Source organism: Pedobacter kyungheensis (assembly GCF_000812965.1).
GTDB lineage: Bacteria > Bacteroidota > Bacteroidia > Sphingobacteriales > Sphingobacteriaceae > Pedobacter > Pedobacter kyungheensis.
In genome coordinates, this window is record NZ_JSYN01000005.1 from 115,343 (window position 1) to 230,685 (window position 115,343).

Annotated in this window: 107 protein-coding genes, 2 tRNA genes and 1 riboswitch (2 of these 110 running past the window's edge); of the genes, 61 read left to right on the forward strand and 48 right to left on the reverse strand. The window is 40.0% G+C overall.

The annotated features are described in order from the left end of the window. The 5 genes from OC25_RS06025 to OC25_RS06040 all read right to left on the reverse strand — a co-directional run. Nucleotides 1-2,455, reverse strand: partial view of an FG-GAP-like repeat-containing protein gene (locus OC25_RS06025; RefSeq protein ID WP_039472887.1) — the start only. Its footprint begins 3,860 nt before the window's first position; only the first 2,455 of its 6,315 coding nucleotides appear in the window; it begins with the start codon at nt 2,453-2,455; its stop codon lies off the left edge, out of view. Nucleotides 2,456-2,515: 60 nt separating this feature from the next. After that, nucleotides 2,516-3,409 (reverse strand): site-specific integrase, encoded by an 894-nt coding sequence (locus OC25_RS06030; RefSeq protein ID WP_342418092.1) that lies wholly within the window; start codon nt 3,407-3,409, stop codon nt 2,516-2,518. Continuing rightward, the gene (locus tag OC25_RS28325; RefSeq protein ID WP_245221909.1) at nt 3,316-3,666 is read right to left on the reverse strand and encodes a hypothetical protein; all 351 of its coding nucleotides are present in this window, start codon (nt 3,664-3,666) and stop codon (nt 3,316-3,318) included. Before OC25_RS28325 ends, OC25_RS06030 begins: the two co-directional genes overlap by 94 nt. 321 nt (nt 3,667-3,987) lie before the next feature. Next, nucleotides 3,988-4,059: transfer RNA gene (locus OC25_RS06035), tRNA-Glu, on the reverse strand. A 71-nt stretch (nt 4,060-4,130) separates the two neighbouring features. Further along, nucleotides 4,131-4,206 (reverse strand) — tRNA-Met (locus OC25_RS06040). 114 nt (nt 4,207-4,320) lie between these two features. On the opposite strand from OC25_RS06040, the gene era reads away from it, so the two are divergent. From era to OC25_RS06060, 4 genes are all read left to right on the forward strand, one after another. Continuing rightward, nucleotides 4,321-5,217 (forward strand): GTPase Era, encoded by an 897-nt coding sequence (era, locus tag OC25_RS06045; RefSeq protein WP_039472891.1) that lies wholly within the window; start codon nt 4,321-4,323, stop codon nt 5,215-5,217. A gap of 15 nt (nt 5,218-5,232) precedes the next feature. Continuing rightward, a complete protein-coding gene (locus OC25_RS06050) occupies nt 5,233-5,739 on the forward strand; it encodes a TlpA family protein disulfide reductase (protein WP_039472894.1) in 507 nt (168 codons plus the stop codon). 153 nt (nt 5,740-5,892) lie between these two features. Next, a complete protein-coding gene (gene der / locus OC25_RS06055) occupies nt 5,893-7,194 on the forward strand; it encodes a ribosome biogenesis GTPase Der (RefSeq protein ID WP_039472897.1) in 1,302 nt (433 codons plus the stop codon). 254 nt (nt 7,195-7,448) lie between these two features. Then, on the forward strand, nt 7,449-7,958 hold the full coding sequence (locus OC25_RS06060) for a GNAT family N-acetyltransferase (protein ID WP_039472900.1): 510 nt from the start codon (nt 7,449-7,451) through the stop codon (nt 7,956-7,958). A 1-nt stretch (nt 7,959) separates the two neighbouring features. On the opposite strand, the gene OC25_RS06065 is transcribed toward OC25_RS06060, so the two are convergent. The 4 genes from OC25_RS06065 to OC25_RS06080 all read right to left on the reverse strand — a co-directional run bounded on the left by OC25_RS06065 (nt 7,960) and on the right by OC25_RS06080 (nt 12,109). Further along, nucleotides 7,960-8,466: a GNAT family N-acetyltransferase gene (locus OC25_RS06065; protein ID WP_039472903.1), complete on the reverse strand. Its 507-nt coding sequence runs from the start codon at nt 8,464-8,466 to the stop codon at nt 7,960-7,962. 73 nt (nt 8,467-8,539) lie between these two features. Continuing rightward, nucleotides 8,540-9,136, reverse strand: a complete 597-nt coding sequence (locus OC25_RS06070; RefSeq protein WP_039472907.1) for a short chain dehydrogenase — start codon at nt 9,134-9,136, stop codon at nt 8,540-8,542. A 78-nt stretch (nt 9,137-9,214) separates the two neighbouring features. Then, nucleotides 9,215-10,348 (reverse strand): histidine decarboxylase, encoded by a 1,134-nt coding sequence (locus OC25_RS06075; protein WP_039472909.1) that lies wholly within the window; start codon nt 10,346-10,348, stop codon nt 9,215-9,217. Nucleotides 10,349-10,501: 153 nt separating this feature from the next. Continuing rightward, nucleotides 10,502-12,109, reverse strand: a complete 1,608-nt coding sequence (locus OC25_RS06080; protein ID WP_039472911.1) for a S41 family peptidase — start codon at nt 12,107-12,109, stop codon at nt 10,502-10,504. A 190-nt stretch (nt 12,110-12,299) separates the two neighbouring features. Here OC25_RS06080 and murQ point away from each other — a divergent pair, with 190 nt between their 5' ends. The 8 genes from murQ (at nt 12,300) to OC25_RS06125 (ending at nt 21,990) form a co-directional block, all read left to right on the forward strand. After that, nucleotides 12,300-13,109 carry an N-acetylmuramic acid 6-phosphate etherase gene (gene murQ, locus OC25_RS06085; RefSeq protein WP_039472914.1) on the forward strand — a complete coding sequence of 270 codons (810 nt, stop codon included), beginning with the start codon at nt 12,300-12,302 and terminating at the stop codon, nt 13,107-13,109. A gap of 19 nt (nt 13,110-13,128) precedes the next feature. Then, nucleotides 13,129-13,695: a hypothetical protein gene (locus OC25_RS06090; RefSeq protein ID WP_039472916.1), complete on the forward strand. Its 567-nt coding sequence runs from the start codon at nt 13,129-13,131 to the stop codon at nt 13,693-13,695. A 37-nt stretch (nt 13,696-13,732) separates the two neighbouring features. Next, entirely contained in the window at nt 13,733-14,488 is a 756-nt protein-coding gene (locus OC25_RS06095) for a Bax inhibitor-1/YccA family protein (protein ID WP_039472920.1), read from the forward strand. Nucleotides 14,489-14,603: 115 nt separating this feature from the next. Next, nucleotides 14,604-14,708, forward strand: a riboswitch (SAM riboswitch). Between the two features lie 178 nt (nt 14,709-14,886). Then, on the forward strand, nt 14,887-18,588 hold the full coding sequence (metH, locus tag OC25_RS06105; RefSeq protein WP_039472924.1) for a methionine synthase: 3,702 nt from the start codon (nt 14,887-14,889) through the stop codon (nt 18,586-18,588). Nucleotides 18,589-18,728: 140 nt separating this feature from the next. Then, on the forward strand, nt 18,729-19,682 hold the full coding sequence (metF, locus tag OC25_RS06110) for a methylenetetrahydrofolate reductase [NAD(P)H] (RefSeq protein ID WP_039472927.1): 954 nt from the start codon (nt 18,729-18,731) through the stop codon (nt 19,680-19,682). 76 nt (nt 19,683-19,758) lie between these two features. Next, entirely contained in the window at nt 19,759-21,150 is a 1,392-nt protein-coding gene (locus tag OC25_RS06115; protein ID WP_039472930.1) for a pyridoxal phosphate-dependent decarboxylase family protein, read from the forward strand. Nucleotides 21,151-21,196: 46 nt separating this feature from the next. After that, complete coding sequence (locus OC25_RS06120) at nt 21,197-21,499, forward strand: hypothetical protein (RefSeq protein WP_039472933.1); 303 nt, start codon at nt 21,197-21,199, stop codon at nt 21,497-21,499. 77 nt (nt 21,500-21,576) lie between these two features. Further along, nucleotides 21,577-21,990, forward strand: a complete 414-nt coding sequence (locus OC25_RS06125) for a tail fiber domain-containing protein (RefSeq protein WP_039472936.1) — start codon at nt 21,577-21,579, stop codon at nt 21,988-21,990. A 194-nt stretch (nt 21,991-22,184) separates the two neighbouring features. Here the strand turns inward: OC25_RS06125 and OC25_RS06130 are convergent, their stop codons facing one another. From OC25_RS06130 to thrA, 5 genes are all read right to left on the reverse strand, one after another. Next, on the reverse strand, nt 22,185-22,727 hold the full coding sequence (locus OC25_RS06130) for an REP-associated tyrosine transposase (protein ID WP_039472939.1): 543 nt from the start codon (nt 22,725-22,727) through the stop codon (nt 22,185-22,187). Between the two features lie 198 nt (nt 22,728-22,925). Continuing rightward, the gene (thrC, locus tag OC25_RS06135; RefSeq protein WP_039472941.1) at nt 22,926-24,233 is read right to left on the reverse strand and encodes a threonine synthase; all 1,308 of its coding nucleotides are present in this window, start codon (nt 24,231-24,233) and stop codon (nt 22,926-22,928) included. Between the two features lie 90 nt (nt 24,234-24,323). Further along, a complete protein-coding gene (locus OC25_RS06140; RefSeq protein ID WP_039472944.1) occupies nt 24,324-25,259 on the reverse strand; it encodes a homoserine kinase in 936 nt (311 codons plus the stop codon). 22 nt (nt 25,260-25,281) lie between these two features. After that, entirely contained in the window at nt 25,282-25,734 is a 453-nt protein-coding gene (locus OC25_RS06145; RefSeq protein ID WP_039472948.1) for a DinB family protein, read from the reverse strand. 4 nt (nt 25,735-25,738) lie between these two features. Beyond that, nucleotides 25,739-28,192 carry a bifunctional aspartate kinase/homoserine dehydrogenase I gene (gene thrA, locus OC25_RS06150; protein WP_039472951.1) on the reverse strand — a complete coding sequence of 818 codons (2,454 nt, stop codon included), beginning with the start codon at nt 28,190-28,192 and terminating at the stop codon, nt 25,739-25,741. Between the two features lie 724 nt (nt 28,193-28,916). On the opposite strand from thrA, the gene pckA reads away from it, so the two are divergent. From pckA to OC25_RS06295, 28 genes are all read left to right on the forward strand, one after another. Continuing rightward, nucleotides 28,917-30,512 carry a phosphoenolpyruvate carboxykinase (ATP) gene (gene pckA, locus OC25_RS06155; protein WP_052265999.1) on the forward strand — a complete coding sequence of 532 codons (1,596 nt, stop codon included), beginning with the start codon at nt 28,917-28,919 and terminating at the stop codon, nt 30,510-30,512. A 299-nt stretch (nt 30,513-30,811) separates the two neighbouring features. After that, entirely contained in the window at nt 30,812-31,642 is an 831-nt protein-coding gene (locus tag OC25_RS06160) for a MotA/TolQ/ExbB proton channel family protein (RefSeq protein WP_039472953.1), read from the forward strand. Between the two features lie 77 nt (nt 31,643-31,719). Beyond that, on the forward strand, nt 31,720-32,334 hold the full coding sequence (locus tag OC25_RS06165; RefSeq protein ID WP_039472955.1) for a biopolymer transporter ExbD: 615 nt from the start codon (nt 31,720-31,722) through the stop codon (nt 32,332-32,334). Between the two features lie 3 nt (nt 32,335-32,337). Continuing rightward, nucleotides 32,338-32,844, forward strand: coding sequence for an ExbD/TolR family protein (locus OC25_RS06170; RefSeq protein ID WP_039472958.1), 507 nt, complete (start codon nt 32,338-32,340; stop codon nt 32,842-32,844). Between the two features lie 18 nt (nt 32,845-32,862). Next, nucleotides 32,863-33,684 (forward strand): energy transducer TonB, encoded by an 822-nt coding sequence (locus OC25_RS06175; RefSeq protein WP_039472960.1) that lies wholly within the window; start codon nt 32,863-32,865, stop codon nt 33,682-33,684. Nucleotides 33,685-33,925: 241 nt separating this feature from the next. After that, the gene (locus OC25_RS06185; RefSeq protein ID WP_039472965.1) at nt 33,926-34,834 is read left to right on the forward strand and encodes a PstS family phosphate ABC transporter substrate-binding protein; all 909 of its coding nucleotides are present in this window, start codon (nt 33,926-33,928) and stop codon (nt 34,832-34,834) included. 147 nt (nt 34,835-34,981) lie between these two features. Next, nucleotides 34,982-36,703 (forward strand): tetratricopeptide repeat protein, encoded by a 1,722-nt coding sequence (locus tag OC25_RS06190; protein ID WP_039472967.1) that lies wholly within the window; start codon nt 34,982-34,984, stop codon nt 36,701-36,703. Between the two features lie 81 nt (nt 36,704-36,784). Further along, nucleotides 36,785-37,156, forward strand: coding sequence for an NADH-quinone oxidoreductase subunit A (locus tag OC25_RS06195; RefSeq protein ID WP_039472969.1), 372 nt, complete (start codon nt 36,785-36,787; stop codon nt 37,154-37,156). A 217-nt stretch (nt 37,157-37,373) separates the two neighbouring features. Further along, complete coding sequence (locus tag OC25_RS06200; RefSeq protein ID WP_039472971.1) at nt 37,374-37,916, forward strand: NADH-quinone oxidoreductase subunit B; 543 nt, start codon at nt 37,374-37,376, stop codon at nt 37,914-37,916. Further along, entirely contained in the window at nt 37,916-38,416 is a 501-nt protein-coding gene (locus tag OC25_RS06205; protein ID WP_039472972.1) for an NADH-quinone oxidoreductase subunit C, read from the forward strand. Before OC25_RS06200 ends, OC25_RS06205 begins: the two co-directional genes overlap by 1 nt. A 4-nt stretch (nt 38,417-38,420) precedes the next feature. Next, nucleotides 38,421-39,635 carry an NADH-quinone oxidoreductase subunit D gene (locus tag OC25_RS06210; RefSeq protein ID WP_039472974.1) on the forward strand — a complete coding sequence of 405 codons (1,215 nt, stop codon included), beginning with the start codon at nt 38,421-38,423 and terminating at the stop codon, nt 39,633-39,635. Then, complete coding sequence (locus OC25_RS06215; RefSeq protein ID WP_039472976.1) at nt 39,628-40,143, forward strand: NADH-quinone oxidoreductase subunit NuoE family protein; 516 nt, start codon at nt 39,628-39,630, stop codon at nt 40,141-40,143. Before OC25_RS06210 ends, OC25_RS06215 begins: the two co-directional genes overlap by 8 nt. Before the next feature lie 73 nt (nt 40,144-40,216). Then, complete coding sequence (gene nuoF, locus OC25_RS06220) at nt 40,217-41,584, forward strand: NADH-quinone oxidoreductase subunit NuoF (RefSeq protein WP_039472979.1); 1,368 nt, start codon at nt 40,217-40,219, stop codon at nt 41,582-41,584. Nucleotides 41,585-41,687: 103 nt separating this feature from the next. Beyond that, nucleotides 41,688-42,227: an ORF6N domain-containing protein gene (locus OC25_RS06225; protein WP_039472981.1), complete on the forward strand. Its 540-nt coding sequence runs from the start codon at nt 41,688-41,690 to the stop codon at nt 42,225-42,227. Nucleotides 42,228-42,295: 68 nt separating this feature from the next. Beyond that, a complete protein-coding gene (locus tag OC25_RS06230) occupies nt 42,296-43,306 on the forward strand; it encodes an NADH-quinone oxidoreductase subunit G (RefSeq protein WP_039472983.1) in 1,011 nt (336 codons plus the stop codon). Continuing rightward, nucleotides 43,306-44,343 carry an NADH-quinone oxidoreductase subunit NuoH gene (nuoH, locus tag OC25_RS06235; protein WP_039472985.1) on the forward strand — a complete coding sequence of 346 codons (1,038 nt, stop codon included), beginning with the start codon at nt 43,306-43,308 and terminating at the stop codon, nt 44,341-44,343. The genes OC25_RS06230 and nuoH overlap by 1 nt, the downstream gene beginning before the upstream one ends. Before the next feature lie 2 nt (nt 44,344-44,345). Beyond that, nucleotides 44,346-44,849, forward strand: coding sequence for a NuoI/complex I 23 kDa subunit family protein (locus OC25_RS06240; protein ID WP_039472989.1), 504 nt, complete (start codon nt 44,346-44,348; stop codon nt 44,847-44,849). 136 nt (nt 44,850-44,985) lie between these two features. Next, entirely contained in the window at nt 44,986-45,489 is a 504-nt protein-coding gene (locus OC25_RS06245; RefSeq protein WP_039472991.1) for an NADH-quinone oxidoreductase subunit J family protein, read from the forward strand. Continuing rightward, entirely contained in the window at nt 45,489-45,818 is a 330-nt protein-coding gene (gene nuoK, locus OC25_RS06250) for an NADH-quinone oxidoreductase subunit NuoK (RefSeq protein ID WP_039472993.1), read from the forward strand. Before OC25_RS06245 ends, nuoK begins: the two co-directional genes overlap by 1 nt. A gap of 13 nt (nt 45,819-45,831) precedes the next feature. Beyond that, nucleotides 45,832-47,736: an NADH-quinone oxidoreductase subunit L gene (gene nuoL, locus OC25_RS06255; RefSeq protein WP_039472996.1), complete on the forward strand. Its 1,905-nt coding sequence runs from the start codon at nt 45,832-45,834 to the stop codon at nt 47,734-47,736. Nucleotides 47,737-47,756: 20 nt separating this feature from the next. Then, nucleotides 47,757-49,220 carry a complex I subunit 4 family protein gene (locus OC25_RS06260; protein ID WP_039472999.1) on the forward strand — a complete coding sequence of 488 codons (1,464 nt, stop codon included), beginning with the start codon at nt 47,757-47,759 and terminating at the stop codon, nt 49,218-49,220. Nucleotides 49,221-49,223: 3 nt separating this feature from the next. After that, the gene (locus OC25_RS06265; RefSeq protein ID WP_039473001.1) at nt 49,224-50,597 is read left to right on the forward strand and encodes an NADH-quinone oxidoreductase subunit N; all 1,374 of its coding nucleotides are present in this window, start codon (nt 49,224-49,226) and stop codon (nt 50,595-50,597) included. Nucleotides 50,598-50,644: 47 nt separating this feature from the next. After that, on the forward strand, nt 50,645-51,304 hold the full coding sequence (locus OC25_RS06270; protein ID WP_039473005.1) for a DedA family protein: 660 nt from the start codon (nt 50,645-50,647) through the stop codon (nt 51,302-51,304). A 2-nt stretch (nt 51,305-51,306) separates the two neighbouring features. Next, complete coding sequence (locus OC25_RS06275; protein WP_039473008.1) at nt 51,307-51,858, forward strand: inorganic diphosphatase; 552 nt, start codon at nt 51,307-51,309, stop codon at nt 51,856-51,858. 116 nt (nt 51,859-51,974) lie between these two features. Continuing rightward, the gene (locus OC25_RS06280) at nt 51,975-53,285 is read left to right on the forward strand and encodes a hemolysin family protein (protein ID WP_039473344.1); all 1,311 of its coding nucleotides are present in this window, start codon (nt 51,975-51,977) and stop codon (nt 53,283-53,285) included. An 8-nt stretch (nt 53,286-53,293) separates the two neighbouring features. Continuing rightward, complete coding sequence (locus OC25_RS06285) at nt 53,294-53,998, forward strand: 16S rRNA (uracil(1498)-N(3))-methyltransferase (protein ID WP_039473010.1); 705 nt, start codon at nt 53,294-53,296, stop codon at nt 53,996-53,998. A gap of 118 nt (nt 53,999-54,116) precedes the next feature. Then, a complete protein-coding gene (locus OC25_RS06290; RefSeq protein WP_156131410.1) occupies nt 54,117-54,701 on the forward strand; it encodes a DUF4159 domain-containing protein in 585 nt (194 codons plus the stop codon). Between the two features lie 3 nt (nt 54,702-54,704). Then, nucleotides 54,705-55,205 carry an acyl-CoA carboxylase biotin carboxyl carrier protein subunit gene (locus tag OC25_RS06295; protein WP_039473012.1) on the forward strand — a complete coding sequence of 167 codons (501 nt, stop codon included), beginning with the start codon at nt 54,705-54,707 and terminating at the stop codon, nt 55,203-55,205. Nucleotides 55,206-55,285: 80 nt separating this feature from the next. Here OC25_RS06295 and OC25_RS06300 read toward each other — a convergent pair whose 3' ends face one another. Beyond that, nucleotides 55,286-56,971, reverse strand: a complete 1,686-nt coding sequence (locus tag OC25_RS06300; RefSeq protein WP_039473014.1) for an SUMF1/EgtB/PvdO family nonheme iron enzyme — start codon at nt 56,969-56,971, stop codon at nt 55,286-55,288. Nucleotides 56,972-57,581: 610 nt separating this feature from the next. Between OC25_RS06300 and porV the strand changes: the two genes are divergently transcribed. Next, the gene (gene porV, locus OC25_RS06305) at nt 57,582-58,772 is read left to right on the forward strand and encodes a type IX secretion system outer membrane channel protein PorV (protein WP_039473016.1); all 1,191 of its coding nucleotides are present in this window, start codon (nt 57,582-57,584) and stop codon (nt 58,770-58,772) included. Between the two features lie 48 nt (nt 58,773-58,820). Beyond that, nucleotides 58,821-59,300, forward strand: a complete 480-nt coding sequence (ispF, locus tag OC25_RS06310; protein ID WP_039473019.1) for a 2-C-methyl-D-erythritol 2,4-cyclodiphosphate synthase — start codon at nt 58,821-58,823, stop codon at nt 59,298-59,300. 59 nt (nt 59,301-59,359) lie between these two features. Here the strand turns inward: ispF and OC25_RS06315 are convergent, their stop codons facing one another. The 12 genes from OC25_RS06315 to OC25_RS06365 all read right to left on the reverse strand — a co-directional run bounded on the left by OC25_RS06315 (nt 59,360) and on the right by OC25_RS06365 (nt 72,176). Continuing rightward, entirely contained in the window at nt 59,360-59,830 is a 471-nt protein-coding gene (locus OC25_RS06315) for a hypothetical protein (RefSeq protein ID WP_039473020.1), read from the reverse strand. A gap of 65 nt (nt 59,831-59,895) precedes the next feature. Continuing rightward, entirely contained in the window at nt 59,896-63,303 is a 3,408-nt protein-coding gene (locus OC25_RS06320; RefSeq protein WP_039473022.1) for a trifunctional glycoside hydrolase family 18/polysaccharide deacetylase/glycosyltransferase family 2 protein, read from the reverse strand. Nucleotides 63,304-63,554: 251 nt separating this feature from the next. After that, nucleotides 63,555-64,424: a pirin family protein gene (locus OC25_RS06325; protein WP_039473024.1), complete on the reverse strand. Its 870-nt coding sequence runs from the start codon at nt 64,422-64,424 to the stop codon at nt 63,555-63,557. A 66-nt stretch (nt 64,425-64,490) separates the two neighbouring features. Further along, complete coding sequence (locus OC25_RS06330) at nt 64,491-65,021, reverse strand: YceI family protein (RefSeq protein ID WP_039473026.1); 531 nt, start codon at nt 65,019-65,021, stop codon at nt 64,491-64,493. Between the two features lie 200 nt (nt 65,022-65,221). Further along, entirely contained in the window at nt 65,222-65,809 is a 588-nt protein-coding gene (locus tag OC25_RS06335; RefSeq protein WP_039473028.1) for a Crp/Fnr family transcriptional regulator, read from the reverse strand. Nucleotides 65,810-65,821: 12 nt separating this feature from the next. Continuing rightward, nucleotides 65,822-65,980, reverse strand: coding sequence for a FeoB-associated Cys-rich membrane protein (locus tag OC25_RS27290; RefSeq protein ID WP_082018525.1), 159 nt, complete (start codon nt 65,978-65,980; stop codon nt 65,822-65,824). A gap of 458 nt (nt 65,981-66,438) precedes the next feature. Next, nucleotides 66,439-67,626, reverse strand: a complete 1,188-nt coding sequence (locus tag OC25_RS06340; RefSeq protein ID WP_039473031.1) for an ATP-grasp domain-containing protein — start codon at nt 67,624-67,626, stop codon at nt 66,439-66,441. A gap of 15 nt (nt 67,627-67,641) precedes the next feature. Further along, nucleotides 67,642-68,328, reverse strand: coding sequence for a hypothetical protein (locus OC25_RS06345; protein ID WP_039473033.1), 687 nt, complete (start codon nt 68,326-68,328; stop codon nt 67,642-67,644). A 7-nt stretch (nt 68,329-68,335) separates the two neighbouring features. Continuing rightward, nucleotides 68,336-69,163 (reverse strand): type 1 glutamine amidotransferase, encoded by an 828-nt coding sequence (locus OC25_RS06350; protein WP_039473036.1) that lies wholly within the window; start codon nt 69,161-69,163, stop codon nt 68,336-68,338. A 7-nt stretch (nt 69,164-69,170) separates the two neighbouring features. Beyond that, nucleotides 69,171-70,271, reverse strand: coding sequence for a carboxylate-amine ligase (locus tag OC25_RS06355; RefSeq protein WP_039473039.1), 1,101 nt, complete (start codon nt 70,269-70,271; stop codon nt 69,171-69,173). A gap of 28 nt (nt 70,272-70,299) precedes the next feature. Next, nucleotides 70,300-71,367, reverse strand: a complete 1,068-nt coding sequence (locus OC25_RS06360) for an ATP-grasp domain-containing protein (RefSeq protein WP_039473041.1) — start codon at nt 71,365-71,367, stop codon at nt 70,300-70,302. A gap of 101 nt (nt 71,368-71,468) precedes the next feature. Continuing rightward, on the reverse strand, nt 71,469-72,176 hold the full coding sequence (locus tag OC25_RS06365) for an esterase family protein (protein WP_039473044.1): 708 nt from the start codon (nt 72,174-72,176) through the stop codon (nt 71,469-71,471). Nucleotides 72,177-72,348: 172 nt separating this feature from the next. Here OC25_RS06365 and OC25_RS06370 point away from each other — a divergent pair, with 172 nt between their 5' ends. Next, nucleotides 72,349-73,161 (forward strand): alpha/beta hydrolase, encoded by an 813-nt coding sequence (locus tag OC25_RS06370; protein WP_039473047.1) that lies wholly within the window; start codon nt 72,349-72,351, stop codon nt 73,159-73,161. A 15-nt stretch (nt 73,162-73,176) separates the two neighbouring features. Here the strand turns inward: OC25_RS06370 and OC25_RS06375 are convergent, their stop codons facing one another. The 5 genes from OC25_RS06375 to OC25_RS06395 form a co-directional block, all read right to left on the reverse strand. Then, nucleotides 73,177-74,148: a D-2-hydroxyacid dehydrogenase family protein gene (locus OC25_RS06375; RefSeq protein WP_039473051.1), complete on the reverse strand. Its 972-nt coding sequence runs from the start codon at nt 74,146-74,148 to the stop codon at nt 73,177-73,179. After that, a complete protein-coding gene (locus OC25_RS06380; protein WP_039473053.1) occupies nt 74,145-74,585 on the reverse strand; it encodes a DUF1801 domain-containing protein in 441 nt (146 codons plus the stop codon). Before OC25_RS06380 ends, OC25_RS06375 begins: the two co-directional genes overlap by 4 nt. Before the next feature lie 76 nt (nt 74,586-74,661). Further along, nucleotides 74,662-75,573 (reverse strand): hypothetical protein, encoded by a 912-nt coding sequence (locus OC25_RS06385; protein ID WP_156131405.1) that lies wholly within the window; start codon nt 75,571-75,573, stop codon nt 74,662-74,664. After that, nucleotides 75,573-77,009 carry an MBOAT family O-acyltransferase gene (locus OC25_RS06390; protein WP_039473057.1) on the reverse strand — a complete coding sequence of 479 codons (1,437 nt, stop codon included), beginning with the start codon at nt 77,007-77,009 and terminating at the stop codon, nt 75,573-75,575. The genes OC25_RS06385 and OC25_RS06390 overlap by 1 nt, the downstream gene beginning before the upstream one ends. Before the next feature lie 137 nt (nt 77,010-77,146). After that, nucleotides 77,147-77,821: a TIGR02117 family protein gene (locus OC25_RS06395; protein WP_039473059.1), complete on the reverse strand. Its 675-nt coding sequence runs from the start codon at nt 77,819-77,821 to the stop codon at nt 77,147-77,149. A gap of 146 nt (nt 77,822-77,967) precedes the next feature. Between OC25_RS06395 and OC25_RS06400 the strand changes: the two genes are divergently transcribed. The 7 genes from OC25_RS06400 to OC25_RS06430 all read left to right on the forward strand — a co-directional run bounded on the left by OC25_RS06400 (nt 77,968) and on the right by OC25_RS06430 (nt 85,524). Beyond that, entirely contained in the window at nt 77,968-78,417 is a 450-nt protein-coding gene (locus OC25_RS06400) for a VOC family protein (RefSeq protein WP_039473064.1), read from the forward strand. A gap of 151 nt (nt 78,418-78,568) precedes the next feature. Further along, nucleotides 78,569-80,374: a translational GTPase TypA gene (typA, locus tag OC25_RS06405; RefSeq protein ID WP_039473067.1), complete on the forward strand. Its 1,806-nt coding sequence runs from the start codon at nt 78,569-78,571 to the stop codon at nt 80,372-80,374. Between the two features lie 253 nt (nt 80,375-80,627). Further along, on the forward strand, nt 80,628-81,554 hold the full coding sequence (locus tag OC25_RS06410; RefSeq protein WP_039473070.1) for a lysophospholipid acyltransferase family protein: 927 nt from the start codon (nt 80,628-80,630) through the stop codon (nt 81,552-81,554). Between the two features lie 65 nt (nt 81,555-81,619). Beyond that, nucleotides 81,620-82,525 carry a lysophospholipid acyltransferase family protein gene (locus OC25_RS06415; RefSeq protein WP_280740758.1) on the forward strand — a complete coding sequence of 302 codons (906 nt, stop codon included), beginning with the start codon at nt 81,620-81,622 and terminating at the stop codon, nt 82,523-82,525. A gap of 57 nt (nt 82,526-82,582) precedes the next feature. Next, nucleotides 82,583-83,773 carry a serine hydrolase domain-containing protein gene (locus OC25_RS06420; RefSeq protein WP_082018526.1) on the forward strand — a complete coding sequence of 397 codons (1,191 nt, stop codon included), beginning with the start codon at nt 82,583-82,585 and terminating at the stop codon, nt 83,771-83,773. Between the two features lie 106 nt (nt 83,774-83,879). Then, nucleotides 83,880-84,923 (forward strand): hypothetical protein, encoded by a 1,044-nt coding sequence (locus OC25_RS06425; protein WP_039473075.1) that lies wholly within the window; start codon nt 83,880-83,882, stop codon nt 84,921-84,923. A gap of 31 nt (nt 84,924-84,954) precedes the next feature. Continuing rightward, on the forward strand, nt 84,955-85,524 hold the full coding sequence (locus OC25_RS06430; protein ID WP_052266001.1) for a thioredoxin family protein: 570 nt from the start codon (nt 84,955-84,957) through the stop codon (nt 85,522-85,524). 61 nt (nt 85,525-85,585) lie between these two features. Here the strand turns inward: OC25_RS06430 and OC25_RS06435 are convergent, their stop codons facing one another. The 3 genes from OC25_RS06435 to OC25_RS06445 form a co-directional block, all read right to left on the reverse strand. Then, a complete protein-coding gene (locus OC25_RS06435) occupies nt 85,586-86,146 on the reverse strand; it encodes a type 1 glutamine amidotransferase domain-containing protein (RefSeq protein WP_039473077.1) in 561 nt (186 codons plus the stop codon). Between the two features lie 236 nt (nt 86,147-86,382). After that, entirely contained in the window at nt 86,383-87,129 is a 747-nt protein-coding gene (locus tag OC25_RS06440; RefSeq protein ID WP_039473080.1) for a glycosyltransferase family 2 protein, read from the reverse strand. Nucleotides 87,130-87,335: 206 nt separating this feature from the next. Beyond that, nucleotides 87,336-88,616 carry a glycosyltransferase family 4 protein gene (locus OC25_RS06445; protein ID WP_082018527.1) on the reverse strand — a complete coding sequence of 427 codons (1,281 nt, stop codon included), beginning with the start codon at nt 88,614-88,616 and terminating at the stop codon, nt 87,336-87,338. Between the two features lie 128 nt (nt 88,617-88,744). On the opposite strand from OC25_RS06445, the gene OC25_RS06450 reads away from it, so the two are divergent. From OC25_RS06450 to OC25_RS06460, 3 genes are all read left to right on the forward strand, one after another. Further along, entirely contained in the window at nt 88,745-91,930 is a 3,186-nt protein-coding gene (locus OC25_RS06450; protein ID WP_039473083.1) for a S41 family peptidase, read from the forward strand. 187 nt (nt 91,931-92,117) lie between these two features. Beyond that, nucleotides 92,118-92,867 carry a class I SAM-dependent methyltransferase gene (locus OC25_RS06455; RefSeq protein ID WP_039473087.1) on the forward strand — a complete coding sequence of 250 codons (750 nt, stop codon included), beginning with the start codon at nt 92,118-92,120 and terminating at the stop codon, nt 92,865-92,867. A 6-nt stretch (nt 92,868-92,873) separates the two neighbouring features. After that, the gene (locus tag OC25_RS06460; RefSeq protein ID WP_039473090.1) at nt 92,874-94,397 is read left to right on the forward strand and encodes a rhomboid family intramembrane serine protease; all 1,524 of its coding nucleotides are present in this window, start codon (nt 92,874-92,876) and stop codon (nt 94,395-94,397) included. Here the strand turns inward: OC25_RS06460 and OC25_RS06465 are convergent. Continuing rightward, nucleotides 94,394-95,845, reverse strand: a complete 1,452-nt coding sequence (locus OC25_RS06465; protein ID WP_039473092.1) for an alpha-L-fucosidase — start codon at nt 95,843-95,845, stop codon at nt 94,394-94,396. The two genes, OC25_RS06460 and OC25_RS06465, sit on opposite strands and share 4 nt — an antisense overlap. Before the next feature lie 144 nt (nt 95,846-95,989). Between OC25_RS06465 and OC25_RS06470 the strand changes: the two genes are divergently transcribed. Together OC25_RS06470 and OC25_RS06475 are read left to right on the forward strand one after the other, a co-directional pair. Continuing rightward, the gene (locus OC25_RS06470) at nt 95,990-96,685 is read left to right on the forward strand and encodes a hypothetical protein (protein WP_245221911.1); all 696 of its coding nucleotides are present in this window, start codon (nt 95,990-95,992) and stop codon (nt 96,683-96,685) included. 57 nt (nt 96,686-96,742) lie between these two features. After that, a complete protein-coding gene (locus tag OC25_RS06475) occupies nt 96,743-97,150 on the forward strand; it encodes a hypothetical protein (RefSeq protein WP_039473097.1) in 408 nt (135 codons plus the stop codon). A gap of 43 nt (nt 97,151-97,193) precedes the next feature. Here the strand turns inward: OC25_RS06475 and OC25_RS06480 are convergent, their stop codons facing one another. The 7 genes from OC25_RS06480 to fumC form a co-directional block, all read right to left on the reverse strand. Further along, on the reverse strand, nt 97,194-97,964 hold the full coding sequence (locus OC25_RS06480; RefSeq protein ID WP_039473099.1) for a ThuA domain-containing protein: 771 nt from the start codon (nt 97,962-97,964) through the stop codon (nt 97,194-97,196). Nucleotides 97,965-98,006: 42 nt separating this feature from the next. Beyond that, a complete protein-coding gene (locus tag OC25_RS06485) occupies nt 98,007-98,441 on the reverse strand; it encodes a low molecular weight protein-tyrosine-phosphatase (RefSeq protein ID WP_039473102.1) in 435 nt (144 codons plus the stop codon). Between the two features lie 2 nt (nt 98,442-98,443). After that, nucleotides 98,444-98,890, reverse strand: a complete 447-nt coding sequence (locus tag OC25_RS06490) for a hypothetical protein (protein ID WP_039473106.1) — start codon at nt 98,888-98,890, stop codon at nt 98,444-98,446. Between the two features lie 110 nt (nt 98,891-99,000). Continuing rightward, complete coding sequence (locus OC25_RS06495) at nt 99,001-99,807, reverse strand: S1/P1 nuclease (RefSeq protein WP_039473110.1); 807 nt, start codon at nt 99,805-99,807, stop codon at nt 99,001-99,003. Nucleotide 99,808: 1 nt separating this feature from the next. Next, a complete protein-coding gene (locus OC25_RS06500) occupies nt 99,809-100,324 on the reverse strand; it encodes a hypothetical protein (RefSeq protein ID WP_039473113.1) in 516 nt (171 codons plus the stop codon). A gap of 8 nt (nt 100,325-100,332) precedes the next feature. After that, entirely contained in the window at nt 100,333-100,680 is a 348-nt protein-coding gene (locus OC25_RS06505) for a hypothetical protein (RefSeq protein WP_156131406.1), read from the reverse strand. 86 nt (nt 100,681-100,766) lie between these two features. Continuing rightward, entirely contained in the window at nt 100,767-102,164 is a 1,398-nt protein-coding gene (fumC, locus tag OC25_RS06510; protein ID WP_039473119.1) for a class II fumarate hydratase, read from the reverse strand. Nucleotides 102,165-102,408: 244 nt separating this feature from the next. Between fumC and rsgA the strand changes: the two genes are divergently transcribed. Continuing rightward, a complete protein-coding gene (gene rsgA / locus OC25_RS06515) occupies nt 102,409-103,329 on the forward strand; it encodes a ribosome small subunit-dependent GTPase A (RefSeq protein WP_039473122.1) in 921 nt (306 codons plus the stop codon). A 102-nt stretch (nt 103,330-103,431) separates the two neighbouring features. Further along, entirely contained in the window at nt 103,432-104,385 is a 954-nt protein-coding gene (locus tag OC25_RS06520) for a Smr/MutS family protein (protein WP_039473125.1), read from the forward strand. Between the two features lie 149 nt (nt 104,386-104,534). Here the strand turns inward: OC25_RS06520 and OC25_RS06525 are convergent, their stop codons facing one another. The 3 genes from OC25_RS06525 to OC25_RS06535 form a co-directional block, all read right to left on the reverse strand. Then, a complete protein-coding gene (locus OC25_RS06525; RefSeq protein ID WP_039473128.1) occupies nt 104,535-105,227 on the reverse strand; it encodes a pirin family protein in 693 nt (230 codons plus the stop codon). 2 nt (nt 105,228-105,229) lie between these two features. After that, entirely contained in the window at nt 105,230-105,733 is a 504-nt protein-coding gene (locus tag OC25_RS06530) for a hypothetical protein (RefSeq protein WP_039473131.1), read from the reverse strand. Nucleotides 105,734-105,807: 74 nt separating this feature from the next. Next, a complete protein-coding gene (locus OC25_RS06535; RefSeq protein WP_039473134.1) occupies nt 105,808-106,539 on the reverse strand; it encodes a dioxygenase family protein in 732 nt (243 codons plus the stop codon). Between the two features lie 172 nt (nt 106,540-106,711). Between OC25_RS06535 and OC25_RS06540 the strand changes: the two genes are divergently transcribed. The 3 genes from OC25_RS06540 to secA all read left to right on the forward strand — a co-directional run bounded on the left by OC25_RS06540 (nt 106,712) and on the right by secA (nt 110,761). After that, nucleotides 106,712-106,915, forward strand: a complete 204-nt coding sequence (locus OC25_RS06540; protein WP_039473137.1) for a hypothetical protein — start codon at nt 106,712-106,714, stop codon at nt 106,913-106,915. Between the two features lie 108 nt (nt 106,916-107,023). Then, nucleotides 107,024-107,323 carry a hypothetical protein gene (locus OC25_RS06545; RefSeq protein ID WP_039473139.1) on the forward strand — a complete coding sequence of 100 codons (300 nt, stop codon included), beginning with the start codon at nt 107,024-107,026 and terminating at the stop codon, nt 107,321-107,323. A 135-nt stretch (nt 107,324-107,458) separates the two neighbouring features. Then, nucleotides 107,459-110,761 (forward strand): preprotein translocase subunit SecA, encoded by a 3,303-nt coding sequence (secA, locus tag OC25_RS06550; protein ID WP_039473142.1) that lies wholly within the window; start codon nt 107,459-107,461, stop codon nt 110,759-110,761. 68 nt (nt 110,762-110,829) lie between these two features. Here secA and OC25_RS06555 read toward each other — a convergent pair whose 3' ends face one another. Further along, nucleotides 110,830-111,642 carry a DUF4249 domain-containing protein gene (locus OC25_RS06555; RefSeq protein WP_039473146.1) on the reverse strand — a complete coding sequence of 271 codons (813 nt, stop codon included), beginning with the start codon at nt 111,640-111,642 and terminating at the stop codon, nt 110,830-110,832. Further along, nucleotides 111,633-114,410, reverse strand: a complete 2,778-nt coding sequence (locus OC25_RS06560; protein ID WP_039473149.1) for a TonB-dependent receptor — start codon at nt 114,408-114,410, stop codon at nt 111,633-111,635. Before OC25_RS06560 ends, OC25_RS06555 begins: the two co-directional genes overlap by 10 nt. Before the next feature lie 223 nt (nt 114,411-114,633). Here OC25_RS06560 and OC25_RS26765 point away from each other — a divergent pair, with 223 nt between their 5' ends. Further along, nucleotides 114,634-115,343, forward strand: partial view of a sensor histidine kinase gene (locus OC25_RS26765; protein ID WP_052266002.1) — the 5' portion only. 388 nt of this gene lie beyond the right edge of the window; only the first 710 of its 1,098 coding nucleotides appear in the window; its start codon is at nt 114,634-114,636; its stop codon lies beyond the right edge, outside the window.

The window sequence follows — 115,343 nt, forward strand, 5'->3', positions numbered from 1 at the left end:
ATGATTTAAAGAACAAACTAACCCGGTCATCGAATTTTGTCTCACCCGTTATGCCCTTGTTTCTATAAACGGCCAATTCGTTACGGTCAGTTAAGCCTTTGATTAAGATAATAATATCCAAAAACCCGTCACCATCAAAATCACAGAGTTTAAAATCGCTTGGTTTAGCGGAGATTGGCAGATCAATTTTTTCGGCAAAGGAATTGTCGGATATTCTATTCTCGCCAGGTAAGGATTGTATAAAGGGACTTTTGCTGTAGGCAGTGAGAGAATTTGTGGTTACAGAAAGGGGCTTAAAGGTGGAAACTTTAGGTACTTCTACCTCTATGGTAGTGGAAGTGCAACTGATTACTTTTCCTCTGATATCACCAAACATGACAATGTTCCCATTGATTAGATTACTAAAGTTGCTGCCAGTAATGGTGATCCTGCCTCCACTTGTGGTAAAGCGCGGGCTGAAATCGGTAATTTTAGGTGGATTATAATAGGTAAAGCCAGCCAAGGTATGCGTTCCATTTTTCGTTGTTACGCTTACCGGTCCGCTTTCTGCTGCGCCTACAATTGCTGATATCAATGACCTGTTGTTTACGGTGAAGGATTTAACAGGGGTGTTGCCTATGCTGACAGTCGTCGTTCCCGAAAAACCAGAACCTTTAATGACCACGAGCTCACCATTTGTTCCGCTTGAAGGGGTGAATGATTCAATCGTGGGTAACATCAAAAAATTTGGCAGCGCCGATGACCCGCCTAAGGTGGAAACAGAGAGGTCTCCTGATTCTCCATCAGCTACTACCGCATCGATTCTGGTAGAAGAGAGCACGACATAAGATAATGCAGGGGTTCCTCCAAAAGTTACTGAGGTAACATTAATAAAGTCATCGCCGATAATTGTAATCTTTTGACCCTTAACAGCACTTTTGGGCGAGAATGAGGCGATTGTCGGCGGGGGCAGGTAATTAAAACCGGGTAGTGAGGAAAATCCTTTAGGGCCACCTACATACACCTCTCCAGATTTACCTCCTCCTAGCAATGCCGAAATGGTTGTAGGGGATACCACTGTGAATGCAATAGCATTTAATCCCCCGAAGGTGACTTTGGTCGCGCCAGTAAAATTTACCCCTGTTATCGTCACTGTAGAGAGCAATCCAGCATCTTTGGGCGTAAAATCTGTCACCTGTACTCCTTGTGGAAGCGTTATTTCTTTGGATATGGAAACAGTTTGTAAACCATTTCTGGCCATCAGGGTAATTTTGTTCTTTAAGTTGCTGTTGTCTCTTTGAAAAGATGCGTCGTATGTTTTGGCGATACTCACATCATTGACCAGCCATTCAAAGCTATAGTCGGACTTTGAATAATTCTTTAGTTTTACTGTGTTTGTTGAGAGTGTGCTTATATCTATGCTGAAAATTGGGTTAAGAATAGGTGTGCCACCTCCATTTGTCGTGTATTCGAGAAAACCGTAGCCGCCTCCAACCCAAAAGGTGTTTGAATCCCAGAATTGGGCATCATAATGGGTATAATTTAGATAGCTAAAATTGTTGTCTCTGGGAAGTGGCTCCCAGTTTTTGCCACTATTTGTAGTTTTGTAAATGGTATAATTTGTTCCTAGACCATATCCCAGATTGTCGTCAAAGAATTTTAGTCTTTCAAAGAGCTGAGGATCATTTTCAGGATTGTTCTTTAAGCTCCAGGTAGTCCCTCCGTCTGCGCTATAGTAAATGAAACCATCTGCGTTCTGAAAGTTCAGCCAGATTTTTGAGGTGGATAAGTGGCTTACGCTTCGAATTATTGCGGATGAAAAACTTTCTGGAAGGTTGGTTTTTGCAAAGGAGACTCCGCTGTTTGTTGATCTTATGATTTCCCCATGACCGGTAACTGCAACAAAAGTACCAAATGCTTCGATCTGTTTATAGCCGGCATCTGTTGATCTATAGATTTCAGTCCAGGTTTGGCCTTTATTGGTCGTTTTAATTACTCGATCATCATCTGCAGCGTAACCGATGCTTCCGTTGTCTGGAAAAACCATGTCAGCTATGTGTGAAAATTTCGTATCGCTGCTTTGTTGGTGAAAGACAAGTTTAAATGTTTCTCCACCGTCCGCTGAGGTAAGAATTGCAGGTACCAGCCCATAGTCCCCGTATACAATCAGATTGTTTTTATCGAAGGCCTTAACTCCTGAGATTCCAAAACCAAAGGTCAGGTTTGCAGAAAAGCCATTGTAGTTGACATTGGATGGTGTAATAAGTTTCTTCTGGAATGAAAGTCCTCCATCTGTGGTATAGCCAAGCCCATCTTTGAAGGCAATATAGCCTTCTGTTTTCGAATAGAAACAGATTTTGCGGACTTCATTGTCCTCATTGCTATCTTTGTAAGCCTGTTTTAGCTGGCTAAACGCCTGGTTAAATACAAAAAATAGAAGAAAAGAAACTAAAAGCGTTTTGATTAGAAATTTCACGGAGCATAATTTTCGCTAAAGTAACATTTTTCAGCATAGTTATCACAGTGGCCGATAAAACTAGAAGTCATTTTGTAGCTTTTCATCAAGCATGCCCATATCCCTTGAAATCTTACTATTGAGTATCTTAGCGTAATGCATCGTAGTCTTGATATCTTTATGCCCTAGCATCTTCGAGACACTTTCAATCGGGACGTCGTTTCCTAATGTGACGGTTGTTGCAAAGGTATGCCTGGCTATATGGAAGGTCAGTTGCTTTTGAACGCTACACAAGTCCGCTATTTCCTTTAAATACCCATTCATGTTTTGGTTACTTAATACGGGAAAAGCCAATCCTGAATGTTCGCAGGTTGGATGATCAGTGTATTTATCATAGAGAGCTTGCGCTGGTTTTACAAGTGGCACATGAGAAGAAGTTAATGTTTTCTCCCGTTTGGTAAAGATCCAGAGTTTCCCATCATCGCCCTTTCGAATTTCAGCGCGTTTTAATTTCCTTACATCAGCATAGGAGAGTCCTGTGTAGCAACAGAAGACAAATATATCCCTTACCTGATCTAGTCTTTGTATAATAAACTCCTTATAGCGAATAGACCTTAGCTCTTCCTTCGTTAAGAAATCCCGCTCTTTTGGTCTTGCAGAGTTTTTATAAGCAGCGAAAGGATTATCAGAAATCCATTTGTGAGCGAGACATAGGTTGATTATCTTTCGAAGATGCTTCATGTATTTTGCTACAGAGATATCGCTACATTTCACTGTCTTTCTCAGGAAGAAATCATAGTTTGTTACAAATGCATAGTTGATTTTGGTTGCCTCTATATCTGACTTCTTATATTGAGATCTGATGAAGCTGGCAAGATGTTTTAAAGAGGTGACATAACCTTTGAGCGTATTTTCCTTAAAGCCATTACCAAGTAGAGCTTTGATTTTATCGTTATGTTCCTGGAGTATTTCCAGAAGGTAGTATTTTTTTTGCCCTTGTTCTGGTATTTATTCATCATTGATTCGCAGGTAATTTCCTTGTCGAGATTTTTAAGCTCGGTATGGATGACCTCCACTTTTCGCTCAATAGAATTTAAATAAGTGTTAAGATTTCGGGCGGATTCCGAATTGCCTTTTGCCCGGTTTACACTAGATTCCCAGTATTTAGGATCGACCATTCTGCCAGCGGAAGCTTCTTTTGGCGTGCCTCCATGGGTTACGGTGATCCTCATGTAGATCGGTACTTCTCCTTCCGAATAGTTCTTAGGGCGTTTCAAGAAGAAGTGAAGAGAATAATTTTAACTCATAACAGCTCATTTTTAGTGTATAAAACTAAGGATGCTATGCCCTGTATGTCAAGATGTTTAAATTTTGAACTGGCTGTAAATTAGCGAGTTATGGCGTTTTCAGTGAGTCGATATTTTGTAGAGCCGACTCACTGAATAACTCACTTGAGATATGGCAAAAAATAGGTTTTTTAGCCATTCTGTAAAACTAAAAACCCCACAAACAACGCGTTTGCAGGGTTTTATACGATTTGTCATCGTCATTCGTAGCCCGTAGGGGAATCGAACCCCTGTTTCCAGAATGAAAATCTGGCGTCCTCACCCCTAGACGAACGGGCCATTTTTTCAGTTTTTTAATTTCCAATTTTCAGTAGGCAATTAAATTGCCAGCTGAGAACTACCAACTGAATTGGTAGCGGGGACACGACTCGAACGTGCGACCTTCGGGTTATGAGCCCGACGAGCTACCAACTGCTCCACCCCGCACTCTATACAACTCGTTTTTTCTCTTGAATTAAATCCTTAACCCTGTTTCCGAATTGGAATGCAAAGATATAATTCGTTTCTTTGTACTGCAAATTTTTTTTAAAAAATATTTCAATGGCGCATAAAGCAGGTTTTGTTAGTATAGTAGGTAAGCCCAATGTGGGTAAATCTACCTTGATGAATGTGCTTGTAGGCGAGCGACTTAGTATTATTACCCCTAAGGCTCAAACCACAAGGCACCGCATTTTAGGTATTGTAAATGAAGCAGAATATCAGATTGTTTTTTCTGATACTCCAGGGATAATTAAGCCAAAATACAGTTTACAGGAGAGTATGATGAGCTTCGTTAATGGCTCATTAACCGATGCTGATGTGCTTTTATTTGTAACTGATATTAATGAATCGCATGATGAAGACGATGTTTTGGATAAAATTTTAAATAAAGATATTCCAACAATTGTCTTAATTAATAAGATAGACCAGGCTACACAAGAGCAGGTGGATGAGAAAATTGCTTACTGGAACGAAAAATTAAAGCCAGTTGCCATTTATGCCATTTCTGCTTTGCATAAACACAATGTGGATGGTTTGCTTGACCGCGTTTTGGAAATGTTGCCCGAGCATCCGCCATATTACGATAAGGAAGATTTAACCGACCGTTCTGAGCGTTTCTTTGTTTCAGAAATCGTACGCGAGAAGATCTTTTTAAACTATCAGAAAGAAATTCCTTACAGTACTGAGGTGATTGTGAAGAGTTTTAAAGAAGAACCCCTTAAAAACGGAAAGGGTTTAATGGTACGCATCAGTGCCGAAGTTGTGGTAGAGCGCGATTCGCAGAAGAATATCCTGATTGGTACTGGTGGCAGTATGTTAAAGAAAGTTGGTACTGAAGCCAGGCTCGAAATCGAAAAGTTTTTAGATGCTAAAGTATTTCTCGAGTTGTTTGTGAAAGTTATTCCCGATTGGAGAAGTAAAAAGAACTACCTGAAAAGTTTCGGATACGATAATTAATTTCGATTTTTAAGGATGAAGAAAAGCATAACGATCTTATTGCTGTTTGTAACGGCGGTAGTTGCCGCTCAGGAATCGAACAATGGTAAAAAATTGTGGGCCAAATCAATCCTGAACGAAAAAGCGCCCGAGCTGGTAGTAGAAAAATGGATTTCGAAACAGCCCGATACCAAAGGGAAATTTGTGTTGATTGATTTTTGGGCGACCTGGTGTGGTCCATGCAGGGCGTACATTCCTTCGTTAAACGATATTCAGAAAAAGTATGCTGATAAAGTAGTAATTATCGGGGTTTCTGATGAGCCTGCTGAAAAAGTTGAAGCTTTTAATAATCCGAAAATTAATTATTCAGAAGCAATTGATACCAAAGGTACAGTAAAAAATCAGCTGGAGGTTAAGGGGATTCCCCATGCCATTCTGATCGATCCTAAAGGGATTGTGCGTTGGGAGGGTTTTCCATTGTTGAAGGATAACGAACTTACTGAAGAAGTGCTGAAAGGACTTTTAGAAAAGTATAAAAATTAATATCACTGAGGTTACGAAAATTAACCGTACCTTTGCAGCCCGAAATAAATCGGTTAGTAGTTGATAGTCAATGGCTGATAGCCAAATAGTTTAAGCAGCGGCCTAAACACCACGACCATTAACTATAAGCCATTAACTATCAAAAGAACACCCATGAGTAATATTATAGCCATCGTAGGCAGGCCAAACGTAGGCAAGAGCACCCTTTTTAACCGGTTAACCGAAAGCCGTAAAGCCATTGTTGATGATATGAGCGGAGTAACCCGCGACAGGCATTACGGAGTGGGCGAGTGGACTGACAAACAGTTTACCGTAATTGATACAGGTGGTTATGTAGCCAATTCGGAAGATGTTTACGAAGCGGCCATCCGCGAGCAGGTATTAATCGCCATCGAAGAAGCAAGTGTATTAATTTTCATGGTGGATGTAACTACCGGCATTACCGATTTAGACGATGATATTGCGCAGGTGTTGCGCAGAAGCGATAAACCGGTTTTTGTTGCGGCCAATAAAGTAGATAACACCGCGCTATACAACGAAATTCATACTTTTTATGGCTTTGGTTTAGGTGAAGTTTATCCACTGTCATCAATGACAGGTTCCGGAACCGGAGAGTTGCTGGATGAAATCATTAAAAAATTCGACGATACTCCGGAGGAAGAAAGCCTGTTGCCTAAAATTACCATTGCTGGTCGCCCGAATGTGGGTAAATCTTCTTTGGTTAATGCCTTAATCGGTAAAGAAAGAAATATTGTTACTGCTAATGCGGGTACCACGCGCGATTCCATTAAAATCCATTACAATCAGTTCGGGCATGAGTTTATGCTGATTGATACTGCCGGGTTGCGTAAAAAGACCAAGGTGAAAGAAAATCTTGAGTTTTATTCTGTAATGCGTACCATAAAAGCTTTGGAAGAAGCCGATGTGGTCGTATTGATGATTGATGCGCAGGAAGGTCTCGAGAGTCAGGATATCAATATTTTCCACCTGGCCGAAAAGAATAAAAAGGGTATTGTAATTCTGGTTAATAAATGGGATTTGATTGAAAAGAATACCAAAACCATGAAAGCTTTCGAAGATGAGATTAAAGAGCGCATCCGTCCGTTTACTGACGTGCCTATTATTTTTACTTCGGTATTGAATAAACAACGTATTTTTAAAGCTGTTGAGGCTGCTTTAGAAGTGTATACCAACAGGGGCAAAAAGATTCCTACTTCTAAGTTAAACGATGTTATGCTGCCTTTGATCGAGAATTACCCGCCACCGGCATTAAAAGGGAAGCACATCAAAATCAAATACATTACACAGATTAACGGAACATCGCCAATGTTTGCTTTCTTCTGTAATTTGCCACAATACATTAAAGATCCTTATAAACGTTTTATCGAAAATAAACTGAGAGAGAACTTCGATTTTTCGGGTGCGCCTATCCAGATTTTCTTCAGACAGAAGTAATTTAAGGTTAAAGGCGTAAGGTCTAAACATCAAAACCATAATATTTAAAACAGGGCTACATTCCATAGTGAATTAGCCCTTTTTTTATTTTTGCTGTAGTGCATAATGCTGGACCGTGGTTATTTGCACCATATAAGTCATGTCAGAACATTTAAGCTTTTACGAATTTAGATGTCTTATATGGTTTAAAGATTTGGGGTGTTTTAAATCTGTGTTCATCATTTTTATCTGTGGTAAAAAACTACCTTTGTTGTATGCAAATCGAAGTACTCAATAGCCAATCAACTGATATCGACATCATTTTCGGTTTTTACGATCTGGCCATTGCACACCAGAAGAAAGTTTTTAACAAGCATTGGCAGGGTTTTAGCCGCGAGCTTGTACAAACTGAAATTGCCGAAAATCGTCAGTATAAAATTTTGGTTAACGGCGAAGTAGCTTGTGTTTTTGCCGTAACCTTTAATGATGCGCTGATTTGGGGCGACCGCGATCATGACTCGATTTATATTCACCGGATTGTAACCCATCCCGATTTCAGGGGCTATGCTTTTGTAAAAGAAATTATTAAATGGGCCCGGCAATATTGTCTGGATAATGATTTAAAATATATCCGGATGGATACCTGGGCCGATAACGAAAAGCTTTTGGATTATTACACCAGCTGTGGTTTCGAATATGTAGGCGTGGTAACCATGCAAGAGACCGATGGCTTGCCTAAACATTACGAGGGAATTAGTCTAAGTTTATTTGAAATTGTGGTGTAAGTTATTTCAATTCAATTTTCCAGCTTAACATGTCATCCACTTCGCCAATATGGATAAAACCGTTTTTTTCTAAGATAGAGTAAGAAGCTACATTGTCTTTGGTAGTAGCTGCAAAAACCGATCGTACTTTGGGCTGTTCTTTGGCCCATTGCAATATCCGGCCAACAGCTTCTGTCATAAAGCCCCGGCCTCTGAATTCTTCGTAAGTGCCGTATCCAATTTCAATTTCTCCATTTGGATCGGGCTCACCAACAAAACAAATATCGCCCACCATGCGGTTGTCAGGTTTAGAAACAATAGTCCAGAGGGTGTGGTAGAGGTAATCTTTGTCTTTATCGAAAACATTGGGTAAAATGGTTTGCTCTAAGGCTTCCTGCAGTTCGGGTGCAATGTTTTTTTTGGTGGGTAAGAGGTGAAATTCTTTTTCTAAAGAATGATCGTCTTTAATGTATTTTAATAGTTGGTTGTGTGTTAAGGGCTTTAAAATGAGGCGTGGCGTTTCTATCATGTTTGAGCGGGATAATCGGGCCTAATATAATGTTTTGGCTATTAAAACCTGGCTTTTTGAGAACAAGCTTATGTTAATAAACTTTAATCACTTGACCTGTAACAATACCAAGCACACTTTTTTCAAAGGCTTTTACAACTTTATCCATCGTTACCGGTATTTCACCTGGAAAAGAATCGAAATAGGCCGGCGAATCTTCAACCACATTTGGACTAACTGCATTAATGCGTACACCGTTTTCGAGCTCGGGTGCTGCTGCAATTACAAATGAGTTTAAGCCACCATTTACAGCACTTAGTGCCGAGCCGGCTGCTACAGGATGATCGGCCAGGATGCCAGATGTTAGCGTAAAAGAGCCTCCTTTATTAATGTAGTGCTGCCCGATGAGTACGAGATTAACCTGGCCCAGTAATTTATCGAGCAGACCTTTTTTAAACGTTTCGCCTGTCATTTCTTTAACGGGCGCAAAAGGGCCTTTACCACTGGTGCTAATCAAGGCATCAAAAGGGCCTATTTTTTCGAACATGGCTTTAATCGATGCTTCACTCGTAATATCAACCTGTACATCGCCTTTGGTGTTGCCTACACGTATTACTTTGTGCTTTTGGGCAAAAGCATCACTAACTTTTTTGCCCAGGGTTCCGGTTGCTCCTACAACAATAATATTCATCTATTCCTGATATTTAAGTTTAACTTATTGAGTATGGTTGTTAAACATAAAGATCAAACAAATGTTTTTGAAAAACAATTAGTGTTGCAACACCATTTCTGCTTTTAAATCGGCTATAAAAAGATCAATATGTGTTTGATTAACATTGGGCATGCAAATGATGTGTGAATGGCCGTTTTCGGCGGCCAGCTGCCATTTCTTGCAGATAGCGACTGATGGAGCGGGGAAGTTAACGGTAATGGCATTGGTGTTGCGCCAGGCAGCTATTCCCATTTCTTTAAGTTTTAATTCGGCATAAGCGGCGGTTTCCAGGCTGTGCAGCGCACGTGCTTTTAAACCTGCTATTCCAAGTCGTTTAATGGTGTGCCACAAAAACAGTGGGCTATGTCCGTTCCTTGAGCCTGTAATCGTAGTATCTACACTGCCAATATAGGCTACCGAACGCGCAATCCTGTCGCGGTTTGATTTTTTAGCAATCACTACGCCACAAGGCATTGGCGAACCGAAAAATTTATGGCCGCTAATGGCAATGCTATCTGCGCCATCTTCAAAATCAAATGCAGGGCGGGGCTCAATTAAAGCACTGTAAGTGCCTGAAAGTGCCGCGTCGGCATGAATGTAGTAATGCTGAATGGCTAGCTTTTTTAAAATCGCTTTAATTTTGGCAACATCATCCCGGGCCTCGGTCATGGTGGTGCCGATGTTGGCCATAATGATAACCGGCATGTGGCGGTTCATTCTGATCGTGTACTCCAAATCATCGTAATCAATTTCGCCATTTTCCTGCGTGCGGATAACAATATTTGACATGTTGAGCAAATGCAGGTTTTTCTGAACACTGTAATGGGTAGCTTCAGAGTAATAGACCATTCCTTTGGGATGAAGCTCGCGGGCCAGGTACAAGCCATATAAATTTCCTTCCGAGCCGCCATTGGTTACGTAGCCCCACCAGTTATCTTCAGGTGCCCGGAAAAGATTGGCAAAGAAAGCTACTACTTCCTTTTCCAGTTCGCGCGAACCCACGCCATAAGTAGAAGTAACAAATGGATCGCCGAGGTTATTCATCGGGTATTTCAAAAAGTCAGTTAGCTCCTGATAATCGAAATCTTTAGCAACCGGATAGCCGAGGAACAAATCGGTTTGGTTCTTTACTTTTTCTAATAAATCGCTTAATGTATGTTGGTCTGTTGCTGATAAATTGCCTGATGTCATAACTGATTAGATATGTGGGCAAAATTATATAAATAGAAATATAATATCGCTATTTTGATTTAAATAAGAATATTATATTGTATTTGTTGTGTGATTTAAAATTATAGCTCTTTTTGGATTGATCGGAGAGGTTTGCTAAAAAATAAAATATGGCTATTGCAGGTTGGCTAGTGCCTGCCTTACCGCATTGTCGGTTTGGTTAGCGGCTTTATAGTAACCTACATCTCCCAAATAATAACGGCAAAGCAATGCTTTCAGGTCGTTTTGGATTATAGTTTTAGCATTATATAGTTGAAAACGATCAATCGGCACATTTTTACGCTGTATAAAACCGATAAAATCTTTAAAATCGTTATCGGTAATGGTAAAAATATTAATATTCTGTTCTACAAAGCTGGCGCTGTATCTGTTGGTTAAAACATTAAACACATAATCAGATAGTACTTTTTTACTCACCAGGTTGCTGTAAAATTTATTGTATCCGGTAGTGTCCAGTCGTACAAAAACATCAGGCTGTATGCCACCTGCCGGCTTAAATCTTTTAGTGGGTTGGGGATTTACACCCTCTGTTTTTTCAATCGAATCCTGAAAAGAAGTCCGGTCGCCGGTTAATTCGCCGTCCATCATGCGCTCATCCAGCTCATGCTTATAGGCATCGTAACCTTTTTTATACGATTTTTGAATACTCCGGCCCGAAGGTGTATAATAGCGGGCAATGGTAAGGTTTAGTGCAGAACCATCCCCAAAGGCAAATTGTTCTTGTACAAGGCCTTTGCCAAATGAGCGGCGACCAACAATGATACCTCTGCCTAAATCCTGAATGGCGCCTGCAACGATTTCACTTGCCGATGCGGTGTTTTCATTAATTAATACGGCAAGCTTGCCATTTTGAAAGGCTCCGGTTCCGGTAGAGAAATAATCGGTACGTGGCTCGTGCTTGCCCTGTGTATAAACAATTAACTTATTTTCTGGTAAAAACTGATCAGCTAAACCTGTTGCTGCGGTAAAATAGCCGCCACCATTATCGCGCAGATCAAGAATCAGTTTTTTCATGCCTTTCGCTTTCAGGTTGTTAGCGGCTGCTGCAAAATCGTTATCGGTATTGGCACCAAATTTACTAATGCGTACGTAACCGGTTTCGGTGTTAATCATGTAAGCTGCATCGATACTACTGATGTTTACCTTACCGCGGGTAACCATAATACGGTTGCTTTGCGTAAGGCCCGGATGTAATAAAACCACGCTTACGCCAGTTCCGGCTTTACCTTTAAAACGTCCGGTAAGCTGATCTTTGGGTAAATTCCGGCCACTAACTACTGCGGTATCGATACTCAGGATTTTATCGCCTAATTTTATGCCTGCCTGTGCAGCAGGACCATCCTTAACAACACCTGTAACCATCATGGTATCATTAAGCATGTAATACTCTATCCCAACACCTTCAAAATTTCCCTCCAGGTTATCGCTCATATCCTGCGCATCGGTTGGTGGCAGGTAAACGCTATGCGGATCGAGCTGGTGTAACACACTGTCGATAGGTAAATTTTGAAGCGAATCGGTATTGATATCATCAACGTAGTTTCCGTTAATGATGTGGAGGATTTCGTTGAGTTTCTCGTCGCTGTTATTGGCCAGCTGTGGGCTTTTCTTTACGCCAAAGCCCTGGTCTTTAATGAATTTTATGCCCAAAAACATACCGGCTATTAAGATTACAGAATAGCTTATAGCGATCAGTATATTATTGCGGGTATTTTTTTTCATCAGCGTTACTGCAAATTTATGAAAATTAGCGGGTTGATATATTTTTTAACTGCATTTTCTTGTCTTTTGTTTATAATTTTTAACATAAATTAACCTGAAGAATGTGCGGATTGAATTTTGTGCGGCATATTTTTGAATTTTTAAGGATGTATTTAGAAAGAATTTACCGAATTTTATCAAAATTAAATTTATGAACAGAGTTACCGAGCAGGAATCTAACTATAGCCACATCGATAAGATGTCGGTGTTAGAAGTTTTGCAGGGCATTAATAACGAAGATAAAACTGTGGCTTTTGCCGTAGAAAAATCTTTGCCTCAGATCGAAAAATTAACTTCGGCCGTTGCCGAAAGAATGAAAAAAGGTGGTCGTCTTTTTTATATCGGAGCAGGAACAAGCGGTCGACTTGGAGTGGTAGATGCTTCAGAATGCCCGCCTACTTATGGTGTGCCTTTTGATTGGGTTGTTGGGATTATTGCCGGTGGCGATACAGCGATCAGAAGAGCGGTAGAATTTGCCGAGGATGATGCCGAACAAGCCTGGAAAGATTTACAGGAATTCAATATCAACGAAAAAGACTGTCTGGTTGGCTTGGCCGCATCAGGCACTACCCCGTACGTTATTGGCGGCCTAAATACAGCCCGTAAACATGGCGTTTTAACCGGTTGCATTGTTTGCAATACTGGCGGACCAATTGCAGCAGAATCAGATTTTCCTGTTGAAGTTGTAGTAGGTCCGGAGTTTATTACCGGCTCTACGCGCATGAAATCGGGTACAGCACAAAAACTGGTTTTGAACATGTTGAGCACTACCGTTATGGTGCAACTTGGACGTGTGGTGGGTAATAAAATGGTAGACATGCAATTAACCAATCACAAGCTGGTTGATCGTGGAACACAAATGGTGGCAGATGAGTTACGTATTGGTTACGAAGAAGCTGCCGAGCTGCTAAACCGTTATGGAAGCGTGCGTAAAGCCGTAGAAGCGGGGCAACATTTATAAAGGATGAAGATAAGAGAATATGCACGAGATTGAACCTTATTACCAGTGGAGAGATGATTATATCTCGGCAGAAGACGAACGCTCGCCTTTTTACAATACCGAATACTCAGAGCTTTACTTCGATAAACAGATTTATAACTTTTTGCTACACCCCCAGTGGGATGATTTTGGTTCGGGCACGCTCTATCTGAAAATACTTTATGCCGATTACGACCGTAGTTACGCCATTATCGAATTAATTGGCGAGTGGAACGATGCCATTAACAACGATATCATGTTGCTTAAACGCGATGTAGTTGAGCTGATGATGGACGAAGGCATCAATAAGTTTATCCTTATTGGAGAAAATGTGCTGAATTTCCATGCTTCTGATGACAGTTATTACGAAGAATGGTTTCAGGAGGTAGAAGATGGCTGGATTGTGGGTGTAAACTTTCAGGAACACGTAATTGCCGAGTTTCGCGATAACAACATCGATTATTACATTAACTTTGGTGGCGATTTCGATAATCTGCCATGGCGTACCTTAAAGCCGTTACAGTTCTTTAAAAAAGTTGAAGAACTCTTGACAAAAAGATTAAACTAAATGTTTATTTTTATAATTTATCACACAAAAAATTAAAATGGAACAACAAAATTATCAATATCAGGACAACAGTGTTTTCGTTCAGGAAAAATCTGCATCTAAACGTTTCTTCGGGAGTGTGTTTTTATGGATGTTTGTGGCACTTGCTGTCTCAACAGTAGCAGCTTACTTTATCGCAAGTACACCTGCTGTTTTAGATTATCTTTTATCGTATAACCCGCAAACAGGAAAAGGAGGCTTTACTGCTTTAGGTTACATTGCAATATTTGCTCCACTTGGATTAGTTTTTCTGCTAGGCTCAAGAATGCAAACAATGTCTTACGGCGCGTTGGTTGCTGTTTTTTTACTGTATTCGGTTCTAACAGGAGTAATGTTAAGCTTTGTTCTTTTATTATATGCAACTACTTCCATTGTTATTTGTTTCGCAGCTGCAACAGCAATATTTTTAGTAATGGCTATAATGGGTTATACTACAGATGCAGATTTGAGTAAGTTTGGTCCGATATTATTTGCCGGAGTAATGGGCTTAGTTATTATAAGTGTTATCAATTTCTTTTTAGGAAGTTCTACGCTGAGCTATATTTTGGGTATAGTTGGAGTTGCAATTTTTACTGCATTAACCGCTTATAAGGTTCAGGAGCTAAAAAGAATAGGCCAAGGCTTAGATGAATATGGAAATGAAATTGCGCTTGCAGATAGCAAAAAATTAGCAATTATCGGTGCACTGTCATTATACATTACATTCATCAATTTATTTATGTCACTATTACGCGTTTTTGGTAACAGAAGATAACCGATAATACCGAACAATATTCTTAAGGCTGTGCAGTTTTGCATGGCCTTTGTAATTTTATTTGGCTGCGAAGCGATAATTTTTGGAAATGATGCCGCTTTGTTGCATTTTTGTATGCTTATTAAGAAAGACGGAGGGATTAGACCCAACGAAGTCTTAGCAACCTGTGCCACACAAGGTGCTAAATTCTATCTCGATTTTATTCGGGGAAAGATAAGTTTAGGATTACGATTCTCGTACCAACTTTTTAGATAAGCTTTTTGAGTATTACGAATAAAGTATCTGGTATCAAGACATAACTGTTTTATTACCTTGCTTGATTTTTGTAGCATTATCATTTATTAGGAGTAATCTTGATACTCGATTCCCGCTACTTGATACTTACTATCACAACAACAATGAGCATAAGAGAAGAATTAGAAAAACGTATTTTGGTGATTGATGGTGCTATGGGTACCATGATTCAGCGATATACTTTAACCGAAGAAGATTTTAGAGGGGAGCGCTTTAAAGATCATCCCTGTGATGTAAAAGGCAATAACGATTTGCTTAACATTACGCGCCCCGATATTATCAAAACCATACACCTCGAATACCTGGCTGCCGGTGCCGATATTATCGAAACCAATACCTTTAGTACGCAACGTATTTCGATGGCCGATTACCAGATGGAAGACCTGTCTTACGAAATGAGTTTCGAAGGAGCAAGGGTAGCCAAAGAAGCGGCAAATGAGTTTATGGCGGCTAATCCCGATCGCAAGTGCTTTGTTGCCGGTGCCATTGGCCCAACCAACCGTACCCTTTCGATGTCGCCGAATGTAAACGACCCGGGTTTTAGGGCGGTTTATTTCGATGAACTGGAAACAGCTTATTACGAGCAGGTACGCGGACTTGTTGATGGTGGTTCGGATGTTTTACTGATTGAAACCATTTTCGATACTTTAAATGCCAAAGTGGCCATTGTTGCCATTAAAAAATATGAAGAAGTAATTGGTCGTAAGCTCGAGATTATGATTTCGGGTACTATTACCGATGCTTCAGGAAGAACACTATCTGGCCAAACTGCTGAGGCTTTCTTAAATTCAGTAATGCACGCCAAACCTTTGAGTATTGGTTTTAACTGTGCATTGGGAGCTAAAGAAATGCGTCCGCATATTGAAGAGCTGGCTGCAAAAGCAGGCTGTTACGTTTCGGCATACCCGAATGCAGGTTTACCAAACGAGTTTGGTGCTTACGATGAGCAACCGCACGAAACTGCCCATTTGGTTGATGATTTTATTGCCTCGGGCTTTGTAAATATTGTTGGGGGCTGTTGCGGTACCACGCCAGATCACATCGGCTGCATTGCTAAAAATGCACGAAAAGCAGAGCCAAGAAAATTACCTGTACTTGAGCCTTACATGCGTTTAAGCGGGCTTGAGCCGGTAACCATTACACCAGAGAGTATTTTTGTAAACATTGGCGAAAGGACCAATATTACCGGATCGCCCAAGTTTTCTAAACTGATTCTGGGTGGCGATTACGAAGCTGCTTTAGCCGTTGCCTTGCAGCAGGTAGAAGGTGGGGCGCAAGTAATTGATGTGAATATGGATGAGGGGATGCTCGATTCGGAAGCTGCCATGACCAAATTCCTAAACCTGATTGCCTCTGAGCCAGATATTGCCAAATTGCCCATCATGGTCGATTCATCGAAATGGTCGGTAATTGAAAATGGCTTAAAATGCCTGCAGGGAAAAGGGATTGTAAATTCCATTTCTTTAAAAGAAGGTGAAGATAAATTCCGCGAAAGTGCCCGTAAAATTATGCAATATGGGGCTGCTGTAGTGGTAATGGCTTTTGATGAGCAGGGGCAGGCCGATAATTACCAAAGAAGGGTAGAAATCTGTAAACGCAGCTACGATATCCTGGTAAATGAAATCGGTTTCCCGCCAGAAGATATTATTTTCGACCCGAATATTTTAACTGTGGCCACCGGACTGGAGGAGCACAACAATTACGCGGTCGATTTTATTAATGCTACCCGCTGGATTAAAGAAAACCTGCCTCATGCCAAGGTAAGTGGTGGGGTTTCCAATATTTCTTTCTCTTTCAGGGGAAATAATGTTGTTCGCGAAGCCATGCACTCTGCATTCCTTTACCATGCTATTCAGGCTGGTTTGGATATGGGCATCGTAAACGCCGGGATGCTTGAGGTTTATCAGGAAATTCCACCAGAATTGTTAGAGAGGGTAGAAGATGTACTGTTAAACCGGAGGGAAGATGCAACCGAACGCCTGGTTGAATATGCCGATACCGTAAAATCAAAAGGTAAAGAAGTGGTAAAGGATGAGGAGTGGAGAAAGGGCTCGGTAGAAGAAAGGCTATCTCATTCTTTGGTAAAGGGAATTGTAGAATACCTGGATGATGACGTAGAAGAAGCCCGCCAGAAATACGATCGCCCGATTCAGGTAATTGAGGGGCCATTGATGGATGGGATGAATATCGTGGGCGATTTGTTTGGTGCCGGAAAAATGTTCCTGCCCCAGGTAGTGAAATCGGCCAGGGTTATGAAAAAAGCGGTTGCTTATTTATTACCCTTTATCGAACAGGAAAAACTCGATAATCCAGATCAGGACCAGAATTCTTCGGCCGGAAAAGTGTTGATGGCTACGGTGAAAGGCGATGTACACGATATCGGTAAAAATATTGTGGGTGTGGTACTGGCTTGTAATAACTTCGAAATTATAGATATGGGTGTGATGGTTCCTGCACAGGATATCATCAAAAAAGCCAAAGAAATTAATGCCGATATTATTGGTTTAAGTGGATTAATTACGCCATCGCTTGATGAGATGGTTCACTTTGCCAAAGAAATGGAACGTGAAGGTTTTACCATTCCGTTAATTATCGGTGGTGCAACTACCTCACGTATTCATGCCGCGGTAAAAGTTGCGCCAAACTATTCTGGCCCTGCTATTCATGTTTTGGATGCTTCCAGGAGTGTTACGGTATGCAGTACCTTAATGAACCCTGATACGAAGGACGAATATGTGGCTGGTATTAAAGCCGAATATGATAAAGCACGTGAAGCACATTTGAACAAACGTTCTGATAAACGCTTTACAACTTTAGAAGAGGCCCGCGAAAACAAGTTTAAGATCGATTTTAAAGCTGATCTGCCGGTTCCTGAATTTACGGGTACAAAGGTTTTTGATAATTATCCACTGGAAGAACTGGTGCCTTACATCGATTGGACGCCATTTTTCCATACCTGGGAACTACGTGGAAGTTATCCGAAAATTTTCGACGATAAAAACGTAGGCGACGAAGCTAAAAAACTATTCGATGATGCACAGACTTTGCTAAAACGCATCCTCGATGAGAAATTATTAACTGCAAGAGGTGTAATTGGTTTCTGGCCTGCAAATGCAGTTGGAGACGATATTCAGTTAACAGTTGACAGTAATCAGTTGGTAAATGAATCTGAACTGAAAACTGAAAACTCCCAACTGATAACCATACACACCCTCCGCCAGCAGGCCGAGAAAGTAGACGGGCAACCTTATTATGCTTTATCTGATTTTATTGCGCCAAAAGAGAGTGGTATCCAGGATTATTTCGGAGGTTTTGCGGTAACAACTGGTATTGGTATTGATGAACTGGTGAATGAGTTTGAAGCTAACCACGATGATTACAACAGCATCATGGCCAAAGCATTGGCCGATCGTTTAGCCGAGGCCTTTGCTGAGCGGATGCATGAGCGCGTGCGTAAAGAATACTGGGGTTATGCCAAAGATGAAAATCTAAGCAATCAGGAGCTGATTAAAGAAGAATATGCAGGTATCCGTCCGGCGCCGGGTTATCCGGCTTGTCCTGAGCATACAGAAAAAGGAACATTATTCGCTTTGCTTGATGCCGAAAATAAAATTGGTTTACGCCTGACAGAAAGTTATGCCATGTATCCAACTGCTGCAGTAAGCGGGTTTTATTTTGCACATCCCGATTCGAAGTACTTCGGATTAGGTAAAATAACCAAAGATCAGATTGAAGATTATGCCACCAGGAAAAATATGCCGGTTGAAGAAGTAGAGCGGTGGTTAAGTCCGAATTTAGCTTATTAACCCCTCGCTTTGTCATCCTGAGTATAACGAAGGATCTCAAAGTGAAGGACATATTTTGATGTTGCAGTCATAAAAAGATAGGGGCTGCTATTGTTTTTGAGATGCTTCATTAGCATTCAGCATGACAACTAAACCAGGTTATGAAGATTACAGACCATATAAAAAACGCAAAGGGTAAAACCTTATTCTCTTTCGAGTTATTGCCACCAATGAAGGGGCAGAGTATCCAGTGGGTTTACGATGCTATCGATCCTTTGCTGGAGTTTAATCCGCCATTTATTGATGTAACTTCCCTCCGCGAAGATTACATTTATAAAGAACAGGAAAACGGCTTGTTGCAAAAAGTATCGTACCGCAAGCGTCCGGGTACTATTGCCATTTGTGCAGCCATTATTCATAAATACAAAATTGATGCTGTACCGCATTTAATTTGTGGTGGTTTTACCAAAGAAGAAACCGAAAATGCCTTAATTGATCTGCAGTTTTTGGGGATTGATAATGTGCTGGCTTTACGTGGCGATGCGCGTCAGGCTGAAGCTTCTTTTATCCCAACAAAAGGAGGCCACCATTATGCTACCGACCTGATTCAGCATATTAAAGACCATAACAACGGTAAGTTTCTGCACGAAGATATCGATACCTACAAAAGCGATTTTTGTATTGGTGTAGCAGGTTATCCGGAAAAACATTTTGAAGCGCCTAATTTAAATGCCGACTTTAAGTACCTGAAAAAGAAAGTTGATATGGGCGCTGAGTTTATTGTTACCCAGATGTTTTTCGACAATCAGAAATATTTCGATTTTGTTAAAAAATGTAGGGAGAACGACATCAATGTGCCGATTATTCCAGGTTTAAAGCCTATTAGTACCTTAAAACAGCTAACGGTTTTGCCTAAAATTTTCCACCTCGATTTGCCAAATGAGCTAACCGAGGCGTTATCGCATGCGAAGAATAATGCTGAGGCCAAAGAGATTGGCACGGAAGCCATGATTAAACAATGTAAAGAACTGATGGATTTCGGCGCACCTGTGCTACATTTTTACACCATGGGCCGACCTGAGCAAACCAAAGAAATTGCCAGGGCGATTTTTTAACAGATCTTAAGCGACCTCGCAGGTTTTATAAAGTTGCGAGGTCTGAATGTTTTCGCACAATTAAATTCTATTGACTATGAATCATTTAAATAAAGACCAACAAAACCTCGATAACATCTTAACCGATGTAAAAGAGCAGGGGATGGCTTATTTAAACCAGATTCATGAACGCGCTACGGCGAGTAGTGGTGGCGTAGAATTGATAAATAGTTTAGCTGCTGAAGGAGTTGGCGCAGAAGGTGCTTTAAAACAATTTAACGAACGCTTCGAACCCATTATTGTAGCCTCATCAGGTCCGCGTTATTGGGGCTTTGTAACCGGTGGCACAACGCCTGCAGCCATTGCCGGCGATTGGCTGACCACTATTTACGATCAAAATACCCAATCAGCAAAAGGGAATGGCGATATTTCTGCTTTGATTGAGCTGGAAACCATACAGCTTTTACTGTCACTTTTTAATTTACCCCATCAGTTTTTTGGCGGCTTTGTAACCGGGGCAACCCTCTCTAACTTTACTTGCCTGGCAGTAGCACGTCAGTGGATTGGTAAACAGGAAGGGAAAGATTTTGCGCGCGAGGGCATTACAGACAAGGTAAATGTTTTATCGGCAACTCCTCACTCATCGTCGGTTAAATCGCTGGCCATGCTGGGTTTAGGCAGTAATAACATTATCCCTGTAAAAGTAATGCAGGGTAATCGCGAAGCTTTGGATATTGCCGATTTAGAATTGAAGATACAAGCACTAAATGGGGCTCCTTTTATCTTAATTTCAAGTGCAGGAACAGTAAATACAGTCGATTTCGACGATTTTGAAGCCATTAACCGGTTAAAACAAAAATATAATTTCTGGTGGCACATCGATGCTGCCTTTGGTGGCTTTGCCGCTTGCTCGCCTAAGTACAGCCATTTGGTACAAGGTTGGGAAAACGCCGATAGTATTACAGTCGATTGCCACAAATGGCTGAATGTTCCCTACGAAAGTGCTGTGTTTTTGGTTAAAGAAGCGCATCAGCTGTTGCAGGTAGAAACTTTTCAAAATTCAAATGCCGCTTATCTGGGCAATCCGATGGAAAACTTCAGCTACCTCAATTTCCTGCCCGAAAATTCAAGGCGTTTAAAAGCCTTACCAGCCTGGTTTACCTTAACCAGTTACGGAAAGCAGGGTTATCAGGAAATTGTAGAAAGTAACGTAGAAATGGCCTTGCTATTTTCCGGTTTCATTAATAACCATCCGGCTTTCGAATTACTGGCGCCGGTTCGTTTAAATACTGTTTGCTTTACGCTGACGGATGAAAGCCATGTTCCGGAGTTTCTGAATAAACTCAATGCAACCGGCAAAGTTTTCATGACCCCAACTTTCTACAATGGCAAAAAAGGAATCCGGGCAGCCTTTGTAAATTGGCGTACCTCAGTAGCTGATGTAAATCTTGCCACAGCTGCTATGCTCGAAATTCTTACAGAACTTTAACTGAGCATATTATTGTTTTAAAAGCATAGCGCTTATATTTGCAATAATGAAGCTGGATACCCTTAAATATATACTTATAACCTGCATAGCGCTTATTTTTTTAATAAAAGTGAGTCATGTGGTTTCGTATTTAAGTTATTCTGCTGATACAACCGAAGTATTGTCGATGCATGATGATGCCTCTGAAAAAGAGGAGAAAAAGCTGGAAACCGAATATGCTATACCGCAATTTGTCTCACATATCCAGTCTTATTTTCCCATGCTAACGGCTAAGAAGTTAATTATTCCTGATTATTCTTTTAGATTAGCGTACTTTCCCGAGGTTTTAACACCTCCTCCTTCTATATAATACATCTTTACAAGTATCAGGTTTTACTAACAGGTGAAACCCATTGTCTATTATTAAAAATTCAAAAACCATTCTATATGAAACGAGCAATTTCATTTGCAGTGTTTTTAATCGCTGCTTCTTTAAAAATCAGTGCACAGGAAGTTGTGCAGAATAACGTTAAACCTATCGAAAACGCGTTAAGTCAGGTTACCAAATTACAGCCTGTAAGTTTTAATTACGATAAAGCCTGGGCCGAAAAACTAAAACTATCAGCAAAGCCACAATTCGGTTTTGTAGGTGCTGAAGCCAAAGCTGCTGTGCCCGAAATTACAGTTGCAGTGGCAAAAGATTATGCTACGGGTAAAAATGCCTCGCGATCTGCAACCATAACCAGGGTAGATTACGAAAGTTTAGTACCGCTTTTAGTTGGTAGTATTAAAGAGCAACAGCAACAAATTGAAGAATTAAAGCGCGAAATTAAAGCTTTAAGGGCGCAGCGTTCTAAATAGCATCCAGGATTGGAAATCCTTAGCGCTAATCGTCACCCTGATCCGATAGCTATCGGATTTATTTCAGGGTCTCTCTGCAGGTTATATAACAAATAAAGGGATTCAGGCCCAGCCGAATCCCTTTTAGCTTAGTTGGTCCGGATTTGCAATCCGGACCTATCGTTTTTCGGATTTTTAATCCGAAGTAATTAAACTCACAAATAAACAACTTCCAATAAACCTACTCCACCTGCATAATTTATAGCTGAGCTGTAATTGTAATATTCTGCTTCAGTTACAATTCCTGCTTCAATAGGATTGTTGTGGATATAATCCAATTTTTGATCCTTAAACTCATTTGAATATAGGATAATTGGATGAAACCCGTCCTGCCAGAATTTGTAGTCCTTATTTTTAATATTTGTTCGGGCAGCAAATGCAAATTTATCTAAAAGCCACTCCCGGCTTTCGTTAATTTCGCCCAGGGTTTTGATAATTTTCTTTGAAGTAAATTTTTTGAAATCTCTGATGATATCTGAAAGCTTCTTGTCTTCAGTGGCACTTACAATCACATGTAAATGACTTGGCATTAAACACCAGGCATAAATAATTAATCCCTTTTCCGATTGGCAATATTTAAGACTTTCAATAATAACCTCCGAAAGTTCTTTTCTCGTAAATGCATCGATGCAACCCACTACAGTTGTGGTAATGAAATAAATTTCATTCTGATCGGTAACAGCATACTTGAAAGCCATAATCCATAATTTGAATATTTAATATAAGAATTTCATTTCTGATATCAATTATTCTGGCAGCAAATCATAAATGGGGGCTAGATCAGGATTGAAAATCCTGGGTTCAGGAGTCCGGATTTTAAATCCGGACTAACATAAAACAATAAATGGATTCAGGCTTAAGCCGAATCCATTTATATGCTCGTAATTAGATCAGTTTTATCCTTTCAACAAATAAGCTTTAAATCCTTCAAAATCTACGCCTAATTGGTCGGCCTGTTTTGGTTTGCTTTCTAAAGCAGTAACCTGTTCAGGGATTTCGATTTTTGCAGCAATCGCTTCCGGAAAAATATCCGGGAATTTGCAGGCGTGTGCCGTAGATAAAAATACGGCGGCACTTTCATCTGCCGGATTTTCATTTCTGTATTTTTCTACCGCTAAATAGGCAATGGCAGTATGCGGACAAGCCACATAATTAAACTGATTATCGAGTCCTTTAATTCCGGCAAGCGTTTCTTCGTCAGTGAAGCGGTAAGCAGTAACCACTTTCTTCAAAGCTTCCACATTCTGGTTAAACAAATCCATAATCCTTACCCAGTTGCTTGGTGCACCTACATCCATCGCGTTCGAATAGGTTTGTGTAGAAGGTTTGGTTTCGTAGTTGCCACTTTCTAAAAAGCGCGGAACGGTATCGTTAACATTGGTAGCGGCAATAAACTGTTTTACGGGTAAGCCCAGTTTGTAAGCCAGCAAACCTGCACCAATATTGCCGAAGTTTCCACTTGGTACCGAGAAAACGACATCATTAAGCCCTTGTTTTTTCAGCTGTGCGTAAGTGTTGAAATAATAGAATGTTTGTGGAATTAACCTCGAAATATTAATCGAGTTGGCTGAGGTAAGGCGGAATTTCGCATTCAGATCGGCATCGGCAAAAGCTTGTTTAACCAAAGCCTGGCAATCATCAAAAGTGCCTTTTACTTCAATAGCACGGATGTTTTTCCCGTTGGTAGTCAGCTGCAGTTCCTGTATCGGACTCACCTTGCCTTCAGGATATAAAATGGTAACGCGGGTATTGGGTACGCCTAAAAAGCCAAGTGCTACGGCTCCGCCGGTATCACCTGAGGTGGCTACCAATACATCAAGCAGTTGCTCGCCATCTTTTAAGAAGTAAGCCATCACCCGGCTCATAAAGCGAGCACCAAAATCTTTAAAGGCTAAAGATGGTCCGTGGAAAAGTTCTAATACAAAGGTTTTATCATCAAGTTTTACCGCTGGTGCTTCGAAATTAATTGCGTCTTCAATCAATGCTTTTAAATCGTCAGCCGGAATTTCATCTTTCAGCAGGGTAGAAGCTACTTTGTAGGCAATTTCTGGTAAGGTATATTGCTCAATATTTTCGATAAAAACAGCGTCCAGCTGTGGAATTTCTACAGGCATGTACAATCCTTTATCTTGTGGCATGCTGTTAAACACGGCTTCTTTAAAAGAAACACGTAAATCTTTATTGTTGGTTGAATATAGTTTCATTATTTAATGAGGTTGGAAGGTTGGAAGGTTGGAAGGTTGGAAGGTTTTGGGCACTTAGCCCTCTGCCTTTTACCCCTCAACCTTCCGCCCTTATGAAATTACTCTTGGTCCTTCGGCGTTAACCGGAGAAACAAAAGCTTTACTGTTGATATTGATTTTGTGTAAATGTTGCTGTTGCGATTTGGTAATTTTTCGGGCAGTTTCTTCGTCTTTGGTTAAGGCGAAAACAGATGGACCTGAACCTGAAATTCCGAAGCCGATGGCCCCATTTTCCATGGCCAAAGCCCTCATTTCTTCAAATCCCGGAATTAAGATCGAACGGGTAGGTTCTACCAGTACGTCTTTCATACTTCTGCCAATCAAATCAAAATCGTTCATAAACAAACCGCTAACCAGTCCGGCAACATTGCCCCATTGGGTAACGGCATCTTTTAACGATACTTTGCTACGGATCATCTGGCGCGCATCTTTGGTAGGTACATCTACCTCAGGATAAACAATAGCAGCATACATGCCCGCAGGGGTTGGTAAAGAAATTACATCCAGCGGATCATAGCTTCTAACCAATACAAATCCACCCAGTAAAGCTGGGGCAACATTATCGGCATGGCCATAACCACAGGCCAGTTCTTCGCCCTTCATGGCAAAAGGAACCAGTTCTTTGGTGGTAAGCAAATCGCCCATTAATTTGTTTATGGCAAATAAACCGGCAACCGTACTCGCAGAGCTAGAACCCAGACCACTACCAATAGGCATCTTTTTATGCAGTTCGATTTCTACACCCACATCTAAGCGATTTACATGTTTCAGGTAGTGTTGTACGCTGGCGCTAACTGTATTTTTTGCAGCATCTAAAGGCAAGCGACCATCATCGCCGGTAATCTTTTTAATTACCACTCCAGGCGTATCCGTGAGACGCATTTCAACTTCATCGCCAGGTTCATTAACGGCAAATCCCAGTACATCGAAACCACAAACTACGTTAGCAACAGTGGCTGGGGCGAAAACTTTTATACTCTTTTTCATTATTAATAGGCTTAGCGCTTGGTTAAGCAGTTATTTGGTTTAAGTGATATTGTAAATGCACAAGGTAATCTTCAATAAAATAGGAAAGCGTGTGCAGTTCTGTCTTTCCTTTTCCGGTGTCGCAGGTGTTTTGCAGTTTTTCTTCAGGAATATTTTCAATAACACGGGCAATCTGGTTATTCAAAAGTTGCCAAAGGGTTTTTACTTCTGCAAGATCAGCAGCCTGATAGTTTTGACAGGCTACCCACTCATCCTGGTGATAAATGATTTTAACTTCTTGCTCATATTGGCCAACAATAAGGCGACGGATATTATTCGAAGCACTATCAATCAAGTGACCCAATAATTCCTTTTTCGACCATTTATGTGGTTGTGGTTTATCATTCCAGGCTGCTTCGGTAATGTTTTCAAAATCAATCATCGCCTGATTTACCAGGCGGATGATTTCATTTTTTTGTGCTAGAACGGGATGCATAAGCCTAATTACTCAAAGTTCCTACGTTGATGATATCGGCAAAAACACCTGCAGCTGTAACTTCTGCACCTGCACCCGGGCCTTTTACCACCAGCGGACGCGATTTGTAACGGTCGGTAGTGAAAGAAATGATGTTGTCACTTCCGGAAAGCATAAAGAAAGGATGACTGTCATCCACCATTTGCAGGCTGATTTCAACATTTCCATCTTCTAGTTTACCAATGTAGCGTAAAACCTTGCCATCTTTGGCTGCTGTATTTTTCAGATTCTCAAAATAGGCTGCATTCGCCTGTAATTCCGAGTAGAAATCTTCAACTGAAGTGGCATTTAAACAGGCATCCGGTAAAATGTTGTCGATTTTTACGTCGCTGGCTTCTAAAGGATAACCGGCATCACGAGCCAGGATCAGCATTTTACGCATAAAATCTTTTCCGTTTAAGTCATCTCGCGGATCGGGTTCTGTATAACCGAGTTCCTGTGCTTCTTTTACAGTTTCGTAAAATCCGGCATCACCTTTAAAGTTATTAAAGATATAAGAAATGGTTCCCGATAAGATGGCTTCAATACGCGCCACTTTATCGCCACTCATCATCAATTCCCTCAAGGTGCGGATAATTGGTAAACCGGCGCCTACATTAGTTTCGTAATAAAAATCCACCCCAAATCTGCGTGCAGTATCTTTAAACGATTTGTATTGCGCAAAATCTGCTGAATTACCTTTTTTATTACAGGTTACTACCGAGATACTGCTTTCGAATATGCCCTGGTAAAATTCAATTGGTGCTTCAGCTGCGGTATTATCAACAAAAACACAGTTAGGCAGGTTCATGGCTTTCATTCTGGCCACAAATTCGGCCAGGTTGGCCTGTTCACCCTGATCTGCTAATTCAGTTTCCCAGCTGTCGAGCGATAAACCATCTGCATTGAAGGTCATTTTGCGCGTATTGCTTATTCCGGCTACTTTTACCTGAAGGTCGTTATTGGCTGCCAGAAAAGGCATTTGCTCTTTTAACTGGTTGAATAAGGTTTTGCCAATATTTCCCGTTCCCAGGCAAAAGATGTTTAAGGTTCTTTTCAGGTCGGTAAAAAAAGCATCGTGCACCGCATTTACGGCTTTCGATAGATCGGCTGCGCTGATGATCACCGAAATATTGTATTCTGATGAACCCTGTGCAATTGCCCTTACGTTGATACCGTTACGGCCCAGTGCACTGAACAAACGTCCGCTCATACCCGGAGTGCGTTTCATGTTTTCACCCACTATGGCTAAAACCGCCAGGTTGTTTTCAACTTCTGGTAATTCGAGCTTTTTGGCGTCTAATTCGAGTTCAAATTCTTTTTTAATTAAGGCAATAGCATGTGCTGCATCGGTTGGTTTAACCGCAAACGTAATACTGTGCTCTGATGAGGATTGGGTAATTAGTACCACATTGATCTGCTCACGTGACAATAAAGAGAACAAGCGGCCGCTAAAGCCAGCTTTGCCTACCATACCGCTACCGCTGAGGTTGATGATGCTGATGTGATCGATAGATGAAATACCTTTTATTGGCAAGTTAGATGATTTAACATCGCTTTTGATATAGGTTCCGGCGAAATCCGGCTCGAAAGTGTTTTTAATCACAATCGGAATTTTTTTCATGAAAGCAGGAATCATCGTTGGTGGATAGATTACTTTCGCACCAAAATAACTCAGCTCCATGGCCTCAGTATAGCTCAGCTCTGGTAAAGAGAAGGCTTTCTTCACCATGCGTGGGTCGGCAGTCATCATGCCGTTAACATCTGTCCAGATTTCTATTTCTTCGGCATTTAAGGCTGCACCCCAAACGGCTGCAGTGTAGTCAGATCCGCCACGTCCCAGGGTGGTTACGCGTCCTGTTGCATTGCTGGCAATAAACCCGGTAACAAAAAGCACCTTGTTTTTATTTTCCTGATAAAAGTTGTTGATCAACATTTCGGTTAGCTCGGTATCTACTTTTGCCTGGCCAAAATTGCTGTCGGTTTTAATAAAATCTGCTCCGTTTACATAAAGGGCATCACCGAATTGCTGCAAAGCGATGTGGCTGATCATAAATGTAGAGCAGCGCTCACCATAACTCAAAATCTGATCTTTGGTTTGTAAGCTCAGCTCTTTGAGGTTGCTCACTGCTTGTAATAAATCTTCCAGTTCGTTAAAAAAGATCTTTAACCGCGTAAATACGGGATTCTGTGCAGCAGCTGGCAAAAGCGAACGGATTACCGCAAAATGTTTTGCTTCAATTGCTTTTAAATGAGTATCGTAATCTTCGCCACGCTCGGCCATTTCGGCCATCTCGGTAAGCAAGTTGGTTACACCGCTCATTGCCGATAATACAACTACCGGGCTGTTCTTCTGTTTTTCTTCACCTACCAGGCGCAGGAGGGTTTTAATGTTCTCGGCCGAACCTACGGATGTGCCGCCGAATTTAAGTACTTTCATTAGTATGGGTTTTTATGGTTATGAAAGCTGTACAATGGCTCGTTAATTATGATATGACTTATTGTAGCAGTTTTCAATGGTTTTAGCTTAAAAAAAAAGCGTCCCGACTACTGTCGGGACGCTCTCTGTGTTTTATGTTTTTTCAATTTACAACAAATTAGCCCCGCTGGTTTATACCGGTGGTAATAATAATGGTTGTAATAATTGAAGAGTTAAAAATCATGTTGTCTTGGTGTACTTTTTACACCGTAAAGTAGGAGATAATTTTTTTAAAATGCAAATGTTTTTTAATTTTTATTTCGAAATTTTTATTAAAACGTTTAAGTATATGCAATAGCGATATTTTTTAAACTGCAGTACTTTGCAAATAGAATTCCTTATTTTTTTTAATAAGGCTAATTATCGGCTACTAAATGTTTCCATAAGCGGTACAATATTTTTTACATTTTGGGTAGCGGATGGTTGCTTACCGCTGTCCGTAAGATTTTAAGCGTCGGATAATTCCATAAAAACGGCCTTGACTTACATGATTTAAATTGTTGTTTAACGTTTTACTTAGTGTAATTTTGTGATTTTTTTATTCTTGTAAAAACGCGTGTAAATAACTGTAAATAAAATATTTACATAATAGTGTATTTGCTACAATATGTAAAAAATTAGTTATAAAAACTAGTTTTTGTGAAAGATAAGTAATTACCTTTGCTGTACTAACTAACTTATTGTCATGAGCAAAGAGAAACTGCAAACACCAGATTTAGGCTATTTAAATCTAGGTGAAAACGTTGCTGTAAAGTACCAATTATCCCCAGCGGAATTAATTGAAGATGCGTTATTGAATAAAGAAGGTACGCTGGCCTCATCGGGTGCGCTGGCGGTTGATACCGGAAAGTTTACCGGACGTTCTCCAAAAGACCGGTTTATTGTTTGCGACAGCGTTACCGAAGACCAGGTATGGTGGGGCGATGTAAACATTAAAATCAGTCCGGAGAAGTTCGATCAGTTATTTAATAAACTAACGGCTTATCTGGCTGATAAAACCATCTATGTCCGCGATTCATCGGCCTGCGCCAATCCGGATTACGATATTTCTATCCGGGTAATTACCGAAACAGCTTATCAGAATCTTTTTGCTCATCATTTATTTATCCGTCCAGAAGCACATCAGCTGGGAATTACACCAGAGTGGACGATTATTGCTGCCCCAGGCTTTTTGGCCGATCCTTCAACTGATGGAACGCGTCAGGAAAATTTCTCCATCCTGAATTTTACTAAAAAAATGATTCTGATTGGTGGAACAGGTTATACCGGTGAAATCAAGAAAGGTATTTTCTCGGTGTTGAACTTTATTCTACCTGTATATAAAAATACCTTGTCTATGCACTGCTCGGCCAATGTGGGCAAAGATGGCGATACGGCTATATTCTTTGGTTTATCTGGTACGGGTAAAACTACACTTTCTGCCGATCCGGAAAGGGGATTGATTGGTGATGATGAGCATGGATGGGGGGCAAGCTCCGTTTTCAACTTCGAAGGAGGCTGCTATGCAAAATGTGTGGATTTAACCCAGGAAAAAGAACCTCAGATATATAAGGCTATCAGAACAGGATCTTTATTAGAGAATATTAACTTCTTTCCGGGTACAAAAGAGGTAGATTATACCAATATTGCTAAAACTGAAAACACGCGGGTAGCTTATCCTATTAATTATATCGATAACGCCATAATTCCATCAATAGCTGGTGTACCTAAAAATATTTTCTTTTTAACTGCCGATGCCTTTGGCGTGTTACCTCCAATCTCTAAATTAAATGTAGAACAGGCCATGTTTCACTTCATGAGTGGCTATACCGCCAAGGTTGCAGGTACCGAAACCGGTGTAACCGAGCCCCAGTTAACATTTTCTGCCTGCTTTGGTAAGGCCTTTCTCCCATTACACCCATCAAGATATGCTGCATTACTGGGCGAGAAGATGGAAAAACACCAGGTAAATGTGTGGCTTGTAAATACCGGCTGGACTGGTGGAGCCTACGGTATTGGTAAAAGAATGAAATTAAGCTATACCAGGGCCATGATTACGGCAGCCTTAAACGGAGATTTAGACCACAATAAATATAAGCAACACCATGTATTTAAACTCATGATGCCTTTAACTTGTCCGGGTGTGCCAAACGAAATTTTAGATCCGTCTAAAACCTGGGACGACCAGGAAGAATACTTTTTAAAGGCCTACGAACTGGCCGATGCATTTGCAGAGAATTTTAAACAGTTTGAGGTGCCCAAAGTATCAAAAAGGCATGGCGAAGCGTTAAAATTATGTTAAATGTGCTTTAAAATGCATTTTTTGAGCAAAAAATTTGCAATTCGATTTTTTTTTAGTTTTTATTGTGAAAGAATTGCCTCCGGCTGAGGCAATTTTTTTGTTTATATGCCCAACTGAGTTACCGTAAACTAAATGTTAAGTAACGATTTGATTGTTTATTGATTTATTAATTTGTAATTTAAAATCAATTTATAAATTTGTTTTTCGCAACAAAATCAGATAAGACACGTTGTGTGTAATACAAAAGAAATAACAGCTAAAAATTAAAAACAAGAACTAAAACTAAAATTCAAAAAAAAATGGCAAACGCACCAAAACCAACAACTGTTAAAAAAGAGAGCTCTTCAAGTGCATCTAACGTTTTCGCAACATTGGTAATTCCTATTTGTATTGTAATTGGCTTCATCATCTGGAGATACGTATTAGGAGATCCTTCAAACTTTATCGATAACAACAACGAAAACTTACCTTTGCCAAATAACTACCCTGGTACAGCGTTTAAGGGAGGTCCGATCGTAGCGGTATTAATCGGTTTATTATTAACTACAATCGTTTTCTCTATCGAGCGTTTAATCGTAATCAGCAAAGCAAGCGGTAAATCTAGCTTAGATACTTTTATCATCAAAGTAAAAGGATTATTAAACGCTGGTAACATCGAAGCTGCTAAAGCTGAGTGTGATAAACAACAAGGATCTGTTGCTAACGTAATTAAATCAGGTTTGAAAAAATATAGCGAGGTTGAAGCTGACACTAACTTAGATGTTGAGCAATCAATCGTTGCCATCCAAAAAGAGGTTGAAGAAGCTACTGCTTTAGAAATGCCTATGTTAGAGCAAAACTTAACGATCATTGCTACTTTGGTATCAATCGGTACGTTAATCGGTCTATTAGGTACAGTAACAGGTATGATCCGTGCATTCGCCGGTTTAGCTAACTCAGGTGCTCCAGATCAGGCTGCATTAGCGGTAGGTATCTCTGAGGCCCTAATCAATACCATGACTGGTATCGCGGTTTCTACTTTAGCAATTATCATGTATAATATCTTAACTTCTAAAATTGACAAGTTAACTTATGCTATCGATGAAGCTGGTTTCAGCATCGTTCAAACTTACGCTAGTTCGCATAAATAATAAATTTTGAAAAAATTTTTACCGGCTTTATGGAAAACCGGGAAAAAGATCATCATTATTAAAAAGTAATTAAAATTATGCCTAGAATTAAAGTTAAAAGAACCAGTACAGTAACAGATATGACCGCCATGTGCGACGTAGCTGCACTGTTACTTACGTTCTTCATATTAACTGCTACGGCAAGACAACCAGAACCACTAGCGGTAATAACACCTTCATCAACGTATGAATTTAAGGTTCCAGCTGAGAACAATGCTATATTAACCATTGGTCAGGGTAAGGTTTTCTTCGAAGTAGCAGGCCAGAATGTGAGGGCGAGAACCTTAGAGTTGATTGGTCAGCAATACAAAATCAATTTTACTCCGGAAGAAATTAAAAAATTCTCTGTAGTATCAACATTTGGTGTGCCGATTGCAAACTTAAAATCGTTCTTAGCCATGTCTGGAGCGGACCGTATGAAACCAGGAGTTCAAACTGGTATTCCTACAGATTCTACCGATAATCAGTTAAACGCTTGGGTTTTGCAAGCACGTACGGCTACAGCTGAGGTTAATCAGCAACCAATGCGTGTGAGTATTAAAGGCGATTCTAAAGAGGAGTATCCTGTAGTTAAAAAAATCGTAGATGTTTTGCAGAAGCAAAAAGTGAACAAGTTTTTATTGGTTACTAACGCTGAAGCTAGAAAAAAATAAAAGATGGCAGAATTAAACACAGGTGGGAAGAAAGCCACCCCGAGAGTAGATATGACGCCGATGGTTGATTTGATGTTCCTTTTGGTAACATTCTTTATCTTAACCACCTCAATTTCTACGCCGCAAGCAATGGATATTGTTAAGCCTGATAAAGACGATAACAACAAGGATAACAGGTTGGAACTGAAAGCTTCTAAAACCATGACTATTTTATTAGGAAAACACGATAAAGTAGCCTGGTATATGGGAGAAGCTGGTGCATCAGCTCCAACGTACGAAAACCTATCGCAAGTTGACAAGTCGATTATCGAAAATAGAAAAAAAGCAGATGCATCTGGAGTAAAAGGTGAATTTGTGGTTTTAGTTAAACCAACAAGTGGCTCAAACTTCAAGAACTTTGTTGACATCATGGATGAATTGGAAATATTAAAGGTTAAAGTTCGTCAGATTGATGATGACAATATCTTGGATAGTGAAAAGGAATCAATGAAATCTCAAGGTATTTTATAATTTGTTAAATCAGTAATCATGTCAAAATTAGATATATTAAGAAGGGAGTGGATTGATGTAGTTTTTGCTGAAAAAAACAAAAACTACGGCGCTTACCAATTGCGTAAAAGCAATGGTGCCAATACCACTCGGGCATTAATTATTGGTTCAATAGTATTTCTAGCGCTTTTCTTTGCTCCAAAAATCTACGGATTAATTAAAGGTTCTTTAAAAGAGGATCAGCAAGTTGAAAAAGCGAAAGAGGTAATTATTGCACCTCCGCCCCCAGTTAACCCAGAAACGCCACCTCCGCCACCGGTAGAGCCACCGCCACCAAAGGTAGATCAGGTAAAAATGCCACCTCCAATCGTAAAGCCAGATGAGCAGGTACGTGATGAGGAGCCACCAACAGTTGAAAAACTGAAAGAGGCAGATCCAGGTCAGAGAGATATTAAAGGTGATCCAACCGCTGATATCGTAATTGCTGCACCTGTAGGCGAAGGCCCTAAAAGAGAAGCAGCGGTTGCTGTTGATGATAACCAGGTTTATGACTTTGTTAGTATCGAGAAACAACCAGAGTTTCCGGGAGGCTTACCTAAATTCTACAAATACCTAAGCGGTGCGATTAAATATCCGCCAATGGCTCAGGAAAACAACGTACAAGGTAAAGTGTTTTTATCTTTCGTAGTAGAAAAAGATGGTAAATTAACCGATATTACAGTAACACGTGGATTAGGAAGTGGTACAGATGAAGAAGCAATCCGCGTATTAAAAGCAAGCCCACGTTGGAATCCAGGTATTCAAAATGGTAAACCAGTAAGGGTAAAATACAACATCAACGTTAACTTTACATTGAACTAATAGTAGATGTTAAATTTTGATATCTTTAAGCAAAAATCGCCTAAACAGCGGTTTTTGCTCATTTTAGGGCTAGTAGCTTTCCTGTTATATCTGGTAATGGGGATTGCTTTTATCTTTTGGCCACCCATTGCATTGCGATTTAATTTCATCCCAGCATGGGGGCGTATTGCAATAGGAATCTTTTTAATTTTTTATGCTTTTGTAAGATTGTTAAGTCTTGGAAGGCGCGACTAAAGCCGTAATGAAAAATATTCTCTTCATTTTTATGGTACTTGCTTTAATCTCTTGTAAACGAAAAGATAAAAGTACAGGTGTTAAAGAAACCCGCACCAGCGGAACAATGAGAATGCTCGTTGATGAAAGCGTGAGCCCTATCGTTCTGAAACAAATTGACATCTTTAAGCTGGATTATCCGGAGGCAAAGTTCGAAACGACAATTAAGCCCGAAGAAAAGATTATTGCCGCTTTTTTAAATGATAGCGTTCGCGTAATTGTAATGCCCAGATTGCTGAGTAAGCAAGAAGAAAAGTACTATAACCAACGAGGAATCAAAATCAATTCAATTCGGTTTGCAATAGATGGAATTGCATTAATTACAAACAAAGACAATATCGATAGTACAATTACCGTTAAAGAAGTGGTTGATGTATTACAGGGGAGAAATTCAGATAAGAAACTGGTCTTTGATAACGCTTATTCAAGTACCTTTCAATACTTTAAACATTTGGCTAATATCAGCCAATTTCCCGCAAAAAACGTTTATTCAAAAAATTCCAGTAATGAAGTTATCAAACTTGTTGCGCAGGATAAAAATTTTATTGGTATTTTGGGCGTAAATTGGATTTCTGAACAGAATACCGAAATGGCTCAATACCTTGCCCAGGTTAAAATGATGGGTGTTAAAAACGATAAAGGAAAAGTAGGAAGCGATAAATTTTATAAACCTACGCAGGAAAATCTTATAAACGGAGTCTATCCTTTTCTAAGAAACGTAAATATAATTGAGTGCGAGGGTAGAGATGGTTTAGGCACAGGATTTGCAACATGGTTAAGAAGCCAGAGAGGACAGTTGATTGTACTTAAATCTGGACTTGGCCCGCACAAGCTAATGCCAAGAGAAATAAATTTAACTAAAGAAAGTAATAAATAAATTATAAATTGAACCACGAAGTATTTAGAGATAATGCTTCATAATTGTTAAAACCAATGTTCGGTAAGTTTGGTTGGAGATTTTGGATAAAAATAGAACTCACTCCAGCCCGATTTTAAAAACATTTAAAAACAAAAAATTGATCCAATGAAAATTTCAAAGAAAGCAATAACCTTAAATGTAGGTTTGGTGTTGATGGGTTCTGCAGTTTTTGCTCAAAGTTTAACTGATGCGAAAAAAGCCATTGATGCAGAACAGTATCAGAAAGCTTCATCGATGCTTAAGTCGTTGGTAAGCTCTAAAGCCTCAGATGGCGAAAATTATTATAACCTGGGTTTGGTTTACCTGAAAACAGGTTACATCGATTCAGCAAGAGCCGTTTTTACTAAGGGTTTAACTGCTGATCCGAAAAATGCTTCAAACCTGATTGGTTTAGGCGAAGCTGATTTATTGTCGAACAACCCTACTTCGGCAAAAACCAACTTCGATAAGGCAATTGAATTGGGTAAAAAAGACTATCAAACTTACTTACAAATTGGTAGAGCATATTTAGCTCAGGATAAACCAAGTGACGAAGTTTCTAAACCTGATTTTACTAACGCAATTGCCAATATCACCAAAGCTGATGAGTTAGATACGAAAGATAAAGATGCTGGTGTATTCTTAGCTTTAGGTGATGCTTATGCATTGCAAAGAAAAAACTCTGAAGCATTAGGCCCGTATTTCCGTGTAAACGATGTTGACCCAACCAACAGAAGGGCTAAAACGCAGATTGGTAAAATGTATAAAGAATCGCGTGCTTTTCCTGAAGGTGAAAAAGAATTATTGGATGTAATTGCTGCAGACCCGAACTATGGTCCGGCTTACCGCGAATTAGGTGAGTTATACTTACAGTGGAGTAACTTCGGTACAGACAAAGAGAAAGCTGCTAAAGGAATTGAAAACTATAAAAAGTATATGGATTTAACTGACAAATCTTTAGAGTCTCAGTTACGTTATGCTCAATTCTTATTCTATGCTAAAGATTTCAAAACATTAGAACAAGTTGCTTCTGCTATTCAAGCACCGGCAAACGATCCTAAAAATGCAATTGTATCCAGGATGAAGGGCTGGGCAGCTTATGAAAATAAGAATTATCCGGTTGCTTTGACCAGTATGACTGAGTTCTTTGCAAAGGAAAAAGACACAACCAGAATTTTAGGTAACGATTATCTGTATTTGGGTAAAGCGCAGTTGCAGGCTGGACAAGATAGCTTGGCTTTAAACAATATTATTAAAGCTACAAAAGTAGATTCAGCAAATGCTGAGGCTTTATCAGAAGCTGCTGCTGCATTATATAAAGCAAAAAAATATGCTAAGTCTGCTGATGTTTACGAGTTAGCTGCCAAATATAATCCAAACGGTAAAGGTTCACTTTATAACTACTTGTATATTGGTATCAATAGATTCTTAGAATCTTATTATCTTAAAAAGGAAAATAAGCCAATGAATATTGAAGGTTTAGTTAGGGCTGATACAGCACTTGGAACTTTATCTAAAGCTTCTCCTGATTTTGCGTTATCTTACTTTTACAGAGCAAGGATTAACGATTATATTGATCAGACTAAAAATGCCTCGGCTACAAAAGGTTTAATGATTCCATATTATGAAAAATATGTAACATTAGTTAAACCTGAGGAGCAGGCATCGGCCAAAAGCAATTTAATTGAATCTTATCGTTTATTAGGTGCGTGGTATGCAGATAAAGATAAAGCAAAAGCGATAGATTACTTAAATAAATGTTTGGCATTAGATCCTGCCGATAGTTATGCAACTGCTAAATTAAAAGAGTTACAAGCTCCGGCAGCTGCTAAAGGTAAAGGCAAATAATTAAAAGTTAAATAATTTAGAAAAGGCAGAGTTTGGTTACTCTGCCTTTTTCTTTTACTTTTGCATCACAAAATAAAAATTATGCAAGCGCAAAGTACCTCTATAGATTTTTTACCTATTATATTTCAAGTTATTGTTGCTTTAGGTTTCGTAGTACTCACTTTAGTAGCTACACACGTATTAGGCCCTAAACGCAAAACAGCCGATAAGTTAGAGACCTTCGAAGCTGGTATTAAAAGCGTGGGTAATGCCCGTCAGCCATTCTCAATTAAGTATTTCGTAGTAGCCATCCTGTTTGTATTGTTCGATGTGGAGGTTATTTTTATGTATCCCTGGGCAGTTAATTTCCGTGCATTAAAAATGGATGGTATGATCGAGATGTTCATTTTTATGGGCACCTTATTGCTTGGCTTTATCTACGTAATCAAGAAAAAAGTATTAGACTGGAACTAGTCCGTTAACAGTTGTTAGTTCGCAGTTTGTATGATTCTTGTGACTAAAAACTTAAAATTATCAACTGAAAACTGTACGTGTATCAGTTACACTAACCAGGCTTGATTTTGGTTATTTAGAAAGGTTCTAAATCTGGTGATTCTAGTTCAATTGCCTTTTAAATATTGTAAATTTGCTGCTCATTCTTCAAAGGGATGAGCATTTTTTGTTTATAAACATGAGTGAAATTAATATAGTTGATGCGCCTCCAGGAACCGAAGGGCCTGGCTATTTTGCCACCTCTTTAGATAAAGTGATTGGTTTGGCCCGCTCAAATTCATTATGGCCATTGCCATTTGCAACTTCTTGTTGTGGAATCGAATTTATGGCTACCATGGGTTCTCACTACGATTTAGGTCGTTTCGGTGCAGAGCGCTTGAGTTTTTCTCCCCGTCAGGCCGATGTTTTAATGGTTATGGGTACTATCGCTAAAAAGATGGCTCCGGTATTAAAACAAGTGTATATCCAAATGGCAGAGCCACGTTGGGTAATGGCTGTTGGAGCCTGCGCAAGTAGCGGTGGTATTTTCGATACTTATTCTGTTTTGCAGGGTATTGATGAGGTTATTCCGGTTGATGTTTACGTACCGGGTTGCCCGCCAAGACCTGAAGCCATTTTAGATGGTTTTCAGCGGATCCAGGATTTGGTTAAAAACGAATCGGGCAGAAGAAGAAATTCTGATTATTACAAAGAACTTTTAGGCCAATACGGTATTAAATAATGGAAGAAACGACACTAAATAATACTATCCTGGCAAAACTTAGCGAAAAGTTTGGCGAAAAGGTAACTGCGGTTGCCGAGCCTTACGGTTTGCTTACTTTTGCAACAACAAAAGATGTAATCATCAATGTGTTGTCGTTCCTTAAAAACGATTTAAAATTTAACTTCTTAACTGATATTACTGCGGTTCATTATCCGGGTAAAGATCATGGCATTGCAGTGGTTTACCATTTGCACAACATGGTAGAAAAAGTTAGGATCAGGGTTAAAGTTTTTATTTCAGAGCAAAATCCAACAATTCCTACTGCAACAACAGTGTGGAAAGGAGCGAACTGGATGGAGCGCGAAACTTACGATTTGTTTGGTGTTAAATTTGAAGGACATCCTGACTTACGCCGTATCCTGAATATGGACGATTTAGGTGTACACCCAATGTTGAAACAATATCCATTGGAAGACCCGAACAGAGTAGATAAAAAAGACGAATTTTTTGGAAGGTAATTTTATGAATCATAACCATCCGGTATTTACAGATAACGACCCGCAAAGTGAGCTGGTAACCTTAAATTTAGGCCCAACACACCCTGCAACCCACGGCGTTTTTCAAAACGTTTTGCAATTAGATGGCGAACGTATTGTAAGCGGCGTTTCAACTATTGGGTATATTCACCGTGCTTTCGAAAAGATTGCCGAGCACCGCCCATTTTATCAGATTACACCACTTACCGACCGTTTAAACTATTGTTCTTCGCCTATTAACAACATGGGCTGGCACATGACGGTTGAGAAGTTATTGAATATCCAAATGCCAAAACGTGTAGATTATCTGCGCGTAATTGTAATGGAGCTTTCGCGTATTGCCGATCACATTATCTGTAACACGATTATTGGTCAGGATACAGGGGCTACCACCACATTCCTTTACCTTTTCCAGTTCCGTGAACACATTTACGAGATTTTTGAAGAGGTTTGTGGTGCACGTTTAACCACAAATATTGGCCGTATTGGCGGTTTTGAAAGAGATTTCAATGATATCGCTTTTGCCAAAATCAATAAATTCTTAAAAGAATTTCCTGCGGCATTAAAAGAGTTCGAAAACCTGTTAACCCGCAACCGTATCTTTATCGACAGGACTGCGGGTGTTGCAGAAGTAACGAAAGAAACTGCTTTAGAGTACAGCTGGACAGGTCCACTTTTACGTGCTACTGGTGTAGATTACGATGTGCGCGTAAGTGATCCGTATTCTTCATACCAGGATTTCGATTTCGAGGTTCCCGTTGGTACCAGTGGCGATATTTACGACCGTTATTTGGTTCGTAATGAGGAAATGTGGCAAAGTGTACGCATTATTGAGCAGGCTTTGGAGAAATTAAAATCAGAAGAAAAAGGTATTTTCCATGCCGATGTTCCTGAATTTTACCTGCCTCCAAAACAAGAAGTTTACAATAATATGGAAGCATTAATCTATCACTTTAAAATTGTGATGGGCGAAATTGATGCACCAAAAGCAGAAGTATATCATGCTGTAGAAGGTGGTAATGGTGAGTTAGGTTTCTATCTGATCAATGATGGCGGACGTACCCCATACCGTTTACACTTCCGCAGACCAAGTTTTATAAATTACCAGATGTTTGCGCCAATGAGCGAGGGCATGTTATTGTCTGATGCCATTATCAACATGAGTAGTATGAACATTATTGCAGGAGAATTAGATGCTTAAAGTAGAAGAACAAACACCTGTAACTTTTTCATCAGAATTGCTGGCCAAATTTGATGAAATAAAAAGCCGTTATCCTGAAGGAAAACAAAAATCAGCTTTGCTACCCTTATTACATTTGGTGCAGGCCGAATTTCTTTGGGTACCAACATCGGCAATGGATCAAGTAGCTGCATATTTAAATATTCAGCCGATTGAAGTGTACGAGGTAGCTACATTTTATACCATGTACTTTTTAAAACCTCAGGGTAAATATGCACTGGAGGTTTGCCGTACAGGGCCTTGCTGCCTGGTAGGTGCCGAAAAAATATTAACCCACTTAGAAGATAAGTTAGGCGTTAAAGAAGGTGAAGTAACTGCAGATGGCCTTTTCAGCTTTAGAGGAGTTGAATGCTTGGCGGCCTGTGGTTTCGGTCCGGTTTTACAAATTAGCCCGGAATATACTTTCTACGAAAACTTAACTACCGAAAGTGTAGATAAACTGATTGAAGATTTAAAGAACAAGATTTGAGAAACTAGATTTGAGATTTGAGATAAGGCGGCTGTCGCACATCTCACGTCTCACATCTCACATCTAAAAAATAATGAGTCGCAAATTATTACTTGAGCATATAAACGTACCAGGCATCAATACACTTGAGGTCTATCGCCAAAAAGGCGGGTACCGTGCCGTTGAAAAAGCCCTTAAAACTTTAACACCAGAAGAAGTTGTTGAAGAAGTTAAGAAATCAGGCTTGCGCGGCCGCGGGGGTGCTGGTTTCCCAACAGGAATGAAATGGAGCTTTTTGGCTAAGCCGGAAGGTGTTGCCCGTTATTTGGTTTGCAATGCCGATGAGTCTGAGCCGGGAACTTTCAAAGACCGTTACCTGATGACTTACATTCCGCATGCTTTAATTGAAGGCATGATTGTTTCGAGTTTTGCTTTAGGTGCTAAGGTTTCATACATCTACGTTCGTGGAGAGATGATGCCTCAGATCCGCATCCTGGAAAAAGCAATTGCTGAAGCAAAGGCTGCAGGATGGTTAGGTAAAAACATTTTGGGAACAGGTTACGATTTAGAATTATATGTTCAGCCTGGCGGTGGGGCCTACATTTGTGGTGAAGAAACCGCTCTGTTAGAATCACTTGAAGGTAAAAGAGGTAACCCTCGTATTAAGCCACCTTTCCCGGCAATTGCGGGTTTATACGGTTGTCCAACTGTAGTAAATAATGTAGAATCGATCGCTGCAGTTGTGCCGATTATTAACGATGGAGGCGATGAATATGCTAAAATCGGTATTGGCAGAAGTACAGGTACCAAATTAATCTCTGCATCTGGTAATTTAGTAAAACCAGGTGTTTACGAAATTGAACTGGGTTTACCGGTAGAAGAATTTATCTACTCTGACGAATATTGTGGTGGTATTGCTAACGGAAAACGTCTGAAAGCAACTGTTGCAGGAGGTTCATCTGTGCCAATCTTACCCGCTAATTTAACCTTAAAATATGCTAATGGCGAGCCTCGCTTAATGAGTTACGAATCATTAGCTGAAGGCGGTTTTGCTACCGGAACCATGTTGGGATCTGGTGGTTTTATCGCTTTTGATGAAGATCAGTGTATTGTACGCAATACCTGGAATTTTTCGCGTTTCTATCACCACGAAAGTTGCGGACAATGTTCGCCATGCCGTGAGGGCACTGGCTGGATGGAAAAAATCCTGCACAAAATTGAGCACGGACATGGTACCATGGATGATGTAGATTTGTTATGGGATGTTCAGCGTAAAATTGAAGGAAATACCATTTGCCCGCTAGGTGATGCAGCAGCATGGCCGGTTGCAAGTGCTATCCGTCATTTCAGAGATGAATTTGAGTGGCATATTAAAGAGCCGGTGAAGAGCCAGAGCCAGAATTACGGTTTGGCAAACTATGCAAATCCGATTGAAAAAGCTCCGGTAACGGAAGAAAAATAAAAGCGCCTCGGTTCGTGTGTTCACGAAACAAAAGCAAGAAATAAATCTTAAGGTCACATTTTTTGACCTTAAGAAAGTTTAACTTAATACCATGAATATGTAAATGAAAGAAGAATTAACATCCGTAATTATCCCAAACGAAGTAATTATTAATAAAATATATCTTTTTCGGGGAGTTAAGGTGATGTTGGATTCGGATTTAGCAGAACTCTTTGGCGTTGAGACTAAAAGATTAAAAGAACAAGTTAGAAGGAATATAGAGCGTTTTCCGGAACATTTTATGTTCGAACTTACAAAAGAAGAAAACGAGGTTCTAAGGTCGCAATTTGCGACCTTAGAACAAGGAAAGTATTCAAAGTATCTTCCGTTTGCGTTTAGCGAGCATGGTATTTTGCAACTATCAAACGTTTTAAAAAGTAAACGTGCGGTAGAGGTAAGTATTAAGATTATTGATGTGTTTGTACAACTTAGAACCATGGTTTTAAGTAATACGGAAATAAGATTAGAAGTAGAAAAGATTAAAAAGAAAGTAGATAATCAGGATAAAAATATTGAAGTAATCTTCAGGTATTTTGATGAACTACTAGAACAAAAGCAACAACCAAGAAAAGAAATTGGTTATAAAATCCCGGGAGGGAAATAATATAATTGAATTGGTTCGTGGAGAAACAAACCAATGTGAGATAAAGCAATAAAAGAATATCATTAACCATGAGTGAAAAAGTTAAGGTTACGATAGATGGGATAACAGTTGAGGTTGATAACGGAACAACCATCCTGAATGCTGCAAGGCAAATCGGGGGTGACATTGTTCCGCCAGCCATGTGCTATTATTCTAAGTTACAAGGCAGTGGTGGTAAATGCCGTACCTGTATTGTTAAGGTAACAAAAGGTTCGGAGAAAGATCCTCGCCCAATGCCAAAATTGGTTGCATCTTGTCGTACAACTGTAATGGATGGGATGGAAGTGCTTAACATTACTTCGCCCGAAGTTTTGGAAGCACGCGCAGGTGTAGTCGAAATCTTGTTGATTAACCACCCTTTAGATTGCCCGGTTTGTGATCAGGCTGGAGAGTGCGATTTACAGAACTTAGGTTACGAGCACGGTTTGCAAAAAACACGTTATGAGTTTGAACGCCGTACTTTCGAACGTATCGATATTGGCGATAAGATCCAGTTACACATGAACCGTTGCATTTTATGCTACCGTTGTGTTTTCACTGCCGATCAGATTACCAACAAACGTGTTCACGGTATCTTAAACCGTGGCGATCATTCAGAAATTTCTACTTATATCCAGCAGGCCGTTGATAACGATTTCTCAGGAAACGTAATTGATGTTTGCCCAGTTGGTGCTTTAACAGATAAAACTTTCCGTTTTAAAAACCGTGTTTGGTTTACCAAACCAGTTGATGCACACCGCAATTGCGATCATGAAAAGTGTAACGGTAAGGTAACCCTTTGGTACAAAGGAGAAGATGTTATACGTGTTACCGCGCGTAAAGATCAGTTTGGTGAAGTAGAAGAGTTTATCTGCAATACCTGCCGTTTTGATAAAAAAGCAACATCCGACTGGACTATTGAGCACCCAACGCATATTGATGATACTTCGGTAATTGCATCTAACCACTACGAAACATTAAAACCATTGCCGGTAATTAAGCCCAACCCGGCATTGCAGGCTGCAAACGAAATTGAATTACATAAAACAGTAAAATACTAATGGATACAGGTTTTATTATAGAAAAATTTATTCTGGTAGTGGTAATCTTCGCTATCAGTTTGGTAATTGCCATGTATTCTACCTATGCTGAGCGTAAGGTTGCAGCATTTTTACAAGATCGTTTAGGTCCGGACAGAGCTGGTCCATTTGGGATTTTGCAACCACTTGCCGACGGGGTAAAGATGTTTATGAAGGAAGAGATTATTCCTACAACTTCTAACCGATGGTTATTTATTGTTGGTCCGGGTTTAGCACTGCTATGCGCTTGTATCGGTACCGCAGTTATTCCCTGGGGAACACCGGTATTAATTGCGGGAAAAACCGTTTCATTACAAGTTACCGATATCAATGTTGGTGTTTTGTACATTTTTGGCGTGGTATCTCTTGGTGTTTACGGCGTAATGATTGGTGGCTGGGCATCTAACAACAAATACTCTTTGTTAAGTGCTATCCGTGCGGCTTCACAAAACATCAGTTACGAAATTGCAATGGGTTTATCTATCATTGCTTTATTGCTGATGACGAATACGCTAAGCTTAAAGGAAATTGTTGCACAACAACATGGCCTTAACTGGAATGTGTGGTATCAGCCATTGGGCTTTCTGATATTCATGGTATGTTCTTTTGCGGAAACCAACCGCGCACCATTCGATTTGCCGGAGTGTGAAACCGAGCTGATTGGTGGTTATCATACTGAGTATTCATCAATGAAATTAGGTTTCTACTTATTTGCCGAGTATATCAACATGTTTGTTTCATCGGCAGTAATGGCTACGCTATATTTTGGTGGATATAACTACCCGGGTATGGATTGGATTGCTGCACACTGGGGACCAACTTGGGCACCGTTGTTTGGTACTGCCATTTTCTTCGGAAAAATAGTATTCTTCATCTTTTTCTTCATGTGGGTACGTTGGACTATCCCGCGTTTCCGTTACGATCAATTGATGAATTTGGGTTGGAAAGGCTTAATTCCTTTAGCCATTGCCAACATTATAATAACTGGAATTGTGATTGCGATTATTGAGAAGTTTTAATTATGGAATCATTAAGTAATAAGAAAAAAGTACTGGAACAAAAGCCGCTGAGCTTTATGGAACGGATGTACCTTCCGGCAATTGTTAAGGGAATGGGCATCACCATTAGCCACTTATTCAAAAAAGAGGCAACAGTAAGATATCCGGAAGTAGAACGCGAATTCTCGACCAACTTTAGGGGAATGCACTCGCTTAAGCGCGATGAGAACGGGAAAGAGCGTTGCACAGCCTGTGGTTTATGCGCTTTATCTTGCCCTGCTGAAGCGATTACCATGATTGCTGCAGAACGTAAGCCGGAAGAAAAACATTTATACCGCGAAGAAAAATACGCAGCAACTTATGAAATTAACATGTTGCGTTGCATTTTCTGCGGATTATGTGAAGAAGCCTGCCCTAAAGAAGCTATTTATTTAGACGGACCAATTGTACCTGCCGATTATTTACGTAAAGATTTCATTTACGGAAAAGATAAGCTGGTTGAAGCTCCGTTAGAGATGAAAAAATAATTGTTGTCATCCTGAGCCTGTCGAAGGACTAAACAATTAAAATGGCTTTAAGCACCGTTTTGTGTTTTTACAGAACGAAATATAAATACTGGTTTATGATGATATAAACCATGGAACATAAACAAAAAACAAATTAATGAGTACACAAGTATTCTATTTCGTAGCTACATTAAGTATCCTCTTTTCACTGATGGTGATTTTTGCGAAAAATCCAATCCACAGTGTATTGTACTTAATTCTTACCTTTTTCACTTTCACGGTACATTATGTATTGCTGAATGCACAATTTCTGGCTGTGGTAAACTTCATTGTTTACATGGGGGCCATCATGGTATTGTTCCTTTTCGTACTGATGCTCCTTAACCTGAACAAGGATACCGAGCCATCAAAATCGCCATTAATTAAAATTGTGGGCGTAATTGCCGGTGGTTGCTTAATTGTAACCTTAATCGGTTCGTTAAAGGCAGCAAGTATCAGCAGTCCGTTAATTTTAAAAAATCCGGGATTAGGTTTGGTAGAAAACTTAGGTAAAGAGCTTTTCGGACCATTCTTATTGCCATTCGAATTATCATCTCTATTACTGTTGGCAGCAATGGTTGGAGCCGTTTTATTATCTAAAAGAGATGAGGTAGAAGCATAATGGAAAATTTAACTACACAAATGGCAGGTGTGCCGCTAAATCATTACATCTATTTAAGTGCAATTATTTTCACTATTGGTGTAATTGGCGTGTTAACCCGCAGAAATGCAATCGTAATTTTTATGTCGGTAGAGTTGATGTTAAATGCAGTTAACCTGCTTTTAACGGCTTTCTCTGTGCATAGCAACGATCCTTCGGGACAGGTTTTTGTATTCTTCATTATGGCCCTGGCAGCTGCAGAAGTTGCTGTAGGTTTAGCCATTATTGTAATGGTATACAGAAATACGAAATCGATAGATATTAATGTTTTAAATCGCCTTAAGTGGTAAATATATAATAAGAATGACAATAGAACAATTGATTTGGTTGGTTCCGTTACTTCCTTTTTTAGGCTTTGTAATTAACGGACTAGGCAGAAAATCTTTATCTAAAGGACTTGTTGGAATCATCGGAAGCGGCGTTATTTTAGCTTCTTTCATCATCAGCGTAGTTATTTTCTTTAGTTTACAAGGCGATACCCAAAAAGCTCACGAAGTATTTTTATTTGATTGGATTAGCGCAGGCGCATTACATATTCCTTTATCATTCCTGGTTGATCCTTTAAGCTCGATCATGCTGTTGATTATCACCGGAATTGGATTTTTAATCCACCTGTATTCTACCAGTTATATGCACGACGACGATGGGTTTGGTAAATTTTTCAGTTACCTGAACCTGTTTGTATTCTTCATGCTTTTATTGGTATTGGGTTCAAACTATATCGTAATGTTTATCGGTTGGGAAGGCGTTGGTTTATGTTCATACCTGTTAATCGGTTTCTGGTACACCAACAGCGCTTATGCATCGGCAGCCAAAAAAGCTTTCGTAATGAACCGCATTGGCGATTTGGGGTTTTTACTGGGTGTATTTTTAATCTTCAATTTCTTCGGAAGTGTAGAATTCTCAAAAATTTTCCCTCAGGCAGCTAACATGTTGCCAGGCGATAATAAATTAGTCCTAATTACCATTTTATTATTTATCGGGGCCTGCGGTAAATCGGCACAATTGCCTTTGTTTACCTGGTTACCGGATGCGATGGCCGGACCAACCCCTGTTTCGGCGTTAATCCACGCAGCAACGATGGTAACGGCAGGTATCTACATGATTGCCCGTTCGAGCGTATTATTTGATCTTGCTCCGCTAACCCAGCACATCATTGCTATTGTTGGTGCAGCAACCGCTTTAATCGCAGCTATTATTGCCTTAACCCAAACCGATATCAAAAAAGTATTGGCTTACTCAACAGTATCTCAATTGGGCTATATGTTTTTAGGCTTAGGTGTTGGTGCTTACACAGGCTCCTTCTTCCACGTATTAACCCACGCATTCTTTAAAGCTTTATTGTTTTTAGGAGCTGGTTCCGTTATTCATGCTATGCACCACGAGCAGGATATGCGTCACATGGGTGGATTAAAAAGCAAACTTAAAACTACATTTGCTACCATGATGATTGGTACTATCGCAATTGCAGGTTTACCACCATTCTCTGGTTTCTTTTCTAAAGACGAAATTTTGGCGCATGCTTTTCAGTCAAGTCCTATTCTTTGGGGAATTGGCGTGCTAACCGCATTCTTAACTTCGTTCTATATGTTCAGGATGATGTTTCTTACTTTTTCTGGTAAATACCGCGGAACGCACCATGCAGAAAGTCATATCCATGAATCGCCAGCTGCAATGACCCTACCTTTGGTAATTTTGGCTGTTCTGGCTGCAATTGGTGGTGCCATTAACTTACCACATGTTTTTGGTGGTAACGAGTGGTTAGCACACTGGTTAACAGGTGCAGGTGTTGCACAACATGAACTGGATTTAAGCCATTCAACAGAGTGGACCTTAATGGGTACTTCGGTTGTGGCTGCAGTTATTGCTTTATTGTATGCTTATACTAAATATGTAAAAGGTGCGCATGTTCCGGTTGCTGATGAAGCACCGCGTTCGGCTTTAGCGAAATTATCATATAATAAATTTTATTTGGATGAGATTTACGATTTCATCATTACCAAACCTTTGGATATTCTTTCTAAATTCTTTTACCGCATCATCGATAATAAGGTTATTGATGGCATTGTAAACGGATTAGGATGGAGCACAAACGAGGCAAGTAAAGGCCTTCGCTTATTACAGAGCGGAAACGTAGGTTTCTACCTGTTTATGATGGTATTTGGTATCATCGCGTTATTGATCTATACATTTAGTTACATATTATAAAAAGGGTTCAAAAATAAATAATGGAACAACTTTTACTACTTATATTTCTTCCGCTTGCGGGTGCTATTATTACAGCATTTGCAGGTAAGTCGGCTAAAATAGTTTCGACCGTATTTTCGGTAGTTTCTTTAGGGCTGGCTTTGTTTATCGCCTGTAACTTCATCCCGAATGCAAGTACACAGTTCGAAGCAAATTTACCATGGATTGCTGATCTGGGCATTAATTTCCATGCCGGTATCGATGGAATCAGCATGTTGGTGGTTTTATTAACCAACTTATTAATCCCTATTATTATCCTTTCAAGCTATAAACACGATTATAAAAATCAGGCTGCTTTTTATGCATTGATTTTATTTATGCAAACCGGTTTATTGTTGGTGTTTACTGCCTTAGATGCTTTCCTTTTCTATATTGGCTGGGAAGCAGCATTAATCCCTATTTATTTTATTTGTGCTTTCTGGGGTGGAAAAGACCGTGTTCGCATTAACATGAAGTTTTTTGTGTACACCATTGCAGGTTCTTTATTTATGTTAATGGGTATTATTTACCTGTATCTGCAAAACCCGGCACACAATTTCGAAATCTCGGCTTTTTATGCATTAAATCTTGATGCAGCACAGCAAGGATGGATTTTCTGGGCTTTCTTTATTGCTTTTGCCATTAAAATGCCGGTTTTCCCTTTCCATACCTGGCAGCCTGACACTTATACTGCAGCACCTACGCAAGGTACTATGTTATTATCAGGTATTATGTTAAAAATGGGTATTTATGGCGTAATCAGATGGTTATTGCCAATTGTACCTGCAGGTGTTCAGGATTGGTCGTGCGTAGCTATTGGTTTGTCTATCATTGGTATTGTATATGCATCGTTAATTGCTTTTACACAAAAAGATGCCAAACGTTTGGTCGCTTATTCTTCAATTGGCCACGTAGGTTTAATTTCTGCAGGTATTTTTGCTTTAAACCAGCAAGGTATGCAGGGCGCAATGGTGCAGATGCTGAGCCATGGTATTAATGTGGTAGGTTTATTCTTTGTACTGGATATTATTTTCTCGCGCGTTAAAACCAATAAAATAGAAGAGTTGGGCGGTATTGCCAAAGCAGCACCACAATTAGCTATCACTTTCCTGATTATTGTTTTAGGAACAGTGGCTTTACCAGGAACAAACGGTTTCATTGGAGAATTCTTATTGCTAATGGGCGTGTACAATGTAGGCATCTGGGCTGCAGCAATTGCAGGCTTAACCATCATTTTCGGTGCTGTTTACATGTTGCGCATGTATCAGAACGTAATGCTGGGCAAAACAAACGAATTAACCATCACATTCAGTGATATTCAGGGATCAGAGAAATTTGTCCTTTATTTGATCTGTGCTTTAATTATCGTTCTGGGTGTTTATCCAAAACCATTATTGCACTTAACAGAGGCATCTGTACAACATTTATTAGAACAGGTAAATCAAAAATTAACATCAGTAAAATAAGCAATGAATATTATAATAACCATTAGTATAACAGCTTTTATTGTACTTTATGCAGGTTTGTTTAAAGCAAATAAAGCATTATTGCCGCTTACCGTTGTTGGCTTACTTACTGCCTTGGGCTTTACTTTTTGCGCCTGGGGAGGCAACGCAGTTCATTTCGGAATGATGCAGACGGATAATTTTGCACTTGCATTTTCTGGCGTTTGTATTGTAGGTACACTTTTGATTTTCTTATTAACACAAAACTATTTTCACGCTAAAAGCGATAACATTGCCGAGTACTATACCTTAATCCTTTTCGCCCTGGCGGGAATGATTATGATGGTTTCGTATAAAAACATGGCCATGCTGTTTGTTGGGCTTGAAATCATGTCGGTGAGTTTATACATTCTGGCTGGTATCCGGAAAAAGGATTTTGCCTCAAATGAAGCTTCGTTAAAATATTTCTTAATGGGGGCCTTTTCTACAGGCTTCCTGTTGTTTGGTATTACCTTAATTTATGGTGCTACGGGTTCTTTCGATTTAGATAAAATCCAGGCTTATCTGGTAAATAATAGCACTTCAGTTTCACCAATCTTTTATCCTGGGGTAATCCTCATGATGATTGGTTTGTGCTTTAAAATCGGTGCGGCACCTTTCCACTTCTGGACTCCGGATGTTTATGAAGGCGCACCTTCTTTAATCACCACCTTCATGAGTACGGTAGTTAAAACTGCTGGTTTTGCGGCGTTTTTGCGTTTGTTTGCCGGACCTCTTGAGCCTTTACACGAGTTTTGGGTAATGCCTTTAATCGTTATTGTATGCCTTACCTTATTCATCGGTAACGTAACAGCCCTATTCCAAAAGAACTTTAAACGTATGCTGGCTTACTCAAGTATTTCGCATGCAGGGTACTTATTGTTCTCTTTAATAGTTATAACTAAAAATTCTGGCAATAACGTATTGGTATATGCTGCTGCTTATACTTTTGCATCGATCATTGCCTTTGCGGTATTAATTCTGGTTAAACAGAAAACAGGTAGCGATAGCTTTGAAAGTTTTAACGGTTTAGGAAAGAAAAATCCATTGGTGGCATTGTGTTTAACTGTTGCCATGTTATCATTAGCAGGTATCCCATTAACCGCTGGTTTCATAGGTAAATACCTGATGTTCCTGAACGTAATGACTGAATATAAAACCTTATTGGTAGCCTTTGCAATCTTAAATGCTTTGGTTGGTTTCTATTATTATTTCAGGGTAATTGTGGCCATGTGGTTTAAAGATGGTAGTGAAACTGTACTTTCAACGCCTGCACAATACAAAGTGGTACTATTGGTTTCAGTAGCAATTACGCTTGTTTTGGGTATCTGCCCTGCAATAATTTTAAACCTGATATAGGTATGCTGTTGTTTAATAATTATTTGTAGTTTTACGAATAATTGAATATGCACGATTTTTGGAACTACCTGCATCAGCTAATTGATCCCGAGAAATTATTGAGGGAGGGCGGTTTCTATCTCGTTGTATTCGTAATCTATGCAGAAACAGGCCTGTTCTTTGGTTTTTTTCTCCCGGGCGATTATTTACTGTTTTTGGCTGGCATGTTTGTTGCTACCGGTAAACTTGATGTAAATATTGCCGTGCTTTTGGCTGGTTTATGTGTTGCGGCAATTTCGGGTAATTTTACGGGTTATTGGTTCGGGCGCAAAACCGGGCCGGTATTGTACACCAGAAAAGATAGCTTCTTTTTTAAGAAACGCTACTTAAAAGCTGCCGAAGACTACTATAATAAACAAGGCGCATTTGCACTGATTATGGGGCGTTTTGTGCCAATTGTAAGAACTTTTGCTCCTATTTTTGCCGGAGTTGTAAAATTAGACTTTAAAAAATTTGCATTGTATAATGTTGTTGGCGGAACACTTTGGATCTGTTCACTCACTTTACTGGGCTATTTTTTAGGTCGCCGCTTTGAAAAAGAAATTAACGATTACCTATTATATATTATTATTGGCTTTATCCTTATCACAACTATACCATTATTAATTACCTTTGTAAAAAGTAAAGTAGTGAAAGGTCCGGAAGAGGATAAAACAGATTTAAATTAGAAATGATAAAAGACGATCATCACGCGTGGCATAGCGTATCTCCAGGAAACAACGTTCCGGAAATTGTAAACGCAATTATTGAAATTCCAAAAGGTTCAAAAGCAAAATACGAAATAGATAAAGAATCAGGTCTGATTAAATTGGATAGGGTTCTTTTTTCATCAGTTATGTATCCGGCTAACTATGGCTTTATTCCGCAAACCTATTGCGATGATAAAGATCCTTTAGATATTCTGGTGCTTTGTTCAGTAGACGTATACCCAATGACCTTAATCGAGGCTAAAGTGGTAGGTGTAATGCACATGGTTGATAACGGAGAGCAGGATGATAAAATTATTGCTGTAGCTGCGCACGATATGTCGGTTAACTACATCAACGATTTAGATCAGTTACCTCCGCACCAAATGAAAGAAATTGTTCGCTTCTTTCAGGATTACAAGGCATTAGAAGATAAAAATGTAACCATCGAACATTTATTAGGTGTTCGTTATGCGCATAAAGTAATTAAAGAAAGCATAGAACTTTATAACACAACATTTAGAGAATTAGCTTAATGGATTTACCCACGGTCTGTTTGTTTTTAAATTCAGCGTTAAGTACAATACTGCCAACCCCCAATGTAGTTCTTGTAGCCTTACAGGAACCTGATACCGGATCAGTAGGCTGGCGTTTGTTTTTCGCCTTGTTTTTGGTGCTTTTAAACGGTTTTTTTGTGGCAGCCGAGTTTGCCATTGTAAAAGTTCGCGCATCACAAATAGAAATTAAAGCTAAATCGGGCAGCCGTGTAGGTAAAATGGCCAAGAGTATCATCCATAACCTGGATGGCTATCTGGCCGCCACTCAGCTGGGTATAACGCTTGCATCACTGGGCTTAGGTTGGGTTGGTGAAGGCGTTATGCATACCATCTTTAAAAACCTTTTCGATAGTTTAGAGTGGGGGCTTAGCGATGCTACCATTCACACCGCCTCTACAATTGTAGCTTTCTCGTTAATTACGATCATGCACATTGTTTTTGGCGAGCTTGCCCCAAAATCGTTTGCCATACAAAGACCTGTAGCCACCACTTTATTCGTATCGTTACCACTTCAGTTGTTTTATGTGGTATTCAGACCGGCAATCTGGACTTTAAACAGTCTGGCTGCTGTAATTCTAAAACCATTCGGTATCGATACTTCCGGTGGTCACGAATCTCTGCACAGTACAGAAGAACTTCAGTATTTACTCGATCAGGGTAAAGAAAGCGGTGCACTTGATAATAATGAGCACGAGTTGATTAAAAACGTATTCGATTTTAACGAGCGTGTGGTAAAGAACATCATGGTGCCACGAACCAAAATTTCGGGTATCGAACTTACTTCCGGTAAAGAGGAAGTAATCGACACGATTATCAAAGAAGGATACTCACGTTTGCCGGTTTACGATGATATTATGGATAAAATCGTAGGTATTATCCATGCCAAAGATATTTTGCCTTTGGTTGCGGCCGGCAATCAGCACTGGACTTTAAAAGACATTATCAGAAAACCATATTTTGTAACAGAAACCAAAAAAATTAATGATCTGATGAGCGAGCTGCAAAGCAACCGCATTCAGATTGCCATTGTTTTGGATGAGTTTGGCGGAACTGCCGGTATGGTAACCTTAGAAGATATTGTTGAAGAACTGGTAGGTGAAATTCAGGACGAGTACGACGAAGAAAAACCACTGGTAGAAAAAGTATCTGATAACGAATTTATTGTGAATGCCTTTGCAACCGTTTACGATGTAAACGAGCACCTGCCTCACGATTTACCTGAAGATGAAGATTTCGACACCATTGGTGGCTTGGTTTCGCATGTTTTTGGGCGTATTCCTGAAGTTGGCGAAAGCAATGAATCTTATGGTTATTTGTTTACCATTCTTAAAAAAACAGAGCAAAATATCGAAACTGTTAAGCTCGAACTGGTAATTAATGAAACAGATATGGTTGATAATCATTAATTTCAACCATGCATATTTTTTATACACCAGATATTACCTCCAATACTTATACGCTTAACGAAGAAGAAAGCAAGCACTGCGTTCGTGTACTCCGTTTAACCGTTGGTGCTGTAGTTAATCTGGTTGATGGTAAGGGTGGTTTCTATACTGCCGAAATTACTTCCGATAACCCGAAAAAAGTTGCTTTATCCATATTAAAGGTAGAAACGGAATTTCATAAACGGAACCATTACCTGCACATTGCTGTAGCACCTACTAAAAATATCGATCGCATAGAGTGGTTTCTGGAGAAAGCTACCGAACTCGGCATCGATGAAATTACACCCATCATTACCGACCGATCTGAGCGTAGAATAGTAAAAGAAGATCGCTTAAATAAAGTAATTACCTCTGCGGTAAAGCAATCAATAAAAGCATACCATCCCAAATTGAACGATGCCATTTCTTTCGATGCTTTTTTGAAACAGCCTTTTGATGGCGAAAAATTAATGGCACATTGTATTGATGAAGGGGAGAAGCGGTATATCGCTCAGCTTGTTGCACCACATCAAAAATATCTGATCTTAATCGGCCCTGAAGGAGATTTCACACCAGAAGAAGTGAATTTAGCTTTGAACAAAGGCTTTAAAGCACTAACTTTAGGTGATAACAGGTTGCGCACCGAAACCGCTGCGCTGGCTGTTTGTTTTGAAATCAATTACCTTAACCGATAAGCTTTTGAAGTTTTCAACCTTAAATTTTCAGTTTCCGAAGTTCAGGACATTGGCTGTAGGCTTTGGTCTTTCAGCTTTAGTCTTTGGTCTTTTCGCTTTCATTCCGCCAACCTACCGCATGGCTAAACTCAAGTATAACGGGGGAGGTGATTGGTATGCAGACCGTACTGCGCTTCCAAACCTGATTGCTTTTTGCAACGCTAACCTGAAAACTAATTTTTATGCAGAAGAGAGCATTGTTGACGTAGGTTCGAAAGAATTGTTTAATTATCCTTTTGTTTACATGACAGGGCACGGTAATGTAGTCTTCAGCGATCAGGATATTAAAAATTTAAGGCAATACCTAATTGGAGGTGGTTTTCTGCATATTGATGATAATTACGGGCTGGATAAGTTTATCAGGCCACAAATGAAAAAGGTATTTCCTGAATTGAGTTTTGTCGAATTACCAGCTAACCATGCCATTTATAACCAAAAATTTAAATTTCCGGCAGGCTTACCCAAAATACATGAGCATGATAATAAGCGTCCGCAGGGATTTGCGCTGATCTATAAAGGAAGAGTGGTGTGTTATTACACTTATGAATGCGATTTAGGGAACGGCTGGGAAGATTTTGGCACATACCCTGAAGACACGCAAGAAACGCGATCTAAAGCGCTTAAAATGGGCGCTAATCTGGTTCAATATGCTTTAACCCAATAAAACATGTATAAAGTAAAAGTAAACGATCAGTTTTTATTCGAGGTAGACCATAAAGACTCGGCTATTGCAGTAAATGGTGAGCCAGTTGAGCTTGATTTAAGCGAAATAAATGGTACCCATGCTCATGTTTTGTATCAAAATAAATCTTTCCGTACAGAAATTGTTGAGGTAAACAAAGCTGAGAAAACCTGCAGTATAAAAGTTAACGGCAATACTTATCAGATTAGTATCGAAGATCAGTTTGATGAATTACTGAAAAAACTCGGTCTCGATAACCTTGCTGCAAATAAAGTCTCAGAAATTAAAGCACCCATGCCCGGTTTGGTATTAAAAGTTCTGGTTGAAGAAAATGCCGAAATTAAAAAAGGGGATAACCTGCTGATCTTAGAAGCCATGAAGATGGAAAATATCCTGAAATCTTCCACGGATGGCATCATAAAAAAGATTTTGATAACGCAGGGTGATAAAGTAGAAAAGAACCAGGTTCTGGTTCAATTTAAATAACTATTAGCGTCATGCTGAACTTGTTTCAGCACCTCTTAAGCATAAAAAAAGTCCCGATTTAACAACCGGGACTTTTTATTTTATTTACCTCTGCTTACCCTGTAAGGTTTTTGCGGAGGGTTTTTAAAGCTTCTTTTTCCTGCTGTGCTAATTTCAGGTGCACCAAGCATTGTCATGGCACAACGGAAACCAACTTCAGCCGATGATTCATCCTGCTGCATAAAACGACGGGTTGCCGGGTTTAACCAGTAAGCCATGTCATTCCATGATCCACCTTTATATACTCTCGATTTATCGTTAACCAACGTTACACCTTCATCGTTAAGTAAAGTGTTTTGTCTGTCGCGATAACCTCTCTGGTCGGCCTGATAGCTTGTAGAAGCGGTGGCTCCCTGAGGATCTGTTGATTTAGAAATTGAATCAGCACGTTTGGTTTGCGCTTGTTTTTCAGCCCAGGTTTGTTTCCTGCCCGAGTAAGCGTTTTCCTTAATCGGATTGCCGTATTTATCAAGTGCAATTTTACCACTTTGCGAGTCTTCTAATTTTTTATTGGTAAAATAGTTACCACGATAAGGGTTAAAAGCATCTGCATCAGTAAATGTACCTGTTCTGTAAACGTCGTTTACCCATTCGTTCACGTTTCCGGCCATGTTATACAAACCGAAATCGTTTGGTGTATATTGGATAACCGGTACAGTTAAATCTCCCTTATCATTCAAAGAACCGCCCACACCCATATAATCTCCGGGAGCTCTTTTAAAGTTGGCCTGAATCATACCTCTGGTTTTCTTTTTGGCAGAGCTAACACCCAAACCATTCCAAGGGTAAATTTTGTTTTGGTTAATGTTTTCGTATTCAGTATTACCAATTAAGCCTAATGCCGCATATTCCCACTCAGCCTCTGTTGGTAAGCGGTATGGCTGCATAATTACGCCGTCTTCTAATGTTGCATTTCTTCTTGGCTGACTGTTCCTACCGCCACCTGTAGCTCCGGCTGCACCTGCAGTAGTAGTTGCTGCACCTGATTTGGTGTTGTAATCGACTGGTGCATTTTTACCTTTATCATCATACTGACCATTTAAATAGGCATCAGTATTAAATGGTTTATCTGGCCTTTGGGTAGCTGCAGCAGTAGCATTGTTGTTCTTGCCTGTATTTCCGCCAGCTAAAGTTTTGTAGTCGGTTAAGATTCCTTTTTCACGCAAGATAAATTCATTTGCTCTCGAAGTTCTCCATTCGCAGTAGCGAGAAGCTTGCTCCCAGGATACACCTACAACAGGGTAATCGCGGTAGGCAGGGTGCCTTAAGTAGTTATCTACGTAAGGTTCGTTATAAGATAAAGCACGGCGCCAAACCAAAGTATCAGGAAGTTCGTTGTAATAATATTCGCGATCTTCAGGGTAGTTGTACCTGATCCAGTGTAAATACTCTAACCAATCGGTGTTGGAAACTTCGGTTTCGTCCATGTAGAAAGAGGGTACGGTAACCTGTCTTTTGTAGTTGTAGATGTTGGGCTCAACACCAGGTACTTCAATGGCACTGCCACCAACGACCAAAACACCACCCTCAATCGGGATTAAACCGGGCCCTGGTGCACGCTTGTATTGCGTAGCTACAGCAAAAGCACCAGATTGGTTCTTTTTACTTTTCCTATCTGCATAGGGAATACCTGTTTTACTAGAACTGTTACCACCTTTAGAGCTACAGCCCGAAAGCATGGCGGCTAATGATAAACAAGTAAAAGAATATAGTATTAGTTTTTTCATATAAAGCAACGGGATATAGCCTAATGGCCTTTCAACCGATAAAATTAAACAAATTTAAATGAATATATAAATAATGTGACAATAAAATATCTAATATATTTTTAAGCCATAACGTATTATTTTTCTGCGTATTGTGTCTGTTTATTTTTTCTTTGCAATTTTTGCTAAATAATTATAAATAAGCGAGATAATGAGCTGTTTTGTTGAGGTGACCTTCCATTTTTTAAGAATTTGATATCAGTGTTGTAGGTGTAATGTTTCAACGCTGGATCGGCCTGTAATATGGATTGGCAAAGTGTTTTAATTAGCGGCCGACCTTAGATCGGGGCTTTGCATCCAATTAAATTAAGTTAACAATGAATTTTACTCACTGAATAAAGAAATATGAAAAATTAAGTTTATTATTGAAACAGATAACAGGCTAAAGCGCTGTTAACTTAGCGCTTAAGCTAACTGTAGTCACAGCGGTATGTAAAAATCGTAGGTTTAATTAGTAAATAATGATAGAATTCGTAATTTGGTGAAATATAATTTTTGGTTTTACGTTACAAGATATATTCTCGAGTATTTACTAAATACCAAAAATCTAAAATTACGGACCTTACAAAGGATGAATTTCAAGTATATCAGTAAGCTTGCTTTTTCTGCACTCTCCATGGCATTGCTATATGGCAAAACACATGCTCAGGCTACCATAGGGAATACACAGACAAATGGGAGCGAGTCGAATAATATTGTAACAGCAGTTCCGTTCCTGCTCATTACACCCGATGCCCGCGCAGGTGCAATGGGTGATGCAGGTGTGGCTGTAGCCGGAGATGTAAATTCGGCCAGTATTAATGCTTCGAAACTGGCATTTCTGGATAAGCCTTATGGTTTTTCTGTTTCTTACAGCCCCTGGTTAAAAAGTCTGGTACCTGATATTAATCTGGCTTACTTAAGTGGTTTTTATAAACTAGACGATCGCAATACCATTGGTGCCTCGTTAAGGTATTTTTCTTTGGGTTCTATTCAGCTTACTGATATCAATCAGCAGGATTTGGGTATTTCGAATCCTAACGAGTTGGCTTTTGATGTTTCTTTTGCCCGTAATTTTGGCGAAGAATTTTCATTGGGAACTTCTGTGCGATACATTTATTCTAACCTTGCTTCCGGGCAGTTTTCATCATCTGGGCAGGTGCACAGCGGAAATGCCCTTGCGGTTGATGTATCCGGATTATATAAAACCACTTCTTCCATGTTTGGTAAGCAGGCTATTCTTTCGGCCGGCGCCAATATTTCTAATATCGGTACCAAAATGAGTTATTCGGATGGTGGCCAGAATTTCTTCCTGCCTACGAATTTAAAGCTTGGCGGGGCCTCTACCATTATTGTTGATGATTTTAGTACCATTACCTTAGCACTCGATTTTAATAAGTTATTGGTACCTACGCAACCGATTTACGATTCGAACAATAACATTGTAAGTGGCAAAGATCCGAACCGTTCGGTACCGGCTGGTATTTTTGGATCGTTTAGCGATGCACCGGGTGGTTTTAAGGAGGAGCTTAAAGAGGTGGGCATTTCAACCGGATTGGAATACTGGTATAACCAGCAATTTGCGGTGAGGGCAGGGTACAATTATCAAAGTCCGATGAAAGGCGATAGCCGTTATTTTACACTTGGTTTAGGCCTGAAATACAACGTTTTTAATATCGATTTCTCTTATTTATTGGCAAATGCGCAAACAAGTCCGCTGGCCAATACCTTACGTTTTGGTCTTTTGTTTAACTTTGGCGAGAAGAAAGCGGTTAAAAATTAATCCTTTTAACCATTTCTGTTAAAGTTTAACAATTAACCCAAATTTCAAATGAAAATTAGAGTAGGCTTCGGATTTGATGTACACCAGTTAAAAGATCAGCACCCTTTTGTAGTAGGTGGCGTAACACTCGATCATCATAAAGGAGCTTTTGGCCATTCGGATGCCGATGTGTTGTTGCACGCCATTTGCGATGCACTTTTAGGTGCAGCCAACCTGCGCGATATCGGTTTCCACTTTAAAAATACAGATGAAAGATGGAGGGGAATCAGCAGTTTAATCCTTTTGCAGGAAACGGTTAAGTTGCTTAGCGAAAAGGGCTGGCAGGTAGGCAATATTGATGCTATGCTTTGTTTAGAAGCCCCGAAAATCAACCCGCATATTCCGGCCATGCAGCAAAACATTGCTGATGCAATCGGGATCTCTACCGAAGATATTTCAATCAAAGCTACTACCAACGAGCAAATGGGTTTTGTGGGTAGGGAAGAAGGGGTCGTAGCCTACGCCGTTTGCCTGATAGAAAAAAATTAGACATTCAAAGATTCAAGTTTTACAGCACATTGGCCATTAAACCTGACTTTTGTTGTTATCTATGATTGAAATCGTAAACTACGGGCGGTTAGGTAAGAAACCGGTAAGCCAATACAAAATATTAAAATTATGGCATTAATCAGGGCTTTTTCGGCATGAAAAGATATTGGTGGAATTTTAGTTAAAGGCACAACCAATAAATTCATCATTGTCCAGACAAAAATGCCGTAAATTATGCCAGAAAGCAGAACATTCTTCCTTAAAGCTGAAATCCTGGTCGTTAACAGGGCGAAGAAAAACGTGAAACTAAAAGCTATAAAATAGTGCAGGATCAAACCCAGAAGCACTGTTTTAGCACCTCCAGCGTAGGCTGCTTTACCCAAAATGGCGCTGGCTATGTATTGGAATACACGCACAAAATTCATTTTGGCAAGGAATATTACTGCAGCCAATCCGTCTAAAGTGCCGGCAATTAATCCTATGGAAAACAGCGTGCCGAAGGAAAATACATTTTGGTTAGCATTTTTCATGTCAATATAAATTTAAGGGTTTTAATACACCGGTTGTGATTAAAACCCTTAATTAAATTCAAATTCTACAAGGCCACTTGTTCTTTTACATTTCCGGTTCTTTTTAAGGTACCCCAGGTTCCAAGCTCGCCTTTTATGGCTTTTCTAACTGAACGGAACAATACAACGTACATTAATTGTCGCCAGAAAAAGCGCTGTGGGAAAAGATAAAGCAGGTTTTTATACTTTTCTTTTTCCATGCGGAAGGCAATAGCAGCAAAAACCATATCCACCACAATAAAAATAATGTAATAGAAAAGTACCTGACCAAAACCATTGTGAAGGCTCAAAATCCCCGAAAATCCGGTTAGCGTTAAGTTATTAATGGCGCTAAGCGAAAATAAGCCGCTGATTAGCGATATCAGCATAAATAAATCGGCCAATGGAGAGAACAGCGGCAAAATGATCTGGTAAATCAGAATATTGGGCATACCCACCATACCGAAATAGCCGTATTTTTTGTTAAGCAAGGCTTTTCTGTTTTTCCAGAAACTTTGCATTACGCCAAAGCTCCAGCGGAAACGTTGCTTTAACAGCATGCTTACTGTTTCGGGTGCTTCGGTATAAGCCACAGCGGTTGCGCAGTTTTTTACTCTGTAACCGGCTCTTAAAATGCGCATGGTTAAATCACAATCTTCAGCCAGCGTATCGATGGTAAAGCCGCCCACTTCTAAAATTACATCTTTTCTAAAAGCACCAATGGCTCCCGGTACAACAGTAATGGTGTTCAACAAATCGAAAGCACGCCTGTCCATATTCTGGGCGGTAATGTACTCGATAGATTGCCATTTGGTAATGATATTATGTGCATTCCCTACTTTAACTGTACCGGCTACTGCCGCTATTTTATCGCTGTAAAAGTAGCGCATCAGTTCCGTTACGGCATCATTTTTAAGCTGGGTATCGGCATCAATACAAACTACAAATGCTGCACTTGCTTTCGAGATGCCAAAGTTCAAGGCCGAAGCTTTACCACCATTGGTTTTAGTGTACACTTTAACCTGCGGATGGTTTCCAAACTGGTTGTTAATAATTTCGTAGGTCTTATCTTTCGAACCATCATCTACAAAAATCAGTTCAAAATCAGGATAATTAATTTTTAAAAGACTATTAATGGTTTGAACTGCTGTAACCTCTTCATTATAAGCGGGAATTATGATGCTTACTTTTTCAGTCGGATTTTGAATCAGTTTGCCTGCATTTTGCTTGCTTCTTTTCCTTTGCCTGATGGCAAGATAGGCGATAAACAGGGTTCTTAATATGGCCAGCACTATGGCTACAGAAAAGATGATATTTAAAACGATGTTGCCATAGTAGAAGAAATTGATGAAAAAATAATCGCCAGAGCCTGAAAAGCCGCTATTGGCAGTCGATTTTACCGCTGGCATCAGCTCAGAACGTTTTTTGCCCATCAAATCGCCAACAGTGGTAAATGTATAACCTTTGGCTTTAAAGAATTTAATGATCCTTGGCAAAGCAGCAACAGTGGCCTCGCGGTTACCACCAGCATCGTGCAACAAAAGAATGTTGCCGTTATCCTGCTGTTTTACCACCTCATTAAAAATCTGATCGGCAGTTTTTCCGGGCTCCCAATCTTCCGGATCGATAAATTCACCGATATTAATGTAATTTTCTTTACGACTTTGGGCAACCGGTAATATTTCAGAAATATTCTGCGGTTCGGCATCGGCGTTAAATGGTGCACGGAACAAAATTGTACTGTGGCCGGTCACCGCTTCAATTAACCTTCGGGTAGCATTCAATTCGAACTTTACACGTCGTGGTCCAATAGTCGACATATCCGGGTGGAAGAAGGTATGGTTACCAATTTCAAACCCATCATTATATTCCTGTCTTAGCAGCTCCATGTTTTGCTCGGCCATAATGCCAACGACAAAGAAACAGCCCGGAACTTTTTCTTTTTTGAGGATGTTGATCACTTGGGGGGTATAAACCGGGTCAGGGCCATCATCAAAAGTTAAGGCAATTTTTTTATCGGCTTCTCCAAATCTTTTAATTACATACTGTTCGGGTAAACGGGTGTATTCCTGATTAGCAATAGAAAAATTAGATTTGTTTAGGGTAAACTTAACCATGCCCGGCTGTGGTGTCGAAATGAGATCGAGGATTTCGCCATTACCAATGTATGAAATGCCCCCCATGTTTAATGAAGCGATTTTGCGCAGGTCGAAAGGTTTTTGCTTCAAAGTGTCCAAACTCAGGTCATTTGAAATGAAGCTCCATAAGCGTTTATCTTCCGAGCCTAAGCGCCATAGTGCAATACCAGCTATATCCCAGTCATCAGCTTTGCGAATTAAATTGAAATAGGTCGCAGCATCAGTAAAATACACATTGTGTTTGATCCCGCTGCCATCACTGTAGCTATAATTTAGATTGGCCGATTCGGGATCATAGTTGATCTTGCTTTTGTAATTTACAGCATTGATCATGGCTTCTTCGTAAGTAACCGATTTACCCACGCTGTTTTGCGGCCAGTCGTAACCGTAACAGGCAAGGGCGAGGATTACTTTACTCGCATCAACCTTACTGCAAATGTTATCCAGTTTTTCTTCAACCCATTCCTGGTGCGAAATATCGCCGGCATTACTCTGTTCCGTATGCTGGTCGTATGCCATCAGTACAATGTAATCGTTGTATTTCTGAAGAATCTCGGGTTTATAGTCGTCATTTTCAGGCGAAATATCCTGCGATACAATTAGTTTTTGCGCATGAAACTGCTCGTAAAGATTTTTCATGAAAGCATTAAAACTGTCGCTGTTTTCGAGGTTAAGCTCTTCGAAATCGATATTTATACCTTTATATCCATACTTTTTTGTAATGGCAATCAAATCGCCAATCAGCTTTTGCTGGGCAGGTTGATTATTTAACAGGCGTTTTACCGCCGCTCCATCCCAGTGGTCGGTGTTGTAATTGGAAACAACTGCAATGGCTGATTTTTTACCTGCATGTATCACTTTAAGTGCTGAGGTATCAGCTTTATCTACAATTGAATCGCCGTTTAAAAAGAACGATTCGGTAGCTACCATATCCAAATGGCTGATATTTCTTTTTAAGTCAGATAGTGATTCCTTTTTAATTCCTGCCCAGCTTACATAAAACGCCATGTTAATGCGTTTACTGTTGCCTCTGTGACTTAGCAGGCGGTGCTCGCGGTCTCTTTTAATCTTTTCGAGTTGTGATTTTTCGATCGAAAAGGCCTTGTATTGCTGCGATTTTTTTAGCTTATCTAACTGCTTCTGCGTTAAAGGTGTGTTGGTGTTAATAAATGGCAAATTTGGGGCTTGTACCGATGATAAGGTGTACACCACGCAAATGATTGCGATAATGAAGACTAAAAAGAAAGTGCGGCTAACCCATGTAAAGGTGTTCCAGCGGGTTTTAGTCTCAGTTTGAAATATTTGTTTTCCGGACATTTTTCTGTTCTGATTTGATAGTCAAATGTCATTAACGAATATGAAGATTATGTGAAAATAAAACGGGATGAAGCTGGCGATCGTTAATTTATGCTAAATTACTCTTTTCTAGTGAAATAAGTATAAGCTTCTACTTTTTTTGTCTTTGCTTTAGTAAGCAGAAATTGTAGCAGCATAAAAAAACCGGCAGATTCTACAATATGCCGGTTTTCTCATTTAATGCTGATTTCAATAAATCAACGCTTATTATATTATTCTTCCAGATACCCGAAACGACCCTGGTTATAATCTTCAATGGCCTGGTGTATTTCGGCTTCGGTATTCATCAAAAACGGGCCATATTGAACAATTGGTTCGTTAAGGGGCTCGCCACTTAACATCAAAATCACACTATCTTCAAGCGCTTCGACTTCGATTGTTGTTCCTTCGTTCTTAAAATGAATAAAGCTATCTGCTGCAGCAGTATCGCTGCCATTTACTTTAATGCTTCCTTCAATTACCATAAAACCGGTATTGAAGTTGGCCGGGAAACTAAAGTTTGCTTTAGCGCCTTTATTCAATCGTGCATTGTATACTTCAATTGGGGTAAAAGTATGGGCGCTTCCCTGTATACCCTCGTAATTGCCGGCTATAATTTCGATTTTGCCTCCGTTTTCAGGTAAATCGAAATGCGCCATATCGGCTTGTTTAATAGCCTGATAGCCAGGTTTGCCCATTTTATGTTTAGCAGGAAGGTTTACCCAAAGCTGTACCATTTGAAAAGGACCGCCTGTTAAGCTGTACTGCGCTTCGTGGTATTCTTTGTGTAATACGCCGCCTGCAGCGGTCATCCATTGTACATCGCCGGGGTATATTACACCGCTATTGCCAGAACTATCGTGATGGGCAACTGCACCATGATAGGCAATAGTTACCGTTTCGAAACCCCTATGCGGATGTACCCCAACACCGCGAGGCTCGCGCCTGGCCGAAAACTCAATTTTAGAGCCGTAATCCATTAAGAAAAACGGGTTCATGTCAATCTCGTATCCGCTGGGGAAAAAATTATGTACCCTAAAGCCATCACCCACCATGTGTGGAGCAGGTGCTTTAAGTATGTTATTTATTTGTTTTGTGTCCATGATTGGAACCTTTCTGTAATGCGTTTGGCGTAAGGCGCTTAGCACTTATCGTCAAACGCTTATCGTTTATGCTTGTTTCACGAATTGTAATTCGCCTAAAATGCGTACTTCTTCACTTACCATTACACCACCGGTTTCTAAAGCTGCATTCCAGGTTAAACCAAAGTCGGTGCGGTTAATTTTTCCGCTCAAAGTAAAACCTGCTTTGGTATTTCCCCATGGGTCGGTAGCAATACCACCAAATTCTGCAGTTAATTTTACCGGTTTGGTTTCGCCTTTAATGGTTAAATCGCCATTAACAATGTAATCGTCGCCGTCTTTTTTTACCGAGTTAGATTTAAATTCAATGTGTGCAAATTGAGCCGCATCGAAGAAATCGCCGCTTTTTAAGTGATTATCGCGATCTGTATTACCGGTATCAATTGAATCGATATCGCCTTTAAAAGATATTTCAGCATTTTCAAAATCATCGCCTTCTGATGATAATTCTGCCGAGAAAGATTTTAAACTACCGGTTACAGTAGTAATCATTAAGTGTTTTACTTTAAACTGTAATTCGCTGTGGGTTGGATCTAATGTCCATTTTGTAGTTGCCATATTTTTGTTTTTTGAGATGTTTAATATTTACAACACAAAAGTACAGCGAAGGTTCTTCAGAAAAATTGATGTATGTTAAGTAATGAAAGGATGTGGAAGTAGTTGAGGGATTGGATGTTGTAAGGTTGGAAGGATTGAATGTTGGAATGTTAGCTTAGCAAAATCATTCACTCATTCAAAATTCATACATTCAAAATTACCTAAGGCTTGAAATGTTTATTGGCCAGTTCTTTTCTTACGCGGCTTAGAGATTCAGGAGTAATGCCCAGATAAGAGGCAATCATCCATTGGGGTACGCGTAAGGTAAGATTGGGATAAAGTTTAATGAAATCGAGGTATCTTTCTTCGGCAGTTGCACTGAGCAGCATGTTAATGCGCTTTTGCATAAAGCGGATCGAATTATTCAGCAATTTGATTTGCATCGGTTGCAGGCAGGGTACTTTACTGGCAGCCTGTTCCATAAAATCGTTCGGCATCAATACGGCCTCGGTTGCTTCGATAGCATCGATAAAGAATATCGAAGGCTCGTTATTCATGTTATTGCGATCAGAGATCAGCCAGTTTTCGGGTGCAAACTGTAAGATATGTTCTTTGCCTTTTACATCGATAGAGTAGGCCCGCAACAAGCCCTTGCCTACAAAGAAACCATGTTTAAGGTTATCGCCGGTATATTGAAGGATTTCGTTTTTTTCGAATTTCTTTACTTTTAATCCAGTCGAAATGCTTTCGAACTGTTCATCAGTAATCTCTATTTTTTCTTGCAGGTACTTCTGAAACTGATGAATCATAAAAGCGTAATCTTATTTTTTTGCAGGTTTAATGTCCGAAAAATCTACTCCACACTTGCAATTACCGCCGCAGCCATCCTTTTTTACCTGTAAAGATTTAAAAACCAAACGGCCAACATATACCAATGCTACCGCAAAAAGTAAAAAGACTAAAATCGTTTGAATATCCATAACACAAATATAAGGGCTTTTGGGGTTTGGCTGTTCAATTGAATGTAAATTATTAGGATGCTATTTTTTTACCACAGAGGACACGGAGTTTTACACAAAGCAAGTAGAGCGTATTTTAGGTGTAAATAATTTAGCCACGGATTCACAGAAAGCACGGAGGGATGCGTCTCGGTTTTTTATGTCGTGAGAAAGATTGTAACTCTGTGCACCTCTGTGCTATTTCCCTATGTACTCGGTGGTTAGAAATGAAATTTAAATTTTTACGACAGAGGGCACGGAGTTTTGCACAAAGCATGTAGAGCGTATTTTAGCTGTAGATAATTTAGCCACGAATGCACGGAAGGATGCGTCTCAGTTTTTTATGTCGTGAGAAAGATTATAACTCTGTGCACCTTTCTCTGTGTACTCGGTGGTTAAGAAAATGAAATAAATCGCTGTGTTTTTTCTTGGTTAAAAGGCTATATTTCCATAAAACCTACCGTTCCGCCCACCCAATCAAAATTGGCATTGTAACGCACGCCAATCATTTTACCACGGCTTAAGCGGGCCAGATTAATGCAGAGCTGGGGTTCGCCACCATCAGGCCATAAATACATCATCCTGATTTCGGCTTTTACACCGCCATCGGGCGATTGTACCGCGGGTTCATAATTGACTTTTCTTTGTAAAATCCAGTTTTCGGGATCTTTAATGCTGGTGATATCTGATGCGCTTACATCAATAATTACACCCATGCCGGCGAAAGAGAATAAAGGTTTTAGCACGTAGTTTTCTAAATCGGCAGGCAGCGTTTCTATTTCGTTTAAAAAACGTGTTTCGGGTACAAACTCACTCTTTAAAAATGGCATGGTATATTTGCTGATCCGGTAAAACCAGTTGGGATGGGTTACCCATTCAATATCCAGTTCTTCGCGCGGATCGAAACTGTTTTCGAAAATTCGGGTATCGTTAGCTACTTCATCAAATATCAATCGGTTATAAATCCTTTTTAGCTGTATTTGTCTGCCCCCTTCTTCGTAAAATAATTGCCTGCCAATTTTTTTAATGTCTTCCAAAGCCAAAATCTTGATCCCAAGCATTTTTTGTGTAACGAAAAAATCGATAGCTGTTTTCTGATTATGTGCATCAACATCCATTAGCGCCACTTCTTCAGGCTGATGCTTACCTATAATTACTTCTTTAAGCAGCGCGATGTATTTTTCTTCGGTAAATCCGTTTAAGAAATGATTTACAGTATCATCAATCCCAAAACTGCTTTTAAAAGTTTTAGCCAGGTGGTGCTGAAAGCCATATAAGGATGGGAAGCCCTGCATTTCGATTAACATGGGGCTAAGCTCACCAGCATCGTTTTTACAAATGCCGAAATCGAAAGTCAGAAAATGGGGCTGTTCATTTTCGTTAGGCACTTTCCAATCTGCCGGGATGGCTTTATCAGTTAAAGCTTTAAAATCAGGCTGTTTAATCAGTTTTATGATCTCTTCACCTGCCGCAATTAGTTTTTCTTTTAAGCCTTGCGGCACAAAAATCGGGGTTTCTGCAACGCGGAAAGGAATTTCAGGATAACCTTCACCAAGTTGGGTTAAAAAAGCATTATACTTTTCTGTGGTAAACTGTTGGTTGTATTTTTGGCGTTGTGCAGGTATCATAGGTTTGTAATTTGGTCAATACTTAGAAAGTAATGCATCTTGATATAAATCCGTCGGTTTTAAATCATGTTCGGCTACAAAACAACATCGAATAACCTTTGTGATTTCTCTTTTATTTATAGTGTTCTGATTTCGTCTAGCCTGTAAATAATGTTCTCTGACTACTTTTTTAACAAGATTTTCAATTGAAATTAATTCAATTTCCTGTTGAAGTTTGGTTGCGATCCAATTAAAAATCAAGCAACTCAAAATTCCTGTTAAAGCAAATTTCCAGTTAAAGAAAAAAGCTACCAATGAGATTAGGAAACCAGCAATAATGGAAAGCAAAAGCCATGTTTTCATGGTTAAAAAATTAACAGGTATAGCTAGTTCTCTTTGAAATGCTTTTATTTTCTTTCTACGCCCAAGTCTTGGGAAAATTTCATCCAGGCGAGTGTTGGGTTTAATATTTTTCCTATCTATTTTTTGCGAAATAGCAATGGCATTGCGAATCTTATAAAAGGCCTGTTGAGTCGTACAGCTTTCTTCATTTTTATAAGGAATATTTTTTTCAAAAACCTCACAGATTTCGCCGAATGTTTTTACTTCTCCAAATGCATCTGACGGTAGTGTTATTTCAAAAGATTTAGCTACACTTGCCAAAGTGTGTTCAATGTCTTGTAATTCAATATCTTCAAGTTTATAATCTTCCTTTATATCCATAAATAAATCACGCCTCCTGCAAATTTCCGATTGCTTTTTGCAGAAAATTAGGTAAAATAACACTTTGGGTTAATACAATCCTCGCCGGATCGTCCAAGCTATTAAGCATATCCAGGTATTTCTGTTCGCCGTGCATATCTACAATGGCTTTTTTCCTTTCGTCTTGCAACAGGTACATTTTCATCCCCACCGGATCGGCCTCCGGATGGAATTGTGTGCCGATTATTTCATCCGAAAACCGGATCGACATCATGCAGCGTTCTAAATCCACATGTTTACGCTCTTTTTCGATGGCCAACAACTTTGCCCCCTTTTTTTCAAAAGCAGCAAAATCAGGTTCGATTACCTGCCAATCCCTGCTATCTACAGAATAGAAGGGATTGGTAATACCTTCAAAAATTTCATCCTGCTCTCCGTCACCGGTAAGCGTAATTGGAAAAATACCGAATGCATTGGAACGTCTTTCGGTTACATTGCCCAACTGGTACTTGCGGCAAGCAAGCTGAAAAGAGTGGCAGATTAAAAAAGCGTATTTCTTTTTTTCTTCATTGTTTTGGTTAAATTCCTCAATCTGATCGAGCAGATTGAAGAAATCATTTTCCCATTTTTCGCCTTTACTTTCAACCGGACTTCCCGGACCACCACTCGAAATATATGCATCGTAACCGATGCCCGGTATTTCGCCTTTTTGTCTTAAATCAAAAATATCAAAGGTTAAATCGATATTGTTTTCGTTTCTAAAACGGGATAAAATTTCCTGAATTCCCCGCATGCCCTGGTTAGGTGCGCCGTTATTCATGTCAATAACAGCCACCTTTAAGCCTCTTTTATCCATTATAAAATTACTTTGCGCCTATAAGTGTTTGAGTAGTAATGTAATCTACTACGGCTTCAAAGTTACCAGTTTGTTGGTAAACGGCCAACTGTCGGTCGGCGCCGGTACCATGTTCTAGTATTTTATGTACATAATTAATGTCGTCACGGCAGCCTAAATCATCCACTACATCATCTACAAAATCCAATAATTCTAAAATCAGGTTGCGACAGTTTATTTCCATTTCTTTACCGAAATCGATCAGGTTACCATCAATGCCATAACGGGCTGCACGCCATTTATTTTCGTTAATAAGGGCTCTTGAGTAACTGATAAACTTCATGTTTTGCAAACGTAATTTGTACAATTTGGCACATAAAGCCTGAAATAGGGCTGTAAAAGCCATCGTTTCATCAATTAACATCGGGCAATCGCAAATGCGGAATTCAACGGTATCGAAGAAAGGATGTACACGAATATCCCACCAGATTTTCTTGGCGTTATCCATGCAATTGGTCTTGATCAGTAGTTTTACGTAATTGTCGTAATCTTCAATGCTGTTAAAAATATCAGGAATTCCGGTACGCGGAAATTTGTCGAAAATTTTTGTCCTGAAAGATTTGTAACCCGTATTGCGCGATTCCCAGAAAGGGGAGTTGGTTGACAAGGCAAACACATGGGGTAAAAAATACCTCACCTGGTTGGCAATGTGTATAGCCAGTTCGCGCGATTGAAAACCTACATGTACGTGCAGGCCGAAAATCAGGTTTGAACGGGCAGCTTCCTGCAGTTCGTTTACAATTTCGTTATAACGGGGGTGTTCGGTAATTAATTGTTTTTCCCAATGTGAAAAAGGGTGTGTGCCTGCAGCACCAATTCTTAAACCTTGTTCTCCGGCCAGTTGCGATACGGTATAACGCAACTGGGAAATTTCTTTACGGGCCTCGGTGGTGGTGCGGCAAATGCCTGTACCTACCTCCACTACGGCCTGATGCATTTCTGCCTTAACCTGGTCTTTATGTATTTTTTGTGCGGCCTCTACAATTTTTTGTTCGTGAGAAGTAAGCTCTCTGGTAACGGGATCAATTACCATGTATTCTTCTTCTATGCCCAGCGTAAATTCATTCATGTTAATGCATATTAATTTTTAATCCCTGTTATTTCTTTGGCGTTGCTTTTTTAGGTTTGGCAACTGCTTTTTCTGCTGGAGCCTTTGCGGCTGGTGCTTTCTTAGCTGCAACAGGTTTACTCGCTTTCGGCGCTGCCTTAGCTACCAATGGTTTACCACCAACAGAAGCTTTAATGTACTCGCCCCAGGTTAAATTGTCTTGTCCGTCTTTTTGTGCTTTTGCCCTTTCTATAGCATAATTCGCAGTGGTTTCTACTACCCAATCAAAATTTTCCTGTCCAACACTTTTAACATCGGCATCCGGCGCAGGGTTGCAAAAGTCGATTGCAATTGGCACACCATCACGTACGGCAAACTCTACGGTATTAAAATCATAGCCTAAGTATTTACATAGTTTTAAGGTATATTCTTCAACTGTTTTAAGCAATTTCGGATCTGGAGATTTACCTTCGGTGGCGTATCTTAAGTGGTGCGGATTACGCGGATCGTACTGCATAATGCGCACATGCTTGCCACCAATGCAATAACACCTGAAATATTCTTCGAAAATAATTTCTTCCTGAAGCAGCATTACCAGTTGTTGGGTACCGCTGTGCTTATCGAAAAAATCTTCTTTATTGTGTAGTTTGTAAACATCTCGCCAGCCACCGCCATCGTATGGTTTCATATAAGCGGGGAAACCGGTGTATTCAAAAATGGCATCCCAATCCAGCGGCATAGCCAGGTTAGAGAAAGATTCGCTGGTTGTACCATCAGGGTGTTCCCTTGAAGGAATTAAAGCCGTTTTCGGTACCGGTACACCAATCTGTTCGGCCAGCACATTGTTAAAAAACTTTTCGTCGGCACTCCACCAGAAGGGGTTGTTAATTACGGCAGTGCCGGTAATGGCTGCATTTTTTAACGATGCACGGTAAAAAGGTACATCCTGCGAAATGCGGTCGATAATTACCGCATAACCGAGCGGTGCATTCTGAAACATCTTATCAATTTTAACCGCTTCGGCGCTAATGCCTTTCTCTGCTTTTTGGTTAATTCTTTCGATTACGGCTTCAGGAAAAGAGCGTTCCTGTCCAAATAAAATCCCTATTTTTTTCATTGGTAGATTTTTTAGTTTAATTGTTTAATTAGTTAATTGTTTCGGGACAGTTATTTATGTTAATTGATTATAGACAAAAGGCTTAGTACTAATGACTGAAGTTATAGTTGCGCAATGTAATCTGGAAACATTTCCCGCCATATTGGCCAATCGTGGTCGGCATTGGGCCTGATATCCAGCCAGTGGTCGATCCCTTTTTTACCTAAAATGGAAGATAAGTTTTCATTATCGGGCCTGCACATATCGCGATCCGTAGTGCCCAGTACAATTTTCATGTAGTGCAGTTCGGGGTTGCTGTTATTCAACACAAAATCTACAGGATTGTTGAAATATACATCATCGTTGTAAAAACCATCTAACTGACCGGTAATATCGAAAGCACCGCTCATGCTAAACATGTGGCTAACCAGCCAGGGGTGCCTGAAAGCAAAATTTGCCGCATGATACCCGCCGAAACTGCAACCTGCCGTAATAATTTTATTGTGACCGGTTTCGTGCCTGGCCAGCGGTGCAACTTCTTCCAGCAGGTATTTATCGTACCAGATGTGGTTTTTTACCCGATCTGCCGGGTGTATGCTTTTGTTGTACCAGCTCAGCTTATCAATTCCATCGGGACAATAGATTTTGATTTTGCCCTCGTTGATGAAGCCTTCTACAGCATCTATCAGTTTGAAATCTTTGTTTTCAAAGTATCGCCCCATGCTCGTGGGGAACAACAGAACGGGGATACCACTGTGACCAAAGATGAGCATGTCGATTTCGCCGCTGAGGTTAGGGCTGTACCATTTCTTATGTTCTTCTTTAACCATAACAAAAAATTGAATGTTTTAAGGTATAAATTAAAATTTATAAAAAGAATACTTTAAACGGTAATTTAAAGATGAAATGTAAAAATTAACCTTTGATAATTAATAGTTTATAGAGATTTGTACCTTTGCACCCTAATTCTGAGGCGACAGCCATGTGACAGGGATTTTGATTATGATGTACACTACAATTTTACCAGTAAAAATTAACACCAACAGTTATAAAATACCATCTGCTCATTTAAAACATGAGGTAGAAATAGATATTTATACACCCGAAGGTATTTTGGGAAATGAAAAAATAGAACTGCTGTTATTGAATGATGGCCAGGATGTTGCCAAAATGGATTTTAGCCAGATTTTGGAGCATGCGCATCACGGTAAAAGAAACCACAGGTTAATTGTTGTGGCCATTAAAGCATCAGAAGAACGTTTGTTGGAGTATGGTGTAGCGGGTACGGCTGATTTTAAAGGGCGTGGGGCGAAAGCGAATTTGTATACCGATTTTATAATTAAGGAGCTTTTACCTTTTGTTAAAAAGAAGATTGCCATGCCTATTACCGGAAAAATCGGTTTTGCAGGTTTTTCTTTAGGTGGTTTATCGGCTTTCGATATCGCCTGGAACAATCCTTCAGCTTTTGATGTAGTTGGTGTTTTTTCGGGAGCATTCTGGTGGCGCAAAAAAGATCTGACCGATGGTTATACGGATGCCGACCGCATTATGCATGCCCGGATTGAAAGTACAAGCACGAAACCGGGAATGAAATTCTGGTTAATGACCGGTACTGAAGATGAAAAGGCCGACAGGAATAAAAATATGATTATCGATTCTATTGATGATACCATTGATGTGGTTAAACTCCTCTTAAAAAAAGGATATAAACGGCCTGATAATCTTTTTTACTACGAAAAGGTTGGTGGCAAACATGATGTGCCAACCTGGGAAAGTGTAATGCCTGCTTTTTTAAGCTGGGCATTTGGCTATTAATTTTACAGCCGTTATTTAAGTATGTGGTAATATTTCGGGGATAGCCACATCAGTAGGCTGGCCGTTGATGTAGTTCATAACGTTTTCAAAAGCTTTTCCGAAATAAAGTTCATAGCTGTTTTTTTCTACATAACCTAAATGTGGTGTGCAAATTACATTTGGCAAATTAAGCAGCTCGTTATTCTGGTCGTAAATGGGTTCGTTTTCATAAACATCAAGCCCGGCAAAGCCTGGTCTTCCTTGTTTAAGAGATTTAAGTAAAGCGCCTTTTTCAATCAATTCGGCTCTGGCGGTATTAATTAGCACTGCATCCGGTTTCATTGCATTTAAATCTGATGCTGTAATTATACCATAAGTTGCCTCGTTTAAACGCAGGTGAAGTGTAATCACATCGGCACTGTTAAAAAAGTCTGCCTGGGTATTTGCACTTTCAAACCCATCGGTTACAGCTTTTTGCCGCGATTGTAAACTTCCCCAAACCAACACTTTTGCACCAAAAGCTCTGGCATAACCTGCAATCAGTTGCCCTATTTTGCCATAACCCCAAATGCCGATTGTTTTACCGCTAACAGTGTTGCCTATATTGGTTTGCCATAGGCCTTTTTTCATGGCTTCGATAGCTGGTGGAATTTGCCTCACAGTATTCATCAGTAAGGCCCAGGTTAATTCGGCCGGGGCCACGGGCGAGCCAACTCCCTCGGCAACCGCTACACCGTATTGGGTGCAGGCGACTAAATCTAAATGATTGGATATTTTTCCGGTCTGACTGATGAGTTTAAGGTTGGGTAATAAAGCAAGTAACTCTTTGTCAATTGTAGTCCTTTCGCGGGTTAGCACCAGAATCTCCGTATCCTGTATTTTTTCGGCAAGTTTTTTTGCGTCGGGTTCGGTATGGTGTAAGATTCGAATGTCTTGGCCTGCCAGGATCGGGAAACAGTTTAAAGATTGGATTATATGCTGGTAATCGTCTAAAATGGTAATTTTCATTTTCGCTTAATTTTGGAGATCGTTTGGCCAGCCAATTTTGCGGGTTTTTCCATGTCATTTACCACTAAAGCTATGGCTTCGCTGATTAATGCTTTTACGGCCTCGTTTCGGTAGTTGTCAGGATGTTTAACCGGAATATGCCTGATGAGGTTGCCGGTTCCGGTGAGGAGTTGCTGCGGATCTTTCAACAGCGTTCCCTTATTAAAACCCAGGTTTAAGTGGTTATTGTAAATCGGGATCATACAATACGAATCGCTCAGTTTTTCTGAAAGCGAAAATACCGTGGTTAAGGCATGGGTATGATAAAGCAACTCGTTGGCAGCAGGATACAACTCAAGCATAAAACTTCTTAAATCGCAGAAGAGGTTAATCAGGTTTTTATCCTTAAAATTTAAGAAATACCCAAAATCGGGATGTATTGCTTTCGATCCTGCCATTTTTACTCAGTTTGGATTGCAACTGCTGGTTAAATGTACCGAATTTTTACAATTCCCGGTGGGGAAATGCCTGACTTTAAATTTTACCCAAAAGCAGGCGTACTTTCAGGCTTAATTTTTTTGCGCCAAACTCATTCAGGTGGTCGCCATCGTAAAAATCCCGGGCATTAAACGAACTATCTTGCAACAGATTATAATATTTAACCGAACTATGCCGGGCATTTATTGTTTTAATTGCCAAAAAAGTGCCGTTTAACTGGTTTTGACTAAGATGCGTTACGTAAGATTTATAGGCAGGGCTGGTAAATAAGAGCATTTTAACATGCTTTTGTTCTGCAAAAGAGATAATGCTATCCAGCAGATGCATATTGGTGCCATATTGCAGGTTATTTTTAGCAGTATGGCGGCCAGCGGCTATAGCACCCGATTTGATGAGATCTTTATGGTTAATGGCTTTATAGCCCGAGCCCCAGCCCAATTTAGTGCAGCTGATGTCATTTTCACCTTTCAGGTAATAGTTATAAAGCCGTTGCAGGTTAACATCGAGTTTATTGCTGAGCATTTCTGAAGCATTGAAAATTTTATGGTCGTTATCGATATCGTAATAAATGCGATAGTTTTTAGCGCGCCAGGCTTCCGGACTGTTTTCTAACCGGCCATAAAAGGAAAAATAATCGATCGGTAAAACAATGTATTTCAGATTGCTCCACTGATCTTTGTATTTTTTTAAGATTTCCAGATCATAATCGAATGATTGAGATATGTAACTGGCATTAAAACTCGATTTAATGTATTTTGGATCGATACCATAGTACACATGAGAGCTGCCGAGAAATAAAGTGCTGACTTCGTTAGCATGTTTATCCAGATAGCTTTTTTTATACTCGTAATCATTGGGAATGCGCCTGATTAAAATTTCAGACAAAATGCCTAAAACAATAATCGGAAAAAGAAATAGTGCGGTATAGGTTATAAACTTTTTCATCATTAAAACTGAAAGTAAATGAATTGTTGTTCTGCCCCTGCAAAAAAGAAGATCAGTAAAACCATGCTATAGTAAATACCCCATCTGATTGGTTTGGGCCATGATATAGCAAGTTTGGCAATGGCATATTGTTCCATACGGCCATTCCATTCTATTAAAATGAATAGTGCCAGCAACAAGAAAAGTTTGAGGGGCATTATTTGGGGCAAGGTAAATAACGATCCTGAACCAATGGTTGATAAAATTTGAAAAGCATGCTGAACAGAATTAGCCCTGAAAAATATCCAGGCAAAAACCGTTAAGCCAAAGGTTAATATCATAGCCGCAAACTCCGTAAAGGTGGGTAACGATCTCCCTGCAGCAACGGTATCCAGGTGAGTACGGTTTGTCCTGAAAACGATTGATGGCATAATGTATAAGGCATTTAACAAGCCCCAGATAATAAAAGTCCAGTTGGCGCCATGCCAAAAACCGCTGACTAAAAAGATGATAAATGTGTTTCTTACCTTAATCCAGGTACCTCCTTTACTTCCACCCAGTGGGATGTATAAATAATCTCGGAACCAGGTTGATAGTGAAATGTGCCACCTGCGCCAGAATTCAGCAATATCTCTCGAAAAATACGGGAAAGCAAAGTTCCGCAGCAGCTCCACACCAAATAGTCTTGCTGTACCCAGGGCAATGTCCGAGTAGCCTGAAAAATCGCCGTAAATCTGGAAGGCAAAAAGTATGGCGCCCAATAAAAGTGTGCTTCCGCTGTAACCGGCCGAGTGATTAAAAATGGTATTGGCATAATTAGCGCATTGATCGGCAATCACGATTTTTTTAAATAAACCCCATAAAATCTGTCGCAAACCATCAATGGCTTTGCTGTAATCGAACGATCTTTCTTTTTTAATTTGTGGTAATAAGTGAGTGGCACGTTCAATAGGCCCGGCAACCAGCAGCGGAAAAAAGCTCACAAAAAGCGAATAATCGATAAAATTCTTTTCGGCTTTAATCCGGTCTTTATAAATATCGATTACGTAAGAAAGTCCATGAAAAGTGTAGAAAGATATGCCTACGGGTAAAATAACTTTCAATGTCCATGGGTTTACCTGTAAGCCGAAGTTGGCAATTGCCTGAGCAAAAGAATCGGCAAAGAAGTTGTAATATTTAAAAAGGCCCAAAAAGCCAAGATTGATGGAAACGCTGAGCCAAAACCAGAATTTCCTGGTATTTTTGGTTTTGCTTTCTGTCATTTTCAAGCCGGTAAAATAATCGAGCAGCGTGGAGAAAATGAGCAGAAACATAAATCTCCAGTCCCAGCAGGCATAAAAAAAGTAGCTGGCACCTAAAAGCAATATGTTTTGCGCTTTTAGCCTTTCTTTGCCTAAAAGCCAATACAATGTAAAAATAACAGGCAGAAAAACTGCGAAACTGAAAGAATTAAAGAGCATGGCATTTGAATTAATACTTCGTTAAGGAATAAAATTAACGTTTTATGTTTGCGCCTTTATGCTACTCCAGCAGGTTGTACCGCTAATTGTTTAATGTGTAAAGTATTTGTGAAAAGGTTTTACGCGGGCTGTTGCTACTACCGGTATTTGATAAAAATGCCAGTATCAAAAATTGTCCACAAGCAGCTTTTTTGCCCACAGGCTTTTAACGCGGCATTTGCCCAGGTGTTGCAGGTTTTAAAAATACTGTAGCTGCCCTTTGCCTCATAAAAAGCATCGCCAATATCGTAATGAACTGATGTTTTAACAGGCATTAAACGGCCTGCACCATCTTTTTCAAAACTATTCAATACGTAGCTAACCAGTTTTTGGTATTGCTGGCGACTGATCATGATTTTCTTGCAGTCGTTATCTTCCCTTATATTTTGATAATAAGTGGCGTGCATTGCCGAGGTACTTAATCCTGAAATAGCCCTCAATGCGGTACCTGCTTTAAGATCGGCAAAAGCAGGTGTTTCCAGGTAGAATTTTTTATCACCCCAGCCCATGGCCAGGTATTGATAGGTACTATCGGCTTCTAAAGTATTTTTATAGCTGATCTCCTTCGTCCAGTCTATGTCTTGGCTTACCGCAGGCATTACAATATCGGTATGCACACCATTGGTCATGATATAAATGGCAATCTCGGGTTTATTAACAGGATTAGCATTGATGGTAATGCGCGATAAACAAAAGGCCAGCAGGAAATAAAGTGCGATTAACGCAATCAAAACCAGACTAAATCTGCTTGCATATTTAAGAAGCCTTTTCATTTATTGTTTGCAAAATCATCCTTAATACCAAATTAAGCTTTAGGGTAACCCAAATAGCTGCGTTTATCTATAACTATCAATTTTATTGATGCATTTATCGAAAAAGGTGATTTTTTATGCATTTGCCTTATCGCTACCTTCATATTATGATAAAAGGATTATTTGAAACGCATATTTATGTTGAAAATTTAGAAAGGTCTATAGATTTTTACAGCAATGTTTTAGGCTTAACGCAATGCCATTACGAAGAAGGGCGCAGAATTGCCTTTTTCTGGATCGGAAAGCCACAGGAAGCGATGCTGGGTATCTGGGAAAAGCCAAAAGCTGAAATCGATATCAGGCATTTTGCATTCAGGTGTGAGGTAGCTGATGTGCTGAATAAATCAGTTCAATTTCTCGAATCGCGACAATTGCAGCCATATAACCGTCTTAAAAGTGGAGGCAAGGAACCTATGGTATTTGCCTGGATGCCTGCTGTGGCCATTTATTTTAACGATCCTGATGGACATGCTTTGGAGTTTATTGCCATTTTAGCAGGAGAGGCCCGTCCGGAGTTGGGCATAATTGGTTACGGAGAGTGGTTAAAGCTGCAGTAACGCTAAAGCAAGCACAGGCAGTAGTTAATCGCCTGGTTTTTCTGATTAAAAATGAGCTAATTACAACATTATCTTCTTATTAAATAGTGACTTGTATAGTTGAAAATCCATTTTTAAACACTATCTTTGCGCCAAATTTGAGGCGCATTTTATGCAAAAGATTAGAAATATAGCTATTATAGCACACGTTGACCACGGTAAAACCACGTTGGTTGATAAGATTTTACACTCTTGTTCTATTTTTCGTGACAACGAACAAACAGGAGAGTTGATATTGGATAACAACGATTTAGAGCGTGAACGTGGTATCACCATCGTGTCTAAAAACGTTTCTGTTCAATACAAAGATGTAAAAATTAACATTATTGACACTCCTGGTCACGCGGATTTCGGCGGTGAGGTAGAGCGTGTTTTAAAAATGGCCGATGGTGTACTTTTACTTTGCGACGCTTTTGAAGGTGCAATGCCTCAAACACGTTTCGTAACGCAAAAAGCTTTGGCACTGGGTTTAAAACCAATTGTGGTTGTAAACAAAGTAGATAAAGAAAACTGTCGCCCGGAAGAGGTTTACGAACAAATTTTCGAATTGTTCTTTAACCTTGAAGCTACTGAAGAACAATTGGATTTCCCGGTTATTTACGGTTCATCTAAACAAGGATGGATGAGTACTGACTGGCAGAAACCAACAACCGATATTTTTGCTTTATTAGATGCTGTGGTAGAAAATATTCCTGCTGCACCAATGAACGAAGGTACTTTACAAATGCAAATCACCTCTTTAGATTATTCTTCTTTCGTAGGTCGTATTGCAATTGGTCGTGTTCACCGCGGTACCATTAAAGAAAACCAGCCGGTTACTTTAATTAAACGCGATGGCAAAATTGTTAAATCAAGAGTAAAAGAACTTTATACTTTCGAAGGTTTAGGTAAAGTAAAAGCTACTGAAGTAAGATCAGGCGATATCTGCGCTGTTGTAGGTATCGATGGTTTTGAAATTGGCGATACCATTGCTGATTTTGAAGCTCCGGAGCAATTACCGGTAATCAGTATCGATGAGCCAACAATGAACATGTTGTTTACCATCAATAACTCACCTTTCTTCGGTAAAGAAGGCAAACTGGTAACTTCTCAACGTATCAAAGATCGTTTGATTAAAGAGATGGAGAAAAACCTGGCATTGAAAGTGGTTGAAACTCAAGGTGCTGATTCATGGTTGGTATATGGCCGTGGTATTCTTCACTTATCCGTATTAATCGAAACCATGCGTCGTGAAGGTTATGAGTTACAAGTTGGTCAGCCACAGGTAATTGTTAAAGAAATCGACGGTAAAAAACATGAGCCGGTTGAAACTTTAATTGTAGATGTACCTGCAGAAGTTTCTGGTAAAGTAATCGAATTGGTAACCCAACGTAAAGGCGAGTTATTGATTATGGAGCCAAAAGGTGATTTACAACACTTAGAGTTTGAAATTCCATCTCGTGGTATCATCGGTTTACGTAACAACGTTTTAACAGCTACAGCTGGTGAGGCGATTATGGCACACCGTTTCAAAGCTTACGAGCCTTGGAAAGGTACTATCCCTGGTCGTTTAAATGGTGTATTAATTTCGATGGATAAAGGTACTACTACTGCTTATTCGATCGATAAATTACAGGATAGAGGTCGTTTCTTTGTTGATCCGGGAGTTGATATTTACGAAGGACAAATTTTAGGAGAGCACATCCGTGATAACGATTTAGTAATTAACATCGTAAAAGGTAAAGCTTTAACTAACATGCGTGCATCAGGTACTGATGATAACACCCGTATTGCGCCGGCAATTAAATTCTCGCTTGAAGAAGCAATGGAATACATCCAGGCTGATGAGTACATTGAAGTTACTCCGGCAAGCATGCGTTTACGTAAAATCTTCTTAACTGAGCAGGAACGTAAAGTTAAAGGAAAACAATTCGCTTAAAATCCCTAATCCCCAAAGGGGAATTAGAAAAAATAGGAAAGCCCTGATGAAAATCGGGGCTTTTTTCATTTTACGCATTTCTTTAATCAACCGCATGAGAGGAGATTTAGCATTTCGTAATGCTAAAACCGGGGCTGTTATGTAGGATTACTGCCTCAAATTGCTGATGTATGTAAAAAAAACAAAATGATGATAATTGCTGTGAAATATGCCGTAAATTTGTACGTTATTAGAAACAATGTCCCATAATAGCATGATTAATAAATGGTTATCCAGAGTGGGTATATCTTTGTTGAATTTACTCTCTCTTTTACCGCTATTCATTTTATACAGGTTGGCAGATGCTTTTTATCTGTTAATCTTTTATGTTTTCGGCTACCGCAGAAAGGTGGTTAAAGAAAACCTGCACAATGCCTTCCCCGAAAAAAGCAATATTGAAATCAAGGCTATAGAAAAAAGATTTTATAAATTTCTGGCCTCCCTTTTTATAGAAGTGATTAAAATGAAAAGCATTTCTAAAAAAGAACTCCAAAAAAGAGTTGTTTTCAAAAATGTTGATCTTGTTGAAGCTTATCTTAAAAATAATGAAAGCGTTATTTTTTGTTCGGCACATTTCGGTAATTATGAATGGGTTTGTATGGCCATTGGATTAGCTTTTTCTGGCGAACATTACCCCATATACAAGCCGTTAAGCAGCGAAACCTTTGATCATTGGTTTCTGGGAATGAGGAGCAGGTTTGGAAACCACATGGTATCTATGCGCCAGACTTTAAGGGCTATTCAGGCCAGTAAGAACGAAGCAACCATGTTTACTTTCGGAAGCGATCAGGCGCCTTCGAGAGAAGATTCTACTTATTGGACAACATTTTTAAACCAGGAATCTTCCATTCAGCTGGGTGTAGAAAAAATTGCCAAAAAGACTAACCGTCCGGTTTTTTATCTTAAAATTAATACACTAAAACGGGGTTATTACGAGGTAGATTGTGTTCCGATCTGTTTAAATCCAACAGAAACTGCCGAATTCGAAATTACTGAAATGCATACCCGGTTTTTGGAAGATATGATTAGCGAAGCACCTGCTTATTGGCTGTGGAGCCACCGCAGATGGAAATATAAGCGGGAACCAAAGGCTGCACCTGCGGTGTCAAACGACCAGAATACCATGGATGCAATGGCATAATTCTCTTCCCGCTACCAAAAAATAAAATTTTTGTGGCATGATTTTTTGAGTTACTGGTTATTAGGATTTCAACTCATGCCAGTATGATCAAAAAGGGGATTTCCCATTTAGGGATATTTTTTTTAAGCGTCTTATCATTATTCCCTTTAACTGTATTATATCTATTTGCAGATATTACCTACCTGCTGCTGTACTATGTTTTTGGTTATAGGAAACAAGTTGTAAGAACCAATCTGGAGTGTGCATTTCCGGAAAAAAGCGCTGCCGAACTCCTTATTATTGAAAAACGTTATTACCGTTATCTGGCCGATTTGATTTTCGAAATCCTTAAAATGAGCAGTATTTCGGCAAAGGAAATTGAAAAACGCTTTGTTTTTAAAAATAAGGAACAGATTCAGGCTTATTTAAGTCGTGGCGAAAGTATCCTTGTTTGTTCAGCGCATTATGGTAATTGGGAATGGGGTACTTTGGGCGCCGGACTTAATTTTGCAGCCAATCATTATCCCATTTATAAACCTTTAAGCAATCCGTTTTTTGATCATTGGTTTAAAAAAGTGCGCAGCAAATTCGGCAATCAATTAATTGCCATGCGGCAAACGATGCGTGCATTACAGGCCAGTAAGGATAAACCCAGTATTTTCAGTTTTGGCAACGACCAGGCGCCCACGCGTGAAGAATCGCATTACTGGACAATTTTTATGAACCAGCCGAGCGCTATACAATTGGGGATTGAAAAAATTGCCAGAAAAACCAACCGACCTATATTTTATTTCAGAATTAGTGTATTAAAAAGGGGCTATTACGAGGTAGATTGTGTACCGCTGTGTTTAAATCCGGCTGAAACTACCGATTATGAAATTACGGAACTTCATACCCGTTTTTTAGAAGAAATAATCAAAGCCGAGCCGGCCTATTGGTTATGGAGCCATAAAAGGTGGAAACATCGACCTCCGGCTGCGACTGGTTTTTAATGGAATGAAAAATTAAAGCAGGCATAATTTTATATTTGTAGCCATAATGCCTTGCTGATGAAAATCTTTAAAAGAATAAGCTTATTTCTGGTTTGCACACTACTTTTGTCGCTATTGCTATTGTTCCTCTTGAAACCCTACCTCATCAGGGTGCTGAGGTATAGAACGCCGGATGCTGCAACCTATAAAATATTTCCACAGGAGATAGTTCATAAAAGTAGTTCGGTTTTTCATTTTATCAGGCCGGCAAAACAACGGAACGATCTGGATACCTTGCATGTACTTGATGGGAATAACCAATCCATCCCATTAAAAACTTATTTAAAAAACGGGCAGGTAAATGCTTTTCTGGTCATTAGAAATGATAGTGTTTTATACGAAAGATACGATAAGGGCTATAGCGACAGTACACTCACCACCATATTCTCTGGTGCTAAAAGCATGATTTCTATCCTGATAGGCCAGGCCTTAGGCGAAGGAAAGATTAAAAGCCTGAACGATAAGGTTATGGTTTACATTCCGGAATTAAAAGCAAACCCTGCTTTTGCCGAAATTACCTTGAAAAATCTGTTGGATATGAAATCGGGGCTTGATTTTCAGGATGCGCTCGGTGGGGCACTTAAAGCTTTTTTTTCTGACGAAGCCAAGTATTACTATACCCATGATATGCAAGCTGAATTGATGAAGGTAAAGCTGGTTAATCAACCCGGTACAGTTTGGAAATACAAAAGCATCGACCCGATTTTATTGGGCTGGGTGCTGAAAAAAGCAACCGGTAAATCGGTAGCACAATATTTCCAATCGCATGTATGGCAGCACATTGGTGCAGCGTATGATGCCAGCTGGGGTTTAGATCAGGTAAACGGACTGACGAACACGGCCAGCCGCTTTCAGGTTACGGCTATTGATCTGGCTAAAATAGGTCGCTTGTATTTAAATAAGGGAAAATATAATGGTTTGCAGGTTGTTCCCGAAAATTGGGTAAACCAATCAGTAAATATAGGAGTCGAAAAACCAGCCTCAGCAAAGGGTTGGCAGCAATCGGCACATCATTACCTTTGGTGGATTCCACAGGAAGGTGAAAAAGGAGATTATGCTGCAGAAGGTATGCTCGGTCAGCGCCTGTACATCGATCCTAAAACGAACACCATTGTTGTACAGTTTGCCGATCATGGCGCAGGTAATTATCCTTACCGCAAAATAAGCCGGTATTTGAGTGGCTTGCCATTTAGTTATCCAAAGTCTTAACCGCAAAGAACGCTATAGGTGCGCTAAGACGTTTAAACTTTGCATTCTTTGCGTAAAGCTTTGTGGCCTTTGTGGTTAAATTTTTAAAATAGTACCTTGTCAATAAATGGAAAACAACGACGTAAAAATTTCGAAAAAGAAGCCGATTTTCCCGGTTAGTCCTGCTTTGCAGAAATATTTGCGTACCTACCAGCGCGAAGCTAAACTCCCCATTTCCTATCAGGATTTAATGCAGTTTAACGAGGCTTTTCCACTAATGGATAAGTTTGGCAAAGATTCGCTTTGGGAAGGCCCAATCTATGCCCAGGATTTAATTGAGCCGCTGCACAACGGGCTGAAAGAAGTTTATGCCAACCTGAAAGCTTCGGGTAATTTACGTATCGTAGAACATAAATACATCGATAAAATTGAATATTGCACCTTTGGCAATACACATCCTTTCCGCATCAGGATTGTAAACAGGCTAAACGATGTTTATGATTATTTCTACATCAAAAAAGCCGATGCTTCGCGTATTTATGGCCTGGAGATGGAAGAAATACTCTCGCCCAATCAGGTAAACTATCTGGTAGATGGCGATACCCTGGTAGAAGAACATATTGCCGGCATTCCGGGCGATGTTTTTACCAAAGGCCAGTTGTATGCCCCGGAATTTAACCCTACGCGTATAGCAAAGGAGTTTGTAAAATTTAACGAGCGTTGCCTGATTATGCTTTTGGGTGATATGCGGGCCTATAATTTTGTAGTCCAGATTACACCCGATTTTGACGATATCCAGTTCCGCATCAGGGCGATTGATTTCGATCAACAGTTTTATGAAGGCAATCTGAAAGTTTACCTGCCCCAGTTTTTTAAAGAAAACCTGCCTTATGTGAAAATGAGTATGGAGCAGTTAACTGATAAAACCGTATTGCAATACCAGCAGGAAGAAAGATCATCCATTGTGCACCGCGTGAGGAGTGAGCGGCACCGTCTAACCGATTTACGCGATGTATCTAACAAAGAGGAGCTCACCACGCCCGAAAATATTGCTCAGCTAAAACAGGGCATGAGCGATTATTTTAAAGATACCAATTACCTGAGGTGCAATACCATGACCGATATTATTGAACTGAACATCAAGAATATCATTCGCCAGGTTAAACTGTAAATTATTATATTTGGTTTAAAATCAAAAACTTATGAAAAGATTCCTTTTTACAACGGGTATTTGCGTGCTGCTGTTAATCTCGGCCTTTAAAAATGATACACCTCCAACTGCCGATCAAGTCTTAAAAACGGCCCTGGTAAAAGCCAAAAAAGAGAAGAAACATGTTTTGATTATATTTCATGCCTCCTGGTGCGGTTGGTGTCATAAAATGGATGCATCTATCAATGATCCGGAAATCAAGCCTTTATTTGATAAAAGTTATGTTATAGAACATTTAACTGTATTGGAGCACGATCCGGCAAAGAAACCTGATCAAAATCCCGGTGCAGAAGATTTGATGAAAAAGTACAATAGTGAAGGATTTGGAATCCCATTATGGTTCATTTTTGATGCAAATGGAAAATTAATAGTCGATTCTCATATCCGCCCGGCAGGTACAGGTTTTGAAGTAAAAGGAGATAATATTATTGGTTGCCCGGCGTCTGAAGAAGAAGTGAAAGCTTTTGTGGTGGAACTTAAAAAAACATCCAAATTAACGGATGCGGAGCTGGAAAAAATTGCTGCGCGATTCAGAAAAAATGATCCCAAATATAAAGGTTAAATAAAACGGTCAGCTACTGCCAACCGTTTTTGAGTGAATCTAGAAAGAGCGTCCAAAGTTTTTAGGCGTGCTGGCCTTCATGAACACCTTCGGCAAATTCCTCTACAATTTTATCGTTAAATGCAGGTAAGTCTTTTGGGGTACGGCTGGTAACCAAACCCTGGTCTACCACCACCTCCTCATCCGACCATAAAGCCCCTGCGTTAATTAAATCCTGCGAAATGTTTTTAACGGATGTCATTTTGCGGCTTTGTACCACATCAGCATTAATGAGCGTTTGTGGGCCATGGCAAATGGCGGCAACGGGTTTACCGTCATTAAAAAACGATTTCACAAAAGCCAGTGCATCGCTGTTAACCCGTAACTGGTCGGGATTGATTACGCCTCCGGGTAAAAGTAGCGCGCTGTAGTCTGATGCATTTGCTTCGGTAAGGGTTTTGTCTACATCAACCTCAATCGACCAATGATCGTGATCCCAGGCTTTTATTTTACCACTTTTAGCGGAGATGATGTGAACGGTTGCACCTTCTTCTTTTAATCTTTTTACCGGTTCTGTTAATTCTACTTCTTCAAATCCGTTTTCTGAAAGAACAGCAATTGTGCGGTTACTTAATCGTCCCATAATCTTTTCTGTTTTTAATAGGTATGTATTAAAGACAGTTGGGGAAAATTATTGTTTTTAGAAATTTAAGATTATTCTAGTCGATTTAAAAAGCGTTTGTCATGTTGAGCCTGTCGAAACATATCTATACACATTTTAGAAAAATCTAAAATTTACATAGTTACATCTTTTAAGCAGTTGCTGAAACAAATCCGATAGCTATCGGATCAGCATGACGAACAGTAGCGGTGGTACAACTAATCATTCGTCCTTCTATGCTTAATAAAGTACCATACTAAATTCCCTGCAATAACCACATGATTAAAAATGTTTGGCAGCAGGCCGTAGTACTTACTAAAGATATTAAACCGCTCTTTTAAACTTTCGCGATGTTTTTTCTTGCTCATGCCGCCAACCAGGTATTTAGCCACGTATCGGTGTACATTTACTATATTCGAAGCCTTTTTTGCTGCTTTGATAATCCAGTCGATATCTGCGCTGTATTTATAGCTTAAATCGTAAGGTACAATAATGCTGCGGCGAATATAAATGGCCTGATGGCTGATATTCATCCCATATTTAAAGCTGGTCCAGTCAAATTCTTCAGGGGCTTCATGTCTTCTGCGGCCTAAACTTTCCCAGTTATCGTTGTACATTTCGGTTTCGCCATAATAAATATCGGCTCCTGGCGAACTTGCAAAAACATCTGCTACGGTTTTGGGATCGTATATTTCATCTCCCGAATTCATGAAAAGTACATAATCGCCAGTAGCCAGGGCTAGACCTTTATTCATGGCATCATATATTCCCTTGTCGGGTTCGGATACGATTTTCGAAATCTGATCTTTATACTGTTCAACAACCTGTAGTGTTCCATCAGATGAGGCGCCATCAATTACAATATATTCTATGTTTGGATAAGTCTGATTTAAAACAGATTTTATGGTACGTTCAATATCACGAACGTTATTGTACACAATGGTAATGACGGTTAACTTTGGCAAGGGGTGTTTATTTGGATTGGAGTAAATTTAATAAAGATTAAGTAATTTTTGCTGACTGTGGGTGAAAATGAAATTGGCCAAACATTTTGAGGGCGAACCGCACAATAAGAATTGGTTGGTGGGGTGTAGTTAGTAATGAACTAAATTTAACTCGCTATAGTGTAGTTGTTTACAATTAGTCCAACAGTGTTGGACTAATTAGGATCTTATTTCGGCTGTAAATCAATCAAGGTTTCGTACAAATGAATGTGTTCGGCGGCAATTACCTCTTCAGAAAAATCGGTGAGGATACTTAACCGGGCCGCTTTTTGAATCTCATCTTTATTGGGGCGATGGTAAAGCCATTCGATACCATTGGCCAGATCTTCGGCATTCTGGTATTCGGCCAGGTACCCGTTTTGCATGTGTTTTACCATATCGGGTATGCCACCGGTAGTAAAGGCCACCACAGGCGTAGCGCAGGCCAGGCTTTCCATTACCGTATTGGGTAAATTATCTTCCAGCGAAGGGGTAATAAAAGCATCGGCTGCCGAATAGCATTTAGCCAAATGGTCATCTTTATTAATGGTGCCCAAAAAAGTGGTTTTGAACGGGAATTCTGGCATTTCTGCATTTTCTTTATTACCAAAAATCACAATCTCGATATTCTCTTTTTGAATTCCCTGCCGGCGTGCTAAAATTTCTAAAGCCTCGATTAAATAGGGGGTTCCTTTATGCTTATCGTTTTTAGAAGGCATAAATCCACTCATTAGCACAAATTTATCTGGATTGATCTTTAGTATTTTCTTCGCTTCGGCCTTTACATAAGGCTTAAAAATTTTGGTTTCGATGGTATTCGGAATCACCGTGGTTTTTCGGGTGCCCAGCAAACTGCTGAATTTTACCGATGCGGCCATCCAGTTACTGGGTGCAACAATATGGAAATTTAATTCGGTATAGGCTTTTTGTTTGCGCTTCCATGTTTTGTGCGAAATGTCGTGCTTGCCGCTGATTTTCAAAATCGGGCAGTTACCACATTGCTGGTGAAAATGTTCGCAGCCATAACGCACATGGCAGCCACCCGTAAAAGCATTGCTATCATGAAAGGTCCATACAATAGGTTTTTCCAGTTCATCCAGCTGCGCCAAAAATTTGGGGTTCAGAAAACCGTGATTTACCCAATGTAAATGGATAATATCGGCATTTTTAACATCGGGATGGTTGATTACTGACCGGCCGAACCATTGCAGGCTGAAGGGCGTTTTAACCGATTTGCTCAGCCACTTGGCAAAATATCTTTCTGATAAGATATTGTAAACGGCCCTTGCTTTCTGGAAAGGAGATTTGCTAAAGGTATCTATTTTGGGGTTTTGCCCAAATTTATAGTAAACCAATACTTTTGAATCTATTCCACTGGCTTTTAAAGCATCGCTCAGGCGCAAACAGGCCCGGCCTGCCCCGCCATTTCCGTCATAGGTATTTAAGTGTACTACTTTCAAATCAATCAAAAATACATTTTATTGTTTACGATTATAAAAACTGTTGCGTAATTTCATCCATATATTTTATCGTTCTTAAGGTTAAGCTGTTTTTTATTAGAAAAGAGTTGCCTTTACGGAGCCAAACTAACTTAATCATGATCAAATCCCTAGTAAAATCACTTGCGGCCCTGGCATTTTTATGGCCGGCGTATTCATTTGGACAAAACCAAACTTATTTTGCCGCATATCCTGCTTTAACGCCCGATGCGCAGACAATAGTATTCAGCTACGATGGCGATATTTGGAAAGTACCTGTAAAAGGCGGTGTGGCATCGCGTATTACAGCGATGCAAGGCGAAGAAGTTAACCCGAAAATTTCTCCCGACGGAAAGTGGCTCGCTTTTTCGTCTAACCAGTTTGGCAATTACGATGTTTATGTGATGCCGCTTGCAGGTGGCGATATTAAACAACTCACCTTTAATGATGCTGCTGATGAGGTTGACAACTGGAGCTGGGATTCGAAAACGATCTATTTTACCTCGGGCCGTTACAATTCTTTTTCGAGTTATAAAGTAAATGTAAACGGGGGGACAGCAGTGCGTTTATTCAATAATTATTTTAACACTACACACCACATTGCCGAATCGCCAACAGGCGAGTTGTTTTTTAACGATACCTGGGAAAGTATGCGTTTTGCCAACCGCAAACATTACAAAGGTGCTTATAATCCCGATATCCAATCGTATAACCCGAAAACGAAAAGCTATAAACGCTATACCGATTATATTGGAAAAGATTTCTGGACCAGTGTAGATCAGAAAGGAAATGTGTTTTTTGTCTCAGACGAAGGGAACGACGAGTACAATCTCTATACTTTTATTGGAGGCAAAAAAACAGGACTCACCAATTTCGATACTTCTATTAAACGCCCATTTGTTGCTGCAAACGGAACTACCGTAGTGTTCGAAAAAGATTATCAGTTATATACTTACGATGTTGCAACCAAAAAAACGGAAAAAGTGAACATCAGCACTTCGCGCAATCAGGTGTTGAGCAAAGAACAGGAATATGATGTGCGGGGCAATATTTCTGCATTTGATGTTTCAACTGACGGCAAAAAAATGGCTTTCATTTCGCGTGGTGAAGTTTTTGTAAGTGATGCCGATGGAAAATTTATCCGCAAAATTACCAACAGTGGCGAACGTGCTATGGAATGTAAATGGCTGGCTGATAACAAAACAATATTATTTAGTCAAACCGCTAACGGCTTCCAAAACTGGTTTACCATTACCGGAGATGGTAAAGGAACGGTAAAGCAGTTAACCAAAGATAAAGCAAATAACCGCGATATTACCCTGAATAAAACCAAAACCATGGCGGTTTATTTAAGCGGCAGAAATGAACTGAAGCTGATGGACCTTAAAAATTTCGATAGCAAAACGCTGGTAACTGATGAGTTTTGGGCTTTGCAAAGCGCAGCCCCAAGTTTTTCGCCAAATGATGAGTATGTGCTATTTACCGTTTACCGCAATTTTGAACAGGATATTATGGTGCATAATATCAAAGGAAATAAAACCATTAATTTAACCAATACAGGGGTTACAGAAACTGGCCCGGCATGGTCGCCAGATGGCAAATACATTTTCTTTACCAGTGCACGTACCAAACCATCGTATCCAACAGGGATGTCTAATGCCCATATTTACCGCATGGCCCTCGATAATTATGGCGAGCCTTTCCGATCTGATAAATTTGATGATTTGTTTAAAGAAACGAAGCCTGCAACCCCAGCAGTTAAACCCGAGCCTTCAACTAATAAAAATGATAAAAAGGCAAAAGCAGATACCACTAAAAAGAAAGCTGAGGTTAAGTCTGCAAATGTAATTACCATTAATACACAGGATATTATGGATAGGGTAGAGCTGGTTGGACCTGCTTTTGGAGGCCAGTTTGGAACTGATGCCTATGCCAAAGGAGATAAGACTTACGTGTTCTATTCTTCTAACCACGAAGGAGGCGCACCTGGCTTGTACAGAACCACTATCGAACCTTTTGAAGCCAATAAAACCGAAAAGGTAGCCGATGGTGGCGATTATTCCCTGATCCAGGCCGGCGATAAGTTTTTTGTGTTAACCCGCGGCGTAATTAACAAGTATACTTTAGAGTCGAACAAATTGGATCGGGTAGACCATGGTTATAAATTTACCCGGAATTTAAATGCCGAGTTTAACCAGATGTTTTACGAAACCTGGGTAGGCCTTGACGAAAATTTTTATGATGAAAAATTTCATGGTGTAGATTGGGATAAAATGAAAACCCGCTATGCTGCTTATTTGCCTTACGTGAATAACCGTAGCGATTTGCGTATCCTGTTAAACGATATGCTGGGTGAGCTTAACTCTTCGCACATGGGCTTTAACAGTTTGGGAGCAGAAGAACGTAAGAATTTAACCTACGTAACCAACGAAACCGGAATTATTTTCGACGATGAAAACCCGTTAAAAGTTGAGCGTATTGTAGCCAAAAGTAATGCCGCTTATACCGGTACAAATATTTTAGCCGGCGATATTTTAACAGAAGTGAACGGGGTAAAGATAGATGAAAAAATAGACCGCGATTATTATTTCAGTAAACCTTCTTTAGACCGCGAGATGACGCTGACCTTTAACCGTAACGGCAAACAGGTATTCGTTAATGTGCATCCTGAAAGTTCTGGTGCTTTAAGAAATAACCTGTATGATGAATGGATTACCCAAAACCACAAAAATGTAGATAAATGGGGTAATAACCGCATCGCTTATTCCTATATGAAAAATATGGGCACCGGTGAACTTGAAACTTTCCTGTTGGATATGGTAGCCCAGGAAGAAAACAAGGAAGCCATTATTTTAGACCTTCGTTACAATACCGGAGGTAACGTACACGATGACGTATTGAAATTCCTTTCTCAGCGTCCTTACCTGCAATGGAAATACCGGGGCGGTAAATTGGCGCCACAAAGTAACTTTGGCCCGGCTGTAAAACCAATTGTGCTGTTAATTAACGAACAATCGTTAAGCGATGCTGAAATGACTGCGGCTGGCTTTAAACAGTTAAAGCTGGGCAAAATAATCGGTACCGAAACCTACCGCTGGATTATCTTTACCTCGGCCAAAGGTTTGGTAGATGGCTCTTCTTACCGTTTGCCATCATGGGGCTGTTATACCATGGATGGTAAGAACATCGAAAAAGAAGGTGTTAAGCCTGATATTTTTGTGAAAAATACTTTCGAAGATCGCCTGGCAGATAAAGATCCGCAACTGGAAAAAGCTGTTGCCGAGATTTTGAAAGAATTGAAGTAGGGTTTATCGGTTATGGTGCAGAGATTTTGTTTTATTGTTGGATGGTTATATTGTAGTATATCCAGCAATAAAACAATGTTGCAATAGCGCTCTTTCACAGTTTAAACAGTTAACCAATTTAAACAATTAACCATTTTAGGCAGTTAACCAAATTTTTCCGTTTCTTTGGAACTGGAATTTTTAAAATATGGCAAATTTATTAACCGACAGGGCTTTTTGGGTAAATTATTGGGAAAGTAAAAAAGGACTCGCGGTTCGGCTACCATCTAACTATCTGTTTCATCGCCAGCTGGCTGATGTGATTCAGCAAAATCAGGTTAAAACAGCGATTGAGCTTGGTGGTTTCCCGGGATATTATGCCGTATTTTTAAAAAAGTACTTCAAGCTGGATGTTACCTTGCTTGATTATTTTGTGCACCCGCCTGTAGTAAAGGAGCTTTTAGAAAAAAATGATCTGACCGAACAAGATATCCATATTATTGAAACCGATTTATTTAACTACACGCCTGAAAAACAGTACGATTTGGTACTGAGCTGTGGTTTAATTGAACATTTTAACGATACCGCCGACATCATTAACCGACACATTGCTTTTGTAAAACCCGGGGGTACTTTGTTTATCACTTTACCCAATTTTAAAGCGGTAAATGGTTGGTTTCAAAAGAATTTCGATAAAGAAAACTACGATAAACACAATATCGATAGCATGAATCCGGCACTACTTCGTAAAATTTGCGAAGATGCAGGTTTAAAAAATGTAAAATCGGGTTACTTTGGCCGTTTTAGTGTTTGGCTTGAAAACGAAGACCAGAAATCAGCCAGTGTACGTGTTTTCAAAAAAGCGGTATGGCTTGCCGGAAAAATATTTACCAAGATTATTCCATTCGAGAGCAAAAATCTATCGCCATATATTATATTAGAGGCGAAAAAAAATTAGCGCGCTATGGCAATCAGTTGGGGTTACTCGCCAAAAATTGAAAAATATATCCCTTTAGCCGATTTTCCGGCAGATAAATATTTAATTATTGCCCGCAAGGTAATTGAAAACCTGGGCTGGAAATTAAGTCATATTTCCAAAACCGGTATTATCGCCTATACTCCAATCTCTTTTCAATCCTATACCGAAGAGATTTCGATCCGTATTCATGGCAATTTTGCTGTAGTAAAAAGCGAATGCGTGGGCATTCAAATGCTTTTTAACGATTACGGGAAGAATGACCTCAATCTGGAGAAGTTTTTTAACGAATTCGAGTACGTTCAATTTCACCTGCAGGATATCTGGGAGGATAGCCTGACTGCATTTCATGCCTTAATTGCTACACAGGACGATACTTACTTCGAGAAAGCTCCGCTTACGGCAAAGGATAAGATTAAAAATATTCTCTATCTTTTTCTACCTCAAAAAGGCTATCTGGTTACCCCGATTCTCATTATTTTAAATATAATCTATTACGGAATAACCCTTTTATTTATCACCCTAATATTTAGGCTCAGGAGTGAAGATGCGATCATTACCGCAGTAATTACAAATGGCTACCTAAATCTGGGGGCAAACAGCCGGGAATTGGTTTTAGAAGGCCAGCTCTGGCATTTATTTACGCATCAGTTTATTCACTTAAACATTTCGCATGTATTTTTTAACCTCTATGCACTTGTTTATATAGGCCTTATGGTTGAAAATAAATTGGGCTCGGTTAAATTTTTGTTTACTTACCTCTTGAGTGGTATTTGTGGCGGTTTGGTCAGCATCATTTTCCATAAATTTGGTTTTATGGCTGGTGCATCGGGTGCTATTATGGGTATTTTCGGTGCTTTTATGGCCTTAATTGTAAGCAAGGCATTCGAAAAGAACGCAAGTCGTGCACTTTTAATCAGCACGGTTGTAGTAACAGCTATTATGCTCTTAAATGGTATAAGTGGTAATGTGGATAACAGCGCACATATTGGCGGATTGGTTTCGGGCTTTATAATTTGTTATTTGCTTTTTAACGAAAAGTTAGGGAGCTGGAAAATAACTTCTGGCTTACAGTATGGGTTATCAAGTATGATTGTTGTGGTGTTTGCTGCTGTGGTTTTAACACTAACACCAAATTATCAGAACAGGAAGTTTTACAAGCTCCAATTTACTTTTGATCAAAATATCTCCGATTTTAATAAGGTTTATTCAATTCCGCGCGATCTTTCGAAAGCTGAAAAGGTAAAGATGATTGAGCAATATGGCATACAGGTATGGCGTAAAAATAAGCAGATTGTTGCCGAAATGAAGAAGCTCAGACTGGAAAAAAAGGAAAACTACAGAAGGGATTTTGATGGTAAGATTACCAATCTGGCCATCAAAATCTCTGAGCTTTTATATCGCGAATATCTCGAAGAAACCTCCAGATACCGCGATGAAATTGAACAGCTTACCGATGAGGTGAATGTCATTCGCGGTGAAGCCAGCACAAGCGAATTTAACCGCGATTAAGCAGTTTTTTTGTAAAGTCCTATCTCGCTTAAAGTAATACAAACCGGCGATTTGGTGATGTTGATTTTTACTTTATTTGTGGTAACAGGAGTATCGAGTTTGATTAACCTTTTTGCGCCAATGCTGGTGCCATCGTATACCTTTTTCCAAATACCGTTTTCAAAAACCTCAATGGTATAGGCCTCAATTCTTTGCCCCAGCTGGATATATTCCTGCAGGCTAATAATGTCGAAAGTTTTTGAAACCGGTAAATTAAGCTCAATTGTAGCTTCGTGAACCTGATCTTGTGTAGCCCAATAGGTTGTTTTATTGTTATCTAATAATGCTGCAGCGTTATATTTGGCCCCCCTGCTATTGCTCAGTTTTAGTTTGGCATTTTTAGCCAGGTTATTGGCAAAGGTGTGTTTAACCATATCGCCAAAAGTTTTTAACGAGGCAACATCATCTGCATGGAGCTGTCCGCGGGTATCAGGTGCTAAACCAAGGTCTAAACCTGCACCCCGGCCAACACTTTTTAAATACAAATCAAAAAGTGTTTCGGGGCTTTTAGGCTTCTCATTGGCATGAAAAAACCAGCCCTTTCTTAGTGGAACATCGCATTCTGCAGGCATCCAGAATTTGCCATTTCTAATGCCTTCGGGGCTTTGCGGATAATTGGCCTGCCCCGGAACTGCAACACTTTTTCCATCTGGTGCCATTGGGGTAAAAGTAGCCCAGCTTGTTTCTGCTGCGTGCCCGTCTTCGTTTCCTACCCAGCGAATATCTAAACCAATATCGCTGAATATGTTGGCCATAGGCTGCATTTTGCGGGTAATGGCCCAGGTATTCTTCCAGTCGTAATAAGTGGTATTATCGATCGAGCGCTTTTCCCTGGCTCCACCGTAATAACCATCGCCACCATTGGCACCATCATGCCAGCTCATAAAAAGTTCACCAAAATTACTGTACAGTTCTTTTAACTGTGCCTGGTAAATCGCCAGATATTTATCTGTACCATAAAGGGCATTGTTTCTATCCCATGGCGAACAGTATACGCCAAATTTTAAGCCATTTTTGCGCACGGCCTGCTCCACTTCTTTAACCAGGTTTCCTTTGCCACCTCTGAACGGGCTCTTACTAATGTTATAATCGGTTGTTTTGGTTGGCCATAAGGCAAAACCATCGTGGTGCTTGGTTACCAGTATAATGCCTTTTAAGCCGCCTGCTTTTGCCGCTTTGATAATCTGATCGGCATTAAAATCTGTCGGGTTAAATGTTTTAGGGTCGGCATCACCAAATCCCCATTCTTTATTTTCGAAGGTGGTTGGGGTAAAATGGATTAAGCCATACACTTCCGTTTCATGCCATGCGAGCTGACGTTTAGAAGGTAATGCACCATAGGGTTTGGGCGGGTTTTGGGCATACGTTGCTGCCGAAAGAAGTAAAAATAGAATCAATAAGGGTTTCATATTGGTTTTGCTTAGGTTGACTAAAATACATAAAATAACCGTTGAGCCAGTAGAATTAACCAATATTTAACCTGTTGCTCACGTAATTAACAAATTATTTTTCCATCTTGATCGTTACATACGGGCCTCAAACATTTTAATTTCATGATGCGTTTAGCTACTATGACTTCCATGCTCCAGATTCCTCCCGATGGAGGTACAGTATATACCGAAACGAACCTTAGCCAGCTTTTTCCCGAGCCTTTTAATACCATAACCAGTGCTTTCTTTTTGGCCATTGCTTTTTATTGGCTTTTTAAATTGCGCGGAAATTTTAATCAGCATAAATTTTTAACTGGCGCATTGGTATTACTTTTTATTGGTGGTATTGGCGGAACTACGTACCATGGTTTAAGACGCTGGCCGGTTTTTATTATGATGGATTGGATGCCAATTATGCTGCTTTGCCTTTCGGCTGGTGTTTACTTTCTTGCTAAACTAACCCGTTGGTACTTTGCGGTTTTAATCGTAGTGGTGTATGCCTTTTTTCAGTTTTATGTAAGGCAGCTTTTCAGTCAAGGCGATTTTCAGTTGTTTATTAACGTTAACTACGCTTTTATGGCTGCGCTGGTACTATTTCCGGTATTTGGCTATCTGGTAAAAACCGACTGGAAAAACGGTAAGTGGGTTGGTTTTGCCCTGATTGCCTTCATATTCGCCCTAACTTTTCGCATAGCAGATAAATGGGAGATCTTAACCATAGGTACCCATTTCTTGTGGCATACTTTCGGAGCTCTGGCTTCTTTCTGTATGCTCAACTATATTTATCTGGTGAACCTTAAAAAGACAAAACTTAATTAAAAATTCATTCTTAATAGTTGTAGATGTTTTATATTAGATCAATAAATTATTTTTAAAATGAAGAAATTATTGATCCTATCAGCCCTGGTATTGGGTTTAAACTTAAGCTCGAATGCGCAAAGTATTTTAAATAAAGTTGGTACGGCTGCGGCGGCTGCAACTGGTTTTGATGCCAATAGCTTAACCTCAAGTATTTTAGGCAAGCTTACGCCTGCGTTGAGTTTAACTCCCGCGCAAAAACCGACCGTAACCACTATTGTTAAAGATTTTTTGGTACAGAAAGCTACAATTATGGCTACACAGAAAACCGATCCGGCTGCTTATACCAGCAAATTTGGTAAATTGTACGCAGGTTTGAAATCTAAATTGGGTACAGCTTTAACCGTAGCTCAGTTAGCTAAATTTACATCATTAAAACCTGCTGCTCCAAGTGCAAGCAACGTTTTGTCACAGTTGTTCTTTTAAAACAAAATAGCCTGTTAATGATATTTAACAGGCTATTTTTTGCTTAAAGCAATTTAGATTTTGCTTTGCTATAATCGAGTTTCTTTTGTTTACCTATTGCGTATTCTATGCCTCCCCAAAGGTGATTTAAGAATTTTTCTTCAGCCCATGCTTCGTTAGTGTGCCCCATCGAAGTATAAAAAGCCCTGCCGCCATCAAAATCGTGGTACCAGCTAAATGGATGGAAAGCGCCGTTTTTACCGCCTTTGTACGATTTTTCATCAATGGTGATCAACACTTTGATATCAGGGTTAATATCTTTAAAGTTATACAGTTCATCTTTGTGCATCCATACCGAATCGGTGAAAAATTTGGTCGATGGGTGGTTTTTATCTTTAATTACAAATCTGGCGTCTTGTATTGCCGGGTGACTGGTAAAATAAGCTCCTGCAAGTTTTCCGTACCATGGCCAATCGTATTCGGTATCTGTTGCAGCATGAATACCTACATAACCGCCACCTGCCTGGATATACCTTTCAAATGCTGATTGCTGGGCATCATTCAGTACATCACCTGTAGTGCTTAGAAAAATTACGGTTGCATATTGTTTCAGGTTTGCTTCGGTAAATACGTCGGCATTTTCGGTAGTGTCTACTTCAAAATTATGGCTTAAACCCATTTTTTGGATGGTTGCTTTGCCTACCCCGATAGAGGCATGCCTAAAACCTTTGGTTTTCGAAAAAACCAGGACTTTTGCAGGCTTTTTTACAGCGGTAAATCCCTGAAATAAAATAACAGTTGCAATTAATAAGCACAGAGAAAGGAATTTTTTCATTTTCGATTTGGCTAGTGTGTGTTGTTAAAGTGAAAGCTAAAATTAAGAAAGTTGTTTGATAATTGCTAAACATCTTGCTTCAACCTGCTTACAAACCGGGGCAAATAGCGCATTATCCCAGTATGGGTCTGTAACTTCGTCGTTATCAAGAAAAAGTTTAATCTTTTTTTCTTCTGCTTCGGTTCTGGCCAAACTTTTAACATCTTTCAGATTATTCCTGTCCATTACCAAAATTAAATCGTACTGGCTAAACATGCCATGGTTAAATTGTTGTGCCCGTTGTTTACTAATGTCGTAACCAATGGCTTTGGCAGCTGCTATGCTTCTGTGATCGGGAGCCTGGCCAACGTGCCAGTTACCTGTACCCGCCGAAGCGATTTCCCAGTTGAGGTTATGTTTTTCAGCTAAATGGCGCATAATGCCTTCTGCCAGGGGCGACCGGCAAATGTTACCGAGACAAACCATTAAAATTTTCAATGTTATTTGGATTTTGCAGTAAATATATATGTTACTGTAAAAGTAGTTCCATTTTGTTCGAAAACATATTTATCGGTGATATTTTTCCCTTCTATTTTTACCACCCTTGCATTGGCACTAAAGCCATCGTTCAGTGTTATTTCATTTCCGTTTTTGCTCCATTTAGCTTTTTGATACGAAATCATATCGCACAGCGGCCCATTAGAAGTGAAGGCAAAAGTGCCGTTCTCAGAAAAAGAGAGGGTATAGTTATTGTTTAAACAGCCAGATGGGCCTGCCATAGTCATAAAGTTAGTTACAGCTTTACCATCTACCTGCATGGCCGGATTTACGGTCGCCGATTCGAGAGCCCAGTTGTATCTGGTTATTTCAGTAAAATTTTCGGCATCGTTTTTCTTTTTGCAGCCTAATGCCAGACTTAACGTCAAAATTAAGAGAAGTTTTTTCATTGCGTTTTTAGTTCGTTTTTTCCCTAAAACGAGAAGATAGGTTAATATGCTACAAAAAAAATGCTCCGGCTTTTTTCAAACCGGAGCACTTATATTCTGATTATTTACCATTAGCCGTAAATATCGTTTAACATTTTGGCTAAGCGCACACCACCTTTTAACAGCTGACTGTTAAGGGTATCTACCCAGTCAAAATTATAACGGTAGCTCAGTTTGGCATCTGGCTTAGTAGTTTCGTAAATTTTATTGCAAATGTTGTACGATTCGAAAATGCAATCTTTTAAACTGGTGTTTTGCCAGTTATAAAGCTCAACTGCTGATGCATGGTTAATGGCTTTGGCATATTCGGTATAACTTAATTGCTGATATTCGATTAGTTGTTCATCCCAAACGCGGTGGATGTTCGATTTTTCGTTAAACCACAAAACCGAAACACGGTTACCGCCTAAATCTTCTTTACGGGCAACGTGCATGGGTTGACATAAATCGCCGGCAAGGTGTACTAACATGCGCATGGCCAGTTTTTTCTCATCGCGGGTACTGCTGGCTTTCTTTAAAACGGCAATCAAATCAGGGATTTTGGTATATAAGCTTACCGATTTATCTGTTTCGAGGAAATTATATACACCATCTTTATTTAATCCGGCCGGAAGGTTTACAAAGTGCCAGTTGTACATGTAATTATAGGTCGAATCTGATTTGATAAAATCGCCCCAATTGGCGCACATGGCCAGGGTTTCGTAACCTAAAATATCCTGAACAGCCTTGCGGGTTTTGGCTTTTAGGTAGCTATCGGCAATTTCGCCAACCACACGGTGCCCAATGGTACCCCAGGCGCTTACGTTTGCAGGTGCATAAGCTAACAATCCTACGATTAAAGCTGTGGCAATTTTTTTTCTAATGGATGTTAAGATCATTTTATAATTCTTTTGGGATGCAGGTAACTTTTTGTTTCAGCGCCAGATTTATTTCGCGCTGATCGCCCATGCTCTCTAGCCTAAGGCTATCGGCTGAACGTTTTGTAATCAGGAAGTTTTTTTCGTAACGACCAATGCGGTAACAGCCTGATATTTTTTGTTTGTAATTGGCATAGGTAAAGGTTGCACCTACAATTAAAGTATCGCCCCTTACAGCATAAACGCCTTTGGCATATTCTTTCCAGATGCCATTATTATAGCAGGAATCTTCGTAAAAGTTAACCTTACTGTGGGTAACCAGATCGATATAAACCGAATCGCAGGTAAATTTGAAATGGTGCTGTGTATAGTTGCTTAACTTGTTGCTAAAAGCAACCGAATCTTCATTCCAAACCCCCTGTATAAATGCTTCACCTTTACCCTGTATATTGGGCCTCGGACTACAGGCTATGTGCAGGATGGATAATGTAAAAAGGATAAGGTAAAAAATCTTCAAGCAGGGATGCAGTTTGTTCATGTTGTTTTTTAATCGTTGCTTGTAGGAAACTGATCGTGAAATACATTGTTCTTTTTAACGGTATTGTGAATCAGGAGTAACAAACCTACAGCAAAACAAAGACTGGCCATGGTGCCGATAAAACCAATTATGGTATAATATTTAGAAATTTCGGTATAGGCGATATTGTTGCTGCCTGCCAAAAGTGGCACTAAAAAATAAAGTAAGCGTGTAAATAAGCCAACTCCGGAGCCAATAGTCATTAAAACGGCTTCAACTGCTTTTCTTTTCGATAAAAGATAACAACAAGCTCCAAATACAATGCACGATGCAATAAGAGATATCATGCCTATGAGCGTAGTAAGTATCGAATCCATATTTATCTATTGTTTTTAAGCGTATTGATTTAGACCGTAACTATATAAACCTGATAGGTTTTTAAAAACCTATCAGGTTTGGCAAATTATTTCAAGCTACCTACCATGTCTTCCGGACGAACCCACTCGTCGAATTGTTCGGCGGTTAACAGGCCAAGCTCAACAGCTGCTGCTTTTAAAGTTTTATTTTCTTTATGCGCTTTCTTCGCAATTTTTGCTGCGTTTTCGTAACCTACATGTGGGTTTAATGCCGTAACCAGCATTAACGAATTTTGAAGGTGTTTTTCAATCTCCGGTAGGTTTGCAGTAATTCCTTCAGCGCATTTATCCGTGAAAGAAACGCAGGCATCGCCAATTAAACGTGCCGATTGCAATACGTTAGCCGCAATTAATGGTTTAAAAACATTCAGTTCAAAATGTCCTGACATACCACCTACAGAAACGGCAACATCGTTACCAATTACCTGTGCACAAACCATTGTTAGTGCCTCAGGTTGAGTTGGGTTAACTTTACCCGGCATGATTGATGATCCTGGCTCATTATCAGGGATGATGATTTCGCCAATACCACAACGCGGACCAGAACTTAACATTCTTACATCGTTAGCTACTTTCATTAAAGCCACAGCTGTACGTTTTAAAGCACCAGAAAGTTCAACCATTGCATCGTGCGCTGCCAAAGCTTCAAATTTATTTGGGGCTGTAACGAAAGGTAAACCCGTTAAATCAGCAATTTTTTTAGCCACTAAAACATCGTATCCTTTTGGGGTATTTAAACCAGTACCTACAGCAGTACCACCTAAAGCCAGTTCGGCAACCATTACCAGTGCATTTTTAATGGCCCTGATGCTGTTATCGATCTGCTGTACGTAGCCTGAAAATTCCTGACCTAAAGTAAGTGGCGTAGCATCCATAAAGTGGGTACGGCCGGTTTTGGTAATTCCTGCAAATTCTTCAACCTTTTTAGCCAGGGCATTTCTTAAATGCGTTAAACCCGGAATAGTGTTTTCTACGGTTAATTTATAGGCTGCAATGTGCATTGCAGTCGGATAAGTATCGTTAGATGACTGCGATTTGTTCACATCATCATTCGGGTGAAGTACTTTTTTATCATCAGCCAGTGCACCACCATTAATCACGTGTGCGCGGTTTGCAATCACTTCGTTTCCGTTCATGTTACTTTGCGTACCTGAACCGGTTTGCCAGATTACCAATGGGAACTGATCATCCAGTTTGCCCGCAATAATTTCATCACAAGCTTTGGCAATAAGCTCAGCTTTATCGGCCGATAATACACCAAGCTCGGTATTGGCTAGTGCTGCTGCTTTTTTCAGGTAACCAAAAGCGTGGATAATTTCTTTAGGCATCGAACCCTCAGGGCCGATTTTAAAGTTATTGCGTGAGCGTTCGGTTTGTGCACCCCAGTATTTGTCGGCAGGTACCTGCACCTCGCCCATGGTATCGTGTTCTATTCTGAAACTCATTATATTTTAATTTTTGTTGTGGCAAATTTAGGTTTTTTGACTTTTAAAGCGTTGTATTTATGTAAGATATTTGGTGGATAATAAAATATCTTTAAGTTCAGCGTTTTTAACCAGAGCCTGAACGGCTGGGCAGGCTTTCTATCTGTGGTTAAATTATATTTAGCTGTTTAATGGCTTAAATTAATGATATTGCCACCAGGGCCGCTTCTACCAATGAAATCATATTCATACCTTTACGGCAAATATGCAGGGATTAGTTATTAAATCTACGGGGAGTTGGTACAACGTGCTGGCCGATAATGGCGAGCATTACGATTGCCGCATTGTAGGTAAGTTCAGGATTAAGGGAATTAAAACCACCAACCCGATTGCGGTTGGCGACAGGGTGAAGTTTGAGCTTGAACGGGATAGCAATCAGGGCTTAATTAATGAGCTTTTGCCCCGTAAAAACTACATTATCCGCAAATCCATCAACCTGAGCAAGCAGGCCCAGATTTTGGCTGCCAACTTAGATATGGCCATTCTGGTGGTTACTTTGGCATCGCCACGTACCTCTTTGGGCTTTATCGATCGTTTTTTGGTTACTGCCGAAGCCTATGATGTACCTGCAGTTTTGGTGTTCAATAAACTAGATCTGTTTAGCAAAGAAGGCCTGGAAATCCTTCAGGAATTTAAAGATATTTACCAGAATATAGGTTATGCGTGTTATGAAGTTTCGGCTTTAAAAGGAATTAATATTCCGCTGATTCAGGAACTGATTACCGATAAAATTACCTTAATTTCTGGTCACTCCGGCGTAGGTAAATCGAGTCTGATTAATGCTTTATTGCCTGATCGTGATTTGAGAACAGGCGAGGTTTCTGACTGGAGTGATAAAGGGCAACACACCACCACCTTTGCCGAAATGTTCGAATTGCCGCAGGGCGGTTTTATTGTAGATACGCCAGGTATCCGTGAGTTGGGTGTAATCGATATCGAAAAAGAAGAGTTGGGGCATTTTTTCAGGGAGATTTTCGAAACCTCGCACAATTGCCGTTTTAACAACTGCCGCCATGTAAACGAACCGGGTTGTGCGGTTATTGAAGCCGTTAATGAAGGTGAAATTGCCATCTCGAGATACGAAAGTTACCTGAGCATTTACCACGGAAACGATACCCGCCATTAATGGAGTCAGAAGTCGGAAAGTCTGGGGTCCGAAGATATAGTGCGTCATAAATGTGCTTCTGATTAAGTGTATCGAACTAAGCTTGCTTAAAAAAATAAAGAGATGAAATTCAAATTAGGAGATTTTGTGCGTTTTGTTGATGAGAAACGCGAAGGCTATGTAACCCGCGTTATCGACGCCCAAACTTTGGGGGTAACAGACGAAGACGGTTTTGAAATTCCGGTTGCGGTGAGTAACCTGACATCGGTGCATGGCCATGGCGTAGTGGCTGAGGAGATCGATGTACCTAAGCCGATTCAGGTTAATGTACCTGGTGTTACCAAAATAGAAAATGGTATATACGCTGCCGCTGCAACTGACGATAAAGCCGGTAATGTGGTTCATTTACATCTGCTTAACCAGTCGCCCAACACTTTGTTGCTAAGCCTTACGACCGAAAGAAAAGGGAAGTATACCAATGCTTACCACGGTATTATACAACCTTATGCGCTGGCATTGGTATACGCAGCCTCTTTAGCTGATCTGGAGCTTTGGCCGGAGTTTACCTTTCAGGTTTTGGTTGCAGGGGTAGCTGATGCTAAGCCGATAGATCCACTGGTGATCCGCAAGAAATTCAGGGCAAAAGATTTTAGTACCGAGCAAAAAGAATTGCCTAATCTTAAAAATAAGGGCTGGTTGGTTCGTTTAGATGATCTGGTGCCGGTAACAATCGATGCGCAAAAACTAAAGGAAAGCTTTTTTAAATCGGCCGACGAAAAGAAAATGGTCGAAGCGCCTGCAAAAGAGGTCGATTTACATATTGAAAAACTACGTGATGACCACCACTTTTTAGAAGCCAGCGAAATTTTACAGATTCAGCTTACGCATTTTCAAAATGCCCTTGATGCCGCTATCGTGCACCATTTCGATAAAATGATTTTTATCCACGGCTCAGGAAACGGAACGCTTAGGGATAAGATTCACAAACTGATTAGTAAAAACCCGCACATTAAAACCTATATGGATGCCCGGAAAGAAAAGTTCGGGTACGGGGCAACTGAAGTGGTTTTTAAGTAATCCAATATCGTTATGCTGAACTTCCGCCTGATCTGTCGGACGGGTGTTTCAGCAGCTCTAATTTTTGGTAGATGTGTCAGATCGTAAGATCTGACACCACAATAATGTTTCTGCGCTTATCTCCTTAATCTGCGGGCCAAATTTGTTTGCTAATAGCCAAACTCCAAAACCACCACAATAGCATTATTGCTCAATGCTTCCAGTTCAACATGTGGTAAATCCCAAAGGGCAAGTCCATCGCGGGCATGCAGTAACCTGCCTTCAATTTCAAATGCGCCATCTATAACAAAGCAATAAAATTTACTGTTGCTGTGCTGCAGGGTGTAAATTGCTTCCTCGCGACCAGCAAAAATACCGGCACTTAATTTAAATGGCAGTTTTGGGTTAGAAATAAGCTCAATTAATTGGTTCTGGTCTTTTTCAAAGTCGAAATGATACAACATTTCACTCGGGCGCAGCAGAAAGAAATCCGTTTTAATGCCTAACTGTAAATAATTGATGGTATCGTTAGGATAGGGATTACTAATTTCCAAAACTTCACCTTTGCCTAAGTTTAACACTTGTACTTTGCCTGTATCAATCGAAAATTCTTTGTTCCCCTGTACCACATCAATGCCACCGGTAATGGGAAAGAAAATCTGAAAGGAATCTTCTTTGGATAGGAAAAAGGTAACTTTTCCGCCCGCCAAAGCATCATCATTGCATAGAAAAAGATTTTCGAACGGTTCACGGTGTTCGCTATAATATTTTTCGAAATTAAAGGTGCTATACCTGCGGAGTGTTGAGTTTTCGGTCAGCCCGCGTTGGTCAGCGAGATATATTTGTCCGGGGGTTAGTTCCATGCTTAATCGATATTTTTGATAGAGTGGATGCTTACAAAAGGCTGAACGGCAAAAAGATTGGTGAAAATTTCAGCTTCTTCTTCTTTATGTTGCGATACCAGCAGTTGATCGCCAATAGTATCGTGCCAGATCAGCGGTTTTGAGAAAAAGTTAATGGCAATTTTGTGTTTCTCCGGATGGCGTATATCTGAATTAATAATTTCGAACTTAAAATGCTCAAAAGTTAAAAAGCGCCGGCCCAGGTTATCCAAAACATCCGGAATAATGCCGTTTAGCTGACGCAGATAACCGGTAATAGCTGCACTTACCAAAAAATGGAGTTTTTCGGCCTCTGGTATATGCAGTAACATTTCGGCAAAAGTATTATACTGCTGCGGTTGGTTGTAATACTGCGCCTGCATTTTAAACTCGGCAAAGCTGTCCTCGTGTACAAACCTATCCCAGGGGTTGGTATTGGTGCTATCGATTATCTTCCGGTAGCATAAAACGATCACTTTTTTTGGCATGCCATAAAATTAAAAAAGACGTTAAGAAATCCTAACGCCTTTATTGAAAAATAAAACAAATAATAAGGATGATATTATGCTTTAACGTTCAATTTAAAAGTAAGGTCGAAGCCTGCAGTTAGGGTTCCGCTTACTGCAGCAATCTGTACACCTGTTTTGTCATCACTAAAAACATTGTCAGCATTGTTGTAAGTGTAGCCTGTCATCCCTTTGGTATAGCCGTTAACCAGGGCAAGCGATGTTCCGCTACCTTCAGGGAAAGCAATCTGTGTTACATTTAAAGATGTTCCGGCAGCATTATACACGTGAACATGAATATGTGTGGCCCGGCCGGTGTACCAACCCGGGAAAATAGTTGTAAAAGTTACCAGTCCATTGGCATCGGTAGTTTGGCGACCGCGTAAAAAATGTACCGATTGATAATTGGTGCTTTGCATACCAGAGCCACCATATTCAGAATAGTTGCCTTCTGCATCGCAATGCCAGATATCAACCAGCGCGCCAGCCAATGCCGCGCAATTGTTGTTCAGGTTACCAACAGTTATTTTTACGGTCATTTTGTAGCCTGTACGGCCATCGGTAATATCGCTGCGTACGTATGATGCAGGTACTTTGGTTGGAAAAGGCCCTTCGGTTTCGGTTGGGGCTACGGTACAGGTTCCGTTGGTGCTGGCAGTTGTACCTGCAGTTCCCGATCCTGATGTACTGGTGCCATCTGTTATACTGCTCTTTTTACAGGCTTCGATAATTACCGGAGTTGAAACGGCTCCAATCATTAAACTTCTGATGAAATTTTTTCTTTCCATAGCTAATGCGTTTTGTTTCGTTGATTTAAAATTGCATCAAAGAAAACGGATTGTAACAAATGTATCGACAAACAAGTGCTTTGACACGTTGAATCATAAGGCTTTATAAGCTGATGCAGAGTAATGCCTGATAAATGATCATTAAACAGGTGCATTAATTATAAAAGCGGGTGTGATAATTATAAAAGCATGTACGTTAATTATAAAAGCGTGTACGTTAATTATAAAAGCAGGTGCATTAATTATAAAAGCTGGTGTGATAATTATAAAAGCGGGTGCATTAATTATAAAAGCAGATGCGATAATTATAAAAGCATGTACATTAATTATAAAAGCGGGTCTATTCAATAAACTGTGTCATGGGGCTGTTCAATAAAAAGTATTGTTTTTTATCCTAAATAAATAAGCTGGGATATTGTGGTGCGTTTTTTGAGGTTAGCAGATTTCGTTTTATAAAAGATTAAAACTAGCTTTGCCGCTATTAATGAAACACCTGGTTACCATATCGCTTGTATTTTTTAGCTTAACGCATTTGGCCAAAGCCGAACGTGTTGAAGGGCTTAGAATATTAAATGAATATTGTAATGAGTATAAAATCAGTGCTAACGCATCTGATAAAAGCGTTGTGCAGTTTAACGAACAGCGTAACCCTTATTTATTATCGTACACCCGGCTTGCTTTAATTGGTACCCAACCTCAATTAAAAGTAGCAAAATATGTAAGCGTAAATCAGGTAATCACCGATTTAACCATCCGCAAAAAACCGAAGAACAACAGCCCCTAGTTCTTTCTCTTAAAGATCTTTTTAAGATTTTAAGCCCCCTTTTATACCAACAACTGCCAAACTGACTTAATGCTGACAGTGGCTTGGTTGTTGTAATACACCATTTTTTAATAAATAAATACGATTTAAAATATAATGTTAGGATTTTTAGCGAAGATTTTCGGAAGTAAATCAGAAAGAGATATAAAGGCTATTCAGCCATTGGTTGTAAAAATTAACGAACACTACAGTAAATTTTCGGCACTAAGCAACGATGAGTTACGTGGTAAAACCATAGAATTTAAAAGCAGAATTGCAGATTTCTTAACCGAAATCGATGGAAAAATTTCGGCCCTTAAAGCCGATGCAGAAAACGAAGAATTAGATCTTCACGAAAAAACGGCTATTTACGATCAGGTTGATGCCTTAGGCAAAGACCGCGATGCGGAATTGGAAAAAATATTGTTGGAAATCCTGCCTGAGGCTTTCGCAGTAGTTAAAGAAACTTCACGCCGTTTAAGCGAAAACGATTATTTAGAAGTTACCGCAACCCAGTTCGACCGCGATTACGCTGCAAGAAAAAACAATGTTAAAATTGTTGGCGATAAAGCCCAATGGGCCAATAAATGGGAAGCTGCCGGAAACGAGGTAGCCTGGAACATGGTGCATTACGATGTACAGTTAATAGGTGGTATTGTATTACACAGCGGTAAAATTGCCGAGATGGCTACCGGTGAGGGTAAAACCCTTGTAAGTACGCTGCCTGCTTACCTGAACGCACTTGCCGGACAAGGTGTACACGTGGTTACGGTGAACGATTACCTTGCACGCAGGGATAGTGAGTGGAATGGTCCTTTGTTCGAATTCCACGGTTTAAGTGTTGATTGTATTGATAAACATGAGCCTAACTCTGAAGAAAGAAGAAAGGCTTATGCAGCAGATATTACTTACGGTACCAATAACGAATTTGGTTTCGATTACCTGCGTGACAATATGTCGCAAACACCTGATCAGCTGGTACAGCGCAAATTACACTTTGCCATGGTGGATGAGGTCGATTCAGTTTTAATTGATGATGCCCGTACACCTTTAATTATTTCAGGGCCGATTCCGCATGGCGATCAGCATGAGTTTTACGAGTTGAAACCACGCATTGAGCGTTTGGTTAATGCACAAAAAGCTTATGTTACCCAGGCTTTAAACGAAGCTAAAAAATTAATCAATGCGGGTAATACCGGTACCGAAGAGGGCGAAGGTGGTTTAGCATTATTACGTGCTTACCGTGGTTTGCCTAAAAATAAAGCTTTAATTAAGTTCTTAAGCGAAAGCGGCGTGCGTGGTCTGTTGTTAAAAACAGAAAACTACTACATGGCCGATCAGTCTAAGAATATGCCTAAGGTAGATTCAGAGTTGTTCTTCTATATCGATGAGAAAAACAACCAGGTAGAGTTAACCGAAAAAGGTATTGAGTTAATTACCCAATCGGGCGAAGATCCTCATTTCTTTGTATTACCTGATGTAGGTACCGAAGTGGCTGAGTTGGAAAAATCTGATCTTCCTTTAGAAGAAAAAGTAGTTACCAAAGATGCCCTGATGCGCGATTATTCTGTTAAAGCAGAGCGTATCCACTCGGTAAACCAATTGTTAAAAGCCTATACCTTATTCGAAATTGATGTAGAGTATATCATTGATGAAGGTAAGATCAAAATTGTTGATGAGCAGACCGGTCGTATTATGGATGGTCGCCGTTACTCTGATGGTTTGCACCAGGCTATTGAGGCTAAAGAAAATGTAAAGGTTGAAGATGCAACCCAAACCTATGCTACAGTAACCTTGCAAAACTATTTCCGTATGTACCACAAACTTTGCGGTATGACGGGTACTGCAACTACCGAAGCTGGCGAGTTCTGGTCGATCTATAAACTGGATGTGGTTGAGATTCCAACCAACAGAAATATTTCGAGACAAGATCAGCAGGATTACGTTTACCGTACCGTGCGTGAAAAATACAATGCCGTTGCCGATGAAATTGTAAAATTAACTGAAGCAGGCCGTCCGGTATTGGTAGGTACAACTTCGGTTGAGATTTCTGAGTTGTTAAGCCGTATGCTTAAACTTCGTGGCATTAAACACAATGTATTGAATGCGAAAATGCACCAGAAAGAGGCCGATATCGTTGCCGAAGCTGGTCAGGCCGGAACCGTTACCATTGCTACCAACATGGCTGGTCGTGGTACCGATATTAAATTAGGCCCAGGCGTTAAAGATGCCGGTGGTTTAGCTATCGTAGGTACCGAGCGCCACGAGTCGCGTCGTGTAGACAGGCAGTTGCGTGGTCGTGCCGGTCGTCAGGGCGATCCGGGTTCGTCTCAGTTCTTCGTTTCATTGGAAGATAACCTGATGCGTTTATTCGGTTCAGAAAGAATTTCGAGCATCATGGTGCGTATGGGTATCGAAGATGGCGAGGTAATTCAGCACTCTATGATTACCAAATCAATTGAGCGTGCTCAAAAGAAAGTAGAAGAAAATAACTTTGGTATCCGTAAACGTTTATTGGAGTACGATGATGTGATGAACTCGCAACGTACTGTAATTTACGCTAAACGTAAAAACGCTTTGTTTGGCGAGCGTTTAGATGTGGATATGAATAACATGGTATTCGATGTTGCCGAAGATATCGTTACCGAATACAAAACAGAAGCAAACTTTGAAGGCTTTAAGCTTGAGGTAATTAAAAACTTCTCGCTGGATACGGCAATTACTGAAAAAGAATTTTCGTCTACCGCTATTCCACAGCTAACAGAGCGCTTGTTTGAAGAAGCAGAAGCATTTTATGCGCGTAAATCAGAGGCCATTATTCAACAGTCGTTACCAGTTTTAACACAGGTTTACGAAGAGCGCGGTCAGCATATTGAGCAGATTGTGGTTCCGTTTACCGATGGTATCCGTGGTATCCAGGTAGCTGTTGATCTTAAAAAAGCAATCGATAATAAAGGAAAAGAGGTGGTTCGTGCATTCGAGAAAACCATTGTATTGGCCTTGATTGATGATAGCTGGAAAGAGCATTTACGTGAAATGGACGATTTGAAACAGTCAGTTCAGAATGCTGTTTATGAGCAAAAAGATCCATTGGTAATTTATAAAATGGAAGCTTTCAACTTGTTTAAAGATATGCTTAATGCAGTAAATAAAGAGGTTGTAAGTTTCTTGTATAAAGGTGGTATCCCGGTTCAGCAGGAGCCAGATCAGGTTAGAGAAGCACCAGCTCCGGTTAAACAGCCTAAGCTGCAAACTACTAAACAGGAGTTTGGCAGAGAAGAGCCTGGTATCGAGTTTGGCGACACCCGCGAAGCTGTTCCACAACAACCCATCCGTAAAGAAGCAACCATAGGCCGTAACGAGCCTTGCCCTTGCGGAAGCGGTAAAAAATACAAGAACTGCCACGGCGCTAACTTGTAGTAGTTAATAATTAAAAAGGGGTGATTTTCTTAGCGAAAATCACCCCTTTTATTTTACCCGCTTAGTATTTATTGTTCGTAAACATGCAATAATAGCGAATCGCAAGCCATTGCAGTAAATATGCCTAGTCCGTTTTTAATATTGGTAGGTGGATTGGTGAGGTTTAGTGAGCTGTTTGAACTGCTGTTCAGGATGTTATTGTATTCCGGATTAATATGATACAGGTAAACATCGTAATATCCAGAAAACTGAAATGTCATGCGTTGCGTTTTATACGCAGATACCTGGCCTAAATATTCTTCCCTGTCTTCATAAGCATTTCGGCGTCCAAAGCCACTTCCAATCCGGTTAGGTGTATCATCCTGGTTTCTGAATACCATTAAATAATAGCCTTTATTGCTATTGTTCCAGGTAAAATTTACCGCTGTAAAGGCAGTTGAGCTGGAATCGGGATCAGGATTGGGTACCCCCTGCTCGGAAGAAGATGAGGCAAACGCAACCGGCTTAGCAGGTACAGTTGTTTCGCCCGAAATAACCTTGCCATTATAATTGAAGTTGAACGAACAGCTATTACCGGGTACAACAAGATCGGTTGCCGTACTGGTGTACACCCCGTTTGCTGTTTCGTTTAAGGTAATGGTTTTAGCACCGTTGCTAAATGTGATGTTAAGGCCGGTAATTGCTGCCCCGTAACTTGCGGTATCCAGCAAACCTTTCTGTTCATAAACTTTCAGGCTTACCGCTTTGTCGTTAATAAGGTAAGCCTCAATTATTGGTCGCCCGGCAATTGTACTATCGCCTTCATCTTTCTTACAGGCTACATAGGTTAAAGTAACAATTAATAAGAATAAGAGCTGTTTGGCAGTGGTTTTTATTTCCATTTTAGACTAAGTGTGATATTGGGAGTAAAACCCAGATAGTTTACATTGGTGGTAATTACTTGATTGTTATAGATGGTATATTCCTTATACCAAACATTGGTTCTGTTGTACACATTAAATAAAGAAAAGCTAATGCTGCCGGTTTTCCTGTTGTCAATTTTAATCAAATCGAGGGTGGCGGCAAGGTCGAGTCTGTGGTAAGCAGGCATTCTTTCCGTGTTTTTTCCACTAATGGTCAAATAATTTCTGCTGGCCCCGCTGGCATTATCAATGGTATAACTGGCCACTGGTGCTGTATAAGGTTTTCCCGTAGCAAAAATCAGGGTAGCAGAAAAAGTCCAGTTACCCAGTTTATACATGTTAACCGACTTAAATTCATTGCGGGCATCCTGATTGGCTGAGTAATAACTGCTGCCATAGTCATTAAATTGATTGCGGGCAATGGCCATGGTATAGCTTAGCCAACCCGTGTATTTTCCTGCTTTTTTCTGAAGCAGAAATTCTACGCCGGAGGTGTAGCCACGGCCATTGTAAAAATGCTCTTCCAGGGTGGATGACATTCTGTTGCCGGTTAAACGTTGTGCATACTCTGTCAGGCCATTCAGTGTTTTATAATAGCCTTCCACATCAAACAGGTATTTATCTGTTTCGTAGCTAAAACCAGCTATATAATGATTAGCATTTCCAACGGGGATACTGTTGCCATTGGCAAGCACCCAAAAATCACGGCTTCCCGACAAAATGTCTTCACGTACCACACGGTTAATAAACTGATAGAATTTACCTGTTGCCGCCTTAATGGTAAATCTGTCAGTAAGCAGGTAGGTGCCGGAAAAACGTGGCTCAAAGTAAGTTTTTCCTGTTTGCGAATAATAGGTTTCCCTTACACCAGCCTTAAACTGAAGTTTCTGCCATGGACTAAACTCACCCTCGCCATAAACCGTCGCGGTTTTGGCATTTTTATACTGATCAATTAATACACTGGTATCGTTCTGGCTGTATTTATACATCACATTCTGGGCTGAACCATATCCGCCAAAAAGAAATTTAATCTGATTGTTGATCTGGTATTCCCAATCCGATTTAAAGCTCCAGTCTTTTAGCCGGTTGCGTTCTATCGTTCCGGTACTTACCGATTTTTCCGTTCCGTCTTCGTTGGTAACGCCTATGGTATTGGTACGGTCTCTGTCACTGTGGTAGCTGGAGTAACTCACCAAAGTATTTGAATACAAATCACTGTTCCACCTGCGCGACCATTTTATGCTGGAGCCTAAATTGCCATAAGTTGTTTTATCTGTAACCGAGGGGCTAATGCTGGAGTTCGTGGTATTCAGAAACGATGGAATGTTAATGGTTCTGCTGTTATCCAGATCGTCGTCGCCCTGGTAAACGCTCCAGGCCAGGAGATCTTTTTTGCCGAGATTGAGTGTATACTTGGCATTTAAATCGTAAAAATAGGAGGTTGGTGTCGTAGCCGCCTGTGCACCTCCACCGGGTCCCCGGCCGCCCCCAAAGCCCATAGTTGCTGTGGTAGTTTTGTTAAACTGACTGAAAATCTTATTATACAAGGGACCCTGGTACGATTTTCGGAGGGCCAGTAAAAATGAGCCACTTTTTTTGACCGGTGTTTCCAGATATACATTTGCCGAGAGTAAACTTAAATCGCCTCCTACGTTCCAGTCTTTTTTGGTGCCTTCTTTACCTGTAATTTCGGTGACGCTCGATAGGCGACCGCCATATTTGGCAGAGAAACCGCCTTTGTACAACAGCACATCTTTAACCGCATTACTGTTAAAGGCACTAAAAAAACCGTACAGGTGATCTACCTGATATACTGTAAAACCATCAAACAGAACTAAATTCTGATCTGGTGTACCCCCGCGTACGTAGGCGCCAGACGATGACTCATTACTGGCACTTACCCCAGGCATGAGCTGAAAAGAACGTAAAATATCTTTTTCGCCCAGGTTGGGTAATTCAGCCAGTTTGGCTGGCGATATTTGCAGTACGCTTACCTTGCGCTTGTCGGTACTCATAATGCCGTCATTCTTCTTGCTCTTTATCGTCACCTCTTCGAGGTTATTTCTGGCTACACTTAAGCCAATGGTGAGCGTTTCGTTTGGATTAATAGCAGTTAAAGCAAGCCTGTCTGATAAATAACCCACATAAAAAGTAGCAATTACACAGGTGTCGGCCGGAATTTGGGTTAAGGTAAAATAACCATCAGCATTGGTGGTGGCTCTGATACCCGTGTTTTCAATATTGACCACTGCGCCGGGCAAAGATTCGCCACTTAACTGGTCTACCACCCGCCCGGTTAGTTTAAACAATTTTAGGGCATTCTTTTTACTTTCTTTATTCAGGGTATCTGTTTTAACTGTGGTAATGGTTCTGATGGTTTGGGTATTAACCGGTTGGGCTGCCCTTTGCGCCCTTTGCAACGATCTCACTTCCTCAGGGGTTCTTACCAGGTAAATTGTACCATCAGGTTCGACCCAATAATTTAGCTCAGCCGATTTGCACAGGCTCTTCAGCACCAGGTTTAGAGGGGTTTCATCAAAACGTTCTGAAATAAGCTTTTTTTCAGCCAGCTTTCTATCAAAAACTATTTTAAGGTGATGGTTTTTAACCAAAGTGTCTAAAACGACATCCAATGTGGTGGTGTAAAAACCGGTTACGGTTACTTTACTCAATAACCGTTGCTGAGCATCGGCTTGTTTAAGTAAAATAGCTACGAATAATAAGGCTATAAGTATCTTTTTTATCATAATTAGCGATAAATTTAGCTTCCGCTTAAAAGTCCGTTTAAAAATATCGACATAACAAGCTCTTTTTGCGACTACCTGTTGTGTTTGAGCTACCAATCGCCAAGTGTTAAATTCTGTTAATCATGCCTTACCCAGCCTTCCATCTGGCAATGATAACTGTGCTATTAGATATATTTGTCCAATGCTTTGAAGCTTTACCAGGCAGATACACCCAACAATTGAAATGATTTTCTCTTTTAAGGACCATTACTTTAACCAGAATTTGAAACTGAATAGTTGGTTTTACCATTTTATTCCTTTGGTGCTTTGGCTTGTTTTCGCGCTAATGCCTTTTATTATTCCGGTTAATGGTAATATGTCGGCTGCGCATCATGGCTTTGCCCTTGATATTTTCTACCGAAACCTGCTTATTTTAATTACTTTTTATATCCATGCCTATTGGGTTTTTCCACTCTTGCAGCATAAACGCAGCAAAGGCTATTACTTTTTACTACTGGTTCTGTTGCTGGCCGGATTTGTAGGTATTTCCGAATATTTACGTCCTCAACATCCGTTCTTTCCGGTTAATCACAACAGCAGGTTACTGCCACCAGGCCCGCCATTTAAGCCCAATGGTTTTTTCAGGATATTTTTTCACCTGCCCATATTCGCTGTGGCTATTCTGAGCAGTTATTGCTATTGTTTGTTATTGGGTTTTAATAAACGCGAAAAAATGCTTCGCGAAAGAGAAAATGCACAGCTAAAAACAGAATTGTCTTTCCTCCGCTCACAAATAAGTCCGCATTTCATGTTTAATGTACTAAACAGCATTGTTGCCTTATCCCGGAAAAAATCCGAACTGGTAGAGCCTTCGCTTATTAACCTGTCGCGCTTAATGCGTTACATGCTTTATGAGCGCAACGGCAATGTTATTTTTTTGAAAACGGAAGCTGA

Excerpts from the sequence above, each read along its gene's own strand:
- OC25_RS28325 (WP_245221909.1), bottom strand. The coding sequence starts at position 3,666 with ATGAGGATCACCGTAACCCATGGAGGCACGCCAAAAGAAGCTTCCGCT.
- era (WP_039472891.1), top strand. The coding sequence starts at position 4,321 with ATGGCGCATAAAGCAGGTTTTGTTAGTATAGTAGGTAAGCCCAATGTG.
- OC25_RS06050 (WP_039472894.1), top strand. The coding sequence starts at position 5,233 with ATGAAGAAAAGCATAACGATCTTATTGCTGTTTGTAACGGCGGTAGTT.
- der (WP_039472897.1), top strand. The coding sequence starts at position 5,893 with ATGAGTAATATTATAGCCATCGTAGGCAGGCCAAACGTAGGCAAGAGC.
- OC25_RS06060 (WP_039472900.1), top strand. The coding sequence starts at position 7,449 with ATGCAAATCGAAGTACTCAATAGCCAATCAACTGATATCGACATCATT.
- OC25_RS06065 (WP_039472903.1), bottom strand. The coding sequence starts at position 8,466 with ATGATAGAAACGCCACGCCTCATTTTAAAGCCCTTAACACACAACCAA.
- OC25_RS06070 (WP_039472907.1), bottom strand. The coding sequence starts at position 9,136 with ATGAATATTATTGTTGTAGGAGCAACCGGAACCCTGGGCAAAAAAGTT.
- OC25_RS06075 (WP_039472909.1), bottom strand. The coding sequence starts at position 10,348 with ATGACATCAGGCAATTTATCAGCAACAGACCAACATACATTAAGCGAT.
- OC25_RS06080 (WP_039472911.1), bottom strand. The coding sequence starts at position 12,109 with ATGAAAAAAAATACCCGCAATAATATACTGATCGCTATAAGCTATTCT.
- murQ (WP_039472914.1), top strand. The coding sequence starts at position 12,300 with ATGAACAGAGTTACCGAGCAGGAATCTAACTATAGCCACATCGATAAG.
- OC25_RS06090 (WP_039472916.1), top strand. The coding sequence starts at position 13,129 with ATGCACGAGATTGAACCTTATTACCAGTGGAGAGATGATTATATCTCG.
- OC25_RS06095 (WP_039472920.1), top strand. The coding sequence starts at position 13,733 with ATGGAACAACAAAATTATCAATATCAGGACAACAGTGTTTTCGTTCAG.
- metH (WP_039472924.1), top strand. The coding sequence starts at position 14,887 with ATGAGCATAAGAGAAGAATTAGAAAAACGTATTTTGGTGATTGATGGT.
- metF (WP_039472927.1), top strand. The coding sequence starts at position 18,729 with ATGAAGATTACAGACCATATAAAAAACGCAAAGGGTAAAACCTTATTC.
- OC25_RS06115 (WP_039472930.1), top strand. The coding sequence starts at position 19,759 with ATGAATCATTTAAATAAAGACCAACAAAACCTCGATAACATCTTAACC.
- OC25_RS06120 (WP_039472933.1), top strand. The coding sequence starts at position 21,197 with ATGAAGCTGGATACCCTTAAATATATACTTATAACCTGCATAGCGCTT.
- OC25_RS06125 (WP_039472936.1), top strand. The coding sequence starts at position 21,577 with ATGAAACGAGCAATTTCATTTGCAGTGTTTTTAATCGCTGCTTCTTTA.
- OC25_RS06130 (WP_039472939.1), bottom strand. The coding sequence starts at position 22,727 with ATGGCTTTCAAGTATGCTGTTACCGATCAGAATGAAATTTATTTCATT.
- thrC (WP_039472941.1), bottom strand. The coding sequence starts at position 24,233 with ATGAAACTATATTCAACCAACAATAAAGATTTACGTGTTTCTTTTAAA.
- OC25_RS06140 (WP_039472944.1), bottom strand. The coding sequence starts at position 25,259 with ATGAAAAAGAGTATAAAAGTTTTCGCCCCAGCCACTGTTGCTAACGTA.
- OC25_RS06145 (WP_039472948.1), bottom strand. The coding sequence starts at position 25,734 with ATGCATCCCGTTCTAGCACAAAAAAATGAAATCATCCGCCTGGTAAAT.
- thrA (WP_039472951.1), bottom strand. The coding sequence starts at position 28,192 with ATGAAAGTACTTAAATTCGGCGGCACATCCGTAGGTTCGGCCGAGAAC.
- pckA (WP_052265999.1), top strand. The coding sequence starts at position 28,917 with ATGAGCAAAGAGAAACTGCAAACACCAGATTTAGGCTATTTAAATCTA.
- OC25_RS06160 (WP_039472953.1), top strand. The coding sequence starts at position 30,812 with ATGGCAAACGCACCAAAACCAACAACTGTTAAAAAAGAGAGCTCTTCA.
- OC25_RS06165 (WP_039472955.1), top strand. The coding sequence starts at position 31,720 with ATGCCTAGAATTAAAGTTAAAAGAACCAGTACAGTAACAGATATGACC.
- OC25_RS06170 (WP_039472958.1), top strand. The coding sequence starts at position 32,338 with ATGGCAGAATTAAACACAGGTGGGAAGAAAGCCACCCCGAGAGTAGAT.
- OC25_RS06175 (WP_039472960.1), top strand. The coding sequence starts at position 32,863 with ATGTCAAAATTAGATATATTAAGAAGGGAGTGGATTGATGTAGTTTTT.
- OC25_RS06185 (WP_039472965.1), top strand. The coding sequence starts at position 33,926 with ATGAAAAATATTCTCTTCATTTTTATGGTACTTGCTTTAATCTCTTGT.
- OC25_RS06190 (WP_039472967.1), top strand. The coding sequence starts at position 34,982 with ATGAAAATTTCAAAGAAAGCAATAACCTTAAATGTAGGTTTGGTGTTG.
- OC25_RS06195 (WP_039472969.1), top strand. The coding sequence starts at position 36,785 with ATGCAAGCGCAAAGTACCTCTATAGATTTTTTACCTATTATATTTCAA.
- OC25_RS06200 (WP_039472971.1), top strand. The coding sequence starts at position 37,374 with ATGAGTGAAATTAATATAGTTGATGCGCCTCCAGGAACCGAAGGGCCT.
- OC25_RS06205 (WP_039472972.1), top strand. The coding sequence starts at position 37,916 with ATGGAAGAAACGACACTAAATAATACTATCCTGGCAAAACTTAGCGAA.
- OC25_RS06210 (WP_039472974.1), top strand. The coding sequence starts at position 38,421 with ATGAATCATAACCATCCGGTATTTACAGATAACGACCCGCAAAGTGAG.
- OC25_RS06215 (WP_039472976.1), top strand. The coding sequence starts at position 39,628 with ATGCTTAAAGTAGAAGAACAAACACCTGTAACTTTTTCATCAGAATTG.
- nuoF (WP_039472979.1), top strand. The coding sequence starts at position 40,217 with ATGAGTCGCAAATTATTACTTGAGCATATAAACGTACCAGGCATCAAT.
- OC25_RS06225 (WP_039472981.1), top strand. The coding sequence starts at position 41,688 with ATGAAAGAAGAATTAACATCCGTAATTATCCCAAACGAAGTAATTATT.
- OC25_RS06230 (WP_039472983.1), top strand. The coding sequence starts at position 42,296 with ATGAGTGAAAAAGTTAAGGTTACGATAGATGGGATAACAGTTGAGGTT.
- nuoH (WP_039472985.1), top strand. The coding sequence starts at position 43,306 with ATGGATACAGGTTTTATTATAGAAAAATTTATTCTGGTAGTGGTAATC.
- OC25_RS06240 (WP_039472989.1), top strand. The coding sequence starts at position 44,346 with ATGGAATCATTAAGTAATAAGAAAAAAGTACTGGAACAAAAGCCGCTG.
- OC25_RS06245 (WP_039472991.1), top strand. The coding sequence starts at position 44,986 with ATGAGTACACAAGTATTCTATTTCGTAGCTACATTAAGTATCCTCTTT.
- nuoK (WP_039472993.1), top strand. The coding sequence starts at position 45,489 with ATGGAAAATTTAACTACACAAATGGCAGGTGTGCCGCTAAATCATTAC.
- nuoL (WP_039472996.1), top strand. The coding sequence starts at position 45,832 with ATGACAATAGAACAATTGATTTGGTTGGTTCCGTTACTTCCTTTTTTA.
- OC25_RS06260 (WP_039472999.1), top strand. The coding sequence starts at position 47,757 with ATGGAACAACTTTTACTACTTATATTTCTTCCGCTTGCGGGTGCTATT.
- OC25_RS06265 (WP_039473001.1), top strand. The coding sequence starts at position 49,224 with ATGAATATTATAATAACCATTAGTATAACAGCTTTTATTGTACTTTAT.
- OC25_RS06270 (WP_039473005.1), top strand. The coding sequence starts at position 50,645 with ATGCACGATTTTTGGAACTACCTGCATCAGCTAATTGATCCCGAGAAA.
- OC25_RS06275 (WP_039473008.1), top strand. The coding sequence starts at position 51,307 with ATGATAAAAGACGATCATCACGCGTGGCATAGCGTATCTCCAGGAAAC.
- OC25_RS06285 (WP_039473010.1), top strand. The coding sequence starts at position 53,294 with ATGCATATTTTTTATACACCAGATATTACCTCCAATACTTATACGCTT.
- OC25_RS06290 (WP_156131410.1), top strand. The coding sequence starts at position 54,117 with ATGGCTAAACTCAAGTATAACGGGGGAGGTGATTGGTATGCAGACCGT.
- OC25_RS06295 (WP_039473012.1), top strand. The coding sequence starts at position 54,705 with ATGTATAAAGTAAAAGTAAACGATCAGTTTTTATTCGAGGTAGACCAT.
- OC25_RS06300 (WP_039473014.1), bottom strand. The coding sequence starts at position 56,971 with ATGAAAAAACTAATACTATATTCTTTTACTTGTTTATCATTAGCCGCC.
- porV (WP_039473016.1), top strand. The coding sequence starts at position 57,582 with ATGAATTTCAAGTATATCAGTAAGCTTGCTTTTTCTGCACTCTCCATG.
- ispF (WP_039473019.1), top strand. The coding sequence starts at position 58,821 with ATGAAAATTAGAGTAGGCTTCGGATTTGATGTACACCAGTTAAAAGAT.
- OC25_RS06315 (WP_039473020.1), bottom strand. The coding sequence starts at position 59,830 with ATGAAAAATGCTAACCAAAATGTATTTTCCTTCGGCACGCTGTTTTCC.
- OC25_RS06320 (WP_039473022.1), bottom strand. The coding sequence starts at position 63,303 with ATGTCCGGAAAACAAATATTTCAAACTGAGACTAAAACCCGCTGGAAC.
- OC25_RS06325 (WP_039473024.1), bottom strand. The coding sequence starts at position 64,424 with ATGGACACAAAACAAATAAATAACATACTTAAAGCACCTGCTCCACAC.
- OC25_RS06330 (WP_039473026.1), bottom strand. The coding sequence starts at position 65,021 with ATGGCAACTACAAAATGGACATTAGATCCAACCCACAGCGAATTACAG.
- OC25_RS06335 (WP_039473028.1), bottom strand. The coding sequence starts at position 65,809 with ATGATTCATCAGTTTCAGAAGTACCTGCAAGAAAAAATAGAGATTACT.
- OC25_RS27290 (WP_082018525.1), bottom strand. The coding sequence starts at position 65,980 with ATGGATATTCAAACGATTTTAGTCTTTTTACTTTTTGCGGTAGCATTG.
- OC25_RS06340 (WP_039473031.1), bottom strand. The coding sequence starts at position 67,626 with ATGATACCTGCACAACGCCAAAAATACAACCAACAGTTTACCACAGAA.
- OC25_RS06345 (WP_039473033.1), bottom strand. The coding sequence starts at position 68,328 with ATGGATATAAAGGAAGATTATAAACTTGAAGATATTGAATTACAAGAC.
- OC25_RS06350 (WP_039473036.1), bottom strand. The coding sequence starts at position 69,163 with ATGGATAAAAGAGGCTTAAAGGTGGCTGTTATTGACATGAATAACGGC.
- OC25_RS06355 (WP_039473039.1), bottom strand. The coding sequence starts at position 70,271 with ATGAATGAATTTACGCTGGGCATAGAAGAAGAATACATGGTAATTGAT.
- OC25_RS06360 (WP_039473041.1), bottom strand. The coding sequence starts at position 71,367 with ATGAAAAAAATAGGGATTTTATTTGGACAGGAACGCTCTTTTCCTGAA.
- OC25_RS06365 (WP_039473044.1), bottom strand. The coding sequence starts at position 72,176 with ATGGTTAAAGAAGAACATAAGAAATGGTACAGCCCTAACCTCAGCGGC.
- OC25_RS06370 (WP_039473047.1), top strand. The coding sequence starts at position 72,349 with ATGATGTACACTACAATTTTACCAGTAAAAATTAACACCAACAGTTAT.
- OC25_RS06375 (WP_039473051.1), bottom strand. The coding sequence starts at position 74,148 with ATGAAAATTACCATTTTAGACGATTACCAGCATATAATCCAATCTTTA.
- OC25_RS06380 (WP_039473053.1), bottom strand. The coding sequence starts at position 74,585 with ATGGCAGGATCGAAAGCAATACATCCCGATTTTGGGTATTTCTTAAAT.
- OC25_RS06385 (WP_156131405.1), bottom strand. The coding sequence starts at position 75,573 with ATGATGAAAAAGTTTATAACCTATACCGCACTATTTCTTTTTCCGATT.
- OC25_RS06390 (WP_039473057.1), bottom strand. The coding sequence starts at position 77,009 with ATGCTCTTTAATTCTTTCAGTTTCGCAGTTTTTCTGCCTGTTATTTTT.
- OC25_RS06395 (WP_039473059.1), bottom strand. The coding sequence starts at position 77,821 with ATGAAAAGGCTTCTTAAATATGCAAGCAGATTTAGTCTGGTTTTGATT.
- OC25_RS06400 (WP_039473064.1), top strand. The coding sequence starts at position 77,968 with ATGATAAAAGGATTATTTGAAACGCATATTTATGTTGAAAATTTAGAA.
- typA (WP_039473067.1), top strand. The coding sequence starts at position 78,569 with ATGCAAAAGATTAGAAATATAGCTATTATAGCACACGTTGACCACGGT.
- OC25_RS06410 (WP_039473070.1), top strand. The coding sequence starts at position 80,628 with ATGATTAATAAATGGTTATCCAGAGTGGGTATATCTTTGTTGAATTTA.
- OC25_RS06420 (WP_082018526.1), top strand. The coding sequence starts at position 82,583 with ATGAAAATCTTTAAAAGAATAAGCTTATTTCTGGTTTGCACACTACTT.
- OC25_RS06425 (WP_039473075.1), top strand. The coding sequence starts at position 83,880 with ATGGAAAACAACGACGTAAAAATTTCGAAAAAGAAGCCGATTTTCCCG.
- OC25_RS06430 (WP_052266001.1), top strand. The coding sequence starts at position 84,955 with ATGAAAAGATTCCTTTTTACAACGGGTATTTGCGTGCTGCTGTTAATC.
- OC25_RS06435 (WP_039473077.1), bottom strand. The coding sequence starts at position 86,146 with ATGGGACGATTAAGTAACCGCACAATTGCTGTTCTTTCAGAAAACGGA.
- OC25_RS06450 (WP_039473083.1), top strand. The coding sequence starts at position 88,745 with ATGATCAAATCCCTAGTAAAATCACTTGCGGCCCTGGCATTTTTATGG.
- OC25_RS06455 (WP_039473087.1), top strand. The coding sequence starts at position 92,118 with ATGGCAAATTTATTAACCGACAGGGCTTTTTGGGTAAATTATTGGGAA.
- OC25_RS06460 (WP_039473090.1), top strand. The coding sequence starts at position 92,874 with ATGGCAATCAGTTGGGGTTACTCGCCAAAAATTGAAAAATATATCCCT.
- OC25_RS06465 (WP_039473092.1), bottom strand. The coding sequence starts at position 95,845 with ATGAAACCCTTATTGATTCTATTTTTACTTCTTTCGGCAGCAACGTAT.
- OC25_RS06470 (WP_245221911.1), top strand. The coding sequence starts at position 95,990 with ATGATGCGTTTAGCTACTATGACTTCCATGCTCCAGATTCCTCCCGAT.
- OC25_RS06475 (WP_039473097.1), top strand. The coding sequence starts at position 96,743 with ATGAAGAAATTATTGATCCTATCAGCCCTGGTATTGGGTTTAAACTTA.
- OC25_RS06480 (WP_039473099.1), bottom strand. The coding sequence starts at position 97,964 with ATGAAAAAATTCCTTTCTCTGTGCTTATTAATTGCAACTGTTATTTTA.
- OC25_RS06490 (WP_039473106.1), bottom strand. The coding sequence starts at position 98,890 with ATGAAAAAACTTCTCTTAATTTTGACGTTAAGTCTGGCATTAGGCTGC.
- OC25_RS06495 (WP_039473110.1), bottom strand. The coding sequence starts at position 99,807 with ATGATCTTAACATCCATTAGAAAAAAAATTGCCACAGCTTTAATCGTA.
- OC25_RS06500 (WP_039473113.1), bottom strand. The coding sequence starts at position 100,324 with ATGAACAAACTGCATCCCTGCTTGAAGATTTTTTACCTTATCCTTTTT.
- OC25_RS06505 (WP_156131406.1), bottom strand. The coding sequence starts at position 100,680 with ATGGATTCGATACTTACTACGCTCATAGGCATGATATCTCTTATTGCA.
- fumC (WP_039473119.1), bottom strand. The coding sequence starts at position 102,164 with ATGAGTTTCAGAATAGAACACGATACCATGGGCGAGGTGCAGGTACCT.
- rsgA (WP_039473122.1), top strand. The coding sequence starts at position 102,409 with ATGCAGGGATTAGTTATTAAATCTACGGGGAGTTGGTACAACGTGCTG.
- OC25_RS06520 (WP_039473125.1), top strand. The coding sequence starts at position 103,432 with ATGAAATTCAAATTAGGAGATTTTGTGCGTTTTGTTGATGAGAAACGC.
- OC25_RS06525 (WP_039473128.1), bottom strand. The coding sequence starts at position 105,227 with ATGGAACTAACCCCCGGACAAATATATCTCGCTGACCAACGCGGGCTG.
- OC25_RS06530 (WP_039473131.1), bottom strand. The coding sequence starts at position 105,733 with ATGCCAAAAAAAGTGATCGTTTTATGCTACCGGAAGATAATCGATAGC.
- OC25_RS06535 (WP_039473134.1), bottom strand. The coding sequence starts at position 106,539 with ATGGAAAGAAAAAATTTCATCAGAAGTTTAATGATTGGAGCCGTTTCA.
- OC25_RS06545 (WP_039473139.1), top strand. The coding sequence starts at position 107,024 with ATGAAACACCTGGTTACCATATCGCTTGTATTTTTTAGCTTAACGCAT.
- secA (WP_039473142.1), top strand. The coding sequence starts at position 107,459 with ATGTTAGGATTTTTAGCGAAGATTTTCGGAAGTAAATCAGAAAGAGAT.
- OC25_RS06555 (WP_039473146.1), bottom strand. The coding sequence starts at position 111,642 with ATGGAAATAAAAACCACTGCCAAACAGCTCTTATTCTTATTAATTGTT.
- OC25_RS06560 (WP_039473149.1), bottom strand. The coding sequence starts at position 114,410 with ATGATAAAAAAGATACTTATAGCCTTATTATTCGTAGCTATTTTACTT.